Here is a 113215-nt window from a genome sequence, read left to right on the forward strand (position 1 = left end):
GGGAACGCACGGTCAAATCCAGCTTCTGCAGCACCGGGACAAACGATGGGTCCGTTTTGGCCAGCGCCGCGATGACAGTGGGCACTTCCGTCAGCATGCTTTCCGGCAAGTACGGACACTCGGTCCTGGGGTAGTGGGTCGCCTTGTGAGTCTCGTATAGCGACTGAGCGATGTTCAGCGTTTCCTCCACGCCCATGCCGAACTGGCGATCGCATTGCTCCTGCAGCGCCGCCATATCAAAAGGCAAGGGCGGCCGTTCGCGGACCCGCTCGACGTCGACGGCTGTAACCGTTGCCTGGCCATGGGTGAGTTGTCGCAGTGCCTGGTCCGCTTGGGATCGATCTAAACATTGCCCCTCCGCATCGACCATGTTGTCTTGTGGTTTCCACTTCGCCAGAAACTCAGCGCCTTCAGCCCTCAAAGTCACCTCGACCTCCCAATAGGGCTGTTTGACGAAGGCGTTGATAGCCCGCTCGCGAATGACCGTCAGGTACAACGCAGGCGTCTGTACCCGGCCAACCGACATGACCTGATCGTGGCCGCAGCGCCTGGCTATCAGCGTGAACAGACGGGTGAGGTTCATGCCGATTAACCAGTCCGCTCGCGATCGGGCCAGCGCTGCGTGATACAGGTAAAACGTCTCCTGACCCGGCTTCAAAGCCGCCAGTGCTTTGCGGATAGATTCAGGATTGAGCGCTGACAACCAAAGTCGATGAACCGGACCGCGGTAGCCGCAGTACTCCATGATCTCCCGGGCAATCAGCTCGCCTTCACGATCTGCGTCAGTGGCGATCACCAGCTCGTTGGCGTGGCCGAGCAGTTTTTTCACAACTTTGAACTGAGTTGCTGTCTTGGGTTTGACCTCGACCTTCCAGTCTTCGGGGATGATGGGGAGGTGATCGAGTGACCAGCTTTTGTAGCTCGGGTCATAGGCCTCGGGCGGACAGGTTTCCAGCAGATGGCCGATGCACCAGGTTACGCAGACATCAGGTCCGCTGAGGTAACCGGTACCGCGTTGCGTCGCGCCGACTACTCGGGCGATATCTTTGCCTTGGGAGGGTTTTTCGCAGAGGAATAGGCGCATGGGTGGGCTTGGCTGGTAATAGTGAGCCCTGACCATTGCATGAAGAGGTAGGTAAGATCTGAGGAAAACGGGTATGGCAGTTAAGGGTTACTAACTGGAGCTCTATGAGCGCGCGCGGTGAGCCCGAGGTTCAAAGGTGCTTGGTAACACTGCCGCGCAGTCCTGCAGCATCAAAGCATGTCGGTATCGCAACGATTTTCTCTTCATGGAACCAACTTAGGATTGATGAGGCGAGTATGTGGATGAGAGCTGACATCGGCTTGTCATTCAAGCCGATGTGTCCAGTTGAGCCAAAAAACTTACATACCCTTCTCTGATTTTAGGTTGGCCACATCTGCTTCAGAATGTAGCGTTGAGAATAGGCCCGATCAAACTGTCGGCTTCGGTGAAGCTTCATAGTGCATAAGGAGGTCAAACCTGACGTAAAATTCGACCGGCTCATCCGTGACAGTGAAGCATTCCATCAGCGCAGATGGAACCGGTACCAGGATCCGATTATTCGACACAATAGTTGTTGTGGCCAATGCCGTTCCACCCGCATCCCCAGCAAGTCTACCTCCTCTCAGTTCGATATCGTAGTACAAGCTGATACCCGCGTTAGCGCCAGAAAAGAGATAGACAATCCGTCGGCCGGCCCAAGCCACTTGGCTGGAGTGAGGCCATTTAAAAAACTCGAGCTCCTGCTGAAAAAGCCGGTCTGATAGTGCTAAGAACATCCGATAGTTATTCAACTGCGGGAGATCTTGTTCCGTTGTAAGCAGTCGATCTTCAATAGTGGTATCTAATCGCAAAATCGGAGAGCCAGCGGTGGGGGCCGCAACTGACGCGCCTGCCGAAGCAGCAGCAGGTACTGCTGCACTTAAAACATCGGGCAGAACCTGCTCCACGATACCTACTTGCCGATCACTGACGTGCTGACTTTGCACCGCCGTGATTGCCACGGCAGCGCTGAGCATTTCGCCTATTTCAACCTTACCGCTCAGGTAGTCGGCGATAAGTGGTTCCAGTGCACCGTTGTCCTGTCGCTCGAGACGGAAGATCTCACGCTTGCGTTCTAACGCGCGCTGAAGAGCATCAAGCCCAGAACGCTGAGAGCTCGGCACAAATGACTGAATCTGAGAGTAGATATGAACCCTGACGAAATCCTTTGCGAAGCTATCGAGGAGTTCGTTTGAGGTTCTAAGATGGTTCAGTACCGCTTTCAATGCAGGCCAGCTTCTAGATAGGGTAAGCGTTACCTTATCTGCCTCCATCTTGGCCGTCATTGGTACTCCATGCGTTATATCAGCCCAGATTATATCTACGTCATCCAGCATATAGTCCGTTCTAAGCACCCTGGCAAGGGCAAAGGTGAGGCTAACCTCCTCTCGAGTCAAGTCGCCGGGTGTATACGTGTGAGATATGGTCGCATGGTTTGGAATACTCGGGATGTGGAGTATTTCATTCAAATATCTACGCTGCAGTTCGCGACGAGGTTGGCTTTGGCTAATCCTGATTAACGGGTTTTCTGCACCCGAAAACATTCTTATCAGATCAGGATCTGTACCCTCGTAGGATTGCATTTGAAGGCCGGTGAAGTGGGTCGTTAGCGCTCCCATTTCTAGTTGTTCGCCTTCCTCTTGGATTTGAATTTTTACCCGACCTCCCAAAGCCGTTAGCTGATTGTTCACCACGAATTGTTGAAACGCTGTCAGGCTGTCCGCAATTGGATGAGTTGCCAACATGTTAGTTAAATGCCTCTCAAGGGGCGGGAAAATCCTAGCAGCATCGGCAATGGACTCCCTAGTCAAGGCTTCGCGGCCGGCGGTGGGCACCAGAAACGGCAGGTCTGCGAAACCGCCTAGTTGGTAAACCCCTGCTACAGGCAACGGCGCTAGTCCAAAGCTGGAGCGCAGACCCATTATCGACCCCATGCCATTGCGGAGATAAAGCTGCCCTTTAATAGGCGTTCCGTCGCGACGAAAATTGGTGCATACCACTCCTACTCCAGTGGTTCCAGCAACATAGGCCTCTACGCTAAACTCCAAGGTGCCGGCCGCTATGTCTTGTTTACCAAGGGACTGCCAATCTTTGATCCCGACTGCCGCCATTTGGTCTTGTTGACTGATCAGTGCCCCGTTTATCATTACAGGCACTGGCAGGAATCCTACGAACTGGCCTACGTAGTTCTTTAGACCTTCTATGTCGAGCAGCGTGTCTCCGTCAAGCGTGGCTACTATGCTTGTGCCAATGGGGATCGAATCACCTAATTGTTCAAAGCTAATACAGTCTTGACCAATTTTTAGATTCTTCTTCTGCGCCGCGGTGCGGTAACCAACATCGCTACCCAATGCCCGTGTCGTGACAGAAAGCTCAGAGCAGACTCCGAAGTTTGCCATTGCACCAATGCCGAACGTACCAATAACTCCAGCTTGACGCGCACTTTCTGTATTTTTCCCCGACGAGCCTGCTTTCCAGAAGTTTTCTCTTAAAACATCTTCTGACATCCCAATGCCATTGTCAGAGATTGCTATCGATTCATGGGCCACCTCAACGTTTATAAGGTAAGAAGATAGGTCGCCACCTTCGGCATTGGCTCTCATGAGGACGGCATCGTAGCAGTTCTGTATATTCTCTCGTACCATTGCAAATGGTGAGTCGTATATTTGCTTTGAGAGGATCTCCAGTACGCGATCTGTCTCAACTTGAAATGCTATGCTGGTTTTTGACATGCTCATTTGCCCCTCAAAAGTATCTGACATTGTTCGATTGTCTGGCGTACTGCGGATGAGTCGGCGAAGGTTTTTGTGTGTGTAGAGTTGATTAGAAGACGTAACGATGACCAATCAAGTAAATGTTCATATGCCTCGCAGAGGGATAAAAAATCTGTCGGCGAAGCTGGAGGGCTGAGTAAGTCAGCCAGCGCCTGCCAGTCACATAAGGCGGTCAACGCTTTGACTGCTATCTCGCGTACCCATACGTCATCTGTATGGTCACGAAGAAGCTCATAAGCTTTTTTGGCCTGCCCATTTCGAATCAACTCGTCGGCGTTGCCTGCTAATTCAAGAGGCGATTGCTCTCGGCTTCTCGGTTTTGCTAGCTTGAACTTCATGAAACTGCCGCCATATTCACTGACGTAACCACGATCCCAAACAGGAGAGCTAAAATCATTATTAGTCATCTCCCTTACGTGTACTGTGCCGTCTCCTGTTTCTCGGTCCAGTACAACGACGTTATAGCCCCTCATACGTCCAGGCGGCAGACTGCGAGGGCCGCCGCAGAGTGTTCCTGCACTTATGACTGCGATATGTCTCTGGACGTCAGCGGAGAATCTGTTCTCAAGTAGGCCGGATCGGTGCTGATGCCCATGCATCCCTATCGAGCAGTTAGAGTCCATTAGCTGTCGGAGAAAGTCGGAGTCAATGTAGTCGTTCTCTTGAGGCCCCCCTTGAATGCTATGGTGCCATACCCCAATGATAAGCGCCTCAGGGTGAGCCTTTTGCGCAACCTCATCCATCGCGCGACTGATTGCTTCAGCTGAGATAGCACCTGTCCTATTGTAGAGATCATTTTCCAAGCAACTGGAAAATGCGACTATGCAAACCCCAAATTTAGAGAAGTTATGAATTGAGTACTGCTTTTCAGGGATTAATGAAAACTCTCTTTTTTTCTCGTAGAAGCGCTCGTAAAATTTCGCATACGGTTCTAGGCGCTGACGATAAACCGTCGCGTTGATGATTTCGTATACGGATAGTTCGGGAAGATTCAATCTGTATAAAGACCCTTGCTCCCAAACCTTCTGCATAAGTATTCGTCTTTTTTCATACTCAGGTGGGACTTCTACGAGTCGCGTAGCTCGGACCACATGCGGCATGCTTATGTCATGATTTCCTGGCGCTATGACAATGCGCTCACGATCACCATCAAAAAAACGGTCGGCTAAACCGACTAATGTCTCATAGGCTTCTTCGTACTGTAGTTCGAGGTTCCTATCGCCATCAGGGTCGTTACCTTTTACTCCATAAACGATGTCGCCACTGATGACGGCAATGTCCGGCTTGGGAATACCCTCTGTCCCAGTATAACGATTGCTATCTCGCCAAAGTGATGACAGTAGCGGCTGCGTTCTGATGCGGCTCTCAGCATCCCTATGCAGGTCTGAGAGATGCAGAATTGTAGTTTTAGTCATAGCTTCTCACAGAGCAAATATCAGGGGAGTAGGAGTAAAATTGTCCATCTGGGAAGCGGTCTCCTGTCTTTAGCTTACTTGCGGCCTAGCTTTTTCATCTTCTTAGCGAGGACCAACAACCTATTGGCAGTCACGCGCTATTTGATTCGGTCAGGAACTTAGGGAATCGAAATCCCCAACGCATTCAGCGTAGGTGTGTCCATTTTCCCACTGCTGCTGATTCCAGAGTCCGCTTGGAAAGCCATTAGCGCACCGCGAGTGCTGTTACCGAGTATCCCGTCTATAGGTCCGGTGTAGTATTTTTTGATCATCAATGCGAGTTGGACACGCCGTACAAGCATCGAAAGGTCTGCTGCAGCGGGTTTGGAAGGCGTTGAATTCGATACGTTCGGACTCGGGTTTCTCGATTGTGTTGTCGTGCTGGTACTTCCAGTCGCTGAGCGATAGGTGTTACTCGGCATCGATGCGGGCGGAGTGTAGTAATTGGTGCTAGGCGCCGTATAAGTTCGAGGAGCACTGTAACCGCCGGAACCACTGTAATGAGAACTGTGCGAGCTGTGAGATCGGTGCGAACTATGCGAGCGGTGTGCGGCGTAGATATTGATGGCGTCCTTGGCGTTAAGTGTGTTCTTGAACGCTGGCGGGGCACTATTTGGATTCGGCAACCAATCAGCGGTTGCCAGCTGAGCCTGGCTTGCATCAGCTAGCGGGCTTCCGATCATTGGTACCAATGCGATCGATTGGCCGATCAGCAGCTTCCAGCGCTCAAGCAGTTTCATAAAGTGCTCCTTGCATATTGGCTAAATCCTCGGCGGAGAGGGGGTGGATATTGCGGCTCTGCCAACGAGATGAATGAGATTTGAAGAACCCTGCGCAAGCATGTGTGGCTGAGCAGGTCTGACACGCATCAATGAACAGGTTTTTCCAGTCAGAGATGCTCTGCCTGTAGAAGCGGCCAAGTGCCGGATGCAGCACGCACAGCGGGAGGTTGTAGATCGAGACTGCAATACCTCGAATGTCCAGGAAATATGCAGCTTTAGTCAGTTCATCTTGATAGTCCGCAGGATCAATCCAGAGTTGGTCATAGTTTTTCTTGGCCAATCCGGTGTTCTCGATTCCCATTAGTGCAACGTGACGCACAAAGGGTAAATTACGAAAAACGAAGTGCGCCCATTGTCCAAGTCTTGGTGTCGTTAGCTGACTCAACACCATGCGGATTTCGATTTTTTGGTCAGCTCGCTGCAGGTTATAGAGCCCAATCATTGTCTGGCTAAACGCACCGATCGCCTGCACGACATAGTCATGATCGGCTGCGTTGTCCGCATATAAAGGGACACCCCAAGTGAGGTTTGGATGGCTCAGTCGCTGAAGTTCTGCGATCCACGTAGGATCGCTTAGTAATCGGCCGTTGCTAAGGATGTGCAAAGATTTCTCAGGGACTACTCGCTTGGCATGCTCGACAATTGCAAGCAGCCCCTCTCGATAGAGAGTGGGTTCTCCACCGCTTATACCAAGCTGCTCATCACCCTGGTCAATCAGGTCGATGAGCTTAAGATTCTCGTCAATATGCCAACGATCATCTATGTCCTTGGGAGGCTGGGAGCACATCAGGCAAAGGCTGTTGCAGCGATCAGTCATAAACAAGAGGTTGCTGTTAGCGCCACGCCGGTAGAGTACGCGTACGACGTTTGAGCCGGGTCCGACAGTTATGACATCGCCCGGCTGCACCACCAAAGGATCTTTAGGGTTCGTCAGCAGTGGTGCGTCGATGTCGGGCCTTGCGCTTGCGCTGCCTGAGAGCAAAAAACCACCCACGGGGAGTGAAAAAACCTGGTCGTAATTAGCAGAGAGTGAGCCATCCAGCCACAACATCAGGTCATCAAATGATGCGTCCCCAGCGCAACAAGCGGTACCTTTGCTTACAAGCTCATCGGGAGTAATAACCTTGAAAATCCTGGGTTCTGCCAAGTTGCTAATTTCGAACTGAGTGTCTAGGCGTAGCATCTTCAGCCCCTATAACCAGCAGATGGAAGGTCGCCCAGAGAGCGGCGCGCCAGCCACGACATCAGAACCCTTTGCTTCGTATCGTCTCCGTCACGAAGCAGGCAAAAAAGGTGCGTGAGTAAGGCTGTATTTTTCTGACAGAAGCTGCTGAAACCGCGATGACCGATAGGGTCTCCTTGACGGGCATAATGCTCAATTGGATCAGCACCGCAGTAGGGCACTAGCGCGCAGTCGGAGCACCCAGGCAATCCCTCCGCCACACCCGCAGAGAGCAAAACGTCAATGACCGGTGACTCTAGTAGTTCTTTCAACGGTTGGTTCACGTTACCCAGCTTGAGTCCGTCCTCTCCCATCTCTAGAAACATCCGGGATTCATCTGACGGATAGACATCGCCGTCATAGTTGTAGACAAGTGTTCCCAACCCCGCGCCAAGAGGGGAGCGCAGGTCCACATAGCCAGACGCAAAAGGGGTGAGGATGTTGGTCAGCAAGAGCGATGTATAACCTTCGGATATGTACTTCCCTTCAGCGTTTACCTTCATCAGATAGGTAAGGGATTCGATGTAGAAATCGATGAATTCGCTCATTGTGTAATCCAGGCGACTCGCTGATTTCTTGGCGAAACCATAGGGGCTCAATGGTCGCAGGGAAATGCTGTTGAACTCCCTGGCAATGTACTCATCAATGATTGCCTGCGAATGCTTCAGACTTTTTGCGGTGATAGTCGTTAGCGCTGATACCGAGTCATGGCCCAGCCTTGCTCTTACACGATCAATGCCCTCTACCGTTTTTTCATAGGCATCTTTCGTTGGGGTTGGCCTGTTGGCATTGTGCAGAAAAGCGGGGCCGTCCAAGGAGGTAGAGAACTGAATTTTGTGTTGTTGAGCGAAATTCAGAACATCGTCATTCAAATGATGAAGGGTTGTCGTGATCACATACTGAATACTTCGTTGCTCTATCTCATTGCGGGTTTCCACCAGCTCTACAATTTGGCGAATGCGCTCAAACGCGAGCAGCGGTTCGCCGCCTTGGAACTCGATTGTAATTACAGGCGAGGGCGATTCGAAGAGTCGTTCTACTGCCAGAACTGCGTTTGCTGCGGACATGTCATGGCCCGTTCCGCCGAGCGGAGCCCGAGAGACTTGGCAGTATTGGCAGGTGTGGTTGCAGCGCAAGGTCACCACGAAGATGTGCAGCGCTGGACCGTCGAACACAAAGCTTTTACGACTGCGGTACTGAGCTGCCATTTCCGGGATCGGATCGTGCCCTTCAGGCTCGTAGATGAAGTGACGAGCGAGGAGATCCTTGTAGTAAGTTGATCCTGTGCTTAAAGCTTTATGGACTAGATCGTGCAACTGGTTTTCCGAGACGAATAGATACTCACCTGTTTCCGCGGTTAGCAAAATATTACTGCTAGGGTGGCTATCAATTCGGGTAAACCGAAATGGGAGCAGTCGATAACAGGCCTCCTTGGCTATGAGCGTGGTGGTCACACGCCAGCTCCATGCAGTGCCGCATTGGCGAGGACCTGTCTCAGTCCTGACGTTTCCTGCTGAATCAGAGCGCGCATTGCGAAATCATTGAGATTACGCAAAATAAGCTCGCGCCCTTCATCTTCTGATGGGACGTCTTGGGGGCCTCCTGCCAAAAGGGCAGGAACCGCGTGCAGATGAAGCATATTCAGCGTTTGGCTGATCTGAATAGAGATCTTCGGCGCGAGAGCGTATGCAGTTCTTTGCACGACGCTTAGCGGATATATCGCGCAGTCGACGGAAACCGTGACATCCCAGTTCATACTCGAATCCATTCGTGAAGATTTGAGGATCATGACTGTCGGCGCGGCGAAACGCCACTATTTGTAACGGAATATGAACAAATAGACCCTAAACAATCCAATTGGATGCCATGCCGGTGCTTTGAAGAATTAATCAGGCACCACCATCGCTCTCAACTCACCAATCACACTTCATTTGTCACTACGGGGTCGATGAGTTGTGCCCCCTGATTACTGACACTTCCAACGCTTTTATCAACGCAGAACCATTCGAAGTCATCGACTGGCCGACAACCTTCTTTCGCAATCAGTTCTGCAGCTTTTGAATCGGTTGTCGGATCCAGCCACTCCCGAGCCATCTCCGCCGTCAGCACCAGCGGCCGTCGGTCATGGATGTCCACCATCCCTGAATCACTCGCCGCCGTGATAATCACAAACCCATCATCTTCTCGCGACTCAAGCCCTGGCGTAACCTGAGCCAAAGCACCAAAAAACATCGGAGCCTGACTCTTCAGCCGAATGTAATAGGGCCGCTTCTTCTTCGGATCCAGCGGATCCTTCACCCACTCAAACCAACCATTGGCAGGCGCGATAACTCGTCCGTTCGGCCAAAGCTGCTTGAAAAACTTCCCGGTCGTAACCGTCTCGACTCGCGCATTGATCGGGTCAGGCCGCTTTCCTTTTGCCCAGAATGGCGACCAACCCCAACGAACCTTATCGACGCTAAGCCCACCTTCCACCGGTCGGATGATTTCGACTTTGGTTGTGGGCGCGACGTTGTACCGATCAATCGCCCAAAGGTCGTATCCATTGATCACAAGCTGCTGTGGAGCGAGTTCCTTAAGGTAATGGTCCATCGGTTCGTAGATCGAGTAGCGTCCGCACATGGTGTCACCCGTCGAAATTTCCTACATATGAGATTGACCGCGTGCGGCCGAGATCGTTAACTGTATATACATACAGTCACTCGTCGCAAGGTCAGCATCATGAGTATTACCATCCTTGGTCAGATATCGGCAGGGGGAGCAAAGCTCCCGCTTTATTCCTTTAGGGTGCCTGCGGGCTTCCCGTCACCGGCCGCCGATCACATCGAAAAGCACATCTCCCTGGATGAGCTGTTCGACATCCGTGCCCCCCATGTGTACGTGGCGAAAATTGAGGGCGACAGCATGCAGGGGGCGGGGATTTTCTCCGGGGATCTTGTGATTGTTGATCGCAGTCTTTACGCAGAGCATGGCGACATCGTCATCGCTGCGCTCAATGCTGAGCCAGTCTGCAAGCGCCTCCATATGCGTGAGAACTCTTGCATACTCACGTCCGAAAACAGCAAATTCCCACCACGTCACGTGATGGAAAGCGACGAGTTGGTGATCTGGGGCGTGGTGAAATACAGCGTGCGCGCTCATGGCAAATCGTGAGCCCGTGTTTGCGCTGATCGACTGCAACAGCTTCTACGCAAGTTGCGAGCGCGTATTCCGCCCGGACCTGGCGAAGACGCCGATTGTGGTGTTGAGCAATAACGACGGCTGCGTCATCGCACGTAGCTACGATGCCAAGCCGTTCGTAAAAATGGGCGCGCCGTACTTCCAGATCAAAGACGCGCTGCGTCAGAACGGTGTGGAGGTTTTCAGCAGTAACTACGCGCTGTACGGGGACATGAGCGAGCGGGTGATGACCATCATCGAGTCCATGGTGCCCGCCGTCGAGGTGTACAGCATCGACGAAGCCTTTGCGGATCTCACCGGCATGCCTGGGGATCTCACCGCATTCGGTCGAAAGATCCGCACGACCATCTACAAGTGCACAGGCATTCCAGTGGGCGTAGGCATCGCCCACACCAAAACCTTGGCCAAGCTGGCCAATCACACGGCAAAGCGTCTGCAGGACAAAACCGGCGGAGTGGTCGACATCTGCGATCCATTCAAGCGCGACTGGGTACTACGCAACACCGATGTCGGCGAGGTGTGGGGGATCGGTCGGCGCATGAAAGCCCACCTGGAGGGCATGAACATCAAGACAGCGATGGACCTGGCGAAAGCTGATCCATCGATGCTCCGCCAGAAATTCAGCGTGGTCATCGAAAAGACTGCACGCGAATTGGCAGGGACATCCTGCCTTGAGCTAAACGAGGCAGATCCACCCAAGCAAGAAATCTGCAGCAGCCGCATGTTTGGGCATCGAGTGACGACCATCGAGCCAATCAAAGAGGCGGTGGCCAGCTACGTCCAGCGCGCAGCGGAAAAGCTCCGAGCGCAGAACTCACTTTGCAAAAAGATCCGCGTCAGCATCCGCACCGGCATGTTCAACCCAGAGGAAGCGAAGTACGCCAACGGCGCGTTGGTGGAGCTGCCTTACCCGACGAATGATGTGAGGCTGATGACCAAGGCTGCGACTGAGGCGGTGAATCGGCTGTTTCGGCCTGGGTTCAAGTACAGCAAGGCGGAAGTATTACTGCTGGATCTGAGACAGCCTGGGGAATTTACGGATGATTTGTTTGCGGCTGCTCAGCCGCAGGCGGCGGTGAAAGTCATGACTGTGCTGGATGAGATCAATGGGAGATGGGGTAGGGGGACACTTCGGGCTGCTTGTGTTCCGGCGGATCCGGAGTGGGGGATGCGGCGGGAGATGATGAGTGGGAGTTTTACGACTAGGGTGGATCAGCTTTGGACCGTTCGCTGTAAGTGAACGGTATGCATGGCAGGTGACTGCTTTCGAGCGATTCTGTTGAAAAAATCGTCCATGGTTTCTACGGCAAAATAGTACGCGCTTGAGATTGAATTCTTCACTATGAGCAGAAGGTTCCGGGTTCAGATTTCGCGTAGCGGCGCGCAAAAAAGGCGTTTTCAGCTGTCAGTATGTCGGTAGTCTGGAAGAACCGACTGTTTCAACAGAATCGACCCGAAGCGGACACTTGGGTGACTGGCTTACAACCTTCAACGCTATTAAAAGCCGGGGCGATATAGCGTGACTCCTCGGAAATCGATAGCTGTCGTTGTTCCGCCTTGTCGAAGGCGGCGCTCTCGAGCGCATGGCGTAAATTTTTGAGAAAGCTCATGGCGCACTTTTCAGCCAGTTCCTTGGCAAAAGATGGGGGAGCGTCAGGTAGCCGGCGTCACGAAATCGTCCCGCATTCTGAACGCTGCGGAAGAACCGCTATCGACAAGCACGTCGAGCACATACAGGATCGCCTCGCGCAGTGCTGGATCGCGCTTGAGTTCTAGCGGGCGCGCGTAGACATGTCGCTGGAGAAGGACTTCAAGCATGAAAACGGTGTTGGACTTACGCAGCATGTCGGCGGTATTTCCACGCCCAAGTGCGTTCGCGACGAGCACAAAAGCTGCGGGCATGGAACGCTCGCCGACGTGGTAGAGAAAACGGACGTAGCTATCCAGCACTATCCAGACTGGCGGCAGCGCATTGAAGAGTGCGTCGACGTAGTGGGCGTAACCCTCCAAGCTCCGCCATTGCCGGACGTCGTCTTTCCACCACGCGGTCAGGAAGATCGTCGAGAGCACCTCGCTGCCGTACGGATGCTCCCTGTCAAGATGCGCAAGCCACTTGGCGCGCTTGACCCTCTCGGCAAACAGGTTCCACAGGAACCAGTAGTGCTTCGTGTTGGGATTACGGTCCTCGCTGCTGGTGAACCCCTGGATGACGTTGTGGACCTCGCGCGGGTGCTGGTCAACCGCACCTAGGATGGGCTGGAGGACTTGCTCGGCATCGGCATCTGACGCGCGCATCACAAATTGCTGAATGCGCTCGGATATCGCCTGCTCCCTGTGGAAGTTCCGGTCGCGCCGGTCGGTAGAGCGGTCGTTCTCGCGGTTCCAGCAGTCGACCAAGTCTTCGCTGGCGCGCCTGTGCGCGGTCACGGCCAGAGGCTCGTTGGGCACCTCGCCTAGAATCGCGAGGACCTTCGCGGACGCCTCGGCTCCGAATACCTCCGTGCAGTCGAACTTGATGTGTGCATCTTCGGCGATTTCACCGTCGGTCCAGAACCGCCGGCGAACGTCTACGGCTGCGATGGCGGCGATTGTGTTCGGCGCGCGCCTCTTGTCGTAACGCTTCCTCTCCTCAGCTTTCCAATCGCGATCTGCAAGAGTGGCCTCTGTCGCGATTGCGTTGACGGAGCGAAGGGCAAGGTCGGGGCTTGCTGCCCAAAACTTGTTGTTAATGCCCCAGGTGGCGTACCAACGGACTTCGTCGATTGGATGGGTTAGCGCGCCAATAAAGGCCTGCCGCACACGCGGTGTTTGGGCTTCAGCCAAGGGCTTGGACAAGAGCAGCGGCACCACGAAGGCACACGGGCGATCCGCGAGCATCGGAAACCGCTGCACGCGGTTTATGGTTTCCCATTCGTCCGCGTGCCTGGAGATTTCGGAGCAGATGACGTCGCTGCACCAGTCCTGTTCCTGCGGCGACATCTCCTCCCAGTGATCGCGGACGCAGACAGCGGCGACGAAGCCGGGGGCGTTACGGCTGTTGTCCGGATGTTCAGCAGCACCATCCATGTCCTGGGCACTTGCTAACTTCTCCCGCCACCGGGCGGGGTCAGCAGAGCTGGAGTCGCGCTGGAAGATCTGGAGGCCCCAATTGTAGATGTCTAGCCGGGCATTCATTTCTCCCAGACTCTTTGTGCTCTCGTCAATAAGTTGCTGCACTTCCGGAGCCGGTGGTTTGGGTTCGAGAGTGATGTAACTATTCGAAGGCTCTTCGCCGTCCGTTGCTGATGTCGTGTTCAATGCTGGCTGGACTTCGGCTACGTCGTACTGCCGTAAGTCGATCCGATGAAGGGCAAGTTGCCATATGAGGTCGTGCTCGTCGCGCTTGTCGGGCGCGGGAAGCGCGGCGATGTACTTATCGATGATCGCGTGAACCCGTGGGGCCGGAGGGCCGAGTTGCAGGTTTGTGATGGCCACTTCAAGGTCGCGCCGACGGTGCGGCAGCGCATTCGACTTCTTCCGCTCCTCTTCGTAGATTTTGTTTTCGGCGCTAAAAGTAGGGAACAATCCCGTGAGGATCGAGGTCTGGTGCTCGCCGACCATACGGCTGCGGTCGATCTCAATGTAATCCTGCGCCGAAAGCAGCACCAGAAGGGCTTCACTTGACCGGTGAGGATGGGCGGTCGCCACGCTTGCGACAACGGCAGCGAGCGCGGCGGAATCGCTGCGCTGCAGGATTTCGAGGAGCACCGCATCTAGCCCCTCGGGATGTGATTTGGCGTAGTCGAGCAGCCATTTCTCGAACGCCATCAGCAACGACTGGAGCACATAAGGGCCGACGGTCATACCGCGGTACAGACCCCAAAGGCGCGGGTTCACCCACTGCCTACGCATCATCCCGCCTGCGAACGTCAGCTCGATTTCCCAAGCGGGTTCAAGGGAGTCGCCTAGACGCGGATGCTCGTACCACTCGGCGCTGTGATTGAAGACCTGGATCAGAAACTCAAGACCCTTTCTCGGGTGGTGCGTAAGCAGGCTGATCCACGGCCCACGGAAGGCACTGGCAGGGAAGAAGTCGTGGCGCAGGTGTTCCTTGATGCCGAAGTAAAGGTCAACGTCGATGGATGAGCGGTCGTAGCGTGCCTCGCGCAGATACTCCTCTGTAGCGAGGAAATTATGCAGTGCGACGGAGATCAAAAGGTCCGGTAGGTCGCGCGCCGTAGCCGCGCCGTCGAGGCCCCCAAGAAGGATGTTGCGGAATTCTTCGGCGACGGGATCGCGGTGGCGTCCCTCCCCCATCTGCCCGCGCAGGATGGCTTCGAAGCGCGCAGGGTCGGCCTTCGGGATCTTCGCAATGACCTTAAGAATGCGTTTGCGCGCATCGCCTCCCCTGTAGCGGTCAAAGCGCGGGAGGAGCCAATGGGCAATGCCGGCGACGTGTTCGGCTCCATCGATGTCCGGCGCCCACCAGCTGACGCTGCGCACGGCATCCTCGATCAATGCGAGAAGCAGCGGTGCATCTTCTAGTCCAAAGCTTCCGACGTTGCGGTGAACCAGTCCCACGACGGTTTCCCAGGCCGGGCCGTCCGGCACGCTGAGGATCGAACTGTGGCCGCGCACGTCGGCAAGCCAGGCGGGCGACGTCACACAGGCAACACGCAGGAGGTGGATGACCCGCTTGAGAATGGCGCGGTCATTGGCGAGCAGCTCGGCCTCGTGCCGTGTTAGGAACTTGGACGCCGACGGTGCTTTCAGCAGCGACACCAGCGTGTCGTCGCGGAATTGAGCGGGCACATCGGCTTGGGCGATTGCCGCGCTAAACAGTCGGTCCGCTGCGGGCGCGTCACGGTCGACCAGCTCGGCAACCCACTTCCGATAAGAGCGGCGCACCGCAGGATGTGGGCCGATCGCGGAGGACAACGTCTTGAACGTAGTCTCATCTGTGAGGTGCTGTTCCTCGATCCATTGGAGGATGGCCCAGTCCTCAAGCACGTCGTGCGCAGTCGCGACGAGCAGAGGATTGTTGTCCGGCGAAACAACGAGAGAATCCTGTTTCAGGAGGGCGATGACTGCAGCATTGAGTCCGGTAGCGGGCACATAGTCTGAAAGCGCGCGCGCCCTGCGCACCGCCAGCTCCTGCAAGGCCTCTTCGCGCAGACGCGGCATGCCGTTGGCAGGACTGTGGTCCGCGCGCACGTTTTGCCGCCAGAAGACGGCCCGGAAATCACGTTCGTTCTCTGGAAGCGGACGTCCCGCGTCCCAGGGAATCTGGAGTGCCTTGTCGATGAGATACGGGTTGCGCAGGATCTGGCGCAGGGCCGGATTGCCCAGCGGTACCCCCAGAGACGGAAACGCCGTCTGGATCTCCTGTAATTCGGAGTCGTCGAGCGGCGGAACCTCGATGACTGCGTGATCAATTCCCGCAGGCTGGAGGAAGCTAGCCTGCACCTGCTCCACAGAATAGTCACGACAAGTCATGACGATGGCAAGGCCCTCGTCGCCCTGGGCGATCGTCATCAGATCGCTGAAGGCGTCGCGCGTTGGTTTTTCAAGCAGGCGTTCGACGCTCTCGATGACGAGCACCTTGCGGCCCTGTGCGCCGAGGATAGCCTGAAGCTCTGTGGCACGCGTCGGAATCTGACCGTTGTGGAGCGTTTCGTCGATGTGGGCGACGGCGAATTCCTCAACTCGGAACCCGAAGGCGAAAAAATCGCGGGAGAGAAAAGACACCGCTTCCTTGCCGATGACAGATTTGCCACTACCGGCCGGCCCCGTGATCAGGACGACTTGCTTCGCTTCGATTGCTGCAAGAACTTTCTGAACGATTCCGGCGCGCTGCAGGTGGAAGGCCGATCCAATCGTCGTGCGGATCTTCCGCAGGACGAAATCCGTGTGGTTCATCAAGGCCGTCAGTACGCGCTGCTCGTTCGCGCCCACCTCATCGTACGACTGGACGAGAGCGGCCGGAAGATCGGAGCGTTTCAGGCTCCGCGCGGACGGTCCGGCCTCGCTGGCAAAGTACAGGAGAGCGTCCCATGCAGCCGTCGCGCTGACGACGGGATCTGGGGCGGCAGACTTGAGGGCGAGCAGCGTCTTGATAAGCGCTTCGGTCTGACGGGTAGATGTGTGCAGGTCGAGGCTCAGTACGTGTAGCACGTGCAGGAAAGGCCACAGATCTTTAGCGGTGACGGGCGTCCCTTCCAGTGCGCTGACGATCTGACAAAGCTCGTTGCACTGGGAGACTGATTTCTTGGAGATGAAACCGTCGAGAGATAGCCGCCGCTGGAATTCTTCGCTGTCCGCAGCGCCCCTAGCGCAGTCGAGCAGCCCTACGAAGTTCTCGAGGAGCGTGTTCGTGCCGCGTAGAGCGACGAGGACAAGACGATCGTACTGGGGATTGAAAGGATCGGCTTTCTTGAAATCTCTCCAGAAATCGCCAACGGCCTTCTTGCATTCCTCGTCGGCAGCACTAATCGTGAGGCTGCGCTTCACCTGCCCGACGAGTCGTGCAGGTGCGGTGCCCGCGCGCGCGCAGACGACAAGGAAGTCGTCCGTATTGAAGCCGAGATGCTCCGTTTGGAAATGGACCTCGACGACACCTGTATCGGTCAAGATCGGCGGGATGCTGCGGACGAGCAGCTGCGCCAGCCAATACGCCGCGACATGTTGTTCGAAGAAAACCCCCTCACCCCCGGTGGCAATCGGACTTGAAACTCGCTTCTGGTCTGGGCCGTCCATACTATCCACCTAATAGTTCCATCGTTTCCCTGGTCGGGGGGACAAGCTTTCAAAGCCTTGCTCGATGACGACATCGTACAAGCGTTCACGCGGCCCGTCCGACGTTCCCCCGGATCAAGAGTAGCAAGAAGGTTTGAAGTATCATTAGTTTGGTGGTGCTCCTAATGAGAGTCCTCTGTTGGCCGATTTTGTTGAAAAAGGAGATCTCCTGCCTGGCCTGCTGCAACATCAGGTCATCGGCCAGCGGGCGGATTCGCAGCATGATGGGGCAATTGTCGAATGGGCAAGAGAGACTGTTTTACTCGTTCAACATTGAAGATCACATCCCAGCCAATCACCTCCTGCGCAACATTGATCGATGCCTCGATCTGAGCGATCTACGCCATTACCTCGCCGTAGCCGTCAAACACGGCTCGTTTGACCAGCGGAGGACGTTCTGCTTCATGATCGAGAGCATTGGTTTCGCGGTAGCTTGAGAGCCGCCTCAAGCGTTGCGGCCTATGGTTCATGTTCTGGAAGAGTCTCACGGGCTGCGCGATTTTTTGGCCGAGCGCTGGGTAGTGGCTGTTCGCCATTATTATGCCAGTGGGATCACTTCCCGGAAGTTCATGATCACGTCCCTTGAACTGTTGCCGCAGTCCCCCGCGCGTAAAGCTTCCAGGCTGCAGAAGCTTCACGTGGAGGGCGATTTTTGTGCCAGCTTCAAGGCTCAGGATCTGCACTGGTATGGTCTGGCGCAGCAAGCACGATGCTTTCGATCCGATGCGGCAGGATGCCAATCCTGCTGGCCTGAACTTTCATCGCGCTGTTCTCCTCTCCATCGTCGTCCTCCCACTTATCCATCTGCATCCGTCCCTGCACCAGCACCCGAACGCCTTTGGCATACAGCCGCGAGTAGCGCTCGGCATCCTTGTGCCAAAGTTCGACGTTGGCCCAGAAGCCTCCGCGGTCTTCGTATTTGCCATCGCCCCGAGGGATTGAGTTGTCGAAGTACACGTTCAGGCGCAGCAGTCGTCGTGGCTCTTCATTTCCGTTGGGGAATTCCTTGAATTCCGGCTTGCTGCCGATGTTGCCTTCGCCCCAAAAACTCGTGGCCATGGTCAGGCCTCCTTTGCGTGGTTGTTGATGATGTAGAGTCGGTGTTGGTAGGTGGCGTCCGCGTGCGCCATCTTTTTTTCGCACTCGGTTGCCTGGCGGCAGATGGTGGAGATCAGGCTGATCTGCATGTTCAGCACGATGCGTTGCAGCTCCAACTGGTGCAGGTCGTGAATTAAGCTTGGGGGTGTGCGTGGGTCGTTGAGCAGCTCTGACCAGAGCCCGACCCCCATCTTGCTGCGATCGGTTCTGCTCCAGCGCAGGAACACGGTGCCAGCTCCGGTTGACTGCTGTTTAATGTGAATAGGTAGCAGCGAGAAGGGGTAGCGCTGTGCTTGAGGCAGTACTTGGTGGGTTGCGAGCTGGATTAGACTGTCCAGCAGTTGCCGGCAAACAACGGCTAATTGGCTTAGCTCCCCCTTACCCTTAAAAGGTTTTAAAAGCCCTTTAAGGAAGGCGGCGTGTTCCAAGCTGGAGAAGGCTGTCTGTTGCAAGGGCTGGAAGGCTGGCGGTCTAGGTTGCAGAGCGTCGTCGAGGTCTGACATGGCTCAGCGCTCCGTATCATCGCGATCTTCTGCGGCAGCAGCTATGTGCGTGTCACCCGTGCTGCGTCGCCGCGTGATGGGTGGGGCAAACTCTGAGCGCCACAATCCCTCAAGCACCTCCTGCGGCAGTTCACCGAAACTCTCACGCGCCTCCCGAGCCTTGGCGTTATTGGCGGCGAAGTCGTCGCGTGTTGTCCCAGAGTATTTGTACTGCTGAGCCAGGCCAAACAGGCTCCGGAGCACATGCGCGCCTTCGTCGAGCCAGCGCTCCATATCCCGACGCCCGATCCGTGCAGTGTGATGAGCTAATAGCAGGCGTCGAGCGAGGTCGTCGAACTGGGTTAGCAGATACACCGCCATGAAGCCAAGCTGTGCATTGACGAACAAGGGCAGGGTGACGGGCTGGATGTTGAGGTTGTCACCGATGCTCAGCGCATGAGGAATATCGGCCATGAGCTGGTCCAGGTTTTCCTGGATGGTCGCGAGCTCGGTCTTACAGGCAATGAGCTTTTCTTCGATGCGGATCATCCACCAGTCCGAGTAAGGGTCATCCTGCTCTGCACCGCGCTTCATCTTGTTCATCATGCTGACAAAACCGCTTAGGCCAACGATGCCGTTCTTGCTTTCACTGGCTTGTCGGCCATGCCAGATCCTGGCGGCGTGGTGAGTGTGCAGGGTGAGTTTCATCGCGCTTCGTAGCGCGCCGAGGTTCAGCTGTATGGATTCGGACACGTCAGGCCTCCGGGCTTGAAAAGAGTGTCCAGTGTTGCGAGGCGGCAGGAAGGCTGTCAGTTGGGAAACTGGAATGAAGGGCAGGGGTTTGAGGGGAGGGTGTGAATGAGGGAGTGATTCCAGTGGAATCATGGTGGCGATTGGCTTGTAGTGGATGCTCGAACCTGAATACTGTTGGGACTGCTTAAGTCTAAGTATCTGCTAACTGACCGATTAAAGCCTGCGGGGGGGGCTCCGCAGGAATCGTCTCAGATGGAGGATTGCTCCCTATCCGAGCCGCTCTTGGGGTAGAAACACTAATGAGATTGACCAAAAAACGTAGTGGCACTATGAAGTCGGAAATGTTCCGCTTATCTTTGATCTGGATTTTCCCATGCCAAGGATTGCCCAATGCTAGAAAAAGTCCTGCTTCGTAATGTCTCCAGCTACTCGCCTGACGCTGCGGTGTCCATTGCCCCGCTCAAGCGCGTGAACTTGTTCTACGGTCAGAATGGGACGGGCAAAACCACCATCGGCAACTTCCTCCAGTCCCCTGGTCAGGCCTGCTATAACGTTTGTGGTGTGGAACCGGTGAAGGTTGGCCGGGAGGTACTGGTTTACAACCACGTGTTCATGGAGAAGAACTTCCATGAGGCCTCCTCTCAGCCGGGAGTTTTCACCCTCAATGAGGGCAACATTGAGGCTGAGGCCGCCTTGGCAGCAGCAGAGGCGTCAATCGCTGAGTTGACGATCGCCCACGATGCTGAGATGGAAAAGGGCGTTAATTGCAAGAAGGCCCAGGACGCCGCTCATGAAGTGCTCCTGGACAGTGTCTGGAAGCCCAAGCGGGAGTTCGATGGCTCCGCTCTGGCTTACTGCTTCAGGTCGCTGAACACCAGAGAACGTTTGCTGGACGCTGTCCGGCGGGTTCCGCTTGTGGCTACCACCGATACCGCCCAAGGGATGCTTGGGGAGGCGGCAGCGCTTAGCGAGACCAACGATCAGGAAGTGCCAAACATCGCGCCCATTTCTTTCCAGGCGCATAAGCTGGAAGTTGATCCGATGCTGCAGGAGGTCATCACCGGATCGAGCAACTCCTACCTTTCTGCGTTTATTCAGCAGTTGGGAAACTCGGACTGGGTCAAACACGCACTCCGTTATCGGGCTGAAGCAGAAGACAAATGCCCGCTATGTCAGCAACCTTTGCCGCAAGATTTCTATGCTGAGATCCATAAGGTCTTCGACAAGACCTATGAGGAGCGCCTAGGTACGCTCAGGCAACTCGAATATCAGTACCGGGGTGCGGTGGATCAACTTCTACAACGATGCGAGGCCCCTGTTTATAAGCTTCAAGCCATCAGGCTGCATATTACTCGCCTACACGCGGTGTTCCAGAAGAACCTGCAAGCCATTGGCGAGAAGATCGCCAGTCCATCTCTTGTCACGACGCTGGAATCCACTGAAGCACTGGTTGCTGAGTTGAACTGCGAGATCGCGGCTGAACAGCTGAAAATCGACGCTATCAATGAGCGGATCAGGAACAGGAAACAGCATGAAGAGAGCATCAAGGAACGCTTCTGGCGCTGGTACAGAGCTTCCTGCAATGCTGCTTTCCAGGCATTCGAGAAGGTAGACAAGGCGCAAGGCCGTCAGCGGCAGGCCGCCAAAGATGAGGTTCAGTTGCTTCGGGAACGAATTCAAGAGCAGCGCGGGATTGTCGCTCAGTCCAGAGCTGCCATCACGAACATCGATCAGTCCGTCGAGAGCATCAACAATTGGCTGCGGGTGCTGGGGCTGAAGGGTTTTGGGCTGATCAGGGAGGAGGGCTCGGTACCCCAGTATCGTCTTGAGCGCCCTGGCCAGACCGAAGGGGTGTTCAGAACGCTGAGCGAGGGTGAGAAAACACTGATCTCGTTCCTCTACTTCCTTGAGGTTTGCAATGGCGAGATGGACACCGCGGGTGGAAAGCTCAAGCGTGATCGGATCATCGTCATCGACGATCCGATATCGAGCCTCTCCCATAACTATGTGTACGATATCGCTTCGCTGATCAGACGCCAGGTGCTCATCCCAAGGGATCGGTTCAAGCAGGTGATCATCTTGACGCACAACCTGTTTTTCTTCCACGAGATGGCCAAGCTGTTGAAGGAGGATGGGGAAAAAGCGGTTGCCATGTTTCGGATCACCAAGTCTGAATACAGCTCCGTCGTGCCCATGGCGGAACGGGAAATCCAGAACGACTACCAAGCCTTCTGGCAGACCATCAAGGACGCGTTGCAAGGCAGAACGTCTCCTAATGTTATGCCGAACATGATGCGCAACATTCTGGAGTACTACTTTAGCTTCGTGCACCAGGCGCCCACGCTGCGCCAAGCGTTGATGGAGCTCAGTGAGGACAAGCCGGAGTTCAGGGCGTTTTACCGTTATATCAATCGCGAGTCCCACACTGACTCGGTTAACCTCACTGACTTCGGCGAGATTGATCCGGCGACCTTCATCGATCGGTTCAGGGATGTGTTCGTCAAAACGAAATACGAAGCCCATTTCGACAAGATGATGTCGTAAACAGCGGTAACTCAGGCTGGACGTGCTTCGAGGGATATGGTCGAAGGGGCGAGCATCACGGGTTTACAGCTAGCCTTTCCAAACTCGGCATCCGCTGATAGCATTGCGCCTGCAGCTACCACCAAAGGACTCTCCTTCCTGCCTGGCACTCAACTGCTCGCTTTGCACGTGGCGTGTAAAGGCTATCAGCGGCCCGCTGAGATCAGTTGGAGAATACGCTATGACCGATCATGGGAAAGTTGTCCTGGTTCGCCAGTACAACCGTTTCCGGTTTGGGCAATGGGAAACCGTGTGCATGCACATGCGCTCCCTTCCGCACCGGTAATTGAACGTACCTAGGTGGTAGCTGTACTTTTTCGATCTCGCCCTCTTCATCTCAAACCTCCCCCACTAGTTCCTTTCAACCCGCCTCCAACGTCCTACTGGCAAGTCAAACGCCTACATGGGACTGCCGCTTCTGACGAGTTTGTTCTTGAGGGTGAGGGCGGTAGTGGTCCAAAAGCGGAAATTTCGCCTTGATACAACGATTGGCTGTCAGTTTGCTGGTCGGGTAGGCCCGGGTTTTCCCAAAAAAGCTCGGCGGGCAGTTGATTATTGACTAGGAAGTGCCGCTGATGTGCGCAATTTCTGGGAACGGCTTCCGTGGCCAACCTTGAAAACTGTCCGATAACTTCGAGTCACCAGCGACACTTGGCAACAGGTGTAATGTTATTTTGGTATCACTTGTGTCACTCTTTGCATCAGCGCTTAGCCTTTAACAGGCCGCGGATAAATCAACCTTTGAATGGAATCTGGCACAACAGAAAAAGACGAAAGCAGCTCTTCATTGATGAAGATGGTCGAAGCCATCGCCATCAGCCCGCAAGATGCGCGTGAACTAGTTGCTCAGTACGATCGCCAAGCGCGAAGCTCGGCCCCGTCCGCTACGGATGAAAAAATCAAAGAAGCTGTTGTCGATAAAATCATCAGCCGCTATTCAAAGCTTGCTGCGACATCTGGCGCAGCTACTGCCCTACCGGGTGTCATTCCCGTTATCGGCACTATGGTGAGTGCTGTGGGGGGTGGACTGGCGGATATCTCGGTTGCAGATCGACATGACCATGTGCCTAGTGGTAGCTATTAACGGCAAGATGTCCAATGAGGATGCCAAGCACATGTCCTACATCATCGCGCTGTACGGTTCGCTGGAACGGATGGGCTCTGTCGGTGCCAAAAAAATCGCCAGCAAGGCGGGCGTGCGCATGGTACATCAGTATTTGAAGGGACCAACCCTGCAGGTCATCAAGGAGTTGTTCGCGAAGATCGGCATTTCGTTTACACAGAAAGCTGCAACGAAAGTGATCCCCTTCGGAATAGGGGGCATCGTTGGCGGAACGGCGAAATACGCGCTTACTACCTACGTTGGGAAAACCGCTCGTGACACTTTCTGTCTAAATCTAAGAGAAGAGCGGGCCACGGATTAACCTGCCCCGGCACTATGGGCGCGGTGTTAACAGCGCCCCTTCAAAACAGCCGCCTATCCGCAGGAAAATCAAACACCGAAAGCCTCGCCCCCAAAGCCTCCGGATGCGCCGGATTAAACAGGTAATTACAATTCGCCGGAACAATCGCCGTCGGCACCCGATACAGCAGAGAACCCTCGCCCTGCAACCAGTCATCACCCATCTTGCGAGTGGCCAACACATCCTCCGACCAGTCGTCCTTCAGCAGTTCACGCCCATCGATTACGCTAGTGCTTTCCGGCAGTTCAACGCGTAGCAGGGTAAATGTCTCCGGTAATTCCTCGATGCTCAGCTCCATATGGACCAGCACCTCAAGCAATGAAGTGGCCGGCCAGTCGGCAAGGTAGACGATGGGACGACCTTTGGTGTGCCAACGGCCCGATACCTTGGTGCCTCCAATCCCGCTAAGGTCCTTGTAATTCGATATGCGCCATAGAACACGTTCAGTCATGCAAAAAATCCGTGATTGATCCGTTCCAGCACTTCTTCAGCAGCCACATAGCCAGGTGTGGTGGCTGCCGCTTCCAGTGCGGTCAGGCCTCCAAATGCTTTTTGAGCTTTGTTCAGCCAGTGGGCTGCCTTGTCCTTATCGCCGAACACTTGCTCGGCCAGCACTACCAGCTTGCTCACGCGATACAGGCGGTCGCCTTCTTCAGGGGAGAGCCGTTCGCCTTTGGTTCGACGGTGGCGCAGGGTGCGGGCGTTGATGATGCCGACGTTGACTGCGTTGACGCCGTGTTGTGACAGGTTGTCTATTGCTTCCAGCGATACGCCGCTGCGGATAAGCAAATCCATCGGCTGCCCGGGGATGCCCGCCATCAGCTCCAGCACCTGAAAGTCTGGTTGAGTAATCATGCCGTTCTCCACTATTTGGCAATTTGCCTGTGATGATAGGGCAAAATGTCGGGCGTGGGAAATGTGTGATTCCACTGGAATCATGCTGTCGTTCCGCCAATGCGTGCGATCGGGCCGTTTCCGCGTTGTTTGACCAAGCTCATCATCGCCGCCATCCTCTGGCTGGCTATCGCTTTGCTCTGATCATTTGGAGCGTGAGGCTTTGGCTGTGTGGGCTCAGGCCTGGCGGCAGTTCTCACTGGAGTGACGTTAGTTCTGGGTTGAGTCATCAAGTTGAATTCTCCGTTGCGCGCTTTTTCGATCATGCGCAGCAGGTAGGCGAAGGGGTTTCGCATAGCGTCAACAGGGCGTGCGGCCCATTGATCGAGCACGTCCTTGCACAATTCCTCAGTGAGTGGAGCCATGGCGACGATCGCCTTCTGTCGCTGATCCGGCGGCAAAGCCTGGAAGCGAGGTGGGTAGTCGGCCCTAGTATCCACACGCGGTACAAAGCTTTTGAATACATATGTATTTGTATTACTACCTGTACTAAATGAGTTCGGATTCCGAACCGGGTCGAATTCGCCCTGTTTACGGCAGCGTTCGGATTCCGAACCCGGCGGCGGGGTATTCCGAACTGGGCTCAATCCACTGAGTTCGGAATGCTTTTGACTGAGTTCGGAATCGTTTGAGCCGCGTTCGGATTGCGGCACGGGAATGTCCCGCGTGCTTGTGTTTTTGCCCCAGCGCTGCCTTGCAACACGTTGGCCAATGATGTCGAGACGACTTGGAATACGTTGCTCGCGCACATCTGGGTCTTGGGCAAATTCCTCAAGGGTATGCGCAGCGACCTGGCAGATGGATTTATTCGCGTGCTCCAGTGAGTTACCCACCAATTCCAGGTATCCGCGATCGAGCAGCATCGCCTCGGAAATGCTGATCGGCTCGTCGTGGAGCAGGTAGATGTTGCCTTTCATTTGCCCGGTAACCTCGTCACGCACGCGGCCGGCCAAACTCAGCCAGCGAGTCAGGCGCAGCGTTGTCAGTGTTTTGGCTACGGTTTCCCGGGAGGCGACCTTGAACGGCGAAGCAGCCAGGTAGGGCTGCAACTGTTCGTAGGTCGGAAAAGAGGTCAGGCCATCGCTATTGAGCAACAGTCTGAATACCTGCCAGGCGTTTCGCTCCAGCGGCGTCAGACGGTTGTCCAGCAACAGCCGTCTGGGTACCGCTTCATGAGGGTTGCCGGTGAACAGGATGCCGGTATTTTCAGTATCGAGAATAGTTGGCAGTGGTTTGATGTCGCGTGGAGTCGACCTTTGCTCTCGCGGTGCATCGCGACGTTTTTCGTTCAAGGAGTTCGAGGCTGAATCCAGAAGGGCATTCAGCGTATCGAGGTTGCCCGGCGTGAATCTGCGTGACGGGTCGTGCATCACAGCAGGTCCTGTTCAATCCAGCTTTGAAGGGTGTTCCAGGTCATGGTCAGGTTGAGTGGCGGCACGCTATGGGTCATTTTAATTGCGAGTTTTAGCAGGGCACGACTGTCCCGAGGGTCCACCGGATTCTCTCGGTTCAGACTGCTCCAGCGGTCCCATAACGCGCGTTCCTGTTCCTGATTCACTGCTGGCCACCGGCCCTTACGATTGGGCAGGCCAAGCATGGCGCGCCTGAGCGCCACCTCCTTGGCAGACAAGCCGAACAGGTCATGAATCAGCGGCGAGCTTGCTCCGTTCTGCAGCGCGCACATGATCAGTTGATCCTCTTCGTTATCCTTGGCCTGGGCCAGTAGGCGCTGGACGACGGTACTGTCCACCACCACCCGAAACCACGGCACAGGCGCGTTGACCAGCACGCTCATGCACTGCGGCTCGATAAGGTCCTTCAGATCCTGTTCCGCGAAGCCCATAGCCAGACAACTGCGCAACTGGCCGTTGCGCATGTCGTTCAATACCTGAAGTGCAACGGCGAGATTCAGTGGGTGTGCCATGGATGTTTCTCCATTTCAGGAATGTCGGGACGGGTGCTCATGCGCTGGCCTCCAGTTCGATCAAGCGGCGAGCCAGGCGCATCACGCGGAAGACTTTCACCAAGGCTTGATCGCTGAGGCGATCGTTTGCCGAAGCCGCTTGAGATTGCTGTCGGGAGCATCCAAGCATCAACTGACCCAAGTCGCCGGAAAGCACTAATTGACTGGCCTTCGTGTCGCTGAAGCTTCCGCTGAGGGACTCCAGCAGCTTGATGGTCGCTGTAGTGACGGATCCCTGGACAATCTCAACGGTTGCGTCGGGATCCAGGCTGAAACCAATGCCCCATTCGCTGGGGCGGAGAATGTCAGGTGCCTGGACTTCTTCAGCCACTTCGCTGGCCAAGCCAAAGATTTGCTGGCGCAGTTCAGCAGGCTCATCGATCTGCCGTTCGATGTACCAAAGATCCGAGACCGGGTGCAGGCCTCCGACCTGCACGGGGATGGCTTGCAGGCAAGCTTCCTCAAAGTCCGGAATCGGCTCGCCTGTTGCCTGCGCCAGTTGACGTTTCATGGCCTGAGTGCGCGGTGTCAGCCCTGCAATCGGGGTGATGATATGGCTCTGGATCAGTGCCTGTTGATCTTCATCGGAGAGTGGTTCGCGGTCCGACGTGTGATCAGATTGCTGCAGCGGGTCTGGTTCAGGTTCGTGCGGAACAGTGAGTTTACTGTCGTTGGTTGAAGACTCCGCCAATCGCTCTCCAGGCAAGCCGGAGGAGGGTGCAGTCACAGTGGCTTTAGTCGGCGCAGGCGGCAGCTCTTTAGCGGGCGAGGCTTTATCCGTCCCTTTAGTCTCCAGCATATCGAGCTTGAGCCAGTTGTAATCCTTGCCCAGTGGCTCTTGCATCTGATGAATCAACTCATCTTGAAACCGCTCGAAGCTGAAGTCGGGCTTACCGTCGAAGCAGTTCAGTATGTCGGTGAAGAACATGCTGAAATCTATGTCGGTGTCGCGAGTATGTTGCTGCCAGGTTTTCCCAGCGCTGCGCCTGAGTGAGATCAGCCGCTCGATCTGCGGCTTGCCCATCCCGGCGAACAGCAGCGCAGGGATCGCAGGCAGCAGAAACTGCACAGCGTCCTGCATCTTACTGATGTGCGACTGTGAAACCGGGTACCCATCGGCACCCAGTAGCCGCGCGAGCTCCCGTTGGGAGACCGGCTGACCGGCCTCCAGCTCGTAAAACTCCTTGGCCCGATCAATTCCCAATGCGCGCTCGATGAAAGTGAGCTCTCCGTGCATATCGTTCTCGGCCAGGTGGCCGGTCAAGGCGACGATGTCGCCTCGCTTGGGCCATGGGCGGAACAGGCAGTGAATACGGAAAAACTGCTCGTCTCTGGTCTCGGTCCAAAGTTCGTTGAGGATTGCGAGCCGCGTATTGCCACCGTTGCGGATGATGAAATGTTCTTCTCCAGGCTTCCGGGTAATTGGCGGCGGTGCATCCAGGCCGCGACTTTTGATCGAGGCCTTGAGCTCATCAAACAACGGATTGCGATTGATGCGCGGGTTGTGTTCGTAGGGCCGCAGTTTGTCCAGGGTGATGACCATTGGCGTGTCTGCGACGGGATCGGAAAGCTGCGACATCACTGGGCCGTTATTCATGAACGACCCCTGTAGCAGCTTGCTTTTGATCGTCTCGGCGTCGGGAGATTTGGCAGCCATCAGGCATCACCCTCAGCCGCCTGCTCGCTACAGGTCAGACGGTCGATCACCGCATTGGCGCGCTTGAGTTCCTGCTCCAGTTCAAAGCTGCGGAACAGGCGGAACATGATCTCGGCGTTCATGGACCGCTGCGAGTTGCGAGCGATGTCAGCGATCTGATCCCTCAATCCGGTCTCGTAAAAGCGCACAACGAATTTGTCCTGTTTACGGCTGGTCATTTCACTTCTCCTTGTTCCGATCCTTGGTCTGCCAGGGTCTTGTAGTGCCAATCACCGACGTCCAGGCTGACGACTTCAACGTCTTTCCATTGCTCTACCCGGCAGGCGAGCGCGTATACAAAACGGTTGGCGTCGGCCCGGCCGTTTTTCAGGCGAAATACAACGGTGCAGAGGTCTTCGTTGGCCAGCTCAGTTCTGTTATTCAAGATGTTCTTCCTCCACCGCGTAGCTGCCACATTCCGGGCAGGTGTAGATATCCAGCTCTTCGTTCAGTTGTGGATCACAGAAGCGTTGTATCGCCCGGTGCAGGGCAAACTCGGCCATGCAGTCCTTGCAGTTTCCTCGGGGCACTGGTCGTTTGTTCATGCTGATGCTCCTCGCCGATCCCTGGCTTCCAGATTGACGAAACGGGTCTGCGCCGGGATGAATGCGGTGCGCACTATCCCGACAGGTCCGTTTCGGTGTTTGCCGATGATGAGTTCGGCGATGCCTTGATCTTCCGAGTCGGGGTGATACACCTCGTCCCGGTAGATGAAGAGGGTCAGGTCGGCGTCCTGCTCCAGAGCGCCGGATTCGCGCAGGTCGCCGTTGTGCGGGCGCTTGTTGGGGCGGTTCTCCAACGAACGGTTGAGCTGGGAAAGGGCGACAACCGGGCAGTTGAATTCCTTGGCCACGGCCTTGAGCCCGGCGGAAATGGCACCGATCTCCAGGTTGCGATTTTCCTTGCCGGGGCACTGCATCAGTTGCAGGTAGTCGACCATGATCAATCGTGGCTTGCCGTAACGCCGTGCTGCTCGTCGCACTCGGGCGCGTAGGGCGGAGGGTGTGAGTGCGGAGCTGTCATCAACCACCAGGCGTTCGCCGTACTGGTTGATCCTGGCCACGCCGGCGGTGAGCTTGGCCCAGTCATCATCTTCCAGTTGGCCGCGCATGAGTCGTGCGACATCTAGCTGTCCCAGAATTGCGATCATTCGGTACATCAGAGCCTGGGCTGGCATTTCCAGGCTGTAGATCTGGACGCTGTTGGCCGGATCCTGAGCCAGTACCGCATCGACGATGTTAAGCGCGAAGCTGGTTTTGCCCATCGAAGGGCGGGCCGCGACGATGACCAGATCCGCATCCTGAAATCCTCCGGTTTTCTGGTCCAGATCCACCAGGCCGCTGGGTACGCCTGTCACACCATTGCCGTGATTGAAATTGAAATCGACCTGCTCCAGCACTTTCATCAGCGTGTCATTGACGTCGATAAAGCTGTTGGGCGCGTGTCCCTGTCCCAGTGCAAAAAGCTTCTGCTCGAACTCTTCCTGCACCGCCACGCTTTTTGCCTGCGCAGCCGTGGCGCTGCGGCTGCATTCGTGGCCGAGCAGGACCAACTGACGCAGGTGGGAGCGCTCACGGACAATGGCGGCATAGACGCAGATGTTGGCCACCGACGGAGTGTTCTTGGCCAATTCACTTAGATAGCCGAGACCTCCAGCTTCTGGCACTTCGGCCATGGAGTCGGCCACCGTCAGTACGTCGAATCCCTGGTTGGCTGTGGCAAGCGTCTGTATGGCTTGAAAGATGAGCCGGTGTTCGCGCTTGAAGAAGTCCTGCGCGCTTACCGTGTCGGCGATCAGATCCCAAGCGCTGTTGTCGAGCAACAGCCCGCCCAACACACCTTGTTCAGCCTCAATCGAATGAGGTGGTACCAGATCCGTGAGGTTCACGAGGCAAGCTCCTGACCGTCATTGATCGGAGTGCCCATCGTGTCGAAAGCCAGTTTGTCGAAATGGGCGCGCCACTGGGGAAACAGCTCCGAGGCTAGTGATCTCATCACGCTGAATGCTGCCGGGGATCGGCGATTCTGCGGTTGGCGGTATTCAAGGCGATGTGCAGGCGTGCCTTCGGTTGCGGCGCGGCGAAAGCTCACTGCAGCGGGAATGGTGGTGTCCAGCAGATTGATCTGCGGGTGGTCCGCCAGGGTTTCCACCAGCGACTGATAAATCAGATTCGCATCGTTGGTGGCGTCGAGTTTGTTGATGACGATGTTCAGTGGTGGCGTGTGTACGCCCAGCGACGAGAGCGGCTCCAGGTCTTTGAGCAGTTGCTGGGTGCCGCGGTAAAACTCGCGGGCGGCCAGCATGTCAGGCGTGATGGGGGAAATCGCCAGATCGGAACACAGCAGCGCGGTCTCTAGCGTCACAGATCGCGCGCCTTGGGTATCGATCAGGATCAGATCGAAGTCGTCGGCAAACGCAGGTACCAGATTCTTCAGGCGAAGACGCCCGTCAGCCGCGTAAAGCAGCATGTTGCTCAGCTGGTTATGGGGATCGTTGGAAAGGATCAGTGACAGATTGGGGATGCAGGTCTGTGAAATGACCTGATCGGCGCGGGTGTTGTTTTGAGATATCAGTTGGTACGTGCCGCCGGGCGCTTCATGCTCAAGGCGATAAAACGAGGACAACGAAGGTTGTGTGTCGAGATCTATGAGGAGGGTGCGTATGCCAGCGTCGGCGCAGAAAGCGCCTAGATTTGCGGTTACCGTGGTCTTGCCAGGGCCGCCTTTGGTCGAAAGGACCGATGCGATTGTCATGATGCTTGCCTCTAAATCGAATGATTAGAGACAGCGCTTTGACTCACATACTGAAGTGTAACTAGAGGTAAGCTGAAGAGGATTTGGGTGTTTTTGGGAAATTTTCAGCGTTTTACCGAGTTAATCGGTAATAGCGGTAAAAAACCCTACACAACCCACTCAAACCCTTGAATCTACAGCTCTTTAAAAGTGGCTCCACGACCTGGACTCGAACCAGGGACCCAGTGATTAACAGTCACTTGCTCTACCAACTGAGCTATCGCGGAATGAGCGCTATGTTACTGATTGGAATAGAGAAGTCAAGACGCTCTCGAAAATATTTAGCGTATCCCCAACTCGTGTCGTCGGGTTCGATTGTGGGCAAGCTTCTGTGAACGGCGTCGTTCATGGCTAATCTCACGAGGAGCGAGATAGACGGGCTACCCGCGCGCAGCAGCCTCTCAAATGGTTGTGTGGCTGCTCGTTCTTTTCGCGACGATTGGTCCATGTTCAGGGCTGGATTTGCTTGCTCTGCAACAGTCGAGCCTATATTCGATCAACGGCTTGTACAGTGGCGTCCGAGTATTTCGGAATATTGACCGGCTACTGTAATGCGTTCGCCGTTTTTAGGTGAACGAATGAATTTGTTCGGCACTCGAAGCTATATGACCGCTCGCTGGCGGCTTTCCCGCGCGACAGTTCCGGACTTTAACAACCTTGGTTGAAACACATTTTCAAACACCGTCAAATTCCTGGAAGAGCAATGTTTCTGTGATGCATCAGGAACTGCGCGAGGCCACTGCCGTTGCCCATCGTTCGCTGGAGAAACGGCTGCCCTTTATTTCTGTTCACCTCGACAGACGTCTTTATCAGCGCCTGCTCGAAGCCTATTACGGCTTTTATTATTCTATTGAGCGTCAACTGGACCAGGTCCCCAATCTGCAGTCGGCTAACCTCGACGGGCGCCGCAAGGCACCTGTACTGGCCCGTGATCTTCACGCTCTGGGGTTGCCCCCGGAGGGAATAGCCACGCTCGCGTTATGCACCGACCTGCCTGCGGTGGAAAACAACCTGCAAGCGCTCGGTGTCATGTATGTCATGGAGGGAGCCACTCTTGGCGGTCAGGTGTTAAGCCGGGTCGTACAGGGCAAGTTATTGATAGGAACCGACAGCGGTGGTGCATTTCTTGATGTCTACGGGGGCGCTGCAGATCAAATGTGGAAAGACGTTCTGGCGCTTCTTTCGCACGTCGTCGAACCCTCACAGCGCGCGCAAGTCATTCACTCTGCGCGACTCACCTTTAGCAGTTTTGAGCGCTGGCTGGAGCGTTCGGAGGTTTTACGATGATTGTCGACGATGCGAACACCCTTGATCGTTTGCTTGCCAACTGTAATCAGGAGCCTATTCAGGTTCCAGGCGCTATCCAGCCTCATGGGGTGTTGTTGACAATTGACGAGCCGGAGTGGCGCGTGCAGCAGATCAGTGCCAACGCCGAGGCGTTAACGGGCAAGTCTGCCGCTGATCTGGCGGGATTGCCGTTGGCGGATGTATTGGGTGACGAGCAGGCGCAACTCGTACGTCGTGCTGCAGCTGCCCGGTCGCTGGATGATGTAAATCCGCTGGCAGTGAACGTTGGCGGTCTGCGGGCTGACGGGATCCTGCATCGACACGACGGGCTGCTGATTCTTGAAATTGAAGTGCCTGATCAGTTACCTGCGGCTAGCCTGGACAAACTGGATCGTGGCTTGAGCCGCACGTTGCGTCGCCTGCAATCAGCCAAGTCCCTGGAGTCACTTTACGAAATCAGTGTCAACGAAATACAGGCACTGACCGGCTATGACCGGGTACTGATCTATCGCTTTGAGGAAGAAGGTCACGGGCAGGTGATTGCCGAAGCCTCCAGCCCGGGGATGGACGCCTACAACGGGCTGTTCTTTCCGGCTTCCGATATCCCGGCGCAAGCCCGGGAACTTTACCGCTTGAACTGGTTGCGGATTATCCCCGACGCCGCCTATATGCCTGTGCCCATGGTTCCCTTGCTGCGTCCGGACAACCTGCAGCCTCTGGATTTGACTTACTCGGTGTTGCGCAGTGTTTCGCCCATTCACTGCCAGTACATGAAAAACATGGGCGTGCTTTCGTCCATGAGTATTTCGCTGCTCAAGGATGATCGTTTGTGGGGGCTGATAAGTTGCGGGAATCGCCAGCCATTGATCGTCCCTCATGAGCTGCGGGCGGCCTGCCAGGCGATTGGCCAGGTCTTGTCGATGCAGATCAGTGCTTTGCAAGAGCTGGAAATGCTCAGGCAGAGGCAGGCCAAGGAAACGCTGCTCGCAGCCCTTGGCCAAGTGATGCGCGATGCTGACGGGGACGTGCTGCAAGCCCTTGCACAACATCCGGATCAGCTCATGTTGCTGACTGCTGCATCGGGCGCCGCCGTGCTTACGGAAGATAGGCTGCACCTGTTCGGCAAATGCCCGTCCGCCGAGCAGACTCGCGCCCTGTACCAATGGGTCCGACAGCAACCCGGCGCAGTGTTTGAATCCTCCAGTCTGAGCGCCGCCTTTTCGCCCGCGCGGGACTATCACGACGTGGCCAGCGGGTTGTTGAGTTTTTCCCTGCCCAAACCCGTCGATAACGCTGTGCTGTGGTTTCGGCCTGAAGTGAAGGAAAGCGTGAGCTGGAGCGGAAATCCAAACAAACCGCTGGAGCGTGCCGGGACCGATTCCGGCCGTCGATTGCAGCCGCGGGTGTCGTTCGATCAGTGGAAAGAGCAGGTGGACGGCAAGGCCCGGCGCTGGGATGAGGCTGACGTGTTTGCTGCCACCGACCTTCGTCGTTCTGCCCTGGAGACCGATCTCGCTCGTCAGGTCATTCGCGAGCAGGAAGCGGTGCGGGCGCGGGACGAGCTGGTTGCCGTGGTGTCCCATGACTTGCGCAGCCCCATGACCGTTATTGTCATGCAGTGCGGCATGATGCAACGCGTCATGACCGCCGACAGCGTTCACGCCTCCAAACGCATCAGTTCTGCCATCGATACCATGCAGCGGGCGACGACGCGTATGACCAATTTGCTGGAAGACTTGCTGGACACCTCCAAGATAGAGGCGGGCCGGTATTCCATTACACCGCAACTGCTGGACGTCAGTCAGATCTTCGAAGAGGGTTACGCGCTGCTGGCGCCCCTTGCGCTCAACAAGTTGATCGAGCTGGAGTTCCATGCCGAGCCGGACCTGCAAATCCTGGCGGACCCGGAACGCCTTTTTCAGGTGCTTTCCAACCTGATTGGCAATGCGATCAAGTTCACGCCCAAGGAAGGCAAGGTCGAAGTGAAAGCTGTCGCCGAGGACGGGTACGTGAAATTCAGTGTGACGGATACCGGTGATGGCATTGCCCCCGAACAACTGCCTCATGTTTTCGAGCGTTACTGGCGTATCCGTGAGGGCAACCCGACCGGCACCGGGCTTGGGCTTTATATTTCCATGGGCATCATCAAGGCCCACGGTGGGGATTTGCAGGCCCGAAGCGAGCTGGGTCAGGGCAGCGAATTTGTATTTACCGTGCCCCAGGCGGAACCGCCACGGGCCAGCGCTGCCTGAGGTTATGACGCGGCGTCGGGGGCAGCCGGAAGCATGCAGGACGCCCTCGAAGTCGAGGAAACCCGATTCGCGCCGGACCTGAGCGTCGTTTGCAGACTGCCGGGTCATTAATGTCGTTGATTTATCCGGCTTTGTTTGGACAACGGGAGACGGTTCTATATTCTTGCGGTATCCATCACTCAGGGACGGCGGGCACGTTGCCACATCGGCATACATTCACGTGCCTGTTTTCTGCCTCGCCAAGGAAATTCCATGAGCACTGCCAGCACGCCACTGTCCGGCGTCAATCAGCCACTCAAGGGTATCGCCCTTATTGTTCTGGCGACGCTTCTCTTTTCTACCCATGACACGCTGTCCAAGTACCTGTCAGGTTTTTATCCCATCGTCATGGTGGTTTGGGTGCGCTATGTGGTGCATACCCTGTTGATGGCCTGCATTTTCATGCCCTCGGCGGGGCTGCGGGTATTGCGTACCAAGCGCCCTAAACTGCAAGTCATGCGCGCACTGTGCCTGTTGGGCACCAGTCTGTTTTTCACGACCGGGTTGATGTTCATTCCGCTGGCTGAGGCCACCGCCGTAAACTTCCTGGCGCCCTTGCTGATCACGGCGCTGTCCGTGCCGTTGCTGGGGGAGCATGTGACTCGCAAGCAATGGGCAGCAGTGCTGGTCGGTTTCGTAGGTGTGCTGATCATCGTTCACCCCGGTGGTGAGCTGTTTACGCCCGCCAGCCTGTTGCCGCTGTGTTCAGCGTTGTGTTTTGCCTTCTATCAGCTGCTGACACGCATGGTGAGTGCTCATGACAGCCCTACCACCAGTAATTTCTTTGCGGGCTTGTTCAACACGCTGGTCATGACGGCCTTGGTGCCGGTGTTCTGGCAAACGCCGCAGCTCAAGCATCTGCCGTTGATGCTGGCGCTGGGCACCTGTGGCATGGTTGCGCACTTGCTGCTGACGCAAGCGTATCGCTTCGCAGCGCCCGCAATGCTTGCCCCCTTCAGCTATTGCCAGATCGTGTTCGCAGGTCTGCTGGGCTATCTGGTGTTTGATCATGCGCCGTCACTGACGGCTCAGTTCGGTATTACCGTCATTTGCCTCAGTGGTCTGGCCGCCGCCTGGCAGCAGCGTCGCAAGGGTTGATTCAGGCCGGCGGCATTCATTATTGCAATGCAATTGCTGCCCCTGGGTTCTGCTGACGGGTTTACCATGTGTACCCCTTTTGCCGCGTCGGTTTTGTGGGTGTTCTGTCTCGTTTCGCCTGGCGCGGTCTGTTTTCTTTTTTTTCAACCCAGGAATTCATGCATGAACATTGATCAGATATCCCTCCCTAAAGGAGCCGGCCCCCATGCTGAAAAACTGTTTGAAGCCATTACTCAGGCGGGTTCCGTCAGCGAGTTGAATCGGGCGGGCGGCAAGGCTGAAGGTTTTGTGCTCGGGCTGGAGACCGCCAAGGTGATCAAAAGCCAGGTCGCCGAACGTCTTTACGTGGAGTTCGATGATGCTGCCACTCAGCGCGAAGCGGAGCTGACTGGCTGATCAGCAGGACCGGTCAGCGCCGATGGACACTGATCGAGCGATCAGCCTTGATCCTCAGGCGTATGCCCCCATAAATTCGTTTCCTACTCGAATGCCGTTGGAGAATGTCTATGTATCCTGATGTCCATCTCTTTATCGACGGTCAGTGGCGGGCCAGCCGTGATGGTCGAACCCTGCCAGTCATCGACCCGGCTACCGGTCAGACGCTGGGAACCGTGGCCCATGCAGGCATTACCGATCTCGACGAAGCGCTGGGCGCTGCAGAGCGGGGTTTTGCGGTGTGGCGTCGGACTTCTGCATTCGATCGCTACAAAATCATGCAAAAAGCGGCGCAGTTGCTGCGCGAACGCGTCGACGCTATCGCGCCCATGCTGACGCAGGAGCAAGGCAAGCCACTGGCTGAAGCGCGTACTGAAACCCTGGCCGCCGCCGATGTCATTGAGTGGCTCGCCGAGGAGGGGCGCCGCAGCTACGGGCGCATCGTTCCGTCTCGGGGTGCGGGAATCGAACAAAAGGTCATTAAGGAGCCTGTTGGGCCAGTCGCCGCATTTACGCCCTGGAACTTCCCGATCAACCAGGTGGTGCGCAAGCTTTCCTCGGCACTGGCTGCGGGCTGTTCGATCATCATCAAGGCTCCGGAAGAAACCCCGGCCTCACCTGCTGAATTGATTCGCGCCTTTGCCGATGCGGGCGTGCCTGCCGGTGTCATCGGTCTGGTTTACGGAGATCCCGCGCAGGTTTCCAGCTATCTGATCCCCCATCCAGTGATCCGTAAAGTCACGTTTACCGGCTCGACACCCGTGGGCAAGCAATTGGCAGCCTTGGCCGGGCAGCACATGAAGCGCGCCACGATGGAGTTGGGTGGCCATGCCCCGGCGCTGGTGTTTGATGATGCTGATCTTGATCTGGCGGCGCGGGCACTGACCTCCTCGAAGTTTCGCAATGCAGGCCAGGTATGTGTTTCACCCACGCGCATCCTTGTGCAGCGTGGGGTGTTCGACGCTTTCACCGAGCGATTTGTCGGTCTGATCCGTGAAATCAAAGTCGGTAACGGGCTTGATGCCGCAACGACCATGGGCCCGGTTGCCAATGATCGACGTATCCCGGCCTTGTCGGCTCTGGTAGACGACGCGACGGCGGCAGGGGCGTTGGTGCACACCGGTGGGCGGGCTATCGAAGGGCCGGGTTATTTTTTCGAACCGACGGTACTCAGTGGCTTGACCCGCGAAATGCGCATCATGAACGAAGAACCCTTCGGGCCGGTTGCTCTACTGGTGCCTTTCGACAGTCTTGAAGAAGCGTTGGAAGAAGCCAATCGCGTGCCATTCGGGCTTGCGTCCTATGCGTTCACGACGTCAATGAAAACGGCAAATGCACTGAGCACTTATATCGAAGCGGGCATGTTGTCGATCAACCACTTGGGCATCGGCTTGCCGGAGATTCCGTTCGGCGGGATCAAGGATTCAGGCTATGGCTCGGAAGGCGGCACTGAAGCCATCGAGGCTTACCTCAATACCAAGCTGGTGACGCAGTTTAACTAGCACGGGTATCACGCTGTCGCGGACGGCGAGACCTTCACGGATCTCGCAGTCCGGCGACGTCAACCAGGGATCATGAAGAGCAGTGCAGGGGTTATTCCTTCGCCTGCAAGCCATTCTGTTTCATGATCAGGTTTTTCTCCTTTTTATATTGCAAGGCAACTTCCGGGGCCGGGCCGCTTTTGCCTGTTTCCATCCAGCGACGCAAACGGCTGGCATCGGCGAAGTGGGTGTATTTGCCGAACGCATCGAGGATCACTACCGACACGGGGCGGTTGGCCATGCTGGTGAGCAACACCAGGCAGTGTCCCGCCTGATTGGTGAAACCGGTCTTGGTCAACTTGATGTCCCAGCCGGACTTGCGCACGAGGTGGTCGGTATTGCTGAAGCCCAGGCTGTACGTAGGTTTGCGGAAAGTGACGGTTTTCTCCGGCGTGGTGCTTAATTCGCTCAACATCGGGTATTTTCGTGCGGCGAGAACCAGTGTGGTGAGGTCACGAGCGGTGGATACGTTGTAGACAGACAAACCGGTAGGTTCGACATAGACCGTGTGTTTCATGCCAAGCGCCTTGGCTTTGGCGTTCATCGCCTGGATAAACGCCGCGTAACCACCGGGATAGCTGTGGGCCAGGCTCGCAGCAGCGCGGTTTTCCGACGACATCAGGGTGATCAAAAGCATCTCTTTGCGGGGCAGTTCGCTGCCGAGCTTGACCCTGGAAAATACGCCCTTCATTTCCGGCGTTTGCGAGATGTTGACCGGTATAACTTCATTCATGGGTTGTTTTGCGTCGAGTACGACCATCGCCGTCATGAGTTTGGTCACCGAAGCGATGGGCACAATCACGTCCGGATTACTGGCGTACAGCACTTTGTTGGTTTGCAAATCCACGACCATCGCGCTGCCGGAGGCAAGATGCAGTTGGGAGGGGTCGCGTGAAATCGCGGCGGGTTCATTCGCCTGGGCACTGATCGCGAGTGCCGGGCCTGTAAGGACAAACAATAGGCCGAGAAGAGGAAGAGTAATTTTCAAACGAAATGCTCACTAGGAATGGAATGCACGATAGCGCACGGAGTTCTAAACAACGCTTCATTCTAGGAGGACGCTTCGTCAGTGTCGATGGGGGCTGTAGGGCGTTTCACTAATAAAAGTAAGGCGACAGGTAATGTTCAGTATTTGGCAGGAAATACCCTTAAAAGTGAAGTTTGATACGCGATAGTCGTGGTGCCTAAAGCGCGCAACGATTAGCATCCCATGCCATCGATAGTTGTCTATGCAGGCTGAAGGAGGCACGCAATGCTCAAGGGATTTATCAGTAGGGATTACGTTGTATTGGTGATAGTCGCCGGTGCCGTCGCTGTAATCCTGTCAAGCCTGGGGTTTTTTTCCAGGCCTGCCGATTGGGCGGGCTGGATGCAGGCAACCGGGCTGATTGTCGGGATGATGGTCGCGGTGTCTGTACCTGCCATTCAGCGCAAGCAAGAAGCTGCAATGCTGCGTCAGCAGTTGCGTGAGCGTGAGACCGGTTACGCCCGTCGTATTCAATACTTCTGCGGCGAACTCAGCGAACTGCTCGCCAAGACCAGTGTAAGCCTCAGCCATTTGCGCGCCTCGGACCGGCACCGCCTGCAGAACACCTTGCAGGATTACCTGCATCGTCTTTTTGAATCGCATAAACAGGACTTGAACGACGATCGGGTCGTCATCGCCTACGAACTGCGGCAAGTGGCCAATGACCTGATCGATGAGCTTGAGAGCGGCCGAGCGGATCGGGTCGTTTTCATGGGGCTCGAGAAACGCCTGCAAAAGCTGGCGCATCGGTGTCAGGTAAACGCTGCCATGGCCGAGCGCACCTGAACGCTGCTCTGGCAAAAAAGCCCGCAGCGGGGAAGGGCGCGGGCAAGAGGTTGTCTGGAGTAACGTGCGATTTATCGGTGGTAAGAACCAGTAAGCGGAGCTATCCGTTGAGTTGGGCACCGTCTATTTTTTCGGACAGCGCCTGTGCCACGGTCAATGAGGCCAGCGGCCCGCTAACGGGTTCGCCGTTGTGCATCAGATACCAGCACGCCAGCAGGCCGCGCGCTCTGAGGCTGGCCGGAACCGCGCTGCCCACGACTGACATGATTTGAACCTTGACCATAACTGCCTCCTCAATCTATGCCGCTACTTTAAGACTCCAGGGTTCGATGCAAAAATCATTGCTCTCGATAGTCGACATTGACGATAACTACGCAGACCTACCAGCTCAGGGATGTCACTCGACGACCTGATCAAGCATGGCCACCACTTCCTGATCGGACAGCAGACCTTTTTCAACCAGACTTTGTGCCAGAAGGGCCAGAAACTTCGCGGTGCGATGCCCTTCAAGGCTCTTCAGTTCAGTCAGGGCGCTGTAAACCTTGTTAGAGGTGCAAAGCCCGGCGACCCGGTGAGGGTGATGTGTCGGCATAGACGCATTCCTTGTTTTTATGTGATTCGAAAGTGCGGATGGCGTGCCCGCTGAGTCACTGCACGCTGATAATGGCCGATTCCGAGTTCAATCAGTGTCCTGTGAAGTGCCCTGTCAATATCTGCAGTCGAACTGTCTTCCCTGAGGTTGATAAACAACAACCCCGCCAAGGAGGCGGGGCTGGAGGTCGGCTGTTACCAACGACCGCGATCATAGTAGCCACGGGGTGGGCCATAATAGCCCGGCGGTGGGCCATAATGGCGTGGTCGGTAGTAAACGGGCGGTGGCACGATCACCTGATAGCCCGGCTCGTAATAAACCGGCGGCGGAGGTGCCTGGACGTAAACCGGCTGTTGAACATAAACAGGTTGAGACGGCTCAACATAGACGGTTCGGTCATGGCCGGACGAAACCACAGCACCCACTACTGCAGCGCCAACAATGGCACCAAACACTGCAGGGCCACCCCAGCCATCGCCGCCATGGGCGTTGGCCTGGCCTGCAAGGGCTAGGGCACCTAGTAACAAGGCAACCTTGGGGATTTGACGAATCATGACTGTTCCTCGTTTTTCAACCCCGTTGTCGCGAGCTTGCGTTGTTCTCAAGCACTGCCACGGGATAATTCTAAGACAGCGGTTTCAGGTAAATCTGCGAAGCCATTGCGTAAATTTTGTGTAAGGTATCCGGCCTGTTTCAACACGCCGGATTCACTTACATCACACAATGTGAATAGTACGCTTGCCCAACAGGGATTATCCAATACCGTTGAGGAGAAAAAATGTCCGTTACCCCCAACAAGGAAACACTGCTGTGTATGTCACTTGCCGGCCGCCCCGGTAACTTCGGTGTGCGTTTTCACAATCACTTGTATGAGCAACTCGGCCTCAACTTCTACTACAAGACGTTTACGACCGATGATCTGCCTGCTGCAATCGGAGCCATTCGTGCGCTTGGCATTCGAGGCTGCGGGGTGTCCATGCCGTTCAAGGAGGCTTGCATTGAATGGGTGGACGAGATGGAGGCTTCTGCAAGCGCCATCCAGTCGGTGAACACCATCGTCAATACAAACGGCCATCTGAAAGCGTACAACACCGACTACATCGCAGTGGCACAGCTGCTGGAAAGTCGAGGTGTGCCGCGTACCGAGTTTGCCCTGCGGGGCAGCGGCGGCATGGCCAAGGCGGTTGCCTGTGCAATGCGCGATGCTGGCTTCACCGAAGGGGTGATCGTGGCCCGTAACGAAAATACCGGGCGCGCCCTGGCCGATAGCTGCGGCTTGCGCTGGCAATCGGAATTGGGGGTCGAGCGCCCGCGGTTGCTGGTCAATGTCACGCCGCTGGGCATGACGGGCGCGCAGTCTGACGAACTGTCGTTCAGCGAGCAGGCTATCGAAGCTGCAGAGACTGTTTTTGATGTGGTGGCTACACCGTCGGACACGCCCTTGATCCAGGCCGCGCGGCGTCAGCACAAGCGCATTATCAGCGGCGATGAGGTGGCCGCCATCCAGGCGCTGGAGCAGTTCGTGCTGTACACCGGAGTGCGCCCGACCCCTGAGCAGTTTGAGCGGGCTGCGGCGTTTGCCCGTGGCTGACAACCCCTTTCAGCCCTGTTTCCGGACCGGGAAAACAGGGTAGGGCGTTCTGGCGGGCTACAGGCTACTCAAGTTTTGCCAGGCGCTCCTCAAGGGCTGCTATGCGCGCTTCCAGCTCATCCAGGCGTTCGGTGGAGGGTGAGTGGCCGGTGCTGCGCTCTGGCGCGTGCTGTCGATTGGCGAGTATTTCCTGAAGCTCGTCGGGATGCCCCAGGCGATGCATGTAGCGGTCTTCCCGCTGCCCGGACTGGCGTGGCACCAACATGGCCATGCCGCGTGCAATCAGCCGTTCCAGTTGGTGAACCACTTGCTCGCTGTCTTCGAAGTCATGCATTCGGTTGCTGCGGGTGAGCAACTCGTTGACCGTCTGTGGGCCGCGCAATAGCAACAGCCCGGTCAGAATGACTTGCGCGGGGACCAACTCCAGCGCCTTGTCGACCTTGTGCTCCCAGCGATCAGCACGGCTGCCCATCACCAGTCGCGTCAAACGACGGCCTTCGAGCGCGCGCAGGCTTTGCCCGACCTGACCCGGCGTCAGGTTCATCACCGGGTCACGGCTGGTTTTCTGATTGCAGGCGGTCACCAGGGCGTTGAGGGTCAGTGGATAGGTTTCCGGGCTCGTTGCCTGCTTCTCGATCAGGCAACCCAGAATGCGCAGCTCCGTACTGCTCAGGTGGAGTGACTCGGTCACATCAGAAGACGACGTCGGAGACTGTTCGATAGACATGGCGCTTTCCATAGGCGATGGCGGGGGATCAGCCTAGGCTGTGTGACCGATATTTTCCAGCTTCCAAAAACACTGCCTGCCTGTTTTCGCCGATCAAGGCAGTAAAGACCCGCTGCGTCGCGGGGTAGGCGTGTCTATAATCCCTCACCTCCCATTCAGGATTTACCATGACTATTTCTTTGTATTCCGCCTCCGTCCCGGTGTTCCAGCAAATGCTCAAGGCACTGAGCGAGATCCTGGTTAAGGCTGAAGCCCACGCCACAGAGAAAAACATTCAGCCAGAAGCGCTGCTGCAGGCGCGCCTGTTTCCAGACATGCTTAACTTCACCCGTCAGGTACAAATCGCGGTCGACTTCGCTAAGGGTGCTTCTGCACGTCTGGCGTGTGTGGAAATGCCGCAATACGACGACACGGAAACTTCATTCGCCGAGTTACAAGCCTTGCTATCCAAGACCCTGGCATTTATCGGAACCATCAAGCCCGAGCAGATTGACGGTAATGAAGGGATTGAAATCATTCTTCGTCCGGGCACGCCGAAAGAAAAGCGCTTTACCGGTCAGACCTATTTGCTGAGCTACAGCCTTCCGCAGTTTTTCTTCCACGTGACCACCGCCTACGACTTGCTGCGTCACAACGGCGTCGCCATCGGTAAACGTGACTACATGGGCGCGGTTTAAGCTGCGTCGTGCATTGAGTTACTGATCCGCCAGCGCCGGGTCTAGACCGTGTCGGTAAACAGCTTGTGTCGCGCACTTTCAGTGATGGCGACAATGCCGGGATGCTTGACCTTGCGTTCTACGGAAATGGCGTAGAACGACTCGGTCACTGCATCGGTCTGGCCCAGCAATACAACGCCGTACTGCGCCTGCACCTCATCGGCGATGACGCTGGGTGCAATGAAGATCCCGCTGCCTGACTTGCCGAAGGCTTTCATCAGTGCGCTGTCGTCGAATTCTCCGATAATACGCGGTTGCACATTTTGATCCGCAAACCAGCGCATCAACCTGCTGCGCACCACGGTTTCCTGTCCAGGAATCAGTAAAGGTGCGCCCTGCATCCCGGCAGGGAAGTCTTTGCCGTAACGCTCGGCCAGCTCAGGCGTGGCAAAAAAGCTGATCCCGCACTCGCCCAGTTTCTGGCTGTAGCCCTTTATATCCAGATGCGAGGGCATGGGACTGTCGGAGATGACCAGGTCCAGTCGCTGGATCGCCAGGTCCGCCAGCAACCGTTCCAGTTTGTCCTCCCGGCAACTGATGCGCATGGGCTCTTGCAGCTCCATGGTGGGGGCAATGAGTCGGTAAACGATGGATTTGGGCACCACATCGGCGACGCCAACCCGAAACAGCACCTGCTGCTCATGAGGCTGAGCCCTTAACATCGCCTCCAGCTCATTACCCAGCTGGAACATTTGTTCGGCGTAGGGAAGGGCAAGTCGTCCGGCTTCTGTCAGCTCCAGTTGCCTGCCGACACGTTGAAACAAATCCACGCCCAGGCTCTGTTCCAACAGGCTGATTTGCCCGCTGATGGTTTGCGGGGTCAGGTTCAATTGATCGCATGCACGAACAATGCTGCCGGTTTTGGCCACCACCCAGAAGTAATGCAACTGACGATAATTGAACATGAGCTTTCCCGATTCGGTATGGCCGAAGTATACGCCTTGAAAATACGAATTTTACTGAAGTGTTCTGCTGTCTAGAATGCGGCCTTCGCCGGACCGAGCAAAAGCGTTTGGCTCATTTGATGAGGTATCCATGATCAAACCAATGCGTATCGCTCTTGTCACATTTACGTTAATTGTATTAGCTGGCTGTGATCAGGCCGAAACATCCGCCAAACAACTCTTGAACACCGCAGCCGACGCCGCTAAACAGGCTGTCGACGAGACACATAAGGCCGTAACCCAAGCGCTCGAGGAAACCAGGCAGGATCTCTCAATGGCGCATCCCGAGTCCCCACCCAAAACAGAAAAAGCAGATCAAGAAATCTGATTTCGTTATCAACTGAACCAGGGCATCACTATGGAATACCTTTTAGAACTCGCGACAAGTCCGGCAGCATGGATTGCATTGGCCACTCTTGTGGTCATGGAGGTCGTGCTCGGGATCGATAACCTGATCTTCATTTCGATTCTTACCAACAAGCTGCCCGCGCACCAGCAGCAAAAAGCCCGCAGGTTGGGTATCGGCATGGCGCTGGTTCTGCGCCTGGGCCTGCTCAGCACCGTGGCCTATATCGTCCAGTTGACAGAGCCGATCGTCGAAGTATTTGGCCAGACGTTCTCCTGGAAGGACATGATTCTGATCGCTGGTGGTCTTTTCCTGCTCTGGAAGGCAACGACAGAGATCCACCATAGCGTGGACATCAAGACTGAAGCCGAGAAAAAAATCGAATCGACCATGACCCTGAGTATGGCCGCCGCTATTGGTCAGATCCTGATGCTGGACCTGGTGTTTTCCATCGACAGCATCGTGACGGCCGTGGGCATGACCGAACACTTGCCGATCATGATCATCGCTGTGGTCAGCGCGGTAATCGTTATGCTGGTGGCCGCTGACCCGCTGGCGAAGTTCATCAATGACAACCCGACCGTGGTGATGCTGGCACTAGGGTTCTTGATCATGATCGGCATGACATTGATCGCCGAAGGCTTCGGTGCACATGTGCCTAAAGGATATGTGTATGCAGCCATGACCTTTTCAGCGTTGATCGAGGGGCTGAACATGCTGTCGCGCAGAGCCAGGCTCAAAAGGGAAGCCGCTCAGGCGTCTGAAGCGCTGTAAGTAAGCGTCAAACAAAAGGTCGGTGCGGTGTGATAACCGTCACCGACCTTTATTGTCCAGATTCAGTGGGCGGCAGCAGGCCGTTCTTTGCTTGGTTCTTCAGGCTTGGTGGGGGCCGGATCGATCTCGCGGTGATGATGGCGACGAGAAACTCGCATCACCCCCCATAGCATCGCGGTCGCAACGGCTATCCATGCGGCAATCAGCATCACGATTGTCATTGCCAGGCTCATAAGTCCTCCACGGACCTTCCTTTCTATCCAGTCTTTCTCATCGACAGTCTAGCCCCGGGGTTGTTGCGGTAAATTGACCAATGGTCGCGGTCATAGGACCGATTTGGCATAGCGAGGCGATCAGACTGCGCATTGAGGCTATACCCACGCGCTGGGTCGCCCTATGATCGGCGTTCAAGTCAGGCCGCAAGTGGCCGACGCCTGTTGAAGTGAGTGAACATGTTGCTGGAATTCCTTCGATCGCCCGTCGTTGCCGGAAAACGGGTCGGGTTAGCCATGACCTTCATCCTGGCCCTGGCCGGCTGTGCTTCAGCTGTTACCCCCGAAATTCAACGACTGCCGGACCGGGTTGAGCTTTATAACGTACCGTTCTTTCGTGGCAACGCGTATCAGAGCGGCCCCGGCGCACTGGCCAGTATGTTGGCCAATCAGCATGTCCAGATCACTCCGGGTTTGCTCGACAAGCCCCTCCAGTTGCCAGGCGCAGAAGATCAACTCGAACAGAACATGGCAAAACTGGCCCGGGAATACGGCTTTCTCGTATACCCGCTGGATGACGGCTTGCAATCATTGCTGACGCAAGTTTCCGCCGGCTACCCGGTCATGCTGCGTTTTTCCGACGGTACGTTTCTCAAGGAGCCGCGCTACGCGGTGATGGTGGGCTATGACCGTATCAAGCAGAAAGTGTTGCTGCACGCAGGTATGAACCGGCGCTTCATGATGAGTTTCGGCAGCTTCACGTCGGCCTGGGAAAATGCAGGAAGCTGGGCAGTGCTGATTCAAAGTCCCCGCCAATTGCCTGCCGCTCTCAACGAGCAGCGCTGGACAAAGGCGGCGGAGCAACTGGCTCAGGCAGGGCAGGAACAGGCCGCCGGCGAGGCGATCAAGGTATTGAAAGCGCGGCAGGCAACCCATTGAAACGGGCGCCCCAGGGCGCCGCTATCCAACAGTCAAAAACCCAGCTTGTCTCTCAGGCTGTAGTACCAGGCCCCCAGCGCGGTCAGTGGAGTGCGCATCAATTCTCCGCCGGGGAAAGGGTAGTGGGGCAGTTCAGCAAACGCGTCGTAGCGTTCCGCCTGGCCTCGCAAGGCCTCGGCAAGCACCTTGCCCGCCAAATGCGTGTACGTCACGCCGTGGCCGCTGCATCCCTGCGAATAATAGATGTTGTCGCCAAGCCGACCGACCTGAGGCAATCGGGATAGCGTCAGCAGGAAGTTTCCGGTCCAGGCGTAATCAATCTTCACTTCCCTGAGCTGTGGGAACGCTTTAAGCATCTTGGGCCGAATGATCGCTTCGATGTTGGCCGGGTCCCGGGCACCATAGACGACGCCACCACCAAAAATCAGGCGTTTGTCGGCAGAAAGACGGTAATAATCGAGCAGATAATTGCAGTCCTCGACGCAATAATCCTGGGGCAGCAGCGTCCTGGCCAGTTCGTCACTCAAGGGTTCGGTGGTAATCACCTGCGTGCCGCAGGGCATGGACTTGGCGGCTAACTCAGGCACGAGATTACCCAAGTAAGCATTGCCTGCGACAATAATGAACTTGGCTCGAACCTTACCTTCGGCGGTATGCACCACGGGATTGGCGCCACGCTCAATACGAACGGCCGCCGATTGCTCATAAATCGCGCCGCCCAGCGACTCAACGGCGTCCGCTTCCCCCAGCGCAAGATTCAACGGATGGATATGCCCACCACTCATGTCGAGCATCCCGCCGATGTACTGGTCGGACGCTACCACTTCCCTAATGCGGGCTTTGTCCATGAGCTCCAGCTGCGTATGACCATAACGCTCCCAAAGCCGTTTCTGCGCTTCAAGATGACCCATCTGCTTGGGGGTGAGCGCCGCGAACACACCGCCGTCCTTCAGGTCGCACTGGATCTTGTATCGGGCAACACGATCACGAATGATCGTTGCGCCCTCGAACGCCATCTGCCCCAGCAACTGAGCTTGCCTGGGGGCGACGGTGCGCTCGATGACATCGATATCCCGGCTGTAACTGTTGACGATCTGTCCGCCATTACGACCCGATGCGCCGAAGCCGACCTTTGCGGCTTCCAGCACGGTTACCCGAAAGCCATGCTCCAGTAGAAACAGCGCACTGGACAGGCCCGTGTAGCCCGCGCCAATGACACAGACGTCCGTTTCCACGTCGCCCTGCAACTGCGGCCGAGGCGGTGCGGGGTTTGCCGATGCCGCGTAATAAGACTGCGGATAAGGAGTGTTCGTCATCCTTTAACCTCCGTTTAATATTTTTTACGAGTTGCGCGATCCTACCGGAGATCAAAATCCTGCACCAGCCAGTACTAAATTAAACGCGAAAACGACGAAACGTAAAAAATACGCATATTCATAGGGTTAGCGCGAAAAAAGGTGTTGACACACATTCAGATATCCGTAGAATGCCGACCCACAGCAGGCACGTAGCTCAGTTGGTTAGAGCACCACCTTGACATGGTGGGGGTCGTTGGTTCGAGTCCAATCGCGCCTACCAAACAAAATCCGCTCTGCTGGGCGGTCTAGAAGGGCTCACCGAAAGGTGGGCCCTTTTTTGTTGTCTGAATTTCGGATGAACTTGCAAAACTTTGCAAAACCCCCACCTCAGAACGCCAAGTCGGCGTTCACATCGACGTATAAAAATATCCTTCTCCGTGTGGCCTTGAGCGCTCAGTTCGACCGGGCATCCAACAGCACTGACAGCAAGCGCAGCCTGGCGAAGGGAAACCGAACACGTTACTTCTTGATGAGGCGCGGCACCGAACCCATCGGCATTGCCGTGCGAGCAGGCAAGCAGCGGGATGCCGTTCATGGGCAACGGACCGCCAGTGACAGGTGACGGCTGGACATTTCGGGGGTGCGGACTGATCCAGGTACGGTTGGCACGCTGCTCGGCGGCCCTGCTGGCGCCGCAGTTGGCGCATTGATTTCGAGCGCCCTAGGCGTGACCAATGACCCGGATTCGGTCGAAGCCTATCATCGCCTGCCGGTGATATTTTTCCTTACGCCGCCCCGCTTTCCCGCGACCTCCAGGAGCCGCTTGAAGGTGGCGCATTCCATATGTGACGGCGCAGGGCACTCGGCGACGTGTCGGAGCGTGTCGCGGAGCGCGATCAATTCGCGGATATGCCGATCAATCTCGTCGGCCTTTTGATGAAGCCCGGCGCGCGGAAGGTCTGGCATGCCGTTTCTGCCGAACATCCCGGCGATCTCTTCAAGCGAGAACCCTGCCAATTTACCCATCGTGATCAGCTTGAGTTGCAACAGGACTTCGGGCGCAAACTGCCGGCGCAACCCGTGCCGTGAAACCGAGCAAATCAGCCCCACTTCCTCGTAGTAGCGTAGCGCCGAGGGTTTGATTCCGCTCTGTGCCGCCACCTCTCCGATATCCAGAAATTTCATGCTTGACCTCAAGCCGACTTGAAGTGGCAGCATGCTCTTGAACGGACATTCGAGCAAGAGGACAAGACGATGCAACAGGCTGAAACACTCACACAAGAGAGGAAACAATCGGGGGTTACGATCACGCTGGCTCTGGCGATGCTATTGGCCTCGCTCGGCACCAGTATCGCCAATATTGCACTGCCGGCGCTGGCCGAGGCATTTTCCGCGCCCTTTGTCGAGGTGCAGGCGGTCGTCATCGCCTATCTTGCAGCGATGACAACCACAGTCGTCATAGCCGGTCGGCTCGGCGACAAGCATGGACTGAAACCCGCGCTGCTCGCGGGCATTGGCCTGTTCTTCATCGGCTCGCTGGCAGGCGGTCTTGCGCCGAACCTGTGGTCGCTGATCGGTGCGCGTGCACTTCAGGGCATCGGTGCGGCCTTCCTCATGACGCTTTCCATGGCGCTGATGCGTCAGACGGCGAGCGAAGCGAGCGTAGGGCGAGCCATGGGCCTGCTCGGCACGGTCTCGGCGCTGGGCACGGCGCTCGGTCCTTCGCTGGGTGGGCTGTTGATCCCGGTAATGGGATGGCGCGGCATCTTCTGGGTGCAGCTCCCGCTAGCGGCTATCGCCTTGTTTCTGGCTTTCACCTTGTTGCCGAGCGACACCGGTAAGGAGAAGGCACTCTCAGTAAGTCTGTGGTCCGTGCTGAACACGGGCCTTGTTCCCAATCTTCTCGTCAACCTGCTGGTCGCCGCCGTCATGATGACGACGCTCGTGGTCGGCCCGTTCTATCTCGGCCTCGGGCTCGGTCTGAAGGAACAAGTGGTGGGGTTCCTCATGGCGATTGGTCCGGTGATCTCAGTCTTCAGCGGCGTTCCCTCGGGGCGACTGGTTGATGCTTGGGGAAGCAGCCGGGTGCTGGCGATTGGGCTCGTCCTCATGGCCGTCGGTGCCTTCCTTCTGGCGCTCTTGCCAAACATGATCGGAGTCGTTGGCTATGTACTCTCAATCATCGTCCTGACGCCGGGCTACCAGCTCTTTCAGTCCGCCAACAACACCGCCGCGCTGGCGGATGTTTCAACGGACCGACGCGGCACGGTCTCAGGACTTCTCAGCCTGTCGCGGAACATTGGGTTGATCGGGGGGGCATCCATCATGGGGACGGTCTTCGCCTTTGGCGTCGGGACGGAAGAGCTTGCCCATGCCGCTCCTGCGGCGATTGCCAGCGGCATGCAGCTCACCTTCCTGCTCGCCGGTGGAATGATAACTGTCGCGATCGCCACCCATGTTTTTGTAAGGCGGTCGTAACCAGTATTGCTGTTAGCGGAACAGGATCAGGATCAGGAGCGTTCCGAAAGGGGCGGTCCGAGCTGGAAGCCATCATGTCATTCTGAACGCGGGCGACGAATCGGTGGTGCTGCGGCTTGATCGGCTCGCCGTTACACACGCGACGTTCTCAATCTCGTTCTTGAGCTTGACGAAAAGGGGGCGGCGACGTAGCGGCTGCTGACTTCAGCCAGCGCCGCCAAACGGCAATCTCTAGGTCAGGTGAGTGCCTGGCTCAAGCTTGCTCGTCTTGCTCGTCATCATCGTGCTTGAGTGCTGGCTTCATACCTGGCTGGGGTGCGTGCTCCGCATTGGGCGCTATTTCTTCGCCGTGGTTCTTTTTCTCTTGCTGTACTTTTTTGTCGTGGGCGACGTTACGTGGGTCTGTCATGGGAATTCCTTGATTGGGCAGATGATTCAAACGCCTATCGACGCGATACGCTGACTGTGAGCGTCGGGGCAATACTTGGAGTCAGGCCGGGTTAAGGCGTTCAATGTATTCCGACCTGCAACTACAAGCGGTAGCACATCGGCAATATCGCTTGCTCGCTGCGTCGGCAGACGCGTGAGGATGTCCTTCAAACAAGCATACGGATCATGGCCATTCAGCCGCGCAGACTGGACAAACTCATGATCGCTGCCGCCCGCGTGCCGCTGCGTAGCGACCCTGCGAAGAGTCAGTTCATGCGTCCGGGAGCCCTCGGTCGGATCTGGATGCCGATTCAATCGGATTTACCGAGACAGTGCGGGTGAGTCCCGAGCTATGTTGAACTTGCTCAAACAACCAGACAGCCCGATGACAAGGGTTACGCAGGAACCGAATCTGTGCCAGCTGGTTCGGACTAAGGAGTGGAGCGTATGGCAACGCTCGAAAGGGCGGGAGTACGCATGACTCGCCGTAAGCGCAGCACCCTGTGACATTCCCACACATCTAAATGGGAAGTTAAGGGCTTCTGATGCAAGACTGGCCGGGCCTTTGTGTGCTACGAATAACATCACCCTTGAGACCTGCAAATCCCGCTAGCGCATAAGCCACATGGCTCAGTTTTCAGAAGCCGCGGTTGCATCGCGGCCGGATTCAGCCTCCAGCTTCAATCGGTCAGCTTTACTAATGTATTTCGACTTGCTGGACGGTGCCAGTTTGGCGCTTGCCTTTTTGGCGTGAGCCTTTAGTAACTGACTTATTTTCTTTCGACGATTCATGTTTTCTACTCGACGATGAGTTTTCTGAGTAACCGTTTGGGCTGCACGCCTTCCTGATACCCGCGCCTCTGGTCTGGCCGGTCAATCTTAGACGCCTCCGTTACAGCCATCGACTATGAGCAAGCGTCAGCCCTTCCATTGACGATAATCATCTCACACTGAAATGTGTTTCCGTTCACGCAAGGCCTTCTTCCCGCAATGCTTTCTGAACCGCAGGGCGCACCTTGACCCGGTCATACCAATCCCGAAGGTTGTTCAAATTGTCGAAGTGGATGTCCGCTTTGTAATAGCTGGTCAACCAGAAGGCCTGGCCCCAGCCTGTCAATGCGAACAGGTAGGCGTCAGCCACAGTAAAGGAATCACCCATGAGATAGGGGCGGGTAGCCAATTGTTCGTTAATCCAGGCGAAGTGCTTCTCTAACTTTGGCTTGGCGGTGTCCACATACTTACCCGCGAGTGTTGCGTACAGCAGAGGAATGTACCCCTTGTGGATTTCGGATGTCAGGAAGCTCAGCCATTCTTGAAGTCGGTATCGATCAAGCGTGCCAGAAGCTGGAACAAGTCCAAGTTCGGGCCTGAGATCGCCCAGATACTGCACGATTGCCGGGCCCTCACGCAGGAGAGTGCCGTCGTTCAGCTCGATTGCCGGTACATAGCCTAAGCTGTTGATCTCTAGGTAATTGTCGCCCTGTTCGGTGAGGTGCGTTTTGTGATCGACTTTAATCAGTGTGGCATCGAGGCCAAGCTCGTTCAGAATGATGTGGGGCGAAAGGGAGCAAGACGCGGGGATGTAGTACAGCTTCATTTGTAAACTCCAGAGCATGAGTGAGCGCTGTCGGTTCCAACGCAGAGACGGCTTCAGCTCATTCTAGAGGTCAGGTATAAAATAGAAAGAAGGCACTATTTTGTAGTATAGGTACAAAGAATATACCTACATTCTGTAGAGATTCTGACGATGAAAGGCAACATATCAGGCTGTTCGGTAGAAGAAGCGATGCGTTTGTTAGGTGGCCGGTGGCGTTTGCTTATTGCATCCTATCTTCTTGATGGGCCAAAGCGCTTCAATGCGTTGAGGCGGGATATCCCGGCTATTTCACAACGAATGCTAACCATCGATTTGCGCGCCCTGGAAGAAGCAGGACTTGTAAAGCGCACTGTATTTCCGACCGTTCCCGTAACGGTTGAGTACGAACTCACCGGTGACGGACGCCGGTTAGAGCCAGTCGTCGAGGTAATGAAACAGTTTGGGCTATGGGTCAAGAATCGCCAATCCGTCGACAGCGCCTGCCCGGATGAATGCAGTCATTCCCATCTGAGCCGCCTTTAATTTCCCCATCTGCCACTGTTGCGCTACAGGCTGCGCTCCGACAATGGTTGCCTGCGCCGCTTGACCACCTGACGACAGCTCGGGTCGATCAATGCGTTGTGCCGACACCCTGTCATTGAGTAGGAGACATGATGGCCAAGCTCGCATTTTTCATGATTGGTTTTCTGGTGCTGACCATTGGCATCGGCATTCTTGCCACAATTCCCCCGACCTGACGCCTCCTGACACGCGGGGTGTCCGGATCTGACTGATTTCGAAAAGTGCGGCATATCCGTAGCTCTCTTGCGGGCCCATGACTTCTGTATTCTCAGAGGTTCGCCGCCCAGGAAACGCCGAAAAATCACTCGACCTGGCCTGTGTCATGCGCCTCGTAAAAAGACCACTGAAAAATTGAGTTGGATCAATCCAGGCCGTGTTTGCAGTGGCACCCGACGGCGAGAAAACCTATGTTGAGCTTACTCACTGATGGAGAACTCACATGCGTAAAGTCCTGGTAGCTTTTGATGGCTCAGAACCTTCCAAACGTGCGCTTGACTACGCGGTCGACCTCTGGCGCAACAGCATCGGTTCGATCGTGATTCACGTGCTCAACGTTCAGTATGGGGCAATTGTTTACGGGGATTACCTGACGCAGGAAATGGTGGACGACGTCAATAACGGACTATTGAGTGAAGCCGAGAGTGTGCTTGAACAAGCCAGGGATATTCTCGTTGCGGCCGATGCTCCGCACGAAACCCACGCCGCTCTTGGTGTTGTTGCCGAGCAAGTGAATCTTGCGATCAAACAACTGGGCTGCGATACGGTCGTCATGGGGACGCGGGGTCTAGGCAGTTTTGGCGGTCTGATGCTGGGCTCGGTGGCGAACCGGGTTGTGCATGAGATCTCGGTACCGGTGATCCTGGTGAAGTAACGTCTGAGTCGAGGATGCCACTCTCCAGGTCTGATTTCAGGGTCGGGTGGCGTACGATTTGACGATGGATTTAGTGGCTGAGCTGGCATTGAGATCGCAGACGTTTTTCAAATGCAGCCATTTACACGCAGCTATTTCATTCTTGGGCGAAGGCTTGGCAGAGTCCGAGATCAACGCCATGAAGACATGATGGACAACCTTGTCGTTTCCATATTGAGCGAGATAAATCAGCTCCTGATTTTCCAGGCCCGTTTCTTCGCTCAATTCACGGACTGCCGCCTGTTTCGGTGTTTCTCCAGATTCGATTTTGCCGCCTGGCAATGCCCATCTTGATTTGGTTTTGCGCACATAAAGAATCATCCCTTTGCGTTTGCAAATGACCGTCGCCCGCTTTTTCATTGCTTGATCTACCTTCTCGCATCACCCGATCAATCGCGGGTTGCTTGCCTGAGCCTGCTTTATTCGAAGGTAAACCAGTGAGTTAACCGTCATAAATCCTTCACACTCCATGTTAAAGGCATGATGGGTGCCAAAAGCAATGCATATGTATTTTCTGAAAAAACCCGGCGCATCGCCGGGCTATTGGCTTTCTTTGAGCACATCATGGTCAGAATAGTTCGCCATCAACGACTAATGCCTGGTAACGAACTCTGGCTTCGCCACGTGATTCGCAATGTTGCGATAGGTCTGGTCATCCGTGGCCGCCAAAAACTTCTTCCCATCCTTTAACGTCGCCCAAAACGTAACTTCTGTGTCCTGGCCCGCCAACATCAAACCTGCCGCAGCGCCTACCGGCCCTAACATCAATGCGCCCGCAAGTCCTAAGCCGATTGCGTCATCCACTCGTTTGCTGGAAACCTGGCTGGCAACCTCTACCGATTGGAGTGCTTCGCCCGAAATCCTGATACCAGGCCAAGGATGGAGGGGCGTTTCGATTCTAATGTTGCCCGAAAAATACTCCCCGTCACCTTGAAGAAAGTCACCCGCTAAAACCTTGATCTTAGCCATGTGATACCTCCACGCTCAGCGTGAAAAAACCATTGCGCGCCCCATAAAGGTGCGTGTCAAGCGTGTCTGGACGACTGGCAGGCATAGACGACCGGCCATCGGACAGTTTTGGCCAAGGAGCGTTTTATGGTGTCCACATCTATCGCGAGGCAGCGCCTTGGCTGTTCTCCGTCACCGGCTCGGGTAGAGCGCAGGATGCTTATGACGCATATCAATGATTTTCAAGCTCAGGCAAATGTCCTGATGGTTGAACTGGACGATTCCACCTCAGCCATGATGGGGCTGGTATGTTCCCGCCAGACTACGGGCCCTGCCTGGGACGCGGCGGCCAGGCGCCAACGTAACTCGTATGGTCGCTGGTCCGCTTTCCTGAAGAAATCGGATCATTTTGGTCCGGTTCCGACGTGAGCAAAGCCCCCTATGGCTGAGTTATATACCCATCGTATTGTCTATCGATTTCATGATGAGCAGCGTGAGCACGCATTCGAACTCGATAAGTCCACGTTACCGACCCATGTGGCGGCACTGCACTTGCTGCAGTTGCACTTCGGTGATGCGGAAAACAACTTGATCATGCCCGCCGCTGATGCGGCGCCTGATGAAGTTTTGCGCCAGGCCTCGCTGCTCGGTATTTCTGCTATCAGCTCCGTGAAGGCCGCCCAGTCATAACGGCAGCCAACACAGCCCAAGGGATTGCTCTCCGACAGCTTCATGCCCATTAACGACAGGGAAAGCGTTGACTCATGCTGCGCAAACGAAATTACTTCGTTTTCTTATAGATCAATCGAATATCCCGCTTGCGCCGCCCATCACCCGCCGTGAATATAAGCTCCTTGCCGTTTCCGGTATTGGAGCTTTCATGAATGTTCCTCCTTTGGCCCATGATCAGGGACGACTCGACCATGGCGAAGGTGCTGCTTTGGAGCTGATAGCGAGCATGGATGCATTAAACCTCCTGGCTGATCAGCCAACGATCAAGGCGCTTCTTCAATCGGCAAAGAGTCAAGTGCATGATGTTGCCTGGGCGCTGTACGGCGCTGGCGAGCCGATGTACTTGTTGGGGCATGGGGCTGCAATGTCTCAAGGGAGTTGGCCGCCAAGCGTCACTGCCTGCCAGCTTGAGGTGTTATGTCAAGAACAGCAATTGCACCGATGGCCTGCCGGGAGAGGGGAAGAGCCGCTGGGCTGGCTGCTGGCACCCCTGGAACATCGTGGTCACCTGACATTGGCCGCGCTGGCGTTGCGGGTGGGCTACCAGTTACAGACCCAGGCCTTGGCCCGGGCGCAGATCACTCAGCGGGTGCTTTACGAAATCACGTACCTGGCCAGCACGACCCTGGATCGGGGCGCGTTCCTGGAGGGCGTCCATAAGCAACTGGCCACGCTCATCGATGCCGAAAACTTCTACCTGGCGCTCTACAATCCCTCTACAGGAAAAATCACCTACCCCTATTACGTCGATATTACCGATGTCGATGCCATGGAGCCGGAGGCGCATGAATACCTGAACCCTGCGTGTGTATCCATGACCGGCTACGTATTGACCCGAGGGGAGCCGCTGTTGGTCGATGCGGCGGATATCGAGCGGGCCAGACGAGAGGAGAAGTTCTTTTGCCTTGGCCACCAGCCCGAGTTCTGGATGGGGGCGCCACTCAAGAATGCCTCCGATGAAGTATTCGGCATGCTGGCCATGCAGGTTTATGACGTGTCGCGGATCTACAGCGTCGAAGATCGCGTGTTGTTTCAGGTCGTAGCGCGTCATGTGGCGATGGCCCTTGACCGGATTTTGCACCGCGCAGACCTGGAGCGGACCGTACTGTTGCGTACTCAGGAGCTGTCGGCCCTCAACGCCGCGCTGCGCCAGGAAGTCATCGAGCGGGAGCGTGCCGAGCATCTGCAAAGTGCGTTGTTTCAGATTGCCGAACTGTCGAGTCAACCGGGAGACATGGCTGAGCTGTTCCATAGCCTGCATTTGATCGTTGGCGAGTTGCTGGTTGCGCTGAACTTCTATATTGCGCTGTACGATACCGCTACCGATGAAGTCACCTTTCCGTACTACGTGGATGAACGGCTGGCCAGCCGACCGGTCCCTCGTCGGGGGCAGCGGGGTTTTACCGAGTATGTGATCCGTCAACGGCAGGCATGCCTGATCAGTAGTGACCATGCGCTTTACCTTGAGTCCCTTGGCGAAATCGAGATCGGCAACGAGGACAATCGATCCTCGTCATGGTTGGGCGTACCGCTCTTCGAGGGTGACAACGTTCGTGGTGTGCTGGCGGTGCAAAGTTATTCGGCGCTGGTGAGCTACTCACCGCGTGATCAGGAGCTGCTGACCTTTGTTTCGCGCCATATCGACACCGCGCTCGCTCGGCGCAGTGCCGCCGAGGCGGTGCATACCGATAACCTGCGACTCGAAGCCCGTGTCCGCGACCGCACTCGAGAGCTCGATAAGGTCAACGCAAGGCTTCAACATGAGAACGGCCACGACTCGCTGACCGGATTACCCAACCGCAGTCACTTGCAGCAACGCCTGAACACGGCCTGGTTGAATTACCTTACCCAAGGCCAGCCAATGGTCGTGATGTTCATTGACCTGGACCGGTTCAAGCTGGTTAACGACAGCCTCGGTCATCATTTCGGTGACTTGCTGTTGACCCAGGCAGCGGATCGTCTGCGCAGCTGCATGCGTGAAAACGATTTGCTGGCGCGATTGGGAGGCGACGAGTTCGCCGTGCTGGCCGTCAGTGCGACACTGGACATTGCCATTGGCATCGCCGAAAGAATTCTTCAGGCATTCGATCTGCCGTTCCGCGTTGACGCCCATTCGGTGTTTTCATCGTGCAGCATCGGGATCGTGGGGGCGGACAGACAGTTCCATCAGGAACCCACAGACCTGCTGCGTGACGCCGATATGGCCATGTATCGAGTCAAGAACGGCGGGCGTGACAGCTACGCGGTATTCAATCAAGAGCTGCGCCGGGAAGTTTCCGATCAGGTCGAGCAAGAAGGCGCATTGCGCAATGCCCTCAAGCGCAGCGATGAACTGATTCCTTATTTCCAGCCGATCATCTGTATTGAAACAGGGAAAATACTGGCACTTGAAGCACTGATTCGCTGGCACCAGCCTGACGGGCGAGTGGTTGCGCCGGGGAATTTCCTGCCCGCCCTGGAAGGCTTGCGCCTGATCGGGCGGCTTGATCAATACATGTTGCAGTGCGTCATCGCCATTCTGGCGCAGCCGGCCAACAGTCACTGGCCGACGGTTCATGTGAATTGTTCAAGCTACAGCATTACCCGACCCGAATTTGCCGGGGAACTGCTGGCCATGCTGGAGCGTTATGAGGTTGCGCCGTCCAGGATTTGCCTGGAACTGACCGAGGGAGCGTTGGTTGCCGAGCCTGAACTCGCCCGGCAATCCATGAAGCAGTTGGCCGACCATGGCATGTCGGTGGTGCTGGACGATTTTGGCGCTGGTTTCTCCTCACTCAGCTACGTGCATCAATACCACTTCAGTGGCTTGAAAATCGACAAGTCGTTCATTCTTGAACTCACCACCAGCGCCCGCAGCCGGGCCATCGTGCGGGCTATTGTGCGCATGGCGCAATCCCTGGACCTGACTGTGGTGGCCGAGGGCGTGGAAGACGAGGCGTCCCTTAATCTTCTGCGTGAAATCGGCGCAGGACAGGCGCAGGGCTACTACTTCGCAATGCCATTGCCTCAGGAGCAGTTGGTGCTGGACGATTAACGTTGTTCAGTCAGTTGGCGGCAATGGACGGCCACTTTCGGTTGTTCGTTGCCGCCTGTTTGCAGCAGCAAAAGGCGGACTCGGGCTGGCAGCCTTGTTTTCCGGGGGCTTTAGAGCAGGTCATGAAGTGGCACCGCTTTTGCTGCGTTTACCGGGACTGCACTCTGCAGCAGGAGGCAAGTGATGAATACAGCCAGTATCAGCACGCTTTACCACTTGGTCTCGCAAGTGGTGGGGCGCAAGACCCAGGAGGATGTGTCCGGGAACACATTCTCCGTCCCGGTCACGTCGACCAGTCCGGTTCCAGCCGTGGATGCCGTGAGCGAGAACACCGGCGACAACAATAGCGATGCCACCTTTGACGAGGCATTCGCCCGATTGCTCGTGAGTTTGAAGGCGTCGACGCAGGAAAGTGATTCCCAGGCGGCCTTTACGTCGCCTGTTGTGGATACCAGCATCGCAGCGACGGATTCAGCAGTGACCACCGAAGCCGATATCGCAGCGGCGACCGACACGACGTCCTCGGCGCAACAGGAATTCATGGACTTCATGAATCGGTCGCCGGCCGAGCAAATGCGGGAGCGCCTGACCGGGGTCAGCACGCAGGAGTACGAGGCCATGTCGCCGGAGCAGAAACTGTCCGTTGATAACGCCCTTCAGGCTGCCCTCAAGGAACAGCAGCAGACAGCGACCACGGACATCAACAGCAAGATTCTGGCGGCCAGACTGGCACTGGTTTAACGCTTTCCTCAACTAGCGCGGTTTCGTTGGAGCGAGCGGGTGGCGTTCCAACGGCTCCTGTGTTCGCTGCGCTATATCACTCCAACTGATTCCGATAGGGCAAGTCCGGGCCGACTTTGGTACAGGTCAGCGCGGCTGCCTTCACCGCAAACCTGAGCATTTCATCCAGTGTCTCCCGAGGCAATGAAGGCAGACTCGCCAGGTTGTCGAATTGGCGTTCGGTGAGGAACGTGATCAACGCTGCCTGAAAGGTGTCGCCCGCACCCACCGTGTCGGCCGTGGCTACCGTCTGTGCCGGGACCGACCAGTTGCCATGCTGGCGGGTAAAGATACTGGCGCCTTGAGTGCCGCGGGTCAGGATGACCAGCTGGCAACGCTTGCCAAGCCAGCCTTGGGCAATGTCTTCGGGGCTGCGCTCGGGATAGAGCAGCGCGAGGTCTTCGTCGCTGACCTTGATGATGTGTGCGTGCTCGGCAAATGCGCTGATCTGCTCGCGCCAACGGGCGATATCCGGCGCCGGGTTCAGGCGTACATTGGGGTCCAGCGTGATCAGTCGTCGGTCACTTTCCCGCGCCACCAATGCCAGCAACGTGTCGGCTATCGGCTGGACCACCAGGGAAAACGATCCCACATGTATGCCACGTACGGCCTCCGTCAGGTCTGGCAGGTGCTCGAGGCGCAGTTGGCGGTCTGCGCAACCGTCGCCCCGAAAACTGTAGTGGGGCGAGCCATCGGCACTGACGGCCACCATGGCCAGGGTCGTCGGCGCGTCAAAGTCCACCAGATAATCGGGACGCACGCCTTCTTCATCCAGCACCGTACGCAGACGCCGACCCAGGTAGTCCGTTGATAGGCCGGCCAGAAAACCTGAGTCCACGCCCAGGCGGCGCAAGCCCACTGCAACGTTAAAAGGTGAACCTCCGGCAATGGCCTGAAACCCCAGGGTATTGCTCTTGCCATCGCTGTCTGGCTGTTTGAAAAAATCGAACAGCGCTTCCCCGCAAACCAGAAACATACAGGCTCCTTGAAAATGATGAACCGCGCAGTCAACTCGCCGGTAGCTGAGTGCGATAGCGTTCATAGATAGGTTGATAGGCCGCGACGTTCTGTTCCAGTGGATGGGTTTCACTGGCCGGGTCAAGGCTGACGCAGCGTGTGCACAGGTGTTCGAGGGTTTCCGGGGTGTGGGTCGCCAGGGAAAAACACCAGGCTGCCTGAATCGCGGCCCCAAGCGCCGCGGCCTCGGTCTGTTCGGTGCAGATGACCGGCGTATTCATGATGTCCGCCACGATCTGCCGCCACACAGTACTTTTCGCGCCGCCGCCGATCAGGCGAATGTTTTGGCTGCGTATTCCACTGTCGCGCAACAGGTCCAGGCCGTAGCGCAATCCGAACGTGGTGCCTTCAACCACGGCGCGACTCACATTGGCCGGTGTCAGGTTGGTGCTGTTCAGGCCAAGAATACTGCCTGTGGCGTGGGGCAGGGCGGGCACGCGCTCACCGTTGAGAAATGGCAGCATCAACACGCCTTCGGCACCCACGGGCGCTCGACTGACAGCTTCATTGAAGGCGGCTATATCGAGCCCCAGCAGATCGCGAACGGCACTGCTGGCATTGGTCAGGTTCATGGTGCAGATCAGCGGCAGCCAGCCACCGGACGACGAGCAAAATGTCGCGACCGAAGGCTGCTCACTGACCTGTGGCTGATCGCTGAAGGCGTAGACCGTCCCGGACGAGCCGAGGCTCATGGTGATCGCCCCCGGTTGAATATTGCCCGTGCCAATGGCGCCCATCATATTGTCACCGCCACCACTGGACACCAGCGCCGACGGGTTCAACTCAAGCAGCTGGGCGATGTGCGGCAGAATCTGCCCGACGGGTTGATGCGCTTCCAGCAATTGAGGTAAAGCCCGGCAAAGACGGCCGCTGGGATCGATGTGTTCCAGCAACGGCAGGTCCCAGTCCCGACTGCGTACATTGAAATAGCCAGTACCCGAGGCATCGCCGTACTCGCTGCAGCAGCGGCCAGTCAGCCAGTAATTGAGATAGTCATGGGGCAACAGGATCTTGTCGATCTGCTCGAAGACGCCGGGATGCTGCTCCAGCGTCCATAACAGTTTGGAGACGGTGTAACCCGGCGCGATGGCGACGCCCAGGCGCGCCAGCGAACCGCTTTCGCCACCCAGATAGTGCAGCAATCGGTCGTTTTCCGGGGTGGTTTCGGTGTCACACCACAGTTTGGCCGGTCGCAGGACCTGGCCCTGGCTGTCGAGCAATACCAGGCCGTGTTGCTGACCGGACACGCCGATCCCTTGAATCTCGGCACCGCTGATACCCGCCTGGGTCAGCGCGTCACGCGTGGCTTGCTCAAAAGAGGTCAGCCATTGCTGCACCTCCTGTTCACGACGCCCGTTGGCGCCACTGATCATGCTGTGCGAGGCTGAACCCTGACCCAGAACCTTGCCGCTGGCGGCATCCAGCACGATGGCCTTGGTGCCCTGAGTACCGCAGTCGATTCCAAGAAACATAAGCGCCTCAGACGGTCTTGGCCAACAGGTTTTCCAGCGTTTTGCTAACGCCCTGTTCCTTCAGGCTGTTGAAATTGTGTTCAAAAGCCGCGACAAACTCGGCGGACTGCGGGATAGCCATTCCGAAGATTTCTTCAACCCCCAGCAGGCGCCGGGTGATCACGCCATCATCCGCCACCAGCGCCTTGCAGAACTCGGCTCGGGGGTCGACTACGGTGTACGGCACGCCGTTTTCCCCTTCGCCGCGTTGCAGGTAAACGGCCCACGCAGCGACCACCAGGGAAGCACGCTCCAGATTGCCCTGATCAAGAATCAGGCGGTTGAGGGTCGGCACCGTGAACTTGGGGAACTTCGACGAGCCGTCGGAACAGACGCGCTCCAGTTGATCGGCAATCGCTCGATTGGAAAAACGCTCGATCAACGTGTCTTTGTAGGCTTCCAGATCGATCCCGGGCACCGACGCCAGTTGCGGGGTGACATCCAGGTCCATATAAGCACGGATATACCTCACGAATAACGGGTCTGCCATGGTTTCGTGGACGAAGCGATAACCTTTGAGCGCGCCCAGATAGGTCAGAGCCAGATGGCTGCCGTTGAGCAGTTTGATTTTCATTTCTTCATAAGGCGTGACGTCATCCGTGAACTGCACGCCGACTTTTTCCCACGCCGGGCGACCCTCCACGAACTTGTCTTCCAGAACCCATTGCACAAAGGGTTCGCACACCACAGGCCAGGCGTCGTCGATGCCCTTGTCGTCGGCCAGTTGCAAGCGATGCGCCGAACTGGTCATGGGCGTGATGCGATCGACCATGGCGTTGGGGAAACTCACGTGCTCGGCGATCCAGTCATGCAACCCGGCATCCTGTAACGCTGCGAACGCCAGCAGAGCCTTGCAGGCGACCGCGCCGTTGTGGGGCAGGTTATCGCACGACATGACGGTGAAGGCGGGCGTGCCAGTGGCGCGGCGTTTGCTCAACGCGGCGCAGAGCAGGCCGAACACGGTTGTCGGCTCGCCGGGGTTGGCCAGATCATGCTGAATCTGCGGCAGATGGGCCATGAACTGGCCCGTGCTGTCATCGATGCAATAGCCGCCTTCGGTAATGGTCAGGGAGACGATGCGGATCTGTGGGTCGGCCAGTTTGTCGATCAGGGCTTGAATACCGTCCTGAGCAAGCAACATGTCGCTGATGGCGCCGATAATGCGCGTTTCGGTGTCCGGGGTATCCCCCAGTTCGTACAAGGTATACAGGTAATCCTGCTCCGCCAGAGCGTCACGCACGGCGCGATCTTCCGGCCGCAGGCCAATGCCGCAAATGCTCCAGTCCAGACCTTCGCCGGTATTCATCAGTGCATCGGTATAAAACGCCTGGTGCGCCCGGTGGAAGCCACCGACGCCGATATGAGCGATGCCCTGTTGTACTGCATTCGAGGTGTAGGTCGGCAGGGCGACGGTTGCGCCCAACAGGGACAGATTCTGTTTGTTCAGTTTCATGGTGACGATCTCTAAGATTCAGGCGGCGACCTGCAGGGCTCTGGTGATCACCAGGCCTTGGGCGTCGAATAAATGGCAATGGGCGCTATCCAGGTGCAGGTTGAGCGTTTCGCCGTACTGGCTGGCCAGATCGCCGCGGATGCGCATGGTCAATGACTCGCCGACGCGGGTGCGCACATGGCAAAAGGTGTCGCTGCCCAGACGTTCGCTGACGTCAGCAATGACCTGCAACTGGCAGTCATCTTCCTTTGCCAGGTTCAAGTGCTCCGGGCGAATGCCCAGGGTGACGGGGTCGCCCACACCCATGCGTGGATGGGTGAACGGCAGGCTGACGCGCGTGCCGGCGTCCAGTTCCACCTCGCAACCATTGGCTTCGACGCGACTGACCTTGCCCTTGAGGAAGCCCATTTTCGGCGTGCCGAGGAACCCGGCCACAAACAGGTTGGCCGGGTGGTGATACAGCTCCAGCGGCGCGCCAACCTGTTCGACCCGGCCGCCGTTGAGCACCACCACTTTGTCGGCCAGGGTCATGGCCTCGACCTGGTCGTGGGTGACGTAAATCATCGTCGCTTGCAGCTCCTTGTGCAGACGCGACAGCTCCAGTCGCGTCTGAACACGCAGCGCCGCGTCAAGGTTGGACAACGGTTCGTCGAACAGGAAGATTTTCGGGTTGCGCACGATGGCACGACCAATGGCGACCCGCTGGCGCTGACCACCGGAAAGCTGTTTGGGTTTGCGCTCCAGCAACGGGCCGAGTTCGAGAATACGGGCGGCTTCGTCGACCTTCTTCTTGATCTCGGCCTTGTCTCCACCGGCCAGATCCAGGGCGAACGACAGATTTTTGCCCACGGTCATGTGCGGGTACAGAGCGTAGGTCTGAAACACCATGGCCAGATCGCGCTTGGCTGGCGTCACTTGAGTGATGTCGCGGCCATCCAGCTCGATGGTCCCGGACGTCACGTCTTCAAGACCCGCAATCAGGCGCAGCAAGGTGGATTTGCCACAGCCGGACGGGCCAACGAAAACCACGAATTCCCGGTCCTTCACGTCCAGATCGATGCCCTTGATGATCTGATGACCGTCAAAGCCTTTTTGCAGGTTTCTGATGCTGAGGTTAGCCATGATGGCCTCCGTTCTTATTCTTGGAATGCGTAAGAGGTTCTGACAGGAGCGGCGGGCTGGACTTCGTCATTTGACGGCACCGAATGACAGGCCCCGCACCAGCTGTTTCTGGCTGATCCAGCCGAAGATCAGGATGGGCGCACAGGCCAGGGTCGATACCGCCGAGAGCTTGGCCCAGAACAACCCTTCAGGGCTGGAATATGAAGCGATCAACGCCGTCAACGGTGCCGCGTTGGATGAGGTCAGGTTCAGCGACCAGAATGCTTCGTTCCAGCACAGGATCAACGACAGCAGGGCAGTGGAGGCCAGCCCGCCCTTGCAGATCGGGATCAGCACCTTGAAGATTTCCTGGCGGGTACTGGCCCCGTCCAGACGGGAAGCTTCGAGGATTTCGCCCGGAATATCCTTGAAGTAGGTGTAAATCATCCAGACCACGATGGGCAGGTTGATCAGGGTGTAGATCACGATCAGGGCGATGCGCGAATCCAGCAGGCCAAAGGTCTTGGCCAGCAGGTAAATCGGCATCAACACGCCCACCGGCGGCAGCATCTTGGTGGACAGCATCCACAACAGCGTGCTTTTGGTGCGCTTGGTCTCGAAGAACGCCATGGAGTAGGCCGCCGGAATCGCGATCAGCATGCACAACGCTGTGGCGCTGAAGGAAATCAGCACCGAGTTCCAGGCGAAGTGAAAGTAGTCGCTGCGCTCCTGGATGTGCAGGTAGTTCTCCAGGGTCGGCATGAAAATGAACTGCGGCGGCGTGGCGAAGGCGTCGATCTCGGTCTTGAAGCTGGTCAACACCATCCAGAAGATCGGAAAGAAGATCAGCGCCGCGATGGCCCAGCACAGCATGCCGAGCAGTACGCTTTGCAGGCGACGGGATTGTTTGAGCGTCATCATGGCAAGGCCCTCATGACTTGTCGGTGAGGTTTTTGCCGATCATCCGAATCAGGATGATCGCCGCAATATTGGCAATGACCACGGCAATCAGACCGCCCGCCGACGCCATGCCCACGTCGAACTGCAGCAGCGCCTGGTTGTAGATCAGGTACGCCAGGTTGGTCGAGGCGAACCCAGGGCCTCCGTTGGTGGTGGTGAAGATTTCGGCGAACACCGAGAGCAGAAAGATGGTTTCGATCATCACCACGACGGCGATAGGCCGGGCCAGGTGCGGCAGGGTCAGGTGCCAGAAGATTGCGATGGGGCCAGCGCCGTCCAGACGTGCCGCTTCCTTCTGCTCCTGATCCAGAGATTGCATGGCAGTCATCAGAATCAGGATGGCGAACGGCAGCCATTGCCAGGACACGATGATAATGATCGACAGCAGCGGGAAGTGCGCCAGCCAGTCGACGGGCTGGGCGCCAAAAAACTTCCAGACAGCGGCGAGAATGCCGGACACCGGATGAAAAATCAGGTTCTTCCAGATCAGCGCACTGACCGTCGGCATGATGAAAAAAGGCGAAATCAGCAGCACGCGCACGATGCCACGGCCGAAAAACTCGCTGGCCTCCAGCAACGCCGAGATCAGTACGCCGAGAATCACACTGATGGCCAGCACACTGCCCACGAGCAAGAGGGTGTTGGTGGCACCGGGTATGAAGCCGCTGTCCGTGACGAAGTATTCGAAGTTTTCCAGGCCAACGAATTCGTTCTCGCCAGGGTTGAGCAGGTTGTAGCGGATCAGGGAGAAGTAAATGGTCATGCCCAGCGGCACGATCATCCAGACCAGCAACAGCAGCACTGAAGGGCTGACCAGAAACCAGCCGGGTCTGGTCAGACGGCTTTTTGGGGCCTGTGGTTGTGCGCTGGCCGATTCCCTGCGCGGGTCGAGGGCTGAGGTATTCATGATGACTCCGAACCTGGGGGCATGAGGGAGCGGGTGCCGAGGGCGCAACGTCCCTCGGCCGATAGTCCGTGACGACTATTTCTTCGGATAACCCGCGCGTTTCATGTCCCGTTGCGTAGCAGTCTGCGCGGCGGCCAGGGCCGCATCCACGGAAGTCGAGCCCACCAGCGCCGCAGAGAACTGCTGGCCCACGGACGTCCCGATGGCCTGGAATTCAGGGATGGTCACCAATTGAATGCCCACATACGGCACAGGCTTGAGCGTGGGCGTTTTGGGCGTGACCGCTTTGAGGGATTCCAGGGTGATTTTCGCGAACGGCGCGGCTTTCATGTACTCGTCGCTGTACGTCGAAGCCCGGGTGCCAGGGGGCACGTTGGCGACACCGTCTTTTTCGGCGACCAGCGCGGCGTACTCTTGGGACGTGGCCCAACTGCTGAAGGTCTTGGCGTCCACCTGGTTTTTTGCACTGACCGGGATGGCCAACGCCCAGGAGTAAAGCCATGCAGAGCCTTTGTCGGTCACTTCATGAGGCGCGTAGGTAAAGCCGACGTTATCGGCCACCTTGCTTTGGGTTTTATCGGTCACAAAAGAACCGGCAACGCTGGCATCAATCCAGATCGCGCATTTGCCGCTGTTGAACAGCGCCAGGTTTTCGTTGAAACCATTGCTGGATGCCCCCGGTGGCCCGGATTTTTTCATGGTGTTGACGTAGAAATTCAGCGCGTTCTTCCACTCTGGCTGATCGAACTGGGGTTTCCACTGCTCATCGAACCAGCGCCCGCCAAACGCATTGGCGATGGTGGTGATCAACGCCATGTTCTCGCCCCAGCCGGCCTTGCCCCGCAGGCAAATGCCGTATTGCTCCTTGGTTTTGTCGGTCAGCTTGTCCGCAAACCCGGCAATCTGCGTCCAGGTGGGCCGCTCGGGCATGGTCAGCCCTGCGGCCTTGAACAGGTCGGTGCGGTAATAAGTCATGGAGCTTTCGGCGTAGAACGGCAGCGCATACAGCTTGCCGTCTACCGACAGGCCATCGCGCACGGAGGGGAATACGTCATCCAGTGCATAGCTGGCGGGCAAGTCCTTCATCTCTTGCAACCAGCCTTTGGCGCCCCACAGCGAAGCCTCGTACATGCCAATCGTCAGCACGTCGAACTGGCCGCCTTTGGTGGCGATGTCGGTGGTCAGGCGCTGACGCAAGACGTTCTCTTCCAGGACAACCCAATTGAGCTTGATGTCCGGATGCTGTTCTTCGAAGGTCTTGGACAGCCGCTGCATGCGGATCATGTCGCTGTTGTTGACGGTTGCGATGGTCACAGTGCCCGCGCTGACCAGGCCGCTGAGCGTCAGGCAGGTGCAGGCAAGTAGCAGTTTTGCTGAGGTCTTCATCGATCACTCCTCTTCCGCGGCCAGTGACTGCAGAAGCTTGGTTATTGTTTTTGTCTCTTCCGGAGGCAAGGAAGATGTGCACTGATTACAACGGCCCGCAGACGCAATGACAAATCCTGCGCAACACTGCAACTGATACTTTTTTGCACTGGCTGAGTGGGGCGAAACCCGTCTCGGCCACGCTGTAGCAGCCAACAGCGCTGTCTGAGCGTAGACGGTGAGGATTGGGGAGGGGTGAATCAGTACAGGTTTTGTTCGGTCAGGCGCTGAACGGCGAGGCGGCGGTAATGAGAAGGGGTCATGCCCTTGAGCTGCTGAAAGCGTCGATTGAAGTTGGAAATATTGTTGAACCCGGACTCAAAACACACGTCAGTGACCGGCTTGTCGCCCACGGCCAGTAACTCGCAGGATTTGCTGATCCGCAGGCGATTGACGAACTCGACAAAGCAGCGCCCGGTGGCCTGCTTGAAGACGCGAGAGAAGTACGTGGGCTTCATGCCCAGATACTCGGCGACTTCTTCCAACGGCAATTCCCGGCCGTAGTGGGCAAAGATATAGTCCACGGCGCGGTTGGTCCGGTCGACACTGTGCTCGTCGGTCATCTGTGTTGACGTCGTGCCGGACAGCAACTGGTAATCATCGCTGGCCGCCAGCAACTCCAGCAGGATGAAGAAGTGACCGAGACGACTGATGCCTTTGGAGTCGGCAATCTTCTGCATCAACTTCGTGGCCTGGCGGATGGTGCGTTTGCAGCGAAACTCGATGCCTGACTGCGCCCGCTCCAGCAATGGCGCCAGGGTTTTGAGCTCGGCGAAGACCTGATTGCCACCTTCCAGCAGTTCGTCGGTGAAATTCACCAGCATGTCGCGCTTGGGGATGACCTCATCCTCTTCCACCTGGCTGATCCAGTTATGGGGCAGGTTGGGGCCGGTGAGGAACAGGCTTTCGGGGTAAAAATTGCCGATGTAGTCGCCGACAAAGACCTTCCCCGAACTGGCAACGATCAGGTGCAGCTCATACTCTTTATGGAAGTGCCAGCGCACCAGGGGGCATGGGAAACCGTGCTCGCGATAGATGATCGACAACCCGTTGTGATCGTCCATCAGCTCGTAGGATGGGTCAGAAACTCTTGTTGTTTTTGTCATGCGGTGGCCATTCAAAGAGTTGCCAAGCGGTTAATGTGCACTATTTGGACACGGGATCAAACCGCTTGGGCGTCAGTTGGCGGTACCCGGATAACTTCGAGGGGCATCCCATCCATGAAAACTGTCCTGCTGATCGGCATTGGTGCCGGTGACCCGGAGCACATCACCGTTCAGGCAATCAATGCTCTCAATCGTGCCCAGGTGTTTTTCATCCTCGACAAAGGGTATGCCGATGACGAATTGTTACGGCTGAGAACAGAGATCTGCCAGCGCTATATCACCGCTCCGGGTTATCGGATTGTTGTCGTCCATGACCCGCAGCGAAAGGCTGATCCACTGTCCTATCAACGGGGTGTCGAGCGCTGGCACGAGCAGCGGGCGGTGTTGTTCGAGCGCTTGATCGACGAGGAACTCAGGCCGGATGAAACGGGCGGATTTCTGGTATGGGGCGACCCGTCTCTTTACGACAGTACCCTGCGAATCCTTGAGCGAGTGCTAAGTCGGGGGGCTATTGCCTTCGATTACCAGGTGATTCCGGGCATCTCCAGCGTCCAGGCGCTGGCGGCGCAGCACCGCATCCCCCTGAACCGGATCGGCGAACCTATCCAGATCACCACAGGCCGCCGCCTGGCCTTGGATGAAGGCGCGAACGTGGACAACACCGTGGTGATGCTCGACGCCCACAGCGCGTTCGAGGGGTTTTTAGGGCGTGGCTTGCATATCTACTGGGGGGCGTATTTAGGCACTGACCACGAAATACTCATCGCGGGCGAGCTGGATGAGGTGTGTGAGCACATCAAGCACGTCAGGCAGAAGGCCCGTCAGGACAGGGGCTGGATCATGGACGCTTACCTGCTGCGCAAGCTGGATTGAATCGCGAAACACGCCGCCGGAAGCTGATGAGGCCCTGAAGTGCCTGGCCGCGAATCTAGACGATCCGGTTCTTCGCTTCGATCCACTGCGCCATGTATTGGGTGCTTTTATGATGATGGTGGCGCAGCATCAAGCCTGTGAAATTCGCGATACGGTGCGCTTCCAGGTTTTCACGCAGCGTGGCAATTCTGTCGATCAGGCTTTTGCAATGCTGTTTGTGCTGGTAACGCGCTTCAAGCAGCGCCCAGCCCGTCTGTTGCGCCTGCTGCCATAACGGCTGGTCCTGATACAAACGCACCGCGCCCTGAGCGATCTCTGTTGCGCTGCTGGCGACGATTCCCGGCCATGGCATGTCGCCGTGCATGGCTTCAGCGCCAATGGGCGAGGTGATTGTCGGGGTGCCGCACCGCATGGCGTCGACGATCTTCCCCTTGATACCTGCGCCAAAGCGCAAAGGGGCCAGGCAAACGCGAGCCTGGGACATGACCTGCAAAGCGTCCGGCGCCCAGTTCATGATGTGAAAGCCCTGACTGGCGTTATGCAGCGCCGTGGCCTTGGGCGGCGTATAAGCACCGTAAATGTGCAGCTGCGCTGTGGGCAGCTGTTGACGAATCAAGGGCCAGACCGCGGTCTTCATCCATAACACGGCGTCCCAGTTGGGGGCGTGGCGAAAGTTGCCGATGCTGAGGAAGTGGGCGCGCTCTTTGAAGGAGGGGACCGCAGTAGTGCTCCCCTCTATCATCAACGGGCACCAATGCAGCAAAGCGGAAGGCATCCCGAATCGGGTTGTGAGCAGGTGCATCTCGACGTCGGAGGTCATCAGGCTGAGGTCCGAACGGTAGAGCGCCGCCACTTCACGCTGAGCCAGATCACTGGCAGCCATGTCGGGAAAAATCGTCTGCCATGACGATTGAAAGTATTCATTTAAATCATCAGGTTTGGCACTTTCTCCGAGAAATCGCTTGAGCTGAAGGTGCCGGGTATTGCGCAGGCTTTGCAGGTCGGAAGTCTCAAGAATGCGCAGCGCCTGGGGGCATTGCTTCTCGACCCGCCAGCCAAATTGCTCCTCGATCATGAACTGGTCGAACAACACGATATCCGGAGCCAGTTGGCTGACAAATACATCGAAACTGCTGTTGTTGAGTTCGATGCGCTCTTGCGTGATGCCCAGCGCGTCGAGGTCTGCCCGGTGTTCGCCCTCTGTAGCGGGGCTGGCGAAGGTTATTTGCCAGCCTTGCTCCAGAAAGCACTGGATCAACTGCATCATGTGTCCACTGGCAGCCGAGGAGCGTGGCTCCGGCCAGACATAACCAATGATAAGGACGCGGGTCGGCTGCGCAGTGCTCATGGCAATCGAGTGAGGGGTGTCAGGCTTGTCCAAGAACGCTTTTGACCTTGTCTCGCAGTTGATCGATGGAAAACGGTTTGCCGATTAAATGCATGCCGGGGGGCACGTCGAGAGTTTCCGAGTAGCCGCTGGCGAACAGCACCGGCAGCGTAGCGCGAAGCTGACGGGCCTGGTGTGCCAGCTCAAAGCCGGTCGTGTCAGGCAAGCCCTGATCGGTCATCAGCAGATGGATAGTGGTCATTTCGTCACGCAGGATCGCCAATGCCGACTCCCCGTCCTCAGCCTCCAGAACGCTGTACTCCAGCTCCTCAAGCACGTCGACGATCAGCATCCGCACAATGTTGTCGTCCTCGACTACGAGAATGGTGCTGGTAGACATAATGAGTTCCTTTGAAAAATGAAGATGACTGGGCGCGCCCGTTAATGAGTAAGCGAAATACCTCTGGAAGTTCCTGTAGACCGGAAAAACAATGATTTTAAGCTTGATTGGCAGTAAACGGTCACATTCCTTGGCCTAATAGCTGGAAAATCTGACAAAAGACTGAAATTTCAAATTGATGTGTCAGAAATCAGAGTCTTTTCCTGAAGATTGCGGCAGACTCGTACGTTTGATTAATCGTATGGGACTTCTCATGAACCATCCGTCTGCCGTCGATGAGCAACGTTTCCGTAAAGTGCTGAGCCGCAATGTCAGCCTGCCGTTATGGGTTGGCGTCATCAGTGCGGTGTTTTTTGTCGGCCTGATCAGTTATCTGCTGTCTGTGATTCAGTGGGTCGAGCATACAGACCGGGTGCTGAACAACACCAATCGCGCCCTCAAGCTGTCCATCGACATGGAAACCGGCATGCGCGGCTTTTTGCTCACCGGGGATGAGCACTTCCTTGACCCCTACGAAGTGGCCAAGCCCGGGGTTAATGCAGAGCTTGAAGGGCTGGAAGCGCTGGTGGCTGATAACCCGGCTCAAGTCGACCGCCTCAAGCGCCTGGTCGCGTTGCAAACCGAGTGGAACGGTTTCGCTCAGGAGATGATTGCGCTGCGTCGTGAGAACGGTGACTACACGGGCGCGGTTCAGGCGGGGCGTGGCAAGCGCCTGACAGATGAAATTCGCAATCAATACGAACAGGTCGTCGCGACAGAGCAACAGTTACGCCTGACACGCAACAATGATGTCACCCGAACCACTGTTTTTTCAGTGGCGCTGTATCTGATATTCATCCTGAGCGTCAGCGGTATGTTGGCTTACGTGGGGCGACGGGACATGCTCGCCTTGTCTACCAGTTATGCCGACAACCTCAAACTCAAGGAGGCCAATGCCGAGCGGCTGCAAAAGCTGGCCTGGCTACGCAACGGTCAGAGCGAGCTGGCGGAACAAGTGCTGGGTCAACTGACCCTGAACATGGTGGGCGCCAAGGTATTGCAGTTTTTTGCTCAATATATGGGGGCGGTGGTCTCCGCCGTTTATGTCAGCCAGGAACATGGCGGCCTTAAACGCGTGGCGTGCTATGGGTTTTCCCGGGAGCAGGAAAACAACGAGCAGTCGATCTACAGCGGCGAAGGGATTGTGGGGCAGGCTGCCCGGCACAAGCAGATCATCAGGCTTGAAGATGTCGCCGTGGACTATTTCAAGGTGGCGTCGGGGCTGGGAGAGGGCGCGCCACGCAGCGTGGTCGTGATTCCCACCAGCAACGACGATCATGTCAATGGCGTCATCGAACTGGGCTTCTTACGCCCGTTGACGGAACAGGACATCGAATTTTTCGAGCTGATTGCCGACAACGTCGGTACGTCTATCGAAGCGGCGCGTTATCGTCAGCGCCTTCAGGAAGTGCTAGCTGAAACCCAGCAGCTCAACGAAGAGTTGCAGGTTCAACAGGAAGAACTGCGCACCGCCAACGAAGAGCTTGAGGAGCAATCGCGCATCCTCAAGGAGTCACAGGCCAATCTTGAAACCCAGCAAGCCGAACTTGAGCAAACCAACGAACAGTTGTCCGAACAAGGTCAGGCGCTGGCTGACCAGCGGGATGCGCTGGACCGCAACAACGAAGAGCTGCATCTCGCCCAGATCGAGCTGGAAGCCCGCGCCGAAGAGTTGCAGCGTTCAAGCAAGTACAAGTCAGAATTCCTCGCCAACATGTCCCATGAGTTGCGTACGCCGCTCAACAGCTCGCTGATCCTGGCCAAGCTGCTGGCGGAAAACCCCACGGAGAACCTCACCGCCGAACAGGTCAAGTTCGCCGAGTCGATTTATTCGGCGGGTAACGATCTGCTGAATCTGATCAATGACATTCTGGATATTTCCAAGGTGGAGGCCGGCAAACTCGAAGTGCGCCCGGAGAACAGCAGCGTGGCGCGTCTGGTGGAAGGTTTGCGGTCCATGTTTCAGCCGCTGGCTGCTGACAAGAGCCTGGACTTTCACGTGGAGTTGCAGACGGGCACGCCGACCATTCTGTACACGGATCGCCAGCGTCTGGAACAGATCCTGAAAAACCTGCTGTCCAACGCCATCAAGTTCACGGAAAGCGGCACGGTTAGCATGATTGTTTCCAGACAGCCGGGCGAAGGCATCGTGTTTACAGTACGCGATTCGGGGATTGGCATCGCCAAGGAACAGCAGCAGAGCATCTTCGAAGCGTTCCGTCAGGCGGACGGTACAACCAATCGCCGTTATGGCGGAACAGGGCTGGGCCTGTCGATTTCCCGGGATCTGGCCACCTTGCTCGGTGGTTCCATCAGCGTGACCAGCGAGCCGGGGCAGGGCAGTATTTTCACGCTGGTATTGCCTGAGCAGTATGTTGAACAGGTGCAACTCGAATATGGTCAGGCGCCCATACCGGCGATTGCTCCTCCATTGCCCGTTGCCCGTATCGAGTCCATACCGGCAGTGGCCGCTGCGACACCGACACCGACACTGGCATCGGCATCAACTCAGCCCCGCGTGGACTTTGCCGATGACCGCGACAAGGCGCCGTTCACCAAACGTTGCATTCTGGTGATCGAGGACGAAGTGGCGTTTGCGCGGATTCTTTTCGATCTGGCCCATGAGTTGGGCTATCACTGCCTGGTCGCTCATGCGGCGGACGACGGGTTCAATCTGGCAGCGCAGTACATACCCGATGCCATCCTGCTGGACATGCGCCTCCCGGATCACTCGGGTCTCACCGTTCTGCAGCGTCTCAAGGAACTGGCGTCGACTCGTCATATCCCGGTCCACGTTATTTCCGTGGAAGATCGCCAGGAGGCCGCCATGCACATGGGCGCTGTCGGTTACGCGGTCAAACCGACCACCCGGGAAGAACTCAAGGATGTGTTTGCCAAGCTGGAAGCCAAGCTGACCCAGAAGGTCAAACGGGTCCTGTTGGTAGAAGACGATGCCTTGCAGCGCGACAGTATCGCGCGGTTGATTGGTGATGATGACATCGAGATCACGGCGGTGGGTTTTGCCCAGGATGCTCTGGACCTGCTTCGCGAGAATATCTATGACTGCATGATCATCGACCTCAAACTGCCGGACATGCTGGGTAATGATTTGCTCAAGCGAATGTCCACCGAAGAAATCCGCTCGTTCCCGCCGGTGATCGTTTACACCGGCCGCAATCTGACCCGGGATGAAGAAGCCGAGCTGATGAGGTATTCCCGCTCGATCATCATCAAGGGCGCGCGCTCGCCTGAGCGGCTGCTGGATGAGGTCACGCTGTTCCTGCATAAGGTCGAAGCGCAACTGTCCAGCGAGCGACAGAAAATGCTCAAGACGGCGCGCAGTCGGGACAAGGTATTCGAAGGCCGCAAGATCCTGGTGGTCGACGACGATGTGCGCAACATCTTCGCCCTGACCAGCGCTCTGGAACACAAGGGGGCCATTGTCGAGATCGCCCGCAATGGCCTTGAGGCCATCAGCAAGCTCAATGAGGTCCAGGACGTCGATCTGGTCTTGATGGACGTGATGATGCCTGAGATGGACGGCTATGAAGCGACCACCGAAATTCGCAAGGACCCTCGCTGGCGCAAGTTGCCGATCATCGCGGTGACGGCCAAGGCCATGAAGGATGACCAGGAACGCTGCCTGCAGTCCGGTTCCAACGATTATCTGGCCAAGCCTATCGACCTGGATCGTCTGTTTTCGCTGATCCGCGTCTGGTTGCCCAAAATGGAACGTATTTGACTTGCAGCGGCCCAACTCGAGCCTTCGCCTTCATCATCAGGTTGACCCATGCCTCACGACCCCAATACCGAGATCGAGTTACGCCTTCTGATCGAGGCGATTTACCTCAAATACAGCTACGACTTTCGCGATTACTCGGGCGCCTCGGTCAAGCGTCGGGTCAACCATGCGCTGCGCCAGTTCGATTGCTCCACCATCTCCGCGTTGCAGGAGCGGGTGCTGCACGACCCGGCGGCATTCATGCAATTGCTGCAGTTCCTCACCATTCCGGTCAGCGAGATGTTTCGCGATCCGGAGCATTTTCTGGCCATCCGCCAGGAAGTGGTGCCGCTGCTCAGGACATATCCGTCAATCAAGATATGGATTGCGGGTTGCAGCACCGGGGAAGAGGTCTATTCGATGGCCATTCTGCTCCGTGAAGAGGGCTTGCTGGACCGCACCATTATTTACGCCACGGACATCAATCCAAGGTCGCTGGAGAAGGCCAAGCAGGGGATTTTTTCCCTGGAGAATATCCGTGCTTACACCGATAACTATCTGAAGGCAGGGGGGCAGCGGGATTTTTCGGATTACTACACCGGTGCTTACGACTACGCCATTTTCGACAAGACCCTGCGCGAGAACGTGACCTTTGCCGACCATAGCCTGGCCACGGACAGCGTATTCTCTGAAACCCAGTTAATTTCCTGTCGTAATGTGTTGATTTATTTCAATAAAAAACTTCAGGATCGCGCTTTCGGGCTGTTCCACGAATCCCTGTGTCATCGCGGCTTCCTGGTATTGGGCAGCAAAGAGACCCTGGATTTCTCGGCTTACAGCAAGAAGTTTGAGGCCTTGGTCAAACAGGAGCGGATCTACCGCAAGTCATGAAGACGACCCTCAATAGCGGTGAACGGGCTGATTGGGCATTGCCTGTAGTGGATGCGATCGTGGTAGGCGCGTCGGCCGGCGGCGTTGAAGCCCTGCTGAACGTGTTTGCTTCCATCAAGCCGGGCTTTCGCCTGCCGATTCTCACGGTGCTGCATGTGCCCGAGGAACGACGCAGCCAGCTGGCTCAAGTGTTCGCCGCGCGCCTGCCGATTCGGGTCAAGGAAGCAGACGATAAGGAAGACATTGCTCCCGGCACTTTGTATTTCGCTGCGCCCGGTTACCATTTGTCGGTCGAGGCTGACCGCAGTCTTTCCCTGAGCCAGGAAGACCGCGTGTACCACTCGCGGCCGAGTATCGACATTCTGTTCAGCTCGGCCGCCGACGCATTCGGGGCCCGTCTGGCGGGCATATTGCTGACCGGCGCGAATAACGATGGGGCTTCAGGTCTGGCCTATATCAAGGATTGTGGGGGATTAACGGTGGTACAGGATCCGAATCAGGCTCAGGCGCGTACCATGCCCGAGGCGGCGCTGGCATTGCACAGCCCCGATTACCTGCTGCCGTTGAATGACATTAGCCAACTATTGGTCGAGCTGGAAAGAATCGCATGCTGAGTCATATTCAAGCCAAGCTGCTGATCGTGGACGATCTTCCAGAAAACCTTTTGGCACTCGAAGCGCTGATCAAGCGCGAGGACCGAGCCGTCTTCAAGGCATTGTCAGCGGACGAAGCGCTGTCGCTATTGCTGCAACATGAGTTCGCCATGGCGATTCTTGACGTACAAATGCCGGGGATGAACGGTTTCGAGCTGGCTGAGCTGATGCGTAGCACGGAGCGCACCAAGAACATCCCCATTGTGTTTGTCAGTGCCGCCGGCCGCGAGCTCAATTATGCGTTCAAGGGCTACGAGAGCGGTGCAGTGGACTTTCTGCACAAGCCTCTGGATATCCACGCGGTCAAGAGCAAGGTCAACGTGTTTGTGGACCTGTACCGCCAGCGCAAGGCCATGAAGGCGCAGGTCGAAGCGCTTGAGCAAAGCCGTCAGGAACAGGAAGCCTTGCTCAACCAGTTGCAGTCCACGCAGAACGAGCTTGAGCGCGCCGTGCGTATGCGCGATGACTTCATGTCGATCGTCTCCCATGAAGTTCGGACGCCCCTCAACGGGCTGATCCTGGAGACCCAGTTACGCAAGCTGCATCTGGCCAAGGACAACATGGCGGCGTTCACGCTGGAAAAACTGCGGGCGATGGTCGACCGCGACGAGCGGCAAATCCAGAGTCTGATCCGCTTGATTGAAGACATGCTTGATGTGTCCCGCATTCGTACCGGCAAGTTGTCGATCCGTACCAACCCGTTCGATCTGGTGGAGCTGGTCAGTAAACTGCTGGAAAATTTCTCGGCGCAAATTGCGGCCGCCGGGTCCACTGTCAGCTTTTTCGCTGACGAGCCGGTCATCGGTGTGTGGGATGAGTTTCGCATTGAACAGGTCGTGGCCAACCTGCTGACCAATGCCTTGCGTTACGGCGCGCGCAAGCCTATCGAAGTGCGTGTGTACAGTGAGGGCGGCCAGGCGCTGGTAGACGTGCAGGATCAAGGCATCGGCGTGAGTCTGGAAAACCAGAAGCGCATCTTTCAGCAGTTCGAGCGTGTCACGGCCAATCATGCGGTGCACGGCTTGGGCTTGGGTTTGTTCATCTCCGATCAGATCGTCGCGGCTCACGGCGGGAAAATCATGGTCGAGAGCGAGGAAGGCAAAGGTTCGCTGTTTCGCATCTGCCTGCCGCTTTGAGTGCATGGATGGACCGGGCAGATTTATCTGATATTTGCGCAACCTAAGGCACACGCCACGGTCGTAATGGCAGCTATCTACAGATCAAAGGCAGTCCAATGAGCTCTGATGCAGAAAATGTCGTACTCATCGTCGAAGACGAACCGCTGATTCTCATGTTGCTCGCCGATTACCTGGCAGGAGAGGGCTACCGTGTCTTGCAGGCTGAGAATGGCGAGCAAGCGTTTGAAATTCTCGCCACCAAGCCGCACCTGGATTTGATGATCACCGACTACCGCCTGCCCGGGGGGATTTCAGGCGTCATGATTGCAGAGCCAGCGGTGAAGCTACGCCCTGAATTGAAGGTGATTTTCATCAGCGGTTATCCCGCGGAAATCACCGACTCCGGCAGCCCGATTGCCTTCAAAGCACCGATCCTCGCCAAGCCGTTCACCATGGACAGCCTGCATTTGCAGATCCAGAGCCTGCTTTCCTGAACTGAACTCGCCCTGATAACGCCACTGACTGCCAGGTCGATGGCGTTGAGAACCCGGCTTCACGCTTCGATCATTTCCCGAACCTTGGCCGTCAGGTGATCAAAGGCAAACGGCTTGGTGATCATCTGCATGCCGTTATCAAGAAATCCTGCCCGCACGGCGGCGTGTTCGGCATAACCGGTGATAAACAGCACTTTGAGGCCGGGCCTCAGTTGACGGCCGATTTCAGCAAGCTGACGCCCGTTCATGCCGGGTAGGCCCACGTCGCTGATCAATAAGTCGATGCGCTGACCGGACTCCAGAATCGGCACTGCCGAATCGGCGGCGGCGGCGACCAGAAACCTGTAACCCAGTTCGCTCAGGACTTCGCTGACCAACGCCCGTACGGCCGGATCATCTTCAACAATCAGAACCGTTTCCCCCTCATTGGCCTCGGTCTCTCTGCCGACATAGGCAAGATCGTCCTGAATTTGCTCGCCCTTAAAACGTGGCAGGAATAACTGCACCGTAGTGCCGCTCCCCACCTCGCTTTTGATCGAGACGTGGCCGTGGGACTGTTTGCTGAATCCATAGATCATCGACAGCCCAAGACCGGTTCCCTGACCTATTGGTTTGGTGGTGAAGAAAGGATCAAACGCGCGGCTGATGACGGCCTCAGGCATGCCGTAGCCCGAATCACTGACGCTCAGCACCACGTAGTCACCCGGCAGCAGGTTGTCATGAGCATCCGTGAACGACCGGTCCAGGCGCTGATTGAAGGTTTCCACCACCAGCAGCCCCCCATCGGGCATGGCGTCCCGGGCGTTGAGCACAAGATTGAGTAGAGCGCTCTCCAACTGGTTGGGATCGGCCTCCGCTGTCCAGAGTTGCCCATTGAGCCGCATATCCAGCTGGATGCTTTCATTGAGGCTGCGATGGATTAACTCGCCCATGGAGCTGACCAGTTGATTCATCTGAACAGGCTTGGAATCCAGTGATTGGCGGCGGGAGAACGCCAGCAGGCGATGGGTGAGGGCGGCGGCACGGTTGGCCGAGGTCACACCCAGATCGATCAGGCCGTCCAGATCCTCGGTGCGGCCCCGGGCAAGCCGCCTTCGCAGCAGCTCCAGGCTGCCGATGATCCCGGTCAGCATGTTGTTGAAGTCGTGGGCGATACCGCCGGTCAACTGTCCAACCGCTTCCATCTTTTGCGACTGACGCAGGATTTCCTCGTTGTGGCGCAGTTGGGAAGTCCGTTCTTCGACTTGCTGTTCGAGGGTTTCGTTGAGACGGCGTAACTGGGCTTCGGCCTGTTTTCGCTCGGTGATGTCCGAGGTGACACCGGCCAGCGAAATAACCTTGCCGTTCCTGGCGCGGATGGCTCTGGCACGCACGTCCAGCCAGTGCAATGAACCGTCGGGCCAGACGTTGCGGTACTCGACGACGAAGTCATCACCTGAATCCAGACTGCGCTGCAAGGCAGACTGCATGGGAGGCTGATCGTCGGCGTAGACCGAGTCCAGCCAATGGTCACACTCAAAGGCGTCATATTCGTCCCGGCCATGATGGGCTTTGCTGATGGCCGAGCAGGTCAGGGTCATGAACTCCGCCTCCAGTTGCCATGAGCCCAGGCGCCCGGCCTTCAGGGCATGCTGCAAACGTTGCTCGCTTTCCAACAGGTCTTCCATGCGCGCCCTGGCTTCATACTGACGGCGACGGCTGCGCACGGCGGTGGTCACCAGACTCACGAGGGTCGCTGGATGGAAAGGGCGCTCAAGAAAGGTGACGTTACCCAGCAGTGGACCGAGGTAGGCCGACGGGTTCTGTTCCGGTCCTCCGTGGTGCGTCAATAGCACAATAGGGATGTCTGACCAGGCGGGTTGCTGTTTCAGCGTTTCGAGCAGAGGGCTCAGGTCGGCGCTTCTAAGCGCCTCGTCAGCGATAATGGCCATGCCCGCGCCGCAGTTGAGTTCGTGGCTCAAGTCAGTGAGCGTCTGAACAACCATGGCGGGGAAACCTGCCTCTTGCAGAAGCGCCAATGCAATCTGGCTGTCACGTCCCCGCGGGGCAAGGATGATTGCCCGTTCCGATAACAGTCCGGGCGTGCTCACGCGTCTTCATCCTGCATCAGCGGGTTGCCCGCGCCGGTGTAGTGAGGAATACCACGCAAGACGCCCTGAAAGGCTTCCAGCGGCGCACCGATTTTCAGGCCCTGATGGCTGATGCGGTATTCCCGGATTGTGGACTCGTGGGTCCCGGTGCGTTTTTTGATAATGGAAATGGCGCGCCTTACCTGACCCATGGCTTCAAAGTAACGCAGCAGGATAACGGTGTCGGCCAGATAGGTAATATCCACCGGCGCACGCATGTCCCCCACCAGGCCATGTTGGGCAACCGTCATGAAGGTCGATGCGCCCTGACGGTTGAGGTAGAGCAACAACTCGTGCATGTGCAGCACCAGGGCGTTCTCTTCCGGCATCGCTGCCTGATAGCCGTTGATACTGTCGATCACCACGGTCTTGATCCGCTTCTCGTCGACGCAACTGCGCACCCGGTGCGCAAACTCGCCAGGGGACAGTTCTGCGGCATCGACTTGCTCGATCAAGAGATCTCCTGTGGCCTCCAAAGCCGCCAGGTCAATGCCAACCTTGAGCATGCGGTTAAACAGCAGCCCTAGCTCTTCATCGAAAATAAACAGGGCAACGCGTTCGCCACGGGCCACCGCGGCTGCCGCGAAAACCAGGGATATAAGGGATTTGCCGGTACCGGCCGGCCCGAGTATCAAGGTGCTGGAGCCGCCATCGATGCCGCCGCCGAGCAACGAGTCAAGTTGGCTGATGCCACTGGACATGACGGTTCGCTCGTATTGATTGCGGTGTTCAGCCGCCACCAGGCGCGGGAAGACATGAATGCCGTCGGCCATGATGGTGAAGTCATGAAAGCCGCCACGGTATTTCACCACCCGCAGACGGCGACGTTCCGCGCCATAGTTCGGGTTGAGTTCTTCCAGGCGGATCACGCCATGAGCGACGCTGTGCACGGTCTTGTCCAGTGCTTCAGTGGTCAGGTCGTCCAACAGCAATACGGTTGCGTCAAAACGGGCAAAGTAATGTTTGATCGACAGGATCTGACGGCGATAGCGCAGTGAGCTTTGCGCCAGCAAGCGAATCTCCGACAGGCTGTCGATCACCACCCGCGTCGGTTTTACACGGTCAACGACTTCAAAGATCTGCCGTGTGGCTTCACCCAGTTCCAGGTCCGAGGAGTACAGCAGGCTTTGATGATTGTCACTGTTGAGCAGGCTTTCCGGAGGGGTGAGTTCGAAGATGACGATGTTCTCGCCCAACTCCCAGCCGTGTGACGTGGCACCCTCGCGCAGTTCGCGATCGGTTTCTGACAACGTAATGTAGAGGCAGCGTTCGCCGGCTTTGGCTCCCGCTTGAAGAAAGTGCAAGGCTACAGTGGTTTTTCCTGTTCCGGGTTCTCCCTCAAGCAGGAAAACATGACGTCGAGACAGACCTCCGCAAAGGATGTCGTCAAGACCCAAGATGCCGGTTGCTGCTTTTGATGTAATCAAGAATCGCCCTCTCGCGACCTGGGGAAGTATCCGCGCGGGTCTGCCTCTTACCGGCTGCAGCGCCGCGTATTGCTTGTTGTGTGAGTCAGTATTGCTTACTTGATACTGGACCGCTGTGCCTATCAGCGGTTCAGAATTTTTGCCCGATGTCATTGGATTTTCCACGCCGGCAGACCCGCCGCAGGTCCCGCAAATGGCGGATTCAACGCCTTCTGGCAGCCTTGGCACCTTGTTATAGTCGATGGCCTGAAGTTTGATTGCCGACCCCGAATAACATTTCTATTGGAGGATTGAATCCGTGCCTGACTACCAAGCTTTTGCGGTTGAAGTGAAGGATCACATTGCTCACGTACAGATCAACCGGCCGGACAAAATCAATGCTATGAACGCGGCATTCTGGTCTGAAATCATCGAGATTTTTCAGTGGGTCGACGACACGGACGATGTACGCGTGGTGGTGCTCAGTGGTGCCGGCAAGCATTTTTCTTCGGGCATCGACCTGGCGATGCTTGCCAGCGTGGCCAACGAGTTGGGTAAGGATGCGGGCCGCAATGCGCGGACGTTACGACGGACCATTCTTAGGCTGCAGGCTTCCTTCACGGCCGTCGACAAGTGTCGCAAGCCTGTTCTGGCAGCCATCCAGGGCTATTGCCTGGGAGGGGCCATCGATCTGATTTCTGCCTGCGACATGCGCTACGCCGCCGAAGATGCCCAGTTCGCTATCCGCGAGATTGACATGGGCATGGCGGCCGATGTCGGCACCTTGCAACGTCTGCCACGTATCATCGGTGATGGCATGATGCGTGAGCTGGCCTACACCGGCCGCACGGTTCATGCACAAGAGGCTCAACGCATAGGTTTGGTCAACGGAACTTTTGCCGACCTGACGGGCCTGCTTGAGGGTGTGTTCGCCATTGCGCGCGAAATAGCGTCCAAGTCGCCTATCGCGATTGCCGGCACCAAGGAAATGATTACTTACATGCGTGACCACCGGATTGATGACGGCCTGGAACACGTTGCTATCTGGAACGCCGCCATGCTGCAATCAGCGGACCTGAAGCTGGCCATGGTGGCGCACCTGAGCAAGCAGAAACCCATATTCGAGAATTAAGTAAGGGAGGGTTCCATGACAAGCCTCGGACGCTGGACTACAGCAGTGCTGGATACCGAATTCACCGGTGGCTGGGCGGTGGTTAACAGCGAGCAAGGTTTCCTGATGGACGAACAGGGGGTGATGTTCCCCCGCGAATGGCTGAAAAGCCAGGACCTGCCGGTGATCAGCGAACACGGTATTGGCCATTTTGATGGCGAACCGGTGTTCGTCCTGGTGCTCAAGGGCGCCGTGGAGGTTGACGGTTGTCGATGGCAGGGGCTGCGGCAATTCATGATGGAAGGTGACTTCGACATTTTCCAGAAGCTGGGCTATGCGGCACAGATCAGCACCTGGGCTCGAGAACACCGGTACTGCGGCAGTTGCGGCAGACCTATGCAGCAGGTGCCCGGGGAGCGGGCGATGTACTGCGAGCATGACAACCTGCGGTTCTACCCGCGCATTTCACCGAGCATGATTGTGTTGATTACCCGTGGAGACGAGATTCTTCTGGCGCGTTCGCCGCGGTTTGTCACGGGCATGTACAGCGCACTGGCCGGTTTTGCCGAGCCGGGTGAGTCCGTGGAGGAGTGTGTCCACCGGGAGGTCATGGAAGAGGTGCAGGTCAGGATCAGGAACATCACCTACATGGGCAGCCAGTGCTGGCCTTTTCCCCATTCGATGATGTTGGGTTTTCACGCGGAATATGAAAGCGGCAACATCGTGCCCCAGGCCGACGAAATCGAAGACGCCCGCTGGTTCAGTATCCACGATTTACCGCCGCTTCCGGCCAACCGTTCCATTGCCCGCTATCTGATTGATGTCTACGTGGCCCGACGCTTAGGCACCCCCGAACCAGTGCTGCCAGGCTAGGCGAACCGTCAGCCCGAGGACGACCGTGATAAACACCGGGCGGATGAATTTTGCACCGCCCTTGATCGCTGTTCTTGCGCCGATAGCGGCACCGACCATCAACGCTGACCCCATGCTCAAGCCGATCAACCAGTCCACCTGGCCGGAAAAGATGAACACCGACAGCGCGGCGGCGTTGCTGACGAAATTCATGCTACGCGCCACGCCGCTGGCCTTGACCAGATCCAGCGGGTAAATCAGCAGGCTACTGACGGTCCAGAACGCACCGGTGCCCGGGCCAGCCACGCCATCGTAGAACCCCAGCCCGAGACCCTGTGGCAACTGCCATTTCTTTTTTATCGGGGCATTGCTGTCCAGCGGTGCCTTGGGCGTGCCGCCGAACAGCAGATACAAGCCGCAGCCGAAGACGATGACCGGGAGCATCTGGTTCAACCACTCGGCAGGCAAGTAATGCGCGACCACAGCGCCGATCAGCGCGCCGACAGCCGTGCCCACCAACGCATGAACCCACTGGCGGGGATCGAACAGCTTGCGCCGGTAGAACGTGAAGCTGGCAATGGCCGAACCGAAGGTGGAACTGAGCTTGTTGGTGCCCAGTACCAGGTGGGGCGGCAGGCCGGCCGTCATCAGGGCCGGCGTGGTCAGCAGGCCACCGCCGCCTGCAATGGCGTCGATGAATCCGGCAACAAAGGCAACGACCGCGAGCACAGCAAGGGTAGTGAAGTCGACACTGAGTTCAAAGGGCATGGCGAGGGGCTTATAGGGCAGTTTGCGCAGAAAGGCTGCGTCATAAGCCGCGCATCTTAACCCCAAGCGGACGGCCTGTCAGGTCGCGCCCGTTGCGTACAGAAAGGCCACGCTCAACTTCAGGACAGAAATCCCCCGTCCACATTCAACGAAACACCCGTGGTGTAGCTGGATGCCTCGCTGGCCAGGTACAGCACGGCGCCAGCCATCTCGCTGGGGTCCGCCACACGCTTGAGCGGTATTTGCTGCAAGGCCATATTCAGGATGGCGTCGTTCTTGACCAGGGCCGAGGCGAATTTCGTGTCCGTCAGGCCCGGCAGCAGTGCGTTGCAGCGAATGCCGAACGGTGCGCATTCCTTTGCAAACACTTTGGTCATGTTGATCACGGCGGCCTTGGTCATCGAATAGATGCCCTGAAATGCCCCTGGAGAAATGCCATTGATCGACGCGACGTTGATAATGCTGCCACCACCGCCTTCGCGCATCAGCTTGCCGGCTTCCACCGACATGAAGAAATAGCCACGGATGTTCACGTCCACGGTCTTTTGGAATGCGCCCAGATCCGTGTCCAGCACATTGCAGAATTGTGGGTTGGTCGCGGCATTATTGACCAGAATGTCCAGGCGACCGAATTGCTCGCGAATCTGCGCAAATACGGCGGTGATCTGCTCCATTTCGCCGATGTGGCAAGCCATCGCGGTGGCTTGTCCGCCCTGGGCAACAATGGCGTCGGCCACCTGCTGGCAGCCGTCGATCTTGCGGCTGGACACGATCACATGAGCGCCTTGCTGGGCGAGCAATTTGGCAATGGCTTCGCCGATGCCTCGGCTGGCTCCGGAAACAAAGGCAATCTTGCCGTCGAGGTCGAACAGTTGGGTCTTGGACATGTCGTGTTCCTTATGGCGTCACTGTCAGAGTGTGGCTGTCAAAGGGCGGATGAGCCGATCACCCGCAGGCTCATCTGCTCCAGCAGTTTGTTCATGTGGATGAACTGCGCAAATCGTTTGTCCTGGGTCTGGCCGTGAAAGAACCGGTAGTAGATCTGCTGCACGATGCCGGCCAGCCGAAACAGCCCGTAGGTATAGTAAAAGTCGAAGTTGTCGATACGGATGCCCGAACGTTCGGCGTAATAGTCGACGAACTGCTGCCGGGTGAGCATGCCGGGGGCGTGGCTGGGTTGGCGGCGCATCAACTGCACGGGTGCCGGGTCGTCGGCTTCGATCCAGTACGCCAGGGTATTGCCGAGATCCATCAATGGATCGCCCAGTGTCGTGAGTTCCCAGTCCAGGACGCCGATGATGTCCATGGGGTTGGCCGGGTCCAGCAGCACGTTATCGAAGCGGTAGTCGTTGTGCACGATGGACGCCACCGGGTGGTCCGCAGGCATCTTGTCGACGAGCCAGGCTTTGACTACGTCCCACTGAGGCGCATCAGGGGTGCGCGCCTTGTCATAACGCTCGCTCCAGCCGTGGATCTGGCGTTGTACATAGCCTTGAGGCTTGCCCAGATCTCCCAGGCCGCAGGCTTGATAGTCCACACGATGCAGTTCGACCAGCCTGTCGATGAAGTTTTTGCACAGAACCTGAGTCCGGTCAGCATCCAGGCCCAGCTCCGGCGGAAGGTCCGAACGCAGGATGATGCCCTTGATGCGTTCCATTACGTAAAACTCAGAGCCAATCACCGATTCGTCCGTGCAGTGCACGTATGCTTTCGGGCAATAGGGGAAGGCATCCTTGAGTTGGTTGATGATTCGGAATTCGCGGCCCATGTCGTGAGCGGACTTGGCCTTTTGCCCAAAAGGCGGGCGTCGCAGCACGAACTCTTGTCCGGGATACTGGATCAGGTAAGTGAGGTTGGACGCACCGCCGGGAAACTGGCTGATATGCGCCGTGCCACGAAGTCCGGGGATATGGTCTTTGAGGTAGGGATCAATCAACGCGACGTCGAGTTCTTCGCCGGGACGGATCTGTGTGGACTGGTCAGTAAGCGCCATGCTTATCCCTTCTACTTATTATGGTGCGGGTCAATCATTGACTAATCGAATGTAGCTCACAAGCTCGAAACTGTCTTATCGACCGGCGTGTTGCTGTCCGATCATTGGCCTTTATTGCACGCCGGAGGAGGCGGCCCCGCCGATTTTCGGTCATAAAAAAACCGAAGCCCATGGGCTCCGGTTTTTCATGCAAACAGGCTGTAATCAGGCCGGGAACAGCTCGCTCAACTTCATGGCCAACATCATGTCGCCTTCAGCGCGCAGCTTGCCGCCCATGAAAGCCTGCATGCCATCGGTTTCACCGCTGACAATGCCCTTGAGGGTTTCGCCGTCCATGACCAGCGTCACTTGGGCGTCCGGATTTTCGCCTTCCTGCAGTTCGCAGGTGCTGTCCTTGACGATCAACGAGAAGTTCTGGGTTTCGTCGATGCGGAAACCGAATACCAGGTCCAGGCCTGCAGCGGCACTTGGGTTGAACTTGGCTTTCATTGCTTGTACGGCGTCAGCTACAGAGGTCATGGTTCGATCCTTTATTGTGGTGATGTCGATGTCCCGAAGAACAGGATAGGTCGGACTCAGCGATAAGTGATGAGATCCGGTGCCTTCAACAGTTGCAAGTGAGCCTGACTGTTGAAGGAGGCCAAAGCCACCTCGCGACCACGAAACTTCAGCAGGTTGAGCGAGGTGTTGACGATTTGCCAGTTGAGTTCAAATGCCTGCTGTGCAGGTATCTGGGTAATCAGATGCAGCAGGGCGGTAATAGTGCCGCCGGAAGTGAAGACGGCAACACGCGCATCTGGCCGCGCGTCTTCAAGTATGCCAAGCAGCCCGGACTGAACCTGAGCGACAAACTCAGGCCAGCTTTGCAAACTAGGGGTGTCGTAACGGCCGCTGAGCCAGCGAGCGATTACCAGGGCGAACAGACGCTGGAACTCGGCCCGGTGTTCTGCGGCGTTGCGCATCACATGCAGCGCTTGCGGTTCATCGGCAAGCATGGCCGGGAGCAGGGCGCGGATCACCGCATCGGCGTCGAACTCATCGAAGGCGCGGTTGACTTCCAGATCGGGGGCGGGCAGATCAAGGGCCGTGAATTGAGCCATTGCGGCCTGGGCGGTGTGCTGTTGGCGGCGCAAGCCACCGGCAATGCATCGATCGAAGTTCACGCCCAGTTGAGCCAAGTGCTCACCCAGGACTTCGGCCTGACGAATTCCGATGGGCGACAGGACGTCGTAGTCGTCTGCACCGAACGAAGCCTGGCCATGTCGTATCAAATAGATGCTGCCCACGTCCGCGTCATCCCGGTACGTTGAAAGTTTTGCGAGGTTATGAGGATGCCAAGAGCGTGTCAATGAAAAAACATACGCTTGTTTGAATGAGCTGGATGAGGGTTTGCAGCGACGTCCGGCTGGTCGCCGCTCAGCGGCGTCGGTATGCTTGAGCGGTTAGCTGCCCTTGTTTGGAGAGGGCACACATCCATGTGAGGAGTATCTGTGGAGTTTTTAGCCGATTACGCCAGTTTCCTGGCCAAAACGGTCACGCTGGTTATCGCAATCGTCGTTGTGCTTGTCGCTATCGCCTCCATGCGCGGCAAGGGCCGACGCCGGTCCGCCGGGCAGTTGCAGGTCACTAAACTCAATGACTTCTACAAAGGGTTGCGTGAACGTCTTGAGCAGTCGCTGCTGGACAAGGAGCGCGTCAAAGCCTTGCGCAAGGCGCAGGCCAAGACCCTGAAAAAAGAGAAAAAGCTGGCTGACCCCAAACCTCGGGTTTATGTCCTGGATTTCGATGGCGACATCAAGGCGTCGGCCACTGAAAGCATGCGCCACGAAATCACCGCGTTGCTGACGCTGGCGACCGACAAGGATGAAGTGGTTTTGCGTCTGGAAAGCGGCGGCGGCATGGTCCACAGTTACGGCCTTGCCTCCTCGCAGCTGGCGCGGATTCGTCAGGCGGGCATTCCCCTGACCATTTGCATCGACAAGGTGGCGGCCAGCGGCGGCTACATGATGGCCTGCATCGGTAACAGGATCATCAGTGCTCCTTTTGCGATTCTCGGCTCGATTGGCGTGGTTGCTCAGTTGCCTAACGTCAACCGCCTGCTCAAGAAGCACGACATCGATTTTGAAGTGCTGACGGCGGGCGAATACAAGCGCACCTTGACCGTGTTTGGCGAAAACACCGAGAAAGGCCGCGAGAAGTTCCAGGAAGATCTGGATATCACCCATGACTTGTTCAAGAACTTCGTGGCGCGCTACCGGCCACAGCTGGCCATTGATGAAGTGGCCACGGGTGAAGTCTGGCTGGGTATCGCCGCGCTGGATAACCAACTGGTCGATGAACTCAAGACCAGCGATGAATACCTGTCCGAGCGCGCCAAAACCGCCGACGTATTTCACCTGCATTACGCTCAGCGCAAAAGCCTGCAGGAGCGTGTCGGTCTGGCCGCAAGCGGTTCAGTGGACCGCTTGCTGGTGAGCTGGTGGAATCGTCTGACTCAGCAGCGTTTCTGGTAAGTGACTGCCGCGTTTCTGTTCGACGTCAGCCATGAGTGGCGGTCGTCGGACCCGGGGCGGTAATTATCACAACCGTTTCACTCCTTTTGCATTGATAGGCTCGGGGGCTTGTCATTGCAATAAGGAGATTGCAGCGTGCCTGCCACCGTTAATTCCCCCTACGCCAACCCGGCGCTGGATGCTTATATCGCCGCCCGGGGCATCGTCGTAAAAAGCCCTGCCAGTTATGCCCGTCAGCTCATCAAGGCTTACGTGAAAGAACATTGGCAACTGGATATCGAGCCCGATGATGTTCGCCTGAACACGTTTATCTACCATCAGGTGCCATCGGATCCCCCTTACCCCGCAACACTGCACACCTCGCTGTCCCTGACCGAGGCATTGCTGAACAAGTGGCAGCAGCACGTCACGCTATTCAGTGGTCTGGGGGCCGTACAAGCCTATCGTCCTGGTGGTGTGCCCCTGCGCCTTGTGCAGGAGCATGGGCTGCCTGTTCGACCCAGGGTCTATGAAGCGCTGTATCTGCGACGTGAGCCGCAAACCTACGACGCTGAAACCCACCTCAATATCGATCCGGCTCACTTCAGGAAATTTGTCTGGGAAACCGACCTGCGCGGGCAGTATCAGCGCTATCTCAAGCAATTCGTCAACGAACATGCCAAGGACTATCCGGTACTGGGTAAGGCAGCACTCATCAAAGCGGCGTTTTTACAGCGGGATGAAAACAGCCTGCGTGAAGTCGATCAGCAGCTTGTTCTGCGCAGCCTGGGCCTGCCGCTTACACTGCAATGGCACGCTCTGACAGTCGAAATGCTTGAAAGCGCCCTTGGTGTTGATCCCCATGTCTTTGTTGCGCCATTCAAGGTACACCGATACTGCGCCACCGATGCCTTGGTCATCAAAGACTCGTCATCGGGCCGTGTGGTGCTGTACATCCCCGGCAACGCTTCTCCGCTTCACGGGTTCGTCAATGACGCCGAACTCGCTCGATGGGTGGCCGAGCAATGTAGGGATCCCGCAAAGCGGCGGGCACTGGAGGGCCACTTTCCCGAGCAGGAGGATGGCGACGGGCTGTTTATCAGCGGGCTGCGCAGTGCCCTCGAGGGCGTTGCCCGCTATCCCCGAGCGCTCAACAGCGCCACAGGGACGTGGTCGCCTCGTCACATCGTCCATGCAGGAAAGAAAATCCACGGTGATCCTTTCATTCAGGTGCGCGACTGGATGGTCCAGCGCTTGCAGTCCGATGCCAGGTTCAGCATCCATACCCAGGGCGATGCGCGGTGGGAAGGCTTTGCCGAAGGGCTCAACCGCAGCCTGATTTTCACAGGCGTTGTCGCGTTGGCGGTGCCTGAAGCGATTCCATTCATGATCGGGCTCTCTGTTTCCCTGATGGGGGTGGGCACCCGGCAAGCCGTGAAAGGCCGGACTTACCAGGCGCGCCAGAAAGGCGGGCAGCGCGTGGTGTTCGGCGTATTGAATGCACTTCCGTTCGTGGTCGAACCCCTTATCGCGGCGACCAGTGATGCGCAGGCAGCCGCTGAGCAACTGGACGTCGTGTCCACGAAGCTCAAGCCGCTGGCAGGTTCGCCGGACGATGCCGAGCTGGAAGCAGGCAGTGTCGTCAGGCCGAGGTTCGATTACGCACCCGCGAACCTGCGATCGCTCGATGAGCGACTGCGTGCGTCGTTGCGCACGTTCGAGGCCCCCGCAGACTCGGTTCAGGGTCAGCCGACCATTCACGGCCCGAACGGCCTGCTGGATATTTACCACCGGGATGGCCGGTATTTCCTGGGCCTGCACGACAAGGCTTACCAGGTTCGATGGGAGCAAACTGCCCGCCAGTGGCGGATCATCTCGTCTGATGGCACCGGCAAACCGGGGCCTTTTGTCAAACAGCTGGAGACCGGTCAGTGGGACATTGATCCGGGTGGCCTCAAGGGTGGAATGGACGGCAATCAGGCCGGTTCCGCAGGCGCGCCGATACCGCCGGGGCCATCGCTCAATGAGCAAGTCAAAGCGCTGTACCCCGGATTCACGGCGGATCAGACCGCTGACTTTCTTGCCGAATTGCGTGCCAACGGGACTTCCGTGGAAATCCAGCTGGCGCGCCTGACCACCGAGTACCGATCACTGGACCGCGCGCTGGACCGTTGGGTCCGCGGCCCCATGACCTGGCGCGCAGTGACAGACACCTCTACCGTGCCGATTTTACCCATGGCCCGGCGTCAGGCAGCGGATATGATCAGGCGGTGCTGGCAGCGACTGACGCCGACAGACGGCCCCGTCGCGCTGCGTATCAATGGTTATGTGCTCGACCTGCACGGTATGGAAATCGGTGACTTGCCTCATTTGCCGGGGGATTTCAGTCATGTCACGGCAGTCAACCTGTCGCGCACCTTCATTTCGGAGCAGAGCGCCAACGAGTTGCTGGCGAAAACCCCGAACCTGCGCTGGTTGAACATGGAGAACAATTTTTTGCGGGGTTTGCCCACTAACATCGGGGGGTTGAGAGCCCTCACACGATTGAGTCTGGCGAATAACCGGATCGTCCTGTCACCGTTCATGATGGCACAGCTCAGGCCCCTCAGGACCTTGCGGCTTCTGAATCTGGAGCGCAATCCCTTGGGACCGCTGCTGGACGTGAGCTCCATGCCCCGACTGGTCAACCTGTTTCTGCGCAGCACCGGCATCGAGCAGGCCCCGGTTGGTGCGTTCGAATTGCCTGAAATGGTTGCGCTTGATCTAAGGAACAACCGCATCGCGACACTGCCCGATACCTTCTTCACGACGCCAGGCGCGGGCAACCATACGTTGCTGGACGGCAATCCGCTTTCGGTCGCCACACGGGCGCGGATCGCCCGGATTGGCGGGCCGTCGTTTTCCGTCGAGCCATTGGATGATGTGGATTTCTGGCTGCAACGCACGCCCGCGCTGGAGCGCACGGCAAGACGGGCTGTGTGGGACCTGTACTGGACGCAGGAGAACGCAGAGGATTTTTTCGGGGTGCTCACCCGCTTGCGTAACTCTGCCGATTTCAATCTGTCGCCCGCGTCAGTGTCCGATAGAGTCTGGCAGCTCATGCAGGCAGGTGCCGATGACCCGGCATTGCGCAGTCGCTTGATGGCCATGGCCGCTAACCCGGAAACCTGTGTCGATGGCGCAACAGTCATGTTCAGCAACATGGAACTGGAAGTGCTGGTGACCCAGGCGCGTTCACTCGCGGTTGCCGGCCATGAAGGCCCACATCTGATGAAATTGGTGCGAGGGTTGTTTCGTCTTGAAGAAGTCGACGGTGTTGCCCGACTGGATATCGCAGGGCGAACAGATTTCATCGAGGATGTAGAGGTGCTGCTGGCCTATCGCGTGGGGCTGGCAAGTCGGCTTGAACTGCCTGTCAGCACCCGGACCATGCAGTTTTCCACGTCGGCGGCTGTCTCTCAGGCCATGCTGGACAGGGCAGAGCAGATTGTTCTGGCCAGCGAAACCCAGGATGCCCTGGTTGAGTTCGCGCTGACGCGGGAGTTTTGGGTGAAGTATCTGGAAACCCGCTATCAAGACGAGTTTCTTGCTTGTCGCAAGCCCACTGAATGGCGAATGGACGCCCTTGATGATCGGCTGGAAAAAGGAACCATGACCGATGGCGCCTACAAACAGGCGGCTGACGAAATCCTGCGTCAACGCAAGGCCGATGAAACCACCCTGATGAAGCAACTGACTCAGGCAGAGCTGGCGGGCGGCCCCGGCGCCAATACTGTTTAAGTTAAAACCGCGAAAGCCCGGACCGTATCCCCGGTCCGGGCTTTCGATTGACTCAGCGATGCAAAAAGTCAGCACCGCGCTGCGCTGGTATCAGCGTCTGCGGAACAGCGGCAATGGCTCGTCGGCGGCTGCCTGATACGTCACGGAAAAATCCTTGAGGCCTTCAAGGGCTTCGTAAGGGTCTTTGTCGGCACGAATCGCAAACGCATCGAAACCACAGCGGTGCATGTAGAACAGTTGATCGCGCAGGACGTCACCAATGGCGCGTAGCTCGCCCTTGAAGCCGTAGCGGTCACGCAACAAACGGGCGTTTGAGAAGCTGCGGCCGTCGGTGAACGCCGGGAAGTTCAAGGCGATGACCTGGAACTCATGGACGTCATCGCCGATTTCCTCAGCTTCTTCGTCGCTGTCCAGCCATACACCCAGGCCGCCGTCACGGGCCTTCAGCGCGTGCGAGTGCTCGCGCCACAACGCCAGCGGCACGATCAGGTCATCACAGTTGGACACACCATCGAAGGAGGCGTCCTTGGGCAGCAAGTGCCAGGTTTCGTCGATGACTTCGTTGTTCTTAATGATTCGCTGCATAGACGCGCTCCTTGAATGGGTCGATACCAATACGCTGGTAGGTATCAATGAAGCGCTCGTCTTCGTTACGTTTTTCAACATAGACGTCGATCAGCTTCTCGATCACATCCGGCATCACGTCCTGGGCGAAGGACGGGCCGAGAATCTTGCCCAGGCTGGCGTCGCGGCTGGCGCTGCCACCCAGTGAAACCTGATAGAACTCTTCGCCTTTCTTGTCCACGCCCAAAATGCCGATGTGACCCACGTGGTGGTGGCCGCAGGCATTCATGCAGCCGGAAATGTTCAGGTCCAGCTCGCCGATGTCGAACAGGTAATCCAGGTCGTCGAAACGGCGCTGGATGGATTCGGCAATCGGGATGGACTTGGCATTGGCCAGGGAGCAGAAGTCGCCACCGGGGCAGCAGATGATGTCGGTCAGCAGGCCAATGTTCGGCGTGGCGAAGCCTTGCTCGCGCAACTCATTCCACAGAGCGAACAGTTGGGCCTGCTCGACGTCAGCCAAAATGATGTTCTGCTCATGGGATGTGCGCAACTGACCAAAGCTGTAGCGGTCGGCCAGATCGGCAACGCCGTCCAGTTGCTTGTCGGTCAGATCGCCCGGCGCAACACCGGTGGGCTTGAGCGACAGGGTCACGGCCACGTAGCCAGGCTTTTTATGGGCCAAGACGTTGCGGGTGCGCCAGCGGGCGAAGCCTGGGTGCTGTTGATCCAGCGCCGCCAGTTCCGCAGACTGATCAGCCAGGGTTTTGTATTCGGGGTCGACGAAGTGCTTGGCAACGCGATGGACTTCAGCGTCGGTCAAGGTGGTCTGGCCGCCACGCAGGTAGGCCATTTCCGCCTCGACCTTTTCGGCGAACACTTCGGGGGTCAGCGCCTTGACCAGAATCTTGATGCGGGCCTTGTATTTGTTATCGCGACGGCCGTAACGGTTGTAGACCCGCAGGATGGCGTCGAGGTAGCTCAGCAGGTCCTGCCAAGGCAGAAACTCATTGATAAATGCACCCACTACCGGAGTCCGTCCCAGGCCACCGCCGACGAGCACGCGAAAGCCCAGCTCGCCGGCAGCGTTGAGCACCGGCTCAAGGCCGATGTCGTGCACTTCAATGGCGGCACGGTCAGTGCTGGAACCATTGATAGCGATTTTGAATTTGCGCGGCAGGTAGGCGAATTCCGGGTGGAAGGTCGTCCATTGGCGAACGATTTCACACCACGGACGCGGGTCCACGATTTCGTCGGCGGCCACACCGGCGAATTGATCAGTGGTCACGTTGCGCAGGCAGTTGCCGCTGGTCTGGATCGCGTGCATCTGCACGGTGGCCAGCTCAGCCAGAATGTCGGGAATGTCTTCCAGCGCCGGCCAGTTGAACTGAACGTTCTGACGGGTGCTGATGTGCGCGTAGCCCTTGTCGTAGTCCCGGGCAATCTTCGCCATCATGCGCGCCTGACGGGAAGTGAGCTGGCCGTAAGGCACCGCCACACGCAACATCGGCGCAAAACGCTGGATATAGAGGCCATTTTGCAGGCGCAGCGGACGAAACTCCTCTTCGCTGAGTTCCCCCGCCAGGTAGCGTCGGGTCTGATCACGGAACTGCTTGACGCGGTCCTCGATGATCCGCTGATCGTACTCGTCGTATACGTACATATAAGTCCTGTTCTCAGGCAATAACGGCAAATCTGCGCGCACGGCCGCGCACTCCCAACGGAGCCGAGGGAAGATACCAGTTTGCAGTTATGCGCAAAAGTGAAGTTTGAATATATGCACAGAACCAAAAGTTCTAAGTCGCTGGTCTTGTCTGCATAACCCTGCTTGTCATAAGGGCATGCCTTGACTTTAATGAGGTCGAGCCGACCGTCGATGAGTGTGACCTTCAGCTCTTTTTTGCAGCAACCCATAAGACAGACAAGAGGGATGCAATGAGCAATCATCCGAAAGTAAGCAAAACCGACAGCCACGTGGATGCCTGGGCTATTTTCTTCATCATTATTCTGGTCGTGGGGGCCGCGGTATTCTGGGTCAGCCATCAGTGAGTCATTGGAATTGAAATAGCGGTACAGGTTATCGAAATACCAGCCGATAAAGGTTCACAGGCCTTTTTTGGCGGGAATATGTCCGGCTCTTTCATCACATCGTTTACTGCTACCAACCGTTTGGTGCGTGCTTCGCTCATCATCGCCGCCAGCATTTGGGCGAACTCTGCCATGGCAGTGTCTGTGGTGTTTCTCAACCCGGGCCCTGTCACTGACGGTTATTGGTTGGCGTATGGCAATTTCATGCAGGCTGCGGCAGCAAAGTTCGATATGTCCCTGGAGGTGCTCTACACCGACCGGGACACCCGTAAGTTGCTGGCCTTCGCACGTGAGGCGTTACAGGGCGTTGAGCGGCCGGACTATCTGGTGTTCTCCAACGAGCTGAACGTGGCGCCGGAAATCCTCCGGCTTTCCAAAGGCAGTGGCGTGAAACTGTTTGCCGTGAACAACACGTTGACGGCCAATCAAATACGTATCGTTGGCGACCTGGCGGAGAATTACCCTGACTTCATCGGCAGCCTGGTGGGCAATGATGAAGAAGCCGGGTATTTGACGGCGAGCCAGCTGATCCGCCTCGGTACGGCCAGCGGCAATGGGCAACCTATCGAGCTGCTGGCGTTCGCGGGCACCAGCAGCACCCCGGTTTCGGTGCACCGGGAGCAGGGCCTGTATCGCGCACTGGCAGAGCACCCTGAAGTCCATTTGCGACAGATCGTGCTCGGCGGCTGGCGGCGCGATCGTGCGCTGGAACAGGCGCGCATTCTCCTCAAGCGTTACCCCCAAACACGTTTGATCTGGACCGCCAATGATCAGATGGCCTTTGGTGTGATGGACGCTGTGACCGAAAGCGGCCAGCAACCGGGCAAGGATGTGTTGTTCAGCTCGATCAATTGGTCGCCGGCTGCCTTGAGAGCGGTACAAGAGGGCCAACTCAATGTTATTGCCGGAGGCCACTTCATGCTCGGAGGACTGGCCATCGTGCTATTGCACGACTATGAGGCCACTGCGCCCGCAGCGCGCAAGAAGATCGGGGCACGGGAAGCGCAGCTGATGCGGCTGTTGGCACCCGGGGAAATCACCCGGATTCGTGCCGTGAGTCGTCGCGCTGACTTTGGCGTGGACGTGCGACGCCTGAGTCTCAAGGGCAAGCCGCCAGGCAGCGAGTATGAATTCGTTCGCAAGACCCTCGCGCCTTGATACTGCGGCGTCTAGCGGGTTGCAAAGTGCATGACCAGCTGGACCACGCCAAAGAGCGCAGCGGCGAAAATAATCGTGAACAGCAGACCCAACGCCACAAAGTGCATGGGCTTGCCGTGGGTAAAATCCCGCTCGCGATTTTTGCCGCTCTGGACCCCGAACGCCGCAGCCATGACGCTGTGCAGCATTTGCCAGAAGGTAGGGGGCTTGCCATCGGGTGAGGTGTTGAGAGGGTCGTCCATACGTCCTCGCAGTCGGCGTCGAAGCGGTCCCGAAAGCTTAGGCGAAAAAAAGGAGCGCAGGGTTGCGCTCCTTTCTTATCCACTCACGACTGGCCCGGATTACTCGTCATAACCCAGGTTGGGCGCCAGCCAGCGCTCGGTGACGCTCAGGTCCTGGCGTTTGCGGGCGGTGTAGCTCTCAACCTGATCCTTGTCGACCTTGCCTACCGCGAAGTACTGCGCCTGAGGGTGCGCGAAGTACCAGCCACTGACCGCCGCTGCCGGGAACATCGCGTAATGCTCGGTGAGGAATACGCCGCTCTTGCCAGGGCGCCCATCGGGCATCGGGTCCAGCAGTTCGAACAAGGTGCCTTTTTCGGTATGGTCCGGGCAGGCCGGATAGCCGGGGGCAGGGCGGATGCCGACGTATTGCTCCTTGATCAGTTCGTCGTTGCCCAATTGCTCGTCCTTGGCGTAACCCCAGTATTCCTTTCGGACCTGCTGGTGCAGCCACTCGGCGCAGGCTTCGGCAAGACGGTCGGCCAGGGCCTTGACCATGATTGCGTTGTAATCGTCGCCTTTGTCCTGATAAGCCTTGGAAACCTCTTCCGCGCCGATACCCGCGGTGGTGATGAAACCACCGATGTAGTCCTGGACGCCGCTGCTTTTGGGGGCAACGAAGTCGGCCAGGGAGAAGTTCGGCTTGCCGTCAGTCTTGATGATCTGCTGACGCAAATGGTGCAGCCGTGTCAGGGGTTGCGCGTCGTCGCCGTAGACCTCCAGATCATCGTCATCCACCTCATTGGCGGGCCAGAAACCGAAGACCGCCCGGGCACTGATCAGCTTCTCGTCGATCAACTTGCGCAGCATTTCCTGAGCGTCGGCAAACAGCGACGTCGCCGCTTCACCCACGACTTCGTCGGTGAGAATGCGCGGGTATTTGCCGGCCAGGTCCCAGGAAATGAAGAACGGTGTCCAGTCGATGTACTCGGCCAACACGTCCAGATCAATGTTTTCCAGCACCTTGGCGCCGGTAAACGTGGGTTTGACCGGGGTATAGGCGGCCCAGTCGAACTGCGGCTTCTTCGCGACGGCCGCGCCATAGCTCAGACGCTCGGTGCGGGCGCTGCGAGCCGAGGTCCGCTCGCGGACCTCGATGTATTCCAGGCGGGTCTTTTCGATAAACGCCGGTTTCAGCTCTTTGGACAGCAACTGCGTCGCTACGCCCACCGCGCGGGAGGCGTCGGTGACGTAGATAACAGCGTCATTGCTGTATTTGGGTTCGATCTTCACCGCGGTGTGGGCTTTGGACGTCGTCGCGCCGCCGATCATCAAGGGCAGGTGGAAGTCCTGGCGCTGCATTTCCCGGGCGACGTGGACCATTTCGTCCAGAGAAGGCGTGATCAGGCCGGACAGGCCGATGATGTCGCACTTTTGCTCTTTGGCAACCTGCAGGATTTTTTCCGCAGGCACCATCACGCCCAGGTCGACAATGTCGTAGCCGTTGCAGCCCAGCACCACGCCGACGATGTTTTTACCGATATCGTGCACGTCGCCCTTGACCGTCGCCATGAGGATCTTGCCCTTGGCTTCCGGCTTGTCGCCTTTTTCCAGCTCGATAAAAGGGATCAGGTGGGCCACGGCCTGCTTCATGACCCGAGCCGACTTCACCACTTGGGGCAGGAACATTTTCCCCGAACCAAACAGGTCGCCGACGATATTCATGCCGGACATCAGCGGGCCTTCGATGACTTCGATAGGGCGCGCAAATGACTGACGGGATTCTTCAGTGTCTTCGACGATGTGCGTGGTGATGCCTTTGACCAGCGCATGTTCCAGTCGCTTGTTGACCGGCCAGCCACGCCATTCTTCGGTTTCTGCTTCCTTGACGCTGCCATCGCCCTTGAACTTGTCGGCGATGGCCAGCAGCGCATCCGTGCCTTCGGGGTTGCGGTTGAGCACCACGTCTTCCACACAGTCGCGCAGTTCCGCCGGGATCTGGTCGTAGATCTCCAGCTGACCGGCGTTGACGATGCCCATGGTCAGCCCGTTGCGAATGGCATGCAGCAGGAACACCGAGTGAATCGCCTCGCGCACCGGGTTGTTGCCACGGAACGAGAACGACACGTTGGACACGCCGCCCGACGTCAGCGCATAGGGCAGGTTGTCGCGGATGTAGGCGCAGGCATTGATAAAGTCGACCGCGTAGTTGTTGTGCTCTTCGATGCCGGTGGCAATGGCGAAGATGTTCGGGTCGAAAATGATGTCTTCCGGCGGGAAGCCCACTTCATTGACCAGAATGTCATATGAGCGCTTGCAGATTTCTTTCTTGCGCGCTTCGGTGTCGGCCTGACCGTGCTCGTCAAAGGCCATGACCACCACGGCCGCGCCGTAGCGCTTGCACAGTCTGGCGTGATGAATGAACTGCTCCACGCCTTCCTTCATGCTGATGGAGTTGACGATGCCCTTGCCCTGAATGCACTTGAGGCCGGCTTCGATCACTTCCCATTTGGAGGAGTCGATCATGATCGGCACGCGGGAGATATCGGGCTCGCCGGCAATCAGGTTGAGGAAGGTCACCATGGCCTTCTTCGAATCCAGCATGCCTTCGTCCATGTTGATATCGATCACCTGAGCGCCGGCCTCGACCTGTTGCAGGGCGACTTCCAGGGCTTCGGTGTAGTTATCTTCACGGATCAGACGGGCAAAGCGGGCAGAGCCGGTGATGTTGGTGCGCTCGCCGACGTTCACGAACAGCGACTGGCGATCAATGGTGAATGGCTCAAGACCCGACAGGCGGCAGGCTTTGGGGATGTCCGGGATCGCCCGCGGCGCGTATTTGCTGACGGCTTCGGCGATGGCCTTGATATGGCCGGGGGTGGTGCCGCAGCAGCCGCCGACGATATTAAGGAAGCCGCTTTGGGCGAACTCTTCGATGACCAGCGCGGTTTGCGCCGGGGTTTCGTCGTACTCGCCGAACTCGTTGGGCAAGCCCGCGTTGGGGTGCGCAGAAATCCGCGTGTTGGCCTTATTGGACAACTCTTGCAGATAAGGTCGCAACTCGCTCGCGCCCAAGGCGCAGTTCAGGCCCACGGAAATAGGCTTGGCGTGGCTGACCGAGTTCCAGAATGCTTCGGTGGTCTGCCCGGAAAGCGTCCGGCCGGAAGCGTCAGTGATGGTCCCGGAAATCATGATCGGCAATTCAAAGCCGATTTCCTCGAATACGCCCTGCACGGCAAAGATCGCCGCCTTGGCATTGAGCGTATCGAAAATGGTCTCGATCAGGATCAGGTCAGCGCCGCCTTCGATCAAGCCTTTGGTGGCTTCGGTGTAGTTTTTCACCAGTTCGTCAAACGTGACGTTGCGATAGCCGGGGTTGTTTACATCCGGGGACAGCGAGCAGGTGCGGCTGGTCGGGCCGAGCACGCCTGCAACAAAACGCGGCTTGTCCGGAGTTTCCAGGGTTTTGGCGTCGGCCACCTTGCGGGCCAGACGGGCACCTTCGACGTTCAGCTCGTACACCAGCGCTTCCATGCCGTAGTCGGCCTGGGAAACCTGCGTGGCGTTAAACGTGTTGGTTTCGAGAATATCGGCACCGGCGTCCAGGTACGCTTTTTCGATAGCGCCAATCACGTCCGGTCGCGTCAGGATCAGCAGGTCGTTGTTGCCTTTAACGTCGCTTGGCCAGTCAGCAAAACGCTTGCCTCGGTAGTCCTGCTCTTCGAGGCGGTAGCTCTGGATCATGGTGCCCATACCGCCGTCAAGGATCAGAATCCTTTGTTGCAGAGCTTGCTGGAGAGCGTGAAGGCGAGCGGTACGGTCGGACATAGGGCTACCTGGAAAAGGTCGATACAGAAAGGTCGGAATGATATCAAACCCGAGCGCTTTTAGTGTTGATTACGGTTTTGCATGAATACTGCTCATGTTGGTGGCGATTTACCGGACTGCGACCGTAGATCTTCTACCACACCCTTCGAGGCATGCCTGAGTGCCGGAAAAACGACACGAGCCTTATGGGACATGGCCTGCGGCCATCTACTAATTGGGCTTTCTCGAGTCTTTTTCCGATCTTTTTGCCAAAAATGCGGTCCGACTCGACGAGTGTCCGGGTAAGTGCTGCTGGCTCGCACCCTCGGACTTCGGTTCATGCTTCAGGCTACAAGAGGTTGTTACAGATGTTGATTTCGGTTCAAGCCTTGCGGGCACTCGCCGCGTGGGCAGTTGTGTGTCATCACTTCATGCAGATATTTTTTGATTTCCATGCTTCAGGCCCGATAGGCCAGTTCTTTTCTTCCAAAGGCGCCGTGGGCGTCGATATCTTCTTCGTCATCAGCGGGTTTGTGATCTTCCTGTCCACGCAGAATTGTGACATGCCCGCCGGGCGTTTCATGGTCAACCGCATTATCCGCATCGTGCCCGCTTACTGGTTCTACACCGCCGTCATGGGCTTGCTTCTGTTGGTCGCGGCGCCCTTGTTGCCTCATCAAGTGATCAGTTGGCAAAACTTTCTGTTGTCGCTGCTCTTCATCCCTTCTGAAAACCCTGGCGGCTATGGGCTTTACCCCACACTGAATGTGGGATGGACGCTGAACTACGAAATGCTGTTCTACCTGCTGTTTTCGACGGTCTTTATGTTTCAACAGCGTCACCGCCCGTTGATCATTGCCGCCGCGCTGTTCGCCGTGAGCGAAGTACTGGCCCGTTCCGGGGTCATCAGCCGTTTCTACGGCAATGACATCGTTTATGAGTTTCTGCTGGGCATTGGCATCGGCATCATTTATCGCAAGGGCTGGATCAAGCAGGGTCTCTGGTTGCCGTTGCTCGGCATTGCAGTCGCGGTGGTCACCATTTATCACCTGACGCCCTCGGAGCGCCTGCTCAACTGGGGGCTACCCAGTGCGTTGATCGTCCTGTCGTGCATTTCCCTGGAGCCGATTTTCCGGGGCAACCGGGTGCTGAAGGTATTGGGGGATTGCTCCTATTCGGTGTATTTACTGCACGTGCTGGTGCTGTATCTGGGCCTGCTCGCGGCGCAGCATTACGGTCTCAACCCTTATGGGGTGTTTGCGGTCTGCGTGCCCATTATTGGCCTGGGTGCCTGGGGCAGCTACGAGTGGATTGAAAAGGGTTTGCATCGGCGCATGAAGCAGTGGCTGGACAATCGCCGCGACAGCGACACGCAACAGGCTATTTCCTGACAAAAATACTAGGACTTTGTAAGGCGCATCCGATTGGCGTAAACTGCCGCCACGTCTGCGAGGAATTTTCATGACCGCTATCACTATTACCGATGCTGCCCACGATTATCTGGCCGATCTGCTGGAAAAGCAGAACACCCCGGGCATCGGCATCCGTGTGTTTATTACCCAGCCTGGCACGCAATACGCCGAGACCTGCATTGCCTATTGCAAGCCGGGCGAAGAAAAGCCGGAAGACAAGGCTATCGGCCTGAAAAGCTTCACGGCCTGGATTGATGGCTTCAGCGAGGCGTTTCTCGATGATGCCGTCGTCGATTACGCCACTGACCGCATGGGCGGCCAACTGACCATCAAGGCACCTAACGCCAAGGTCCCGATGGTCAACGCCGACAGCCCCATCAATGAGCGCATCAGTTACTACCTGCAAACCGAGATCAACCCGGGCCTTGCCAGCCACGGTGGTCAGGTCACGCTGATCGACGTCATCGAAGAAGAAGAGAAGAACATCGCGGTGCTGCAATTCGGTGGCGGTTGCCAGGGTTGTGGTCAGGCTGATGTAACGCTTAAGGAAGGCATCGAGCGCACCTTGCTTGAACGCATCCCGGAACTGAGTGGTGTGCGTGACGTTACCGATCATACGCAGAAAGAAAACGCTTATTACTAACGTGTGAGTGTTCATGTTGAAGTGAGGCTTGCCCGCGAATCGTAATTCCAGTCGACCTGTTTATCGCCTGGAATAACGCTTTCGCGGCCACGCCTCGCTCCAGCAAAGGGCTCTGAATCACGGCCTGAACAAATGCGCATGCCCCGCACGATACAGCGAAGACTCCCCAAAGTTGTCGTCAGCCAATACCCGACCTACCAGAATCAGTGCTGTACGCCTGAAACCTTTGGCCTGAACCTTGCCCTCGATGTCCGCCAACGTCCCCTGCACCCAATCCTGATCCGGCCAACTGGCACGATGCACCACTGCAATCGGACAGTCGCTGCCGTAATGAGGGAGCAGTTCGGCAATGATTCGGTGCAGGTTGTTGACCCCCAGATGAATCGCCATGGTGGCTCGGTGTTGCGCCAGGCTTGCCAACTCTTCGCCAGGTGGCATGGAGGTCTTGTCGGCAAAGCGGGTCAGGATCACGCTCTGGGAGATATCCGGCAGCGTCAGTTCGGCACCTAGCAAGGCGGCGCAGGCAGCGGTGGCGGTGACGCCCGGAACGATCTCGAAAGGAATGTTCAATTCGCGCAGATGACGGATTTGCTCGCCAATAGCGCCGTACAGGCTCGGGTCCCCCGAATGCACCCGTGCCACATCCAGACCTTGTTCATGAGCGGATTTCATCAGGGCAATGATCTGTTCCAGATGTAACTCGGCGCTGTTGCTGACCTGAATGGCGTTGTGGCCCTCCAGCACAGCGGTTGGCACCAGCGATCCGGCATAAATGATCACCGGACAGCTACGGATCAGACGTTGGCCCTTGACCGTGATCAGCTCCGGGTCGCCGGGGCCTGCGCCGATGAAAAAAACGGTCATGGAAACTCCAGAATCTATAGCGGGGTGAGGGGACGATTATCGGCCCTGGGCCAGGGCGCTGGCCAAGGCAAATGTTGCCTGCTGGCTTTTAAGTCGGGGTATCAACAGGGTTGCCGGACCCGAGCGACTGGCCAAAGCCAGTGCCGCGCTCTCTGCCACGCCGTGGCACTTGGTGTGCTGAAAGGCCAGTGGCGAGCGGTGAGTCAACTGCGATTCGAAAGGCGCCAACTGCGCCGAACTGAAAAATATCAGCGGCAGACCCAACTGGCGAGCCAGCTCAAGCAATCCAGGTTCATTGCTCTTGATGTCGATAGACGCCAGGGCACTGAGGTCTTGCAGCTGCAATCCATGACGCTCCAGAGTAGGCTCGATCAACTCAAACAGTGTGCGCGCAGAGCAGCCACGCTGGCAGCCGATGCCGGCCACCAACGTCGGTTGCAATTGATCAGGCGTGATCAAGTTCGGCATTGTTGCGACGGAACAGCCACGCGCTGATCACGCCCATGGCTATCCAGAACAGCGCGTTGGTCAACAATGACGCGATCTTGAATCGGGATTCCAGCGCCTCAGGCGCAAGGCTTTCGTGGACGGGCGGCTGTGGCGCGCCGATGACATGGGGCACCAGCAGGATCGCCACGCCCAGCACCTTGAGCAGCCAATGCTTGCCGAACACCATCAAGGCCAGGGCTACCGCGGTGGAGGCGGCAGTGCCGATCCACCAGACTTGCCGTTGGGTCAGGTCTGCCGCCGCGGTGCCCGGTAACTCCGGCGGCAGGCCGAGGGTCGGCGCCAGGGTAAACACGGCAAAGCCCGCCAACCCCCACAGCACGCCTTGTGCCGTGCTCCCTGGCGCTCGCAGGGTGTATAGGCCTGCCAGCATCAGTGCAAAACCGACGGCGACCACCAGGTTGCCACCGGTGGTGGATACGACGCGCTGCCAGCCATCTTGCGGCGACCACGCCTCTTCGTTGTGAACATGGCTGGCGGGGGTGTTTTCGCCGTGTTCATGGACCTGTTCGACGGGCGCATTCTCGTAGGTTTCGGCTTTCAGAATCAGTGGCACCACCCAGATGCTTTGCAGCAGGGTCAGCAGCAACGCGGCCAGCAGGCCCGTGAAACCCGCCGTTTGAGCAATTCTCTTGAACATGATCGGTTCTCAGTGGCAAGGAAAGGCAGCGCTGTGACGCGTGTCATGGGCAGCATTGTGTACGGCGTCAATGTGGGAAAAGCCCGCAAAATAGACCAGGCAGGCGCCGAGAATGGCGGCGCTGATGGCGGCGGTCAGGCGCTGGGTCTGGGTGGTTACGGTGCTGGCGGCGTGGCGGGCGGTGCTGATCGACATGGCGCGTCCCTCTTGGATGTCGGCAAAAGGTGGGACACGCGCAAAGAAACCCGGCTGACGGACGTCAGAAGAGATTCAACAGCGCCTGCCCACCGCAGGTTGTCATGTGTTTCATGTCGGGCCGGTCTCCGGGCTTGTGAGGGGCTGATTGCTCAACCTCAAAGAGTCACCTTCCCATGCCTAAGCAGCACAGTGGATCTGGCTCTTCACTCATTTACCGTTGCGGGGGCAGCGCCGGACTTGCTCAAGCCATGAGGCCTGAACGCACCGGTTTCCCGTTTCACCCTGTGAAGGGCACCCGAACAAGGCGTACAGGAGAGCATGGGCCGACGTTGAGCGTCAATCAGATAGCGCCATGTGCCGGCTTGTGATTGACCTGCCGAGGGTCACTGCGTAGCCTTGCGCATTCGAGGTTCTGTGCGCTGCAACCGTTGCCATGCAGTCTGGTCAGGCACAGCTAAGAAGGGAACGCGGTCAATGCCGCGGCTGCCCCCGCAACTGTAAGCGGTCAGGTTCACGGCACAGCCACTGCGACGAGCGGGAAGGCGTCATGAACAGCTGATGGGCTCTCCATCCGCAGCCGCAAGCCAGGAGACCTGCCTCGATTCGGGCAAACAAGCCCGACGAATTCTCACTACAACCGGGCGGGGTGATCCGGTGGCGAATCGAACCCTGCGCCTGGTCGCCGGGTTTTCGTCCTGTTTGCCCGCCGCTTTGCCAAAGGGCACCTGATGAAAACACTGGCCAAACTTCCCGTCACCATCGTCACCGGCTTTCTGGGCTCTGGCAAAACCACGTTATTGCGTCACATGCTCGACAACGCAGAAGGGCGGCGCATTGCAGTGATCGTCAACGAGTTCGGTGAACTGGGCATCGACGGCGAAATCCTCAAGCAGTGCACCATCGGTTGCACGGAAGAAGAAGCCAGCGGTCGGGTTTACGAGCTGGCCAATGGCTGCCTGTGTTGCACCGTGCAGGAAGAATTCTTCCCGGTCATGCGTGAACTGGTGGCCCGTCGCGGCGACCTGGACCACATTCTCATCGAGACGTCGGGGCTGGCACTGCCCAAGCCGCTGGTGCAAGCCTTCCAATGGCCGGAAATCCGCAACGCCTGCACCGTGGATGCGGTCATTACGGTGGTGGACAGTCCGGCCTTTCTGGCAGGCACCTTTGCCGCCTTTCCCGATCAGGTCGACGCACAGCGCAAGCTCGACCCGAACCTGGACCATGAATCGCCACTGCATGAGCTGTTTGCTGACCAATTGGCCAGTGCTGATCTGGTCATTCTCAATAAAGCCGACTTGATCGATGCCGCAGGCATTGCCGCCGTGCGCGCCGAGGTGTGTGAAGAACTGCCGCCCGCAGTCAAGGTCATCGAAGCCAGCAGCGGTCGTTTGCCGATCAGCGTCTTGCTGGGGCTGGGGGCTGAGTCGGAGCAGCATATCGACGGCCGCAAGACACACCATGACCATCACGAAGGCGATGACCATGACGATCATGATCACGATGCCTTCGACTCCATCTCCATCAAACTGCCTCAGGCCGATGAAAGCGCCTTGCTCGACGCCCTGACGCAACTGGTGGTGGAACACGGGGTTCTGCGCATCAAAGGTTTTGCCGCGATTCCGGGCAAACCGATGCGCCTGCTGATTCAGGGGGTAGGCACCCGTTTCGACAAGCATTTTGACCGCGCATGGGGCGCTGACGAAGAGCGCGCGACTCATTTGGTGGTGATCGGCCAGAAACTGGACGCTGCGGTACTTGAGGCACAGCTTCGTGCCGCGGTTGCTGGTTGACCCATGCACCTCCTGAGAACCCAGCCCGGTGGTTTCGTACCGGACGACAGCATCGCCGACCTGGGCCAAACCCCCGCCGAGCTGGTGATTCTCTGTAGCGGCGATTCCAGCCTGGCCTTGCTGGCCGAGGCCGCGCAGCAATTACCGCAAGACTACCCAAGCCTGCGCCTGGCCAACCCCATGCAGGTGCAGAATCACGCTTCGGTGGACTTGTACGTCGATCAGGTGCTGCGTCACGCCAAAGTCATCCTCATTTCCCTGCACGGTGGCATCGGGTATTGGCGCTATGGCGTCGAGCGTCTGGTGGAGCTGGCGAGGCAGGGCGTGCAGATCATTCTGGTGCCCGGTTGCGACCGCCCGGACCCGGAACTCACGGACCTGAGCACCGTGCCCGCCGAGGATTGCCAGCGTCTGTGGCAGTTTCTGCGTCAGGGCGGCATGCACAATGCGCTGGAACTGTATCGCTGCCTGGGCAGCGGCTGGCTAGGTCGCGACTATTCATGGTCTGAACCTCAGCCGTTGCCGCGCACGGCGGTTTACCATCCAGTCAAAGCCCGGGCCGAACTCAGTGACTGGCAGGCTGACTGGAAGGCTGATCAACCGATCGTGGGGCTTTTGTTTTATCGCTCCCACCTTCAGGCCGCCAATACCGCCTTCATCGATGAGTTTTGCAGCCGCATGCAGGCGCAAGGGTTGAATCCCTTGCCCATCGCCGTGGCCAGCCTCAAGGAGGCAGGCTGCATGACTCAGGTGGAAGACTGGCTGGATGAAGTGGATGCAGAGCTGATCCTGAACACCACCGGCTTCGCTCAGTCCAGCCCCGAAGCCCCTCACTTGCGGCCATTTCGCCGCAATATTCCGGTCATTCAGGCCATTTGTGCCCAGGACAACGAGCCGGGCTGGCGCGCCAGCGAGCAAGGCCTCGGCGCGCGTGACTTGGCCATGCACATTGCGTTGCCGGAGCTGGATGGGCGGATTATCAGTCGCCCTGTCAGTTTCAAGGACCTGGCCTGGCACAGTGAGCGCAGCCAGTCGGACGTGGTCTGCTATCGCGCCCAGCCGGAGCGCATGGAGTTTGTCGCTGAACTGGCGCGGCGCTGGATTCTGCTGGCCCGTCTGCCCAATGCCTATAAACGGGTTGCCCTGATTCTTGCCAACTATCCCACCCGGGACGGGCGAATCGGCAACGGCGTGGGCCTGGATACCCCGGCGGCCACGCTGAACATCCTGAAGGCGATGCAGGCCGAGGGCTATCCACTCGCGCCTTTGCCCGAGAGCGGCACTGCGTTGATCCATCAGCTGCTGGGTGGCGTCACCAACGACCTGGACAGCCTGGATCTGCGTCCGTGTCAGCAGAGCATGGCGCTGGACGACTACCTGGCGACTTTCAATGCGATGCCGGCGGCCAACCGGGAGGCTGTGAACGCACGATGGGGAGCGCCGGATACCGACCCGATGTTCCGCGCCGGGCGCATGATGATCGCCGGTCTGCGTTTTGGGCTGACGTTTGTCGGCATCCAGCCTGCCCGGGGGTATCAGGTCGACCACAGCGCGGTTTACCACGACCCGGATCTGGTTCCGCCCCACGGGTATCTGGCGTTCTACTTCTGGTTGCGCAAGGTCTACGGTGCCCATGCGGTCATTCATGTGGGCAAGCACGGCAATCTCGAGTGGCTGCCGGGCAAGGGCGTTGGCTTGTCCGAAAGTTGCTGGCCGGATGTGGCATTGGGGGCGATGCCGAATATCTATCCGTTCATCGTCAACGATCCGGGCGAGGGCGCCCAGGCCAAGCGGCGCACCCAGGCGGTCATCATTGATCACCTGATGCCACCGCTGACCCGTGCCGAAACCTATGGGCCCTTGCGGGACCTCGAGCTGCTGGCGGACGAGTACTACGAAGCCCAGTTGCTCGACCCACGCCGTGCCCTTGAGCTGCAACGCGATATTCTCAAACTGGTGCGCGAAACCCACATCGACCAGGAACTCGCCCTTGAGTCAGTGGACGATGGTGACACCGCCACCTGGCTGCCACGTCTGGACACGTATTTGTGCGACTTGAAGGAGTCACAGATTCGTGACGGGCTGCATGTATTCGGCGAATCCCCCAGCGGGCGGCTACGCATTGATACGCTGTTGGCACTGTTGCGAATTGCACGGGACGATGGTCGCGGTGCGCAATCGAGCCTGTTGCGCGTGCTGAGCAAGGCGTTCGGCCTGGGCTTTGACCCCTTGGATTGCGAGCTGGCCGAGCCGTGGACCGGGCCCAGACCTCAGGTTTTACATGAAGTCAGCGTTGACCCCTGGCGCACTGCCGGGGATACCCGGGAGCGGCTTGAGTTGTATGCAGCGTGGTTGATCGAGCAAGCCTTGCTGGGGTCATCGCCTGAAAAACAGTTTGATAACAAAGAGCTGTCGTTAATTGTTGAGAACTTACGAGAGGTAGTGGCGCCGCGTCTTGACGCCTGCGGTCGCGGAGAAATTCAGGGCCTGCTGGACGCGTTGAGTGGGCAGTTCGTACCGGCTGGTCCCAGCGGTGCGCCGAGCCGGGGCCGTCTGGACGTCCTGCCGACCGGTCGCAACTTCTACTCGGTGGACGTGCGTAACCTGCCCACCACCACAGCGTGGCGTATCGGTTTTCAATCAGCAAATCTGTTGTTGGAAAGGCACTTACAGGACCATGGTGATCATCTACGTCAACTTGGCCTGTCGGTGTGGGGCACGGCAACCATGCGGACCGGGGGCGATGATATTGCTCAGGCCATGGCGCTGATGGGGGTGCGCCCGGTATGGGCCACGGGCAGCCAAAGGGTCGATGATTTCGAGATATTGCCCCTGAGCCTGCTCGATCGCCCTCGGGTGGATGTCACGCTGCGGGTGTCCGGTTTCTTCCGGGATGCCTTCGCCAACCTGATCCGGTTGTTCGATGCGGCCGTGCAAGCGGTGGCGGATCTGGACGAGCCTGATGACATGAACCCCCTGGCCGCCAAAGTACGCCTGGAACGCCTTGCCCTGCAAAGCACCGGAATGTCTATAGAGGACGCGACGAAGCAGGCCGGCTGGCGCATATTCGGTGCCAAACCGGGCGCTTATGGCGCCGGGGTGCAAGGGGCTATTGATGGACGCCTGTGGCAGAGCCGCGACGATCTGGCCGAGGTTTATCTCAACTGGGGCGGCTACGCCTACGGCGGTAGCGATGACGGCACGCCAGCCCGGGAGCGATTTGCCCAGCGTCTGTCCCAGGTTCAGGCGGTACTGCAGAATCAGGACAACCGCGAGCACGACTTGCTGGATTCCAACGATTACTACCAGTTTCAAGGGGGCATGCTGGCTGCGGCCGAAAGCCTGAGCGGGGCGAAGACGGCCAGCTACCATGGCGATCACAGCCAGCCGGATCTGCCGAAAATCCGCACGCTCAAGGAGGAGCTGAATCGGGTCATACGCTCCCGTGCTGCCAACCCGAAGTGGATCGACGGGGTCAAACGCCACGGCTACAAGGGCGCATTTGAAATGGCCGCGACGGTTGATTTTCTGTTCGCGTTCGATGCCACGACCGAGTTGATCGACGATCACCAATACGCACTGCTGGCCGACGCCTATTTGCTCGACCCATCGACTCGAGCGTTCATCCAGCAGCACAATCCCGATGCGCTGCGTGACATGACCGAGCGCATGCTTGAGGCACAACAACGCGGTTTGTGGGAGGAACCCGGTGACTATCGTGAAGCGCTGGAAAGCCTGCTGCTGGACATAGAAGAGAATTGATGACACTGCCTGAGACGACGATGAGTGACATTCTCCATTTTCCGCTGGCGGCCGTGGTGGGCGCTGACGAACTGAAACTGGCGTTGTGCCTGACGGCTATCGACCCGAAAATTGGCGGGGTGCTGATCGAAGGGCCCCGTGGCATGGCCAAGTCAACCTTGGCCCGGGGGCTGGCCGACCTACTGGCCAGCGGGCAGTTTGTCACGTTACCGCTAGGCGCGACTGAGGAGCGGCTGGTGGGCACGCTGGACCTCGACGCGGCGCTGAGCCAGGGGCGAGCGCAGTTTTCCCCCGGCGTACTGGCCAAGGCGCACGGCGGTGTGCTGTATGTCGACGAAGTCAATCTGCTGCCGGATCATCTGGTGGACCTGCTGCTGGACGTCGCGGCCAGCGGCACCAATCTGGTAGAGCGCGACGGTATATCCCATCGCCATCCCGCCCGCTTTGTGCTGATCGGTACCATGAACCCCGAGGAAGGGGAGTTACGCCCTCAACTGCTGGACCGTTTTGGTTTGAATGTCGCCTTGAGCGGGCAGACCCTGCCGGCCGAGCGCGGGCAGATCATTCGTCGACGACTGGACTATGACAGCGATCCCCTGGCGTTCTGCGCACAGTGGCAAACCCGGCAAGATGCGTTGCGCCAGCGCTGTGACCAGGCGCGGCAGCTTCTGGAGAGCATTGCCCTTGACGATCAAACCCTGCAAACCATTACCGAACGCTGTTTTGCCGCCGACGTAGACGGGATGCGCGCCGATCTGGTCTGGTTGAGGGCGGCCCGCGCCCATGCCGCCTGGCGTGGGGGCCGGGAGATTGAAGAGCAGGACATCGATGCCGTCGCCGAATTTGCCTTGCGGCATCGACGTCGGCAACTGCCACTTTCACAGGTTCCTGATCAAGGCCAGCAACCGGAGCCGCCCACGGCTCAAGCGCCGCAGGGGTCTACCTCAACAGAGCAGGACGAGGGCAACTGGGGTGAACTTTCGGCGCAGGCGATGCCTTCAGGGGCTCGACGGGAAGTGCCGAGCTGGCCAAAAAAGCCTTAGGCATCCGCTCCCGCGCAGCCTTGGGAGTCGATGCCACACCTCGTCCTGGATCACTTGGCGCCGGCAAGAGCGGTGCACTTCGAAAGGCAGCCAATGGGCGCGTCGCCTGGGTTCCGACCTTACTTCGCGGCCGGCCTCGTGCCAGCAGCGATCTGGTTCGTCAGCCGCGCAGCAGCCGGCCCAGGGAAATGTGGCTGATTATTGTGGACGCGTCGGCCTCCACGCGGCGTCATCAGGCGTTGAGTCTCGCCAAAGGGTTGTTGGCTCAGGTATTTGATGACGCGTATCGCCAGAGAGTGCGTATGGCGCTGCTGACTGCGAACGGAAGCTCGGCACGCTGGCAGCATCAGGGGTTGAAGGCTTCAAAGGCTCTGCAACCCTGGCTGGATAACCTGGGAGCGGGCGGTGGAACGCCTCTGTTCGAAGCGTTCGATCTGGCCACCGATTGGCTGGCGTCGCGTCGCAAGCGTTATCCCGCCGAGCAGCATCGTTTGCTGGTGGTGACCGACGGCCGAGTGAAGGATAAAGCTGGGTTGGGGGTGTTCAACTGCCCCGGACTGTTGATCGATATCGAGTGCGGGCCGATCCGGTTAGGCCGTGCCGGGCAACTCGCTGCCCGGCTCGGACTTGGTTATCGACACATTGAAAGCCTCGCTGCCCTTTAGAGGCAGGCGGGCGAGCCGGTCATCAGGCTGGCATTGTCCAGGGCTCAAGACGATAACCTTCGCTGCTGATAGCCGCACGCGCTTGTTCAAGCAGGCTTGCCAGTTGCTCCGGGTCTGAATACGCGCTGCGCGGAATCTGACTGTGGCCGATGCGGGTGCTGGTCCGGTCGATGACGCTCAGGCTCAGTTCGCCGTTGCCGTCCTGTGGCGCCCACGCCACACACTGGAAGGGTTCGAAGGCGTGTCCAGCGATCAGAAGTGCATCGTTGAAGCGCAATGGGGCGTTCATGGTTATTTCCTCAGGGGGCCCGTAACAAGTTGGTCGCCGTCGGTTGGGCTAACCGTTCGGCTGGTTACTTGTGTTGATGCCAAGGAACCCGGGGTAAGTCACATTCGTTTTCGATATTTTCCTTTTATTTTCACCAGCCCCCCGTATTCAGAGGGCTGCAGACGAGGTTTAAGGTTGAGGTAAAGGCCTTCAAGCCGTTCTGAAAACCGCGCCGACAGAAAAAAACCTGCCTTTGATCGCTTAATTACATTTTGATCTGACGCTTATAGATAATCGGTACAAGTGAGTGTCAAATTTTAGCTAATGTAAGAAACGTGATCTCCAACTGCCTGTTTATAAAAAACTTTCTTATTTAATTCTTCCACCACGGCGCCAGGGAATTCTTATGCATGAATCGGCACCACCGCGACGTCTGTTAATTGTTGATCCGTGCGATGACTGTCATCAGCTGATCCCCATCCTGCAAGGCGCGGGTTGGGACGTCGATAGCAGCACTTTGGAATCTGCCATCGGCCGTAGCTGTGATGTGGGTCTGATTCGCCTCATGCCCTATCACTTCGACCATCCGGAACTGGTCAAGGAGCTGATTACACGCAGCCACACGGAGTGGATCGCTGTTCTTGCGCCTGATGATTTGCGGCGGGAAAAGATCGGCGACTTTGTGTGCGAGTGGTTTTTCGATTTCCATACGCTGCCTTTTGATGTCACCCGCATGCAGGTGACGTTAGGTCGTGCCTTTGGCATGGCGCGGTTGCGTTCCCAAGGCAGCGCTTATGTCACGGGCCCGGAGCACGAGATGCTGGGTGAAAGTCGGCCGATCCGTGAGCTGCGCCGACTGCTGGGCAAACTGGCGCCTACCGAGTCACCGGTCCTGATTCGCGGAGAAAGCGGCACGGGAAAGGAACAGGTGGCGCGCACGTTGCACATGCAGTCCCATCGCCGACACAAGCCCTTTGTCGCCATCAATTGCGGCGCCATTCCCGAGCA

Annotated in this window: 105 protein-coding genes, 2 tRNA genes, 1 pseudogene and 2 riboswitches (2 of these 110 running past the window's edge); of the genes and pseudogenes, 43 read left to right on the top strand and 65 right to left on the bottom strand. The window is 57.3% G+C overall.

Annotated elements, in window-relative coordinates; translation table 11 throughout:
• The 8 genes from ACP7B0_RS01905 to ACP7B0_RS01940 all read right to left on the bottom strand — a co-directional run.
• Window positions 1–1084, bottom strand: partial view of a DNA topoisomerase III gene (locus tag ACP7B0_RS01905; protein ID WP_426139232.1) — the 5' portion only. 899 nt of this gene lie to the left of the window's left edge; 1084 of the gene's 1983 nt are visible here — the first part of the coding sequence; its start codon is at window positions 1082–1084; the stop codon falls past the left edge of the window.
• A 368-nt stretch (window positions 1085–1452) separates the two neighbouring features.
• A complete protein-coding gene (locus ACP7B0_RS01910; RefSeq protein WP_426139233.1) occupies window positions 1453–3795 on the bottom strand; it encodes an ATP-binding protein in 2343 nt (780 codons plus the stop codon).
• 2 nt (window positions 3796–3797) lie between these two features.
• Entirely contained in the window at window positions 3798–5252 is a 1455-nt protein-coding gene (locus tag ACP7B0_RS01915) for a metallophosphoesterase family protein (protein WP_426139234.1), read from the bottom strand.
• Window positions 5253–5410: 158 nt separating this feature from the next.
• The gene (gene hxsA / locus ACP7B0_RS01920; RefSeq protein WP_426139235.1) at window positions 5411–6031 is read right to left on the bottom strand and encodes a His-Xaa-Ser repeat protein HxsA; all 621 of its coding nucleotides are present in this window, start codon (window positions 6029–6031) and stop codon (window positions 5411–5413) included.
• On the bottom strand, window positions 6018–7256 hold the full coding sequence (gene hxsC / locus ACP7B0_RS01925; protein WP_426139236.1) for a His-Xaa-Ser system radical SAM maturase HxsC: 1239 nt from the start codon (window positions 7254–7256) through the stop codon (window positions 6018–6020). The genes hxsA and hxsC overlap by 14 nt, the downstream gene beginning before the upstream one ends.
• A gap of 2 nt (window positions 7257–7258) precedes the next feature.
• Window positions 7259–8749: a His-Xaa-Ser system radical SAM maturase HxsB gene (gene hxsB, locus ACP7B0_RS01930; protein ID WP_426139237.1), complete on the bottom strand. Its 1491-nt coding sequence runs from the start codon at window positions 8747–8749 to the stop codon at window positions 7259–7261.
• Window positions 8746–9051, bottom strand: coding sequence for a His-Xaa-Ser system protein HxsD (locus tag ACP7B0_RS01935; protein WP_426139238.1), 306 nt, complete (start codon window positions 9049–9051; stop codon window positions 8746–8748). Before ACP7B0_RS01935 ends, hxsB begins: the two co-directional genes overlap by 4 nt.
• A gap of 164 nt (window positions 9052–9215) precedes the next feature.
• On the bottom strand, window positions 9216–9917 hold the full coding sequence (locus tag ACP7B0_RS01940) for an SOS response-associated peptidase (RefSeq protein ID WP_426139239.1): 702 nt from the start codon (window positions 9915–9917) through the stop codon (window positions 9216–9218).
• Between the two features lie 99 nt (window positions 9918–10016).
• On the opposite strand from ACP7B0_RS01940, the gene ACP7B0_RS01945 reads away from it, so the two are divergent.
• Window positions 10017–10448 (top strand): LexA family protein, encoded by a 432-nt coding sequence (locus ACP7B0_RS01945; RefSeq protein ID WP_426139240.1) that lies wholly within the window; start codon window positions 10017–10019, stop codon window positions 10446–10448.
• Complete coding sequence (locus tag ACP7B0_RS01950; protein WP_426139241.1) at window positions 10435–11715, top strand: Y-family DNA polymerase; 1281 nt, start codon at window positions 10435–10437, stop codon at window positions 11713–11715. The genes ACP7B0_RS01945 and ACP7B0_RS01950 overlap by 14 nt, the downstream gene beginning before the upstream one ends.
• 413 nt (window positions 11716–12128) lie before the next feature.
• Here ACP7B0_RS01950 and ACP7B0_RS01955 read toward each other — a convergent pair whose 3' ends face one another.
• Complete coding sequence (locus tag ACP7B0_RS01955) at window positions 12129–17210, bottom strand: AAA family ATPase (RefSeq protein ID WP_426139242.1); 5082 nt, start codon at window positions 17208–17210, stop codon at window positions 12129–12131.
• Window positions 17211–17388: 178 nt separating this feature from the next.
• Here ACP7B0_RS01955 and ACP7B0_RS01960 point away from each other — a divergent pair, with 178 nt between their 5' ends.
• Entirely contained in the window at window positions 17389–17526 is a 138-nt protein-coding gene (locus ACP7B0_RS01960; protein ID WP_426140086.1) for a hypothetical protein, read from the top strand.
• Window positions 17527–17912: 386 nt separating this feature from the next.
• Here ACP7B0_RS01960 and ACP7B0_RS01965 read toward each other — a convergent pair whose 3' ends face one another.
• From ACP7B0_RS01965 to ACP7B0_RS01975, 3 genes are read right to left on the bottom strand one after another with little or no spacing between them, the layout of a single operon-like run.
• Window positions 17913–18308, bottom strand: coding sequence for a single-stranded DNA-binding protein (locus ACP7B0_RS01965; protein ID WP_426139243.1), 396 nt, complete (start codon window positions 18306–18308; stop codon window positions 17913–17915).
• Window positions 18309–18310: 2 nt separating this feature from the next.
• Window positions 18311–18850 (bottom strand): DUF3158 family protein, encoded by a 540-nt coding sequence (locus ACP7B0_RS01970; protein ID WP_426139244.1) that lies wholly within the window; start codon window positions 18848–18850, stop codon window positions 18311–18313.
• A gap of 3 nt (window positions 18851–18853) precedes the next feature.
• Window positions 18854–19582 (bottom strand): PFL_4669 family integrating conjugative element protein, encoded by a 729-nt coding sequence (locus tag ACP7B0_RS01975; protein WP_426139245.1) that lies wholly within the window; start codon window positions 19580–19582, stop codon window positions 18854–18856.
• 390 nt (window positions 19583–19972) lie between these two features.
• Here ACP7B0_RS01975 and ACP7B0_RS01980 point away from each other — a divergent pair, with 390 nt between their 5' ends.
• The 3 genes from ACP7B0_RS01980 to ACP7B0_RS01990 all read left to right on the top strand — a co-directional run bounded on the left by ACP7B0_RS01980 (window position 19973) and on the right by ACP7B0_RS01990 (window position 23589).
• Complete coding sequence (locus ACP7B0_RS01980) at window positions 19973–22126, top strand: AAA family ATPase (protein WP_426139246.1); 2154 nt, start codon at window positions 19973–19975, stop codon at window positions 22124–22126.
• 784 nt (window positions 22127–22910) lie between these two features.
• Window positions 22911–23249 (top strand): hypothetical protein, encoded by a 339-nt coding sequence (locus ACP7B0_RS01985; RefSeq protein ID WP_426139247.1) that lies wholly within the window; start codon window positions 22911–22913, stop codon window positions 23247–23249.
• Between the two features lie 31 nt (window positions 23250–23280).
• Window positions 23281–23589 carry a hypothetical protein gene (locus tag ACP7B0_RS01990; RefSeq protein WP_426139248.1) on the top strand — a complete coding sequence of 103 codons (309 nt, stop codon included), beginning with the start codon at window positions 23281–23283 and terminating at the stop codon, window positions 23587–23589.
• A gap of 40 nt (window positions 23590–23629) precedes the next feature.
• Here the strand turns inward: ACP7B0_RS01990 and ACP7B0_RS01995 are convergent, their stop codons facing one another.
• The 11 genes from ACP7B0_RS01995 to ACP7B0_RS02045 all read right to left on the bottom strand — a co-directional run bounded on the left by ACP7B0_RS01995 (window position 23630) and on the right by ACP7B0_RS02045 (window position 31201).
• The gene (locus ACP7B0_RS01995; protein ID WP_426139249.1) at window positions 23630–24079 is read right to left on the bottom strand and encodes an RES family NAD+ phosphorylase; all 450 of its coding nucleotides are present in this window, start codon (window positions 24077–24079) and stop codon (window positions 23630–23632) included.
• Window positions 24076–24567 carry an antitoxin Xre/MbcA/ParS toxin-binding domain-containing protein gene (locus tag ACP7B0_RS02000; RefSeq protein WP_426139250.1) on the bottom strand — a complete coding sequence of 164 codons (492 nt, stop codon included), beginning with the start codon at window positions 24565–24567 and terminating at the stop codon, window positions 24076–24078. The genes ACP7B0_RS01995 and ACP7B0_RS02000 overlap by 4 nt, the downstream gene beginning before the upstream one ends.
• Window positions 24564–25892 (bottom strand): STY4528 family pathogenicity island replication protein, encoded by a 1329-nt coding sequence (locus tag ACP7B0_RS02005; RefSeq protein WP_426139251.1) that lies wholly within the window; start codon window positions 25890–25892, stop codon window positions 24564–24566. Before ACP7B0_RS02005 ends, ACP7B0_RS02000 begins: the two co-directional genes overlap by 4 nt.
• Window positions 25892–26446, bottom strand: coding sequence for a DUF2857 domain-containing protein (locus tag ACP7B0_RS02010; protein WP_095093981.1), 555 nt, complete (start codon window positions 26444–26446; stop codon window positions 25892–25894). The genes ACP7B0_RS02005 and ACP7B0_RS02010 overlap by 1 nt, the downstream gene beginning before the upstream one ends.
• Before the next feature lie 37 nt (window positions 26447–26483).
• Window positions 26484–28142 (bottom strand): ParB family protein, encoded by a 1659-nt coding sequence (locus ACP7B0_RS02015; protein ID WP_426139252.1) that lies wholly within the window; start codon window positions 28140–28142, stop codon window positions 26484–26486.
• A complete protein-coding gene (locus ACP7B0_RS02020; RefSeq protein WP_426139253.1) occupies window positions 28142–28360 on the bottom strand; it encodes an Arc family DNA-binding protein in 219 nt (72 codons plus the stop codon). Before ACP7B0_RS02020 ends, ACP7B0_RS02015 begins: the two co-directional genes overlap by 1 nt.
• The gene (locus tag ACP7B0_RS02025) at window positions 28357–28566 is read right to left on the bottom strand and encodes a hypothetical protein (RefSeq protein ID WP_426139254.1); all 210 of its coding nucleotides are present in this window, start codon (window positions 28564–28566) and stop codon (window positions 28357–28359) included. Before ACP7B0_RS02025 ends, ACP7B0_RS02020 begins: the two co-directional genes overlap by 4 nt.
• Window positions 28559–28726, bottom strand: coding sequence for a hypothetical protein (locus ACP7B0_RS02030; protein ID WP_426139255.1), 168 nt, complete (start codon window positions 28724–28726; stop codon window positions 28559–28561). Before ACP7B0_RS02030 ends, ACP7B0_RS02025 begins: the two co-directional genes overlap by 8 nt.
• The gene (gene dnaB / locus ACP7B0_RS02035; protein WP_426139256.1) at window positions 28723–30069 is read right to left on the bottom strand and encodes a replicative DNA helicase; all 1347 of its coding nucleotides are present in this window, start codon (window positions 30067–30069) and stop codon (window positions 28723–28725) included. Before dnaB ends, ACP7B0_RS02030 begins: the two co-directional genes overlap by 4 nt.
• Window positions 30066–30935 (bottom strand): ParA family protein, encoded by an 870-nt coding sequence (locus ACP7B0_RS02040; protein ID WP_426139257.1) that lies wholly within the window; start codon window positions 30933–30935, stop codon window positions 30066–30068. The genes dnaB and ACP7B0_RS02040 overlap by 4 nt, the downstream gene beginning before the upstream one ends.
• 190 nt (window positions 30936–31125) lie before the next feature.
• A tRNA-Asn gene (locus ACP7B0_RS02045) sits at window positions 31126–31201 on the bottom strand.
• Between the two features lie 487 nt (window positions 31202–31688).
• Here ACP7B0_RS02045 and ACP7B0_RS02050 point away from each other — a divergent pair.
• The 5 genes from ACP7B0_RS02050 (at window position 31689) to ACP7B0_RS02070 (ending at window position 37587) form a co-directional block, all read left to right on the top strand.
• Window positions 31689–32261: a biliverdin-producing heme oxygenase gene (locus ACP7B0_RS02050; protein WP_426139258.1), complete on the top strand. Its 573-nt coding sequence runs from the start codon at window positions 31689–31691 to the stop codon at window positions 32259–32261.
• Window positions 32258–34513 (top strand): ATP-binding protein, encoded by a 2256-nt coding sequence (locus tag ACP7B0_RS02055; protein ID WP_426139259.1) that lies wholly within the window; start codon window positions 32258–32260, stop codon window positions 34511–34513. The genes ACP7B0_RS02050 and ACP7B0_RS02055 overlap by 4 nt, the downstream gene beginning before the upstream one ends.
• Window positions 34514–34765: 252 nt before the next feature.
• On the top strand, window positions 34766–35650 hold the full coding sequence (locus tag ACP7B0_RS02060; protein WP_426139260.1) for a DMT family transporter: 885 nt from the start codon (window positions 34766–34768) through the stop codon (window positions 35648–35650).
• A gap of 162 nt (window positions 35651–35812) precedes the next feature.
• The gene (locus ACP7B0_RS02065; protein ID WP_426139261.1) at window positions 35813–36046 is read left to right on the top strand and encodes a hypothetical protein; all 234 of its coding nucleotides are present in this window, start codon (window positions 35813–35815) and stop codon (window positions 36044–36046) included.
• A 110-nt stretch (window positions 36047–36156) separates the two neighbouring features.
• Window positions 36157–37587 carry an NAD-dependent succinate-semialdehyde dehydrogenase gene (locus ACP7B0_RS02070; RefSeq protein WP_426139262.1) on the top strand — a complete coding sequence of 477 codons (1431 nt, stop codon included), beginning with the start codon at window positions 36157–36159 and terminating at the stop codon, window positions 37585–37587.
• 91 nt (window positions 37588–37678) lie between these two features.
• Here ACP7B0_RS02070 and pbpG read toward each other — a convergent pair whose 3' ends face one another.
• Window positions 37679–38614, bottom strand: coding sequence for a D-alanyl-D-alanine endopeptidase (gene pbpG, locus ACP7B0_RS02075; protein ID WP_426139263.1), 936 nt, complete (start codon window positions 38612–38614; stop codon window positions 37679–37681).
• Between the two features lie 264 nt (window positions 38615–38878).
• Here pbpG and ACP7B0_RS02080 point away from each other — a divergent pair, with 264 nt between their 5' ends.
• Window positions 38879–39439, top strand: coding sequence for a hypothetical protein (locus tag ACP7B0_RS02080; RefSeq protein ID WP_426139264.1), 561 nt, complete (start codon window positions 38879–38881; stop codon window positions 39437–39439).
• Between the two features lie 100 nt (window positions 39440–39539).
• Here the strand turns inward: ACP7B0_RS02080 and ACP7B0_RS02085 are convergent, their stop codons facing one another.
• The 3 genes from ACP7B0_RS02085 to ACP7B0_RS02095 form a co-directional block, all read right to left on the bottom strand.
• Window positions 39540–39722, bottom strand: coding sequence for a hypothetical protein (locus ACP7B0_RS02085; RefSeq protein WP_426139265.1), 183 nt, complete (start codon window positions 39720–39722; stop codon window positions 39540–39542).
• A 114-nt stretch (window positions 39723–39836) separates the two neighbouring features.
• Complete coding sequence (locus tag ACP7B0_RS02090) at window positions 39837–40031, bottom strand: hypothetical protein (RefSeq protein WP_426139266.1); 195 nt, start codon at window positions 40029–40031, stop codon at window positions 39837–39839.
• A 194-nt stretch (window positions 40032–40225) separates the two neighbouring features.
• Window positions 40226–40585 carry a hypothetical protein gene (locus ACP7B0_RS02095; RefSeq protein ID WP_426139267.1) on the bottom strand — a complete coding sequence of 120 codons (360 nt, stop codon included), beginning with the start codon at window positions 40583–40585 and terminating at the stop codon, window positions 40226–40228.
• A gap of 224 nt (window positions 40586–40809) precedes the next feature.
• On the opposite strand from ACP7B0_RS02095, the gene ACP7B0_RS02100 reads away from it, so the two are divergent.
• Window positions 40810–41622, top strand: coding sequence for a shikimate 5-dehydrogenase (locus ACP7B0_RS02100; protein WP_426139268.1), 813 nt, complete (start codon window positions 40810–40812; stop codon window positions 41620–41622).
• A gap of 64 nt (window positions 41623–41686) precedes the next feature.
• Here ACP7B0_RS02100 and ACP7B0_RS02105 read toward each other — a convergent pair whose 3' ends face one another.
• On the bottom strand, window positions 41687–42349 hold the full coding sequence (locus tag ACP7B0_RS02105) for a YceH family protein (RefSeq protein WP_426139269.1): 663 nt from the start codon (window positions 42347–42349) through the stop codon (window positions 41687–41689).
• A gap of 167 nt (window positions 42350–42516) precedes the next feature.
• Here ACP7B0_RS02105 and ACP7B0_RS02110 point away from each other — a divergent pair, with 167 nt between their 5' ends.
• Entirely contained in the window at window positions 42517–43026 is a 510-nt protein-coding gene (locus ACP7B0_RS02110; RefSeq protein ID WP_426139270.1) for a DUF1993 domain-containing protein, read from the top strand.
• Between the two features lie 41 nt (window positions 43027–43067).
• On the opposite strand, the gene nhaR is transcribed toward ACP7B0_RS02110, so the two are convergent.
• Window positions 43068–43970, bottom strand: coding sequence for a transcriptional activator NhaR (gene nhaR, locus ACP7B0_RS02115; protein ID WP_426139271.1), 903 nt, complete (start codon window positions 43968–43970; stop codon window positions 43068–43070).
• 130 nt (window positions 43971–44100) lie between these two features.
• Between nhaR and ACP7B0_RS02120 the strand changes: the two genes are divergently transcribed.
• Window positions 44101–44337 carry a hypothetical protein gene (locus tag ACP7B0_RS02120; RefSeq protein ID WP_426139272.1) on the top strand — a complete coding sequence of 79 codons (237 nt, stop codon included), beginning with the start codon at window positions 44101–44103 and terminating at the stop codon, window positions 44335–44337.
• Between the two features lie 30 nt (window positions 44338–44367).
• Window positions 44368–45129 carry a TerC family protein gene (locus tag ACP7B0_RS02125; RefSeq protein WP_426139273.1) on the top strand — a complete coding sequence of 254 codons (762 nt, stop codon included), beginning with the start codon at window positions 44368–44370 and terminating at the stop codon, window positions 45127–45129.
• Between the two features lie 62 nt (window positions 45130–45191).
• Here ACP7B0_RS02125 and ACP7B0_RS02130 read toward each other — a convergent pair whose 3' ends face one another.
• Window positions 45192–45362 (bottom strand): hypothetical protein, encoded by a 171-nt coding sequence (locus tag ACP7B0_RS02130; protein WP_426139274.1) that lies wholly within the window; start codon window positions 45360–45362, stop codon window positions 45192–45194.
• A gap of 219 nt (window positions 45363–45581) precedes the next feature.
• Between ACP7B0_RS02130 and ACP7B0_RS02135 the strand changes: the two genes are divergently transcribed.
• Window positions 45582–46280, top strand: coding sequence for a peptidase C39 family protein (locus ACP7B0_RS02135; RefSeq protein WP_426139275.1), 699 nt, complete (start codon window positions 45582–45584; stop codon window positions 46278–46280).
• 32 nt (window positions 46281–46312) lie between these two features.
• Here the strand turns inward: ACP7B0_RS02135 and ACP7B0_RS02140 are convergent, their stop codons facing one another.
• Entirely contained in the window at window positions 46313–47596 is a 1284-nt protein-coding gene (locus ACP7B0_RS02140) for an NAD(P)/FAD-dependent oxidoreductase (RefSeq protein WP_426139276.1), read from the bottom strand.
• A 185-nt stretch (window positions 47597–47781) separates the two neighbouring features.
• Between ACP7B0_RS02140 and ACP7B0_RS02145 the strand changes: the two genes are divergently transcribed.
• A tRNA-Val gene (locus ACP7B0_RS02145) sits at window positions 47782–47858 on the top strand.
• A 479-nt stretch (window positions 47859–48337) separates the two neighbouring features.
• On the opposite strand, the gene ACP7B0_RS02150 is transcribed toward ACP7B0_RS02145, so the two are convergent.
• Window positions 48338–48763, bottom strand: coding sequence for a helix-turn-helix domain-containing protein (locus ACP7B0_RS02150; protein ID WP_426139277.1), 426 nt, complete (start codon window positions 48761–48763; stop codon window positions 48338–48340).
• A gap of 69 nt (window positions 48764–48832) precedes the next feature.
• On the opposite strand from ACP7B0_RS02150, the gene ACP7B0_RS02155 reads away from it, so the two are divergent.
• Window positions 48833–50056, top strand: a complete 1224-nt coding sequence (locus tag ACP7B0_RS02155; protein WP_426139278.1) for an MFS transporter — start codon at window positions 48833–48835, stop codon at window positions 50054–50056.
• A 253-nt stretch (window positions 50057–50309) separates the two neighbouring features.
• Here the strand turns inward: ACP7B0_RS02155 and ACP7B0_RS02160 are convergent, their stop codons facing one another.
• The 4 genes and pseudogenes from ACP7B0_RS02160 to gstA all read right to left on the bottom strand — a co-directional run bounded on the left by ACP7B0_RS02160 (window position 50310) and on the right by gstA (window position 52082).
• Window positions 50310–50465, bottom strand: a complete 156-nt coding sequence (locus ACP7B0_RS02160) for a hypothetical protein (protein WP_020292265.1) — start codon at window positions 50463–50465, stop codon at window positions 50310–50312.
• A 128-nt stretch (window positions 50466–50593) separates the two neighbouring features.
• Window positions 50594–50787, bottom strand: a pseudogene (locus tag ACP7B0_RS02165) (transposase domain-containing protein); the annotation flags it as partial.
• Between the two features lie 328 nt (window positions 50788–51115).
• Window positions 51116–51277 (bottom strand): DUF2986 domain-containing protein, encoded by a 162-nt coding sequence (locus ACP7B0_RS02170; RefSeq protein ID WP_426139279.1) that lies wholly within the window; start codon window positions 51275–51277, stop codon window positions 51116–51118.
• A gap of 175 nt (window positions 51278–51452) precedes the next feature.
• The gene (gene gstA / locus ACP7B0_RS02175) at window positions 51453–52082 is read right to left on the bottom strand and encodes a glutathione transferase GstA (RefSeq protein WP_426139280.1); all 630 of its coding nucleotides are present in this window, start codon (window positions 52080–52082) and stop codon (window positions 51453–51455) included.
• Between the two features lie 150 nt (window positions 52083–52232).
• On the opposite strand from gstA, the gene ACP7B0_RS02180 reads away from it, so the two are divergent.
• Both ACP7B0_RS02180 and ACP7B0_RS02185 read left to right on the top strand, forming a co-directional pair.
• A complete protein-coding gene (locus ACP7B0_RS02180; RefSeq protein ID WP_426139281.1) occupies window positions 52233–52604 on the top strand; it encodes a winged helix-turn-helix transcriptional regulator in 372 nt (123 codons plus the stop codon).
• A 478-nt stretch (window positions 52605–53082) separates the two neighbouring features.
• Entirely contained in the window at window positions 53083–53514 is a 432-nt protein-coding gene (locus ACP7B0_RS02185) for a universal stress protein (RefSeq protein ID WP_426139282.1), read from the top strand.
• Window positions 53515–53550: 36 nt separating this feature from the next.
• Here the strand turns inward: ACP7B0_RS02185 and ACP7B0_RS02190 are convergent, their stop codons facing one another.
• Complete coding sequence (locus ACP7B0_RS02190) at window positions 53551–53913, bottom strand: NUDIX hydrolase (RefSeq protein ID WP_426139283.1); 363 nt, start codon at window positions 53911–53913, stop codon at window positions 53551–53553.
• 231 nt (window positions 53914–54144) lie between these two features.
• Window positions 54145–54522, bottom strand: coding sequence for a hypothetical protein (locus ACP7B0_RS02195; protein WP_426139284.1), 378 nt, complete (start codon window positions 54520–54522; stop codon window positions 54145–54147).
• Between the two features lie 201 nt (window positions 54523–54723).
• Between ACP7B0_RS02195 and ACP7B0_RS02200 the strand changes: the two genes are divergently transcribed.
• From ACP7B0_RS02200 to ACP7B0_RS02215, 4 genes are all read left to right on the top strand, one after another.
• The gene (locus ACP7B0_RS02200; protein WP_426139285.1) at window positions 54724–54930 is read left to right on the top strand and encodes a hypothetical protein; all 207 of its coding nucleotides are present in this window, start codon (window positions 54724–54726) and stop codon (window positions 54928–54930) included.
• 12 nt (window positions 54931–54942) lie between these two features.
• A complete protein-coding gene (locus tag ACP7B0_RS02205; RefSeq protein WP_426139286.1) occupies window positions 54943–55191 on the top strand; it encodes a hypothetical protein in 249 nt (82 codons plus the stop codon).
• A 190-nt stretch (window positions 55192–55381) separates the two neighbouring features.
• On the top strand, window positions 55382–58267 hold the full coding sequence (locus ACP7B0_RS02210; RefSeq protein WP_426139287.1) for a sensor domain-containing phosphodiesterase: 2886 nt from the start codon (window positions 55382–55384) through the stop codon (window positions 58265–58267).
• A gap of 183 nt (window positions 58268–58450) precedes the next feature.
• Window positions 58451–59008 carry a hypothetical protein gene (locus tag ACP7B0_RS02215; RefSeq protein WP_426139288.1) on the top strand — a complete coding sequence of 186 codons (558 nt, stop codon included), beginning with the start codon at window positions 58451–58453 and terminating at the stop codon, window positions 59006–59008.
• A gap of 76 nt (window positions 59009–59084) precedes the next feature.
• Here the strand turns inward: ACP7B0_RS02215 and ACP7B0_RS02220 are convergent, their stop codons facing one another.
• From ACP7B0_RS02220 to ACP7B0_RS02255, 8 genes are all read right to left on the bottom strand, one after another.
• A complete protein-coding gene (locus tag ACP7B0_RS02220) occupies window positions 59085–60023 on the bottom strand; it encodes a carbohydrate kinase family protein (RefSeq protein ID WP_426139289.1) in 939 nt (312 codons plus the stop codon).
• A gap of 31 nt (window positions 60024–60054) precedes the next feature.
• Window positions 60055–61536 carry a xylulokinase gene (gene xylB, locus ACP7B0_RS02225; protein ID WP_426139290.1) on the bottom strand — a complete coding sequence of 494 codons (1482 nt, stop codon included), beginning with the start codon at window positions 61534–61536 and terminating at the stop codon, window positions 60055–60057.
• 7 nt (window positions 61537–61543) lie between these two features.
• Window positions 61544–63028: a mannitol dehydrogenase family protein gene (locus ACP7B0_RS02230; protein WP_426139291.1), complete on the bottom strand. Its 1485-nt coding sequence runs from the start codon at window positions 63026–63028 to the stop codon at window positions 61544–61546.
• A gap of 18 nt (window positions 63029–63046) precedes the next feature.
• On the bottom strand, window positions 63047–64150 hold the full coding sequence (locus ACP7B0_RS02235; protein ID WP_426139292.1) for an ABC transporter ATP-binding protein: 1104 nt from the start codon (window positions 64148–64150) through the stop codon (window positions 63047–63049).
• Between the two features lie 66 nt (window positions 64151–64216).
• Window positions 64217–65050, bottom strand: coding sequence for a carbohydrate ABC transporter permease (locus ACP7B0_RS02240; RefSeq protein ID WP_426139293.1), 834 nt, complete (start codon window positions 65048–65050; stop codon window positions 64217–64219).
• Between the two features lie 10 nt (window positions 65051–65060).
• The gene (locus ACP7B0_RS02245; protein WP_426139294.1) at window positions 65061–65996 is read right to left on the bottom strand and encodes a carbohydrate ABC transporter permease; all 936 of its coding nucleotides are present in this window, start codon (window positions 65994–65996) and stop codon (window positions 65061–65063) included.
• A 75-nt stretch (window positions 65997–66071) separates the two neighbouring features.
• Window positions 66072–67382, bottom strand: coding sequence for an ABC transporter substrate-binding protein (locus ACP7B0_RS02250; protein WP_426139295.1), 1311 nt, complete (start codon window positions 67380–67382; stop codon window positions 66072–66074).
• 239 nt (window positions 67383–67621) lie between these two features.
• Window positions 67622–68527, bottom strand: coding sequence for an AraC family transcriptional regulator (locus tag ACP7B0_RS02255; protein WP_426139296.1), 906 nt, complete (start codon window positions 68525–68527; stop codon window positions 67622–67624).
• Between the two features lie 114 nt (window positions 68528–68641).
• On the opposite strand from ACP7B0_RS02255, the gene cobF reads away from it, so the two are divergent.
• Window positions 68642–69400: a precorrin-6A synthase (deacetylating) gene (gene cobF, locus ACP7B0_RS02260; RefSeq protein ID WP_426139297.1), complete on the top strand. Its 759-nt coding sequence runs from the start codon at window positions 68642–68644 to the stop codon at window positions 69398–69400.
• A 55-nt stretch (window positions 69401–69455) separates the two neighbouring features.
• Here the strand turns inward: cobF and ACP7B0_RS02265 are convergent, their stop codons facing one another.
• Together ACP7B0_RS02265 and ACP7B0_RS02270 are read right to left on the bottom strand one after the other, a co-directional pair.
• On the bottom strand, window positions 69456–70748 hold the full coding sequence (locus ACP7B0_RS02265) for a glycosyltransferase (RefSeq protein WP_426139298.1): 1293 nt from the start codon (window positions 70746–70748) through the stop codon (window positions 69456–69458).
• Window positions 70749–70767: 19 nt separating this feature from the next.
• Entirely contained in the window at window positions 70768–71127 is a 360-nt protein-coding gene (locus ACP7B0_RS02270) for a response regulator (protein WP_426139299.1), read from the bottom strand.
• Window positions 71128–71368: 241 nt separating this feature from the next.
• On the opposite strand from ACP7B0_RS02270, the gene ACP7B0_RS02275 reads away from it, so the two are divergent.
• The 5 genes from ACP7B0_RS02275 (at window position 71369) to ACP7B0_RS02295 (ending at window position 78043) form a co-directional block, all read left to right on the top strand.
• Window positions 71369–74908 (top strand): response regulator, encoded by a 3540-nt coding sequence (locus tag ACP7B0_RS02275; protein WP_426139300.1) that lies wholly within the window; start codon window positions 71369–71371, stop codon window positions 74906–74908.
• Window positions 74909–74956: 48 nt separating this feature from the next.
• Window positions 74957–75778 carry a CheR family methyltransferase gene (locus ACP7B0_RS02280; protein ID WP_426139301.1) on the top strand — a complete coding sequence of 274 codons (822 nt, stop codon included), beginning with the start codon at window positions 74957–74959 and terminating at the stop codon, window positions 75776–75778.
• Window positions 75775–76392 carry a chemotaxis protein CheB gene (locus ACP7B0_RS02285; protein ID WP_426139302.1) on the top strand — a complete coding sequence of 206 codons (618 nt, stop codon included), beginning with the start codon at window positions 75775–75777 and terminating at the stop codon, window positions 76390–76392. The genes ACP7B0_RS02280 and ACP7B0_RS02285 overlap by 4 nt, the downstream gene beginning before the upstream one ends.
• Window positions 76386–77567 carry a hybrid sensor histidine kinase/response regulator gene (locus tag ACP7B0_RS02290; RefSeq protein WP_426139303.1) on the top strand — a complete coding sequence of 394 codons (1182 nt, stop codon included), beginning with the start codon at window positions 76386–76388 and terminating at the stop codon, window positions 77565–77567. The genes ACP7B0_RS02285 and ACP7B0_RS02290 overlap by 7 nt, the downstream gene beginning before the upstream one ends.
• A gap of 98 nt (window positions 77568–77665) precedes the next feature.
• Entirely contained in the window at window positions 77666–78043 is a 378-nt protein-coding gene (locus ACP7B0_RS02295) for a response regulator (RefSeq protein ID WP_426139304.1), read from the top strand.
• 59 nt (window positions 78044–78102) lie between these two features.
• Here the strand turns inward: ACP7B0_RS02295 and ACP7B0_RS02300 are convergent, their stop codons facing one another.
• Window positions 78103–80133, bottom strand: a complete 2031-nt coding sequence (locus ACP7B0_RS02300; protein WP_426139305.1) for a response regulator — start codon at window positions 80131–80133, stop codon at window positions 78103–78105.
• Window positions 80130–81599 carry an ATPase domain-containing protein gene (locus ACP7B0_RS02305; RefSeq protein ID WP_426139306.1) on the bottom strand — a complete coding sequence of 490 codons (1470 nt, stop codon included), beginning with the start codon at window positions 81597–81599 and terminating at the stop codon, window positions 80130–80132. The genes ACP7B0_RS02300 and ACP7B0_RS02305 overlap by 4 nt, the downstream gene beginning before the upstream one ends.
• 298 nt (window positions 81600–81897) lie before the next feature.
• On the opposite strand from ACP7B0_RS02305, the gene ACP7B0_RS02310 reads away from it, so the two are divergent.
• A complete protein-coding gene (locus ACP7B0_RS02310; RefSeq protein ID WP_426139307.1) occupies window positions 81898–82710 on the top strand; it encodes a crotonase/enoyl-CoA hydratase family protein in 813 nt (270 codons plus the stop codon).
• A gap of 15 nt (window positions 82711–82725) precedes the next feature.
• Window positions 82726–83562, top strand: coding sequence for an NAD(+) diphosphatase (gene nudC / locus ACP7B0_RS02315; RefSeq protein WP_426139308.1), 837 nt, complete (start codon window positions 82726–82728; stop codon window positions 83560–83562).
• On the opposite strand, the gene ACP7B0_RS02320 is transcribed toward nudC, so the two are convergent.
• From ACP7B0_RS02320 to ACP7B0_RS02340, 5 genes are all read right to left on the bottom strand, one after another.
• Window positions 83530–84309, bottom strand: coding sequence for a TSUP family transporter (locus tag ACP7B0_RS02320; RefSeq protein ID WP_426139309.1), 780 nt, complete (start codon window positions 84307–84309; stop codon window positions 83530–83532). The genes nudC and ACP7B0_RS02320 overlap by 33 nt on opposite strands.
• 119 nt (window positions 84310–84428) lie before the next feature.
• Entirely contained in the window at window positions 84429–85196 is a 768-nt protein-coding gene (locus ACP7B0_RS02325; protein WP_426139310.1) for an SDR family oxidoreductase, read from the bottom strand.
• Between the two features lie 38 nt (window positions 85197–85234).
• Entirely contained in the window at window positions 85235–86302 is a 1068-nt protein-coding gene (locus tag ACP7B0_RS02330; RefSeq protein WP_426139311.1) for a phosphotransferase family protein, read from the bottom strand.
• 204 nt (window positions 86303–86506) lie between these two features.
• Entirely contained in the window at window positions 86507–86821 is a 315-nt protein-coding gene (locus ACP7B0_RS02335) for an SCP2 sterol-binding domain-containing protein (protein WP_426139312.1), read from the bottom strand.
• Window positions 86822–86877: 56 nt separating this feature from the next.
• A complete protein-coding gene (locus ACP7B0_RS02340) occupies window positions 86878–87588 on the bottom strand; it encodes a histidine phosphatase family protein (RefSeq protein WP_426139314.1) in 711 nt (236 codons plus the stop codon).
• A 204-nt stretch (window positions 87589–87792) separates the two neighbouring features.
• On the opposite strand from ACP7B0_RS02340, the gene sohB reads away from it, so the two are divergent.
• Complete coding sequence (sohB, locus tag ACP7B0_RS02345) at window positions 87793–88815, top strand: protease SohB (protein WP_426139315.1); 1023 nt, start codon at window positions 87793–87795, stop codon at window positions 88813–88815.
• 135 nt (window positions 88816–88950) lie between these two features.
• Window positions 88951–92574, top strand: coding sequence for an NEL-type E3 ubiquitin ligase domain-containing protein (locus ACP7B0_RS02350; protein WP_426139316.1), 3624 nt, complete (start codon window positions 88951–88953; stop codon window positions 92572–92574).
• Window positions 92575–92664: 90 nt separating this feature from the next.
• Here ACP7B0_RS02350 and ACP7B0_RS02355 read toward each other — a convergent pair whose 3' ends face one another.
• From ACP7B0_RS02355 to ACP7B0_RS02365, 3 genes are all read right to left on the bottom strand, one after another.
• The gene (locus ACP7B0_RS02355; RefSeq protein WP_426139317.1) at window positions 92665–93159 is read right to left on the bottom strand and encodes a DUF934 domain-containing protein; all 495 of its coding nucleotides are present in this window, start codon (window positions 93157–93159) and stop codon (window positions 92665–92667) included.
• Window positions 93143–94801, bottom strand: coding sequence for a nitrite/sulfite reductase (locus ACP7B0_RS02360; protein ID WP_426139318.1), 1659 nt, complete (start codon window positions 94799–94801; stop codon window positions 93143–93145). The genes ACP7B0_RS02355 and ACP7B0_RS02360 overlap by 17 nt, the downstream gene beginning before the upstream one ends.
• A gap of 379 nt (window positions 94802–95180) precedes the next feature.
• Window positions 95181–95360, bottom strand: coding sequence for a hypothetical protein (locus ACP7B0_RS02365; RefSeq protein WP_426139319.1), 180 nt, complete (start codon window positions 95358–95360; stop codon window positions 95181–95183).
• On the opposite strand from ACP7B0_RS02365, the gene ACP7B0_RS02370 reads away from it, so the two are divergent.
• Window positions 95359–96384: an ABC transporter substrate-binding protein gene (locus ACP7B0_RS02370; RefSeq protein WP_426139320.1), complete on the top strand. Its 1026-nt coding sequence runs from the start codon at window positions 95359–95361 to the stop codon at window positions 96382–96384. The two genes, ACP7B0_RS02365 and ACP7B0_RS02370, sit on opposite strands and share 2 nt — an antisense overlap.
• An 11-nt stretch (window positions 96385–96395) precedes the next feature.
• Here ACP7B0_RS02370 and ACP7B0_RS02375 read toward each other — a convergent pair whose 3' ends face one another.
• A complete protein-coding gene (locus ACP7B0_RS02375; protein ID WP_426139321.1) occupies window positions 96396–96626 on the bottom strand; it encodes a DUF2970 domain-containing protein in 231 nt (76 codons plus the stop codon).
• A gap of 99 nt (window positions 96627–96725) precedes the next feature.
• Window positions 96726–100433 (bottom strand): methionine synthase, encoded by a 3708-nt coding sequence (gene metH, locus ACP7B0_RS02380; protein ID WP_426139322.1) that lies wholly within the window; start codon window positions 100431–100433, stop codon window positions 96726–96728.
• 347 nt (window positions 100434–100780) lie between these two features.
• On the opposite strand from metH, the gene ACP7B0_RS02385 reads away from it, so the two are divergent.
• A complete protein-coding gene (locus tag ACP7B0_RS02385) occupies window positions 100781–101803 on the top strand; it encodes an acyltransferase family protein (protein WP_426139323.1) in 1023 nt (340 codons plus the stop codon).
• Between the two features lie 70 nt (window positions 101804–101873).
• Window positions 101874–102467, top strand: coding sequence for a Fe-S biogenesis protein NfuA (gene nfuA / locus ACP7B0_RS02390; protein WP_426139324.1), 594 nt, complete (start codon window positions 101874–101876; stop codon window positions 102465–102467).
• Between the two features lie 117 nt (window positions 102468–102584).
• Here the strand turns inward: nfuA and cobM are convergent, their stop codons facing one another.
• From cobM to ACP7B0_RS02410, 4 genes are read right to left on the bottom strand one after another with little or no spacing between them, the layout of a single operon-like run.
• Entirely contained in the window at window positions 102585–103331 is a 747-nt protein-coding gene (gene cobM, locus ACP7B0_RS02395; protein WP_426139325.1) for a precorrin-4 C(11)-methyltransferase, read from the bottom strand.
• Window positions 103332–103367: 36 nt separating this feature from the next.
• Window positions 103368–103799 (bottom strand): cobalamin biosynthesis protein, encoded by a 432-nt coding sequence (locus tag ACP7B0_RS02400; protein WP_426139326.1) that lies wholly within the window; start codon window positions 103797–103799, stop codon window positions 103368–103370.
• Window positions 103777–104478 (bottom strand): CbtA family protein, encoded by a 702-nt coding sequence (locus ACP7B0_RS02405; protein WP_426139327.1) that lies wholly within the window; start codon window positions 104476–104478, stop codon window positions 103777–103779. Before ACP7B0_RS02405 ends, ACP7B0_RS02400 begins: the two co-directional genes overlap by 23 nt.
• Before the next feature lie 9 nt (window positions 104479–104487).
• Window positions 104488–104673, bottom strand: coding sequence for a CbtB domain-containing protein (locus tag ACP7B0_RS02410; RefSeq protein ID WP_426139328.1), 186 nt, complete (start codon window positions 104671–104673; stop codon window positions 104488–104490).
• A 102-nt stretch (window positions 104674–104775) separates the two neighbouring features.
• Window positions 104776–104990, bottom strand: a riboswitch (cobalamin riboswitch).
• A gap of 78 nt (window positions 104991–105068) precedes the next feature.
• A riboswitch (cobalamin riboswitch) is annotated at window positions 105069–105291 on the top strand.
• 113 nt (window positions 105292–105404) lie between these two features.
• On the opposite strand from ACP7B0_RS02410, the gene cobW reads away from it, so the two are divergent.
• Genes cobW through ACP7B0_RS02430 form a run of 4 tightly spaced genes read left to right on the top strand, consistent with a single transcriptional unit; the run spans window position 105405 to window position 111939 of the window.
• On the top strand, window positions 105405–106469 hold the full coding sequence (gene cobW, locus ACP7B0_RS02415) for a cobalamin biosynthesis protein CobW (RefSeq protein WP_426139329.1): 1065 nt from the start codon (window positions 105405–105407) through the stop codon (window positions 106467–106469).
• Between the two features lie 3 nt (window positions 106470–106472).
• Window positions 106473–110231: a cobaltochelatase subunit CobN gene (gene cobN, locus ACP7B0_RS02420; RefSeq protein ID WP_426139330.1), complete on the top strand. Its 3759-nt coding sequence runs from the start codon at window positions 106473–106475 to the stop codon at window positions 110229–110231.
• 20 nt (window positions 110232–110251) lie between these two features.
• Entirely contained in the window at window positions 110252–111274 is a 1023-nt protein-coding gene (locus tag ACP7B0_RS02425; protein WP_426139331.1) for an ATP-binding protein, read from the top strand.
• Window positions 111275–111294: 20 nt separating this feature from the next.
• Window positions 111295–111939, top strand: coding sequence for a vWA domain-containing protein (locus tag ACP7B0_RS02430; protein WP_426139332.1), 645 nt, complete (start codon window positions 111295–111297; stop codon window positions 111937–111939).
• 22 nt (window positions 111940–111961) lie between these two features.
• On the opposite strand, the gene ACP7B0_RS02435 is transcribed toward ACP7B0_RS02430, so the two are convergent.
• On the bottom strand, window positions 111962–112228 hold the full coding sequence (locus ACP7B0_RS02435) for a hypothetical protein (protein WP_426139333.1): 267 nt from the start codon (window positions 112226–112228) through the stop codon (window positions 111962–111964).
• Window positions 112229–112613: 385 nt separating this feature from the next.
• Here ACP7B0_RS02435 and ACP7B0_RS02440 point away from each other — a divergent pair, with 385 nt between their 5' ends.
• A protein-coding gene (locus ACP7B0_RS02440; protein WP_426139334.1) for a sigma 54-interacting transcriptional regulator crosses the window boundary here: on the top strand, window positions 112614–113215 show its start. Its footprint extends 724 nt past the window's final position; 602 of the gene's 1326 nt are visible here — the first part of the coding sequence; its start codon is at window positions 112614–112616; its stop codon lies beyond the right edge, outside the window.

The organism is Pseudomonas sp. DWP3-1-2 (assembly GCF_049896285.1).
Lineage (GTDB): Bacteria > Pseudomonadota > Gammaproteobacteria > Pseudomonadales > Pseudomonadaceae > Aquipseudomonas.

Bases quoted from the DNA above. Each gene is read 5' to 3' on its own strand.
- ACP7B0_RS02070 (WP_426139262.1), top strand. From the start codon at position 36,157: ATGTATCCTGATGTCCATCTCTTTATCGACGGTCAGTGGCGGGCCAGC.
- cobW (WP_426139329.1), top strand. From the start codon at position 105,405: ATGAAAACACTGGCCAAACTTCCCGTCACCATCGTCACCGGCTTTCTG.
- ACP7B0_RS02275 (WP_426139300.1), top strand. From the start codon at position 71,369: ATGGGACTTCTCATGAACCATCCGTCTGCCGTCGATGAGCAACGTTTC.
- ACP7B0_RS01990 (WP_426139248.1), top strand. From the start codon at position 23,281: ATGTCCTACATCATCGCGCTGTACGGTTCGCTGGAACGGATGGGCTCT.
- ACP7B0_RS02375 (WP_426139321.1), bottom strand. From the start codon at position 96,626: ATGGACGACCCTCTCAACACCTCACCCGATGGCAAGCCCCCTACCTTC.
- ACP7B0_RS02125 (WP_426139273.1), top strand. From the start codon at position 44,368: ATGGAATACCTTTTAGAACTCGCGACAAGTCCGGCAGCATGGATTGCA.
- ACP7B0_RS02210 (WP_426139287.1), top strand. From the start codon at position 55,382: ATGAATGTTCCTCCTTTGGCCCATGATCAGGGACGACTCGACCATGGC.
- ACP7B0_RS02235 (WP_426139292.1), bottom strand. From the start codon at position 64,150: ATGGCTAACCTCAGCATCAGAAACCTGCAAAAAGGCTTTGACGGTCAT.
- ACP7B0_RS02285 (WP_426139302.1), top strand. From the start codon at position 75,775: ATGAAGACGACCCTCAATAGCGGTGAACGGGCTGATTGGGCATTGCCT.
- ACP7B0_RS02000 (WP_426139250.1), bottom strand. From the start codon at position 24,567: ATGATTCCAGTGGAATCACACATTTCCCACGCCCGACATTTTGCCCTA.
- ACP7B0_RS02005 (WP_426139251.1), bottom strand. From the start codon at position 25,892: ATGCACGACCCGTCACGCAGATTCACGCCGGGCAACCTCGATACGCTG.
- ACP7B0_RS02425 (WP_426139331.1), top strand. From the start codon at position 110,252: ATGAGTGACATTCTCCATTTTCCGCTGGCGGCCGTGGTGGGCGCTGAC.
- cobM (WP_426139325.1), bottom strand. From the start codon at position 103,331: ATGACCGTTTTTTTCATCGGCGCAGGCCCCGGCGACCCGGAGCTGATC.
- nhaR (WP_426139271.1), bottom strand. From the start codon at position 43,970: ATGTTCAATTATCGTCAGTTGCATTACTTCTGGGTGGTGGCCAAAACC.
- ACP7B0_RS02365 (WP_426139319.1), bottom strand. From the start codon at position 95,360: ATGGCAGAGTTCGCCCAAATGCTGGCGGCGATGATGAGCGAAGCACGC.
- ACP7B0_RS02155 (WP_426139278.1), top strand. From the start codon at position 48,833: ATGCAACAGGCTGAAACACTCACACAAGAGAGGAAACAATCGGGGGTT.
- ACP7B0_RS02050 (WP_426139258.1), top strand. From the start codon at position 31,689: ATGCATCAGGAACTGCGCGAGGCCACTGCCGTTGCCCATCGTTCGCTG.
- cobN (WP_426139330.1), top strand. From the start codon at position 106,473: ATGCACCTCCTGAGAACCCAGCCCGGTGGTTTCGTACCGGACGACAGC.
- ACP7B0_RS02385 (WP_426139323.1), top strand. From the start codon at position 100,781: ATGTTGATTTCGGTTCAAGCCTTGCGGGCACTCGCCGCGTGGGCAGTT.
- ACP7B0_RS02220 (WP_426139289.1), bottom strand. From the start codon at position 60,023: ATGTTTCTGGTTTGCGGGGAAGCGCTGTTCGATTTTTTCAAACAGCCA.
- hxsC (WP_426139236.1), bottom strand. From the start codon at position 7,256: ATGCTACGCCTAGACACTCAGTTCGAAATTAGCAACTTGGCAGAACCC.
- ACP7B0_RS02360 (WP_426139318.1), bottom strand. From the start codon at position 94,801: ATGTACGTATACGACGAGTACGATCAGCGGATCATCGAGGACCGCGTC.
- ACP7B0_RS02120 (WP_426139272.1), top strand. From the start codon at position 44,101: ATGATCAAACCAATGCGTATCGCTCTTGTCACATTTACGTTAATTGTA.
- ACP7B0_RS01970 (WP_426139244.1), bottom strand. From the start codon at position 18,850: ATGTCAGACCTCGACGACGCTCTGCAACCTAGACCGCCAGCCTTCCAG.
- ACP7B0_RS02030 (WP_426139255.1), bottom strand. From the start codon at position 28,726: ATGAACAAACGACCAGTGCCCCGAGGAAACTGCAAGGACTGCATGGCC.
- ACP7B0_RS02200 (WP_426139285.1), top strand. From the start codon at position 54,724: ATGACGCATATCAATGATTTTCAAGCTCAGGCAAATGTCCTGATGGTT.
- ACP7B0_RS01915 (WP_426139234.1), bottom strand. From the start codon at position 5,252: ATGACTAAAACTACAATTCTGCATCTCTCAGACCTGCATAGGGATGCT.
- ACP7B0_RS01950 (WP_426139241.1), top strand. From the start codon at position 10,435: ATGGCAAATCGTGAGCCCGTGTTTGCGCTGATCGACTGCAACAGCTTC.
- ACP7B0_RS01980 (WP_426139246.1), top strand. From the start codon at position 19,973: ATGCTAGAAAAAGTCCTGCTTCGTAATGTCTCCAGCTACTCGCCTGAC.
- ACP7B0_RS02410 (WP_426139328.1), bottom strand. From the start codon at position 104,673: ATGTCGATCAGCACCGCCCGCCACGCCGCCAGCACCGTAACCACCCAG.
- ACP7B0_RS02270 (WP_426139299.1), bottom strand. From the start codon at position 71,127: ATGTCTACCAGCACCATTCTCGTAGTCGAGGACGACAACATTGTGCGG.
- ACP7B0_RS01995 (WP_426139249.1), bottom strand. From the start codon at position 24,079: ATGACTGAACGTGTTCTATGGCGCATATCGAATTACAAGGACCTTAGC.
- ACP7B0_RS02130 (WP_426139274.1), bottom strand. From the start codon at position 45,362: ATGAGCCTGGCAATGACAATCGTGATGCTGATTGCCGCATGGATAGCC.
- ACP7B0_RS02105 (WP_426139269.1), bottom strand. From the start codon at position 42,349: ATGTCTATCGAACAGTCTCCGACGTCGTCTTCTGATGTGACCGAGTCA.
- ACP7B0_RS02100 (WP_426139268.1), top strand. From the start codon at position 40,810: ATGTCCGTTACCCCCAACAAGGAAACACTGCTGTGTATGTCACTTGCC.
- ACP7B0_RS02190 (WP_426139283.1), bottom strand. From the start codon at position 53,913: ATGAAAAAGCGGGCGACGGTCATTTGCAAACGCAAAGGGATGATTCTT.
- ACP7B0_RS02170 (WP_426139279.1), bottom strand. From the start codon at position 51,277: ATGAATCGTCGAAAGAAAATAAGTCAGTTACTAAAGGCTCACGCCAAA.
- ACP7B0_RS01955 (WP_426139242.1), bottom strand. From the start codon at position 17,210: ATGGACGGCCCAGACCAGAAGCGAGTTTCAAGTCCGATTGCCACCGGG.
- ACP7B0_RS02095 (WP_426139267.1), bottom strand. From the start codon at position 40,585: ATGATTCGTCAAATCCCCAAGGTTGCCTTGTTACTAGGTGCCCTAGCC.
- ACP7B0_RS01935 (WP_426139238.1), bottom strand. From the start codon at position 9,051: ATGAACTGGGATGTCACGGTTTCCGTCGACTGCGCGATATATCCGCTA.
- ACP7B0_RS02405 (WP_426139327.1), bottom strand. From the start codon at position 104,478: ATGTTCAAGAGAATTGCTCAAACGGCGGGTTTCACGGGCCTGCTGGCC.
- nudC (WP_426139308.1), top strand. From the start codon at position 82,726: ATGACAAGCCTCGGACGCTGGACTACAGCAGTGCTGGATACCGAATTC.
- ACP7B0_RS02290 (WP_426139303.1), top strand. From the start codon at position 76,386: ATGCTGAGTCATATTCAAGCCAAGCTGCTGATCGTGGACGATCTTCCA.
- ACP7B0_RS02435 (WP_426139333.1), bottom strand. From the start codon at position 112,228: ATGAACGCCCCATTGCGCTTCAACGATGCACTTCTGATCGCTGGACAC.
- ACP7B0_RS02330 (WP_426139311.1), bottom strand. From the start codon at position 86,302: ATGGCGCTTACTGACCAGTCCACACAGATCCGTCCCGGCGAAGAACTC.
- ACP7B0_RS01965 (WP_426139243.1), bottom strand. From the start codon at position 18,308: ATGGCCACGAGTTTTTGGGGCGAAGGCAACATCGGCAGCAAGCCGGAA.
- ACP7B0_RS02280 (WP_426139301.1), top strand. From the start codon at position 74,957: ATGCCTCACGACCCCAATACCGAGATCGAGTTACGCCTTCTGATCGAG.
- hxsA (WP_426139235.1), bottom strand. From the start codon at position 6,031: ATGAAACTGCTTGAGCGCTGGAAGCTGCTGATCGGCCAATCGATCGCA.
- gstA (WP_426139280.1), bottom strand. From the start codon at position 52,082: ATGAAGCTGTACTACATCCCCGCGTCTTGCTCCCTTTCGCCCCACATC.
- ACP7B0_RS02245 (WP_426139294.1), bottom strand. From the start codon at position 65,996: ATGAATACCTCAGCCCTCGACCCGCGCAGGGAATCGGCCAGCGCACAA.
- ACP7B0_RS01940 (WP_426139239.1), bottom strand. From the start codon at position 9,917: ATGTGCGGACGCTACTCGATCTACGAACCGATGGACCATTACCTTAAG.
- ACP7B0_RS02010 (WP_095093981.1), bottom strand. From the start codon at position 26,446: ATGGCACACCCACTGAATCTCGCCGTTGCACTTCAGGTATTGAACGAC.
- ACP7B0_RS02335 (WP_426139312.1), bottom strand. From the start codon at position 86,821: ATGACCTCTGTAGCTGACGCCGTACAAGCAATGAAAGCCAAGTTCAAC.
- ACP7B0_RS02185 (WP_426139282.1), top strand. From the start codon at position 53,083: ATGCGTAAAGTCCTGGTAGCTTTTGATGGCTCAGAACCTTCCAAACGT.
- metH (WP_426139322.1), bottom strand. From the start codon at position 100,433: ATGTCCGACCGTACCGCTCGCCTTCACGCTCTCCAGCAAGCTCTGCAA.
- ACP7B0_RS02265 (WP_426139298.1), bottom strand. From the start codon at position 70,748: ATGAGCACTGCGCAGCCGACCCGCGTCCTTATCATTGGTTATGTCTGG.
- ACP7B0_RS02060 (WP_426139260.1), top strand. From the start codon at position 34,766: ATGAGCACTGCCAGCACGCCACTGTCCGGCGTCAATCAGCCACTCAAG.
- xylB (WP_426139290.1), bottom strand. From the start codon at position 61,536: ATGTTTCTTGGAATCGACTGCGGTACTCAGGGCACCAAGGCCATCGTG.
- ACP7B0_RS02205 (WP_426139286.1), top strand. From the start codon at position 54,943: ATGGCTGAGTTATATACCCATCGTATTGTCTATCGATTTCATGATGAG.
- ACP7B0_RS02140 (WP_426139276.1), bottom strand. From the start codon at position 47,596: ATGACGAACACTCCTTATCCGCAGTCTTATTACGCGGCATCGGCAAAC.
- ACP7B0_RS02400 (WP_426139326.1), bottom strand. From the start codon at position 103,799: ATGCCGAACTTGATCACGCCTGATCAATTGCAACCGACGTTGGTGGCC.
- ACP7B0_RS02085 (WP_426139265.1), bottom strand. From the start codon at position 39,722: ATGGTCAAGGTTCAAATCATGTCAGTCGTGGGCAGCGCGGTTCCGGCC.
- ACP7B0_RS02230 (WP_426139291.1), bottom strand. From the start codon at position 63,028: ATGAAACTGAACAAACAGAATCTGTCCCTGTTGGGCGCAACCGTCGCC.
- ACP7B0_RS01945 (WP_426139240.1), top strand. From the start codon at position 10,017: ATGAGTATTACCATCCTTGGTCAGATATCGGCAGGGGGAGCAAAGCTC.
- ACP7B0_RS01985 (WP_426139247.1), top strand. From the start codon at position 22,911: ATGGAATCTGGCACAACAGAAAAAGACGAAAGCAGCTCTTCATTGATG.
- ACP7B0_RS02180 (WP_426139281.1), top strand. From the start codon at position 52,233: ATGAAAGGCAACATATCAGGCTGTTCGGTAGAAGAAGCGATGCGTTTG.
- ACP7B0_RS02090 (WP_426139266.1), bottom strand. From the start codon at position 40,031: ATGCCGACACATCACCCTCACCGGGTCGCCGGGCTTTGCACCTCTAAC.
- ACP7B0_RS02150 (WP_426139277.1), bottom strand. From the start codon at position 48,763: ATGAAATTTCTGGATATCGGAGAGGTGGCGGCACAGAGCGGAATCAAA.
- ACP7B0_RS02295 (WP_426139304.1), top strand. From the start codon at position 77,666: ATGAGCTCTGATGCAGAAAATGTCGTACTCATCGTCGAAGACGAACCG.
- ACP7B0_RS02080 (WP_426139264.1), top strand. From the start codon at position 38,879: ATGCTCAAGGGATTTATCAGTAGGGATTACGTTGTATTGGTGATAGTC.
- ACP7B0_RS02255 (WP_426139296.1), bottom strand. From the start codon at position 68,527: ATGACAAAAACAACAAGAGTTTCTGACCCATCCTACGAGCTGATGGAC.
- cobF (WP_426139297.1), top strand. From the start codon at position 68,642: ATGAAAACTGTCCTGCTGATCGGCATTGGTGCCGGTGACCCGGAGCAC.
- ACP7B0_RS01910 (WP_426139233.1), bottom strand. From the start codon at position 3,795: ATGTCAAAAACCAGCATAGCATTTCAAGTTGAGACAGATCGCGTACTG.
- ACP7B0_RS02110 (WP_426139270.1), top strand. From the start codon at position 42,517: ATGACTATTTCTTTGTATTCCGCCTCCGTCCCGGTGTTCCAGCAAATG.
- ACP7B0_RS02015 (WP_426139252.1), bottom strand. From the start codon at position 28,142: ATGGCTGCCAAATCTCCCGACGCCGAGACGATCAAAAGCAAGCTGCTA.
- ACP7B0_RS02215 (WP_426139288.1), top strand. From the start codon at position 58,451: ATGAATACAGCCAGTATCAGCACGCTTTACCACTTGGTCTCGCAAGTG.
- ACP7B0_RS02250 (WP_426139295.1), bottom strand. From the start codon at position 67,382: ATGAAGACCTCAGCAAAACTGCTACTTGCCTGCACCTGCCTGACGCTC.
- ACP7B0_RS02020 (WP_426139253.1), bottom strand. From the start codon at position 28,360: ATGACCAGCCGTAAACAGGACAAATTCGTTGTGCGCTTTTACGAGACC.
- ACP7B0_RS02320 (WP_426139309.1), bottom strand. From the start codon at position 84,309: ATGCCCTTTGAACTCAGTGTCGACTTCACTACCCTTGCTGTGCTCGCG.
- nfuA (WP_426139324.1), top strand. From the start codon at position 101,874: ATGACCGCTATCACTATTACCGATGCTGCCCACGATTATCTGGCCGAT.
- ACP7B0_RS02135 (WP_426139275.1), top strand. From the start codon at position 45,582: ATGTTGCTGGAATTCCTTCGATCGCCCGTCGTTGCCGGAAAACGGGTC.
- ACP7B0_RS02065 (WP_426139261.1), top strand. From the start codon at position 35,813: ATGAACATTGATCAGATATCCCTCCCTAAAGGAGCCGGCCCCCATGCT.
- ACP7B0_RS02160 (WP_020292265.1), bottom strand. From the start codon at position 50,465: ATGACAGACCCACGTAACGTCGCCCACGACAAAAAAGTACAGCAAGAG.
- ACP7B0_RS02055 (WP_426139259.1), top strand. From the start codon at position 32,258: ATGATTGTCGACGATGCGAACACCCTTGATCGTTTGCTTGCCAACTGT.
- ACP7B0_RS02195 (WP_426139284.1), bottom strand. From the start codon at position 54,522: ATGGCTAAGATCAAGGTTTTAGCGGGTGACTTTCTTCAAGGTGACGGG.
- ACP7B0_RS02040 (WP_426139257.1), bottom strand. From the start codon at position 30,935: ATGACAATCGCATCGGTCCTTTCGACCAAAGGCGGCCCTGGCAAGACC.
- ACP7B0_RS02240 (WP_426139293.1), bottom strand. From the start codon at position 65,050: ATGATGACGCTCAAACAATCCCGTCGCCTGCAAAGCGTACTGCTCGGC.
- ACP7B0_RS02370 (WP_426139320.1), top strand. From the start codon at position 95,359: ATGGCAGTGTCTGTGGTGTTTCTCAACCCGGGCCCTGTCACTGACGGT.
- ACP7B0_RS02355 (WP_426139317.1), bottom strand. From the start codon at position 93,159: ATGCAGCGAATCATTAAGAACAACGAAGTCATCGACGAAACCTGGCAC.
- ACP7B0_RS02325 (WP_426139310.1), bottom strand. From the start codon at position 85,196: ATGTCCAAGACCCAACTGTTCGACCTCGACGGCAAGATTGCCTTTGTT.